At 71.6% G+C, this 111353-nt stretch carries 97 protein-coding genes, 1 tRNA gene, 3 pseudogenes and 1 riboswitch (1 of these 102 cut by a window edge); of the genes and pseudogenes, 61 read left to right on the top strand and 40 right to left on the bottom strand.

The genetic code is table 11. The features are described from left to right. From AC6H2I_RS03645 to AC6H2I_RS03610, 8 genes are all read left to right on the top strand, one after another. On the top strand, nt 1–312 hold the final stretch of the coding sequence (locus tag AC6H2I_RS03645) for a DUF2232 domain-containing protein (protein WP_497499210.1). It extends 660 nt beyond the left edge of the window; only the last 312 of its 972 coding nucleotides appear in the window; its start codon lies off the left edge, out of view; it ends in the stop codon at nt 310–312. Then, on the top strand, nt 312–887 hold the full coding sequence (gene rplI, locus AC6H2I_RS03640; protein ID WP_497499209.1) for a 50S ribosomal protein L9: 576 nt from the start codon (nt 312–314) through the stop codon (nt 885–887). The genes AC6H2I_RS03645 and rplI overlap by 1 nt, the downstream gene beginning before the upstream one ends. Before the next feature lie 167 nt (nt 888–1054). Then, a complete protein-coding gene (locus AC6H2I_RS03635) occupies nt 1055–2308 on the top strand; it encodes a cyclopropane fatty acid synthase (RefSeq protein ID WP_497499208.1) in 1254 nt (417 codons plus the stop codon). Between the two features lie 131 nt (nt 2309–2439). Continuing rightward, nucleotides 2440–3960 carry a replicative DNA helicase gene (locus AC6H2I_RS03630; RefSeq protein WP_497499207.1) on the top strand — a complete coding sequence of 507 codons (1521 nt, stop codon included), beginning with the start codon at nt 2440–2442 and terminating at the stop codon, nt 3958–3960. After that, nucleotides 3953–5080 carry an alanine racemase gene (alr, locus tag AC6H2I_RS03625; RefSeq protein WP_497499206.1) on the top strand — a complete coding sequence of 376 codons (1128 nt, stop codon included), beginning with the start codon at nt 3953–3955 and terminating at the stop codon, nt 5078–5080. Before AC6H2I_RS03630 ends, alr begins: the two co-directional genes overlap by 8 nt. Continuing rightward, entirely contained in the window at nt 5068–5844 is a 777-nt protein-coding gene (locus AC6H2I_RS03620) for an MlaE family ABC transporter permease (RefSeq protein ID WP_497499205.1), read from the top strand. The genes alr and AC6H2I_RS03620 overlap by 13 nt, the downstream gene beginning before the upstream one ends. Beyond that, nucleotides 5841–6617, top strand: coding sequence for an ABC transporter ATP-binding protein (locus tag AC6H2I_RS03615; protein ID WP_497499204.1), 777 nt, complete (start codon nt 5841–5843; stop codon nt 6615–6617). Before AC6H2I_RS03620 ends, AC6H2I_RS03615 begins: the two co-directional genes overlap by 4 nt. Nucleotides 6618–6630: 13 nt before the next feature. Beyond that, on the top strand, nt 6631–7056 hold the full coding sequence (locus AC6H2I_RS03610) for a VOC family protein (protein ID WP_497499203.1): 426 nt from the start codon (nt 6631–6633) through the stop codon (nt 7054–7056). Between the two features lie 64 nt (nt 7057–7120). Here AC6H2I_RS03610 and AC6H2I_RS03605 read toward each other — a convergent pair whose 3' ends face one another. The 3 genes from AC6H2I_RS03605 to map all read right to left on the bottom strand — a co-directional run bounded on the left by AC6H2I_RS03605 (nt 7121) and on the right by map (nt 9390). After that, on the bottom strand, nt 7121–7768 hold the full coding sequence (locus tag AC6H2I_RS03605) for an acyloxyacyl hydrolase (protein ID WP_497499202.1): 648 nt from the start codon (nt 7766–7768) through the stop codon (nt 7121–7123). A gap of 144 nt (nt 7769–7912) precedes the next feature. Next, on the bottom strand, nt 7913–8527 hold the full coding sequence (locus tag AC6H2I_RS03600) for an NUDIX hydrolase (RefSeq protein ID WP_497499201.1): 615 nt from the start codon (nt 8525–8527) through the stop codon (nt 7913–7915). Nucleotides 8528–8535: 8 nt separating this feature from the next. Next, complete coding sequence (gene map / locus AC6H2I_RS03595) at nt 8536–9390, bottom strand: type I methionyl aminopeptidase (protein WP_497499200.1); 855 nt, start codon at nt 9388–9390, stop codon at nt 8536–8538. A 155-nt stretch (nt 9391–9545) separates the two neighbouring features. Here map and radA point away from each other — a divergent pair, with 155 nt between their 5' ends. From radA to AC6H2I_RS03570, 5 genes are read left to right on the top strand one after another with little or no spacing between them, the layout of a single operon-like run. Beyond that, nucleotides 9546–10934 (top strand): DNA repair protein RadA, encoded by a 1389-nt coding sequence (gene radA, locus AC6H2I_RS03590; RefSeq protein WP_497499199.1) that lies wholly within the window; start codon nt 9546–9548, stop codon nt 10932–10934. Between the two features lie 25 nt (nt 10935–10959). Further along, on the top strand, nt 10960–11643 hold the full coding sequence (locus AC6H2I_RS03585; protein WP_497499198.1) for a CvpA family protein: 684 nt from the start codon (nt 10960–10962) through the stop codon (nt 11641–11643). Nucleotides 11644–11678: 35 nt separating this feature from the next. Continuing rightward, a complete protein-coding gene (purF, locus tag AC6H2I_RS03580; protein WP_497499197.1) occupies nt 11679–13142 on the top strand; it encodes an amidophosphoribosyltransferase in 1464 nt (487 codons plus the stop codon). Nucleotides 13143–13157: 15 nt separating this feature from the next. Then, nucleotides 13158–13754 carry a hypothetical protein gene (locus AC6H2I_RS03575; RefSeq protein ID WP_497499196.1) on the top strand — a complete coding sequence of 199 codons (597 nt, stop codon included), beginning with the start codon at nt 13158–13160 and terminating at the stop codon, nt 13752–13754. Nucleotides 13755–13791: 37 nt separating this feature from the next. Continuing rightward, a complete protein-coding gene (locus tag AC6H2I_RS03570) occupies nt 13792–14502 on the top strand; it encodes an SDR family NAD(P)-dependent oxidoreductase (RefSeq protein WP_497499195.1) in 711 nt (236 codons plus the stop codon). A 59-nt stretch (nt 14503–14561) separates the two neighbouring features. On the opposite strand, the gene der is transcribed toward AC6H2I_RS03570, so the two are convergent. The 5 genes from der to AC6H2I_RS03545 all read right to left on the bottom strand — a co-directional run bounded on the left by der (nt 14562) and on the right by AC6H2I_RS03545 (nt 19615). Next, the gene (gene der, locus AC6H2I_RS03565; protein WP_497499194.1) at nt 14562–16049 is read right to left on the bottom strand and encodes a ribosome biogenesis GTPase Der; all 1488 of its coding nucleotides are present in this window, start codon (nt 16047–16049) and stop codon (nt 14562–14564) included. Between the two features lie 103 nt (nt 16050–16152). Beyond that, the gene (locus AC6H2I_RS03560; RefSeq protein ID WP_497499193.1) at nt 16153–17496 is read right to left on the bottom strand and encodes an outer membrane protein assembly factor BamB family protein; all 1344 of its coding nucleotides are present in this window, start codon (nt 17494–17496) and stop codon (nt 16153–16155) included. Further along, a complete protein-coding gene (locus AC6H2I_RS03555; protein WP_497499192.1) occupies nt 17493–18140 on the bottom strand; it encodes a tetratricopeptide repeat protein in 648 nt (215 codons plus the stop codon). Before AC6H2I_RS03555 ends, AC6H2I_RS03560 begins: the two co-directional genes overlap by 4 nt. Before the next feature lie 152 nt (nt 18141–18292). Then, entirely contained in the window at nt 18293–18847 is a 555-nt protein-coding gene (locus AC6H2I_RS03550) for a thioredoxin family protein (RefSeq protein ID WP_497499191.1), read from the bottom strand. A 123-nt stretch (nt 18848–18970) separates the two neighbouring features. Then, a complete protein-coding gene (locus AC6H2I_RS03545; protein WP_497499190.1) occupies nt 18971–19615 on the bottom strand; it encodes a response regulator transcription factor in 645 nt (214 codons plus the stop codon). A gap of 750 nt (nt 19616–20365) precedes the next feature. Between AC6H2I_RS03545 and AC6H2I_RS03540 the strand changes: the two genes are divergently transcribed. Continuing rightward, nucleotides 20366–21022 (top strand): response regulator transcription factor, encoded by a 657-nt coding sequence (locus AC6H2I_RS03540; protein ID WP_497499189.1) that lies wholly within the window; start codon nt 20366–20368, stop codon nt 21020–21022. 229 nt (nt 21023–21251) lie between these two features. Here the strand turns inward: AC6H2I_RS03540 and AC6H2I_RS03535 are convergent, their stop codons facing one another. Next, on the bottom strand, nt 21252–21959 hold the full coding sequence (locus AC6H2I_RS03535) for a LuxR C-terminal-related transcriptional regulator (protein WP_497499188.1): 708 nt from the start codon (nt 21957–21959) through the stop codon (nt 21252–21254). A 470-nt stretch (nt 21960–22429) separates the two neighbouring features. On the opposite strand from AC6H2I_RS03535, the gene AC6H2I_RS03530 reads away from it, so the two are divergent. Then, entirely contained in the window at nt 22430–22606 is a 177-nt protein-coding gene (locus tag AC6H2I_RS03530) for a hypothetical protein (protein ID WP_497499187.1), read from the top strand. Nucleotides 22607–22665: 59 nt separating this feature from the next. On the opposite strand, the gene AC6H2I_RS03525 is transcribed toward AC6H2I_RS03530, so the two are convergent. Further along, entirely contained in the window at nt 22666–24180 is a 1515-nt protein-coding gene (locus tag AC6H2I_RS03525; protein ID WP_497499273.1) for an nSTAND1 domain-containing NTPase, read from the bottom strand. Nucleotides 24181–24845: 665 nt separating this feature from the next. Between AC6H2I_RS03525 and AC6H2I_RS03520 the strand changes: the two genes are divergently transcribed. Next, nucleotides 24846–26012: an alpha-D-ribose 1-methylphosphonate 5-triphosphate diphosphatase gene (locus AC6H2I_RS03520; protein WP_497499186.1), complete on the top strand. Its 1167-nt coding sequence runs from the start codon at nt 24846–24848 to the stop codon at nt 26010–26012. Nucleotides 26013–26077: 65 nt separating this feature from the next. Here AC6H2I_RS03520 and AC6H2I_RS03515 read toward each other — a convergent pair whose 3' ends face one another. The 3 genes from AC6H2I_RS03515 to AC6H2I_RS03505 all read right to left on the bottom strand — a co-directional run bounded on the left by AC6H2I_RS03515 (nt 26078) and on the right by AC6H2I_RS03505 (nt 28692). After that, complete coding sequence (locus AC6H2I_RS03515; protein WP_497499185.1) at nt 26078–26503, bottom strand: DUF6524 family protein; 426 nt, start codon at nt 26501–26503, stop codon at nt 26078–26080. 128 nt (nt 26504–26631) lie between these two features. Continuing rightward, complete coding sequence (locus AC6H2I_RS03510) at nt 26632–27123, bottom strand: MarR family winged helix-turn-helix transcriptional regulator (RefSeq protein ID WP_497499184.1); 492 nt, start codon at nt 27121–27123, stop codon at nt 26632–26634. 648 nt (nt 27124–27771) lie between these two features. Further along, nucleotides 27772–28692 carry a LysR family transcriptional regulator gene (locus tag AC6H2I_RS03505; protein ID WP_497499183.1) on the bottom strand — a complete coding sequence of 307 codons (921 nt, stop codon included), beginning with the start codon at nt 28690–28692 and terminating at the stop codon, nt 27772–27774. 129 nt (nt 28693–28821) lie between these two features. On the opposite strand from AC6H2I_RS03505, the gene AC6H2I_RS03500 reads away from it, so the two are divergent. The 4 genes and pseudogenes from AC6H2I_RS03500 (at nt 28822) to AC6H2I_RS03485 (ending at nt 31551) form a co-directional block, all read left to right on the top strand. Then, a complete protein-coding gene (locus AC6H2I_RS03500) occupies nt 28822–29793 on the top strand; it encodes a flavodoxin family protein (RefSeq protein ID WP_497499182.1) in 972 nt (323 codons plus the stop codon). A 163-nt stretch (nt 29794–29956) separates the two neighbouring features. Then, nucleotides 29957–30445 (top strand): annotated as a pseudogene (locus AC6H2I_RS03495) (transposase); the annotation flags it as partial. A gap of 342 nt (nt 30446–30787) precedes the next feature. Beyond that, nucleotides 30788–31087 carry a hypothetical protein gene (locus tag AC6H2I_RS03490; RefSeq protein ID WP_497499181.1) on the top strand — a complete coding sequence of 100 codons (300 nt, stop codon included), beginning with the start codon at nt 30788–30790 and terminating at the stop codon, nt 31085–31087. Then, the gene (locus AC6H2I_RS03485) at nt 31087–31551 is read left to right on the top strand and encodes a type II toxin-antitoxin system VapC family toxin (RefSeq protein ID WP_497499180.1); all 465 of its coding nucleotides are present in this window, start codon (nt 31087–31089) and stop codon (nt 31549–31551) included. The genes AC6H2I_RS03490 and AC6H2I_RS03485 overlap by 1 nt, the downstream gene beginning before the upstream one ends. A gap of 61 nt (nt 31552–31612) precedes the next feature. Here AC6H2I_RS03485 and AC6H2I_RS03480 read toward each other — a convergent pair. The 4 genes and pseudogenes from AC6H2I_RS03480 to AC6H2I_RS03465 form a co-directional block, all read right to left on the bottom strand. After that, a pseudogene (locus AC6H2I_RS03480) lies at nt 31613–32654 on the bottom strand (IS3 family transposase). Nucleotides 32655–32762: 108 nt separating this feature from the next. Continuing rightward, nucleotides 32763–34337: a glutamine-hydrolyzing GMP synthase gene (gene guaA / locus AC6H2I_RS03475; protein WP_497499179.1), complete on the bottom strand. Its 1575-nt coding sequence runs from the start codon at nt 34335–34337 to the stop codon at nt 32763–32765. 53 nt (nt 34338–34390) lie between these two features. After that, entirely contained in the window at nt 34391–34957 is a 567-nt protein-coding gene (locus AC6H2I_RS03470) for a GNAT family N-acetyltransferase (RefSeq protein WP_497499178.1), read from the bottom strand. A gap of 66 nt (nt 34958–35023) precedes the next feature. After that, nucleotides 35024–36418, bottom strand: a complete 1395-nt coding sequence (locus tag AC6H2I_RS03465) for an RsmB/NOP family class I SAM-dependent RNA methyltransferase (protein ID WP_497499177.1) — start codon at nt 36416–36418, stop codon at nt 35024–35026. A gap of 390 nt (nt 36419–36808) precedes the next feature. On the opposite strand from AC6H2I_RS03465, the gene mltA reads away from it, so the two are divergent. Together mltA and AC6H2I_RS03455 are read left to right on the top strand one after the other, a co-directional pair. Further along, nucleotides 36809–37945: a murein transglycosylase A gene (gene mltA, locus AC6H2I_RS03460; RefSeq protein ID WP_497499176.1), complete on the top strand. Its 1137-nt coding sequence runs from the start codon at nt 36809–36811 to the stop codon at nt 37943–37945. Between the two features lie 4 nt (nt 37946–37949). Continuing rightward, entirely contained in the window at nt 37950–38495 is a 546-nt protein-coding gene (locus tag AC6H2I_RS03455) for a GNAT family N-acetyltransferase (protein ID WP_497499175.1), read from the top strand. 16 nt (nt 38496–38511) lie between these two features. On the opposite strand, the gene AC6H2I_RS03450 is transcribed toward AC6H2I_RS03455, so the two are convergent. From AC6H2I_RS03450 to AC6H2I_RS03430, 5 genes are read right to left on the bottom strand one after another with little or no spacing between them, the layout of a single operon-like run. Next, nucleotides 38512–39975, bottom strand: a complete 1464-nt coding sequence (locus AC6H2I_RS03450; protein WP_497499174.1) for a cobyric acid synthase — start codon at nt 39973–39975, stop codon at nt 38512–38514. Beyond that, nucleotides 39975–40592: a cob(I)yrinic acid a,c-diamide adenosyltransferase gene (gene cobO, locus AC6H2I_RS03445; RefSeq protein WP_497499173.1), complete on the bottom strand. Its 618-nt coding sequence runs from the start codon at nt 40590–40592 to the stop codon at nt 39975–39977. The genes AC6H2I_RS03450 and cobO overlap by 1 nt, the downstream gene beginning before the upstream one ends. Further along, nucleotides 40589–41128, bottom strand: coding sequence for a bifunctional adenosylcobinamide kinase/adenosylcobinamide-phosphate guanylyltransferase (gene cobU, locus AC6H2I_RS03440; protein WP_497499172.1), 540 nt, complete (start codon nt 41126–41128; stop codon nt 40589–40591). The genes cobO and cobU overlap by 4 nt, the downstream gene beginning before the upstream one ends. Beyond that, nucleotides 41125–41913, bottom strand: a complete 789-nt coding sequence (locus tag AC6H2I_RS03435; protein WP_497499171.1) for an ABC transporter ATP-binding protein — start codon at nt 41911–41913, stop codon at nt 41125–41127. Before AC6H2I_RS03435 ends, cobU begins: the two co-directional genes overlap by 4 nt. A 20-nt stretch (nt 41914–41933) precedes the next feature. Continuing rightward, complete coding sequence (locus AC6H2I_RS03430) at nt 41934–43820, bottom strand: TonB-dependent receptor plug domain-containing protein (RefSeq protein ID WP_497499170.1); 1887 nt, start codon at nt 43818–43820, stop codon at nt 41934–41936. A gap of 132 nt (nt 43821–43952) precedes the next feature. Beyond that, a riboswitch (cobalamin riboswitch) is annotated at nt 43953–44148 on the bottom strand. A 234-nt stretch (nt 44149–44382) separates the two neighbouring features. On the opposite strand from AC6H2I_RS03430, the gene AC6H2I_RS03425 reads away from it, so the two are divergent. After that, a complete protein-coding gene (locus AC6H2I_RS03425; protein WP_497499169.1) occupies nt 44383–46068 on the top strand; it encodes a Na/Pi cotransporter family protein in 1686 nt (561 codons plus the stop codon). Here the strand turns inward: AC6H2I_RS03425 and AC6H2I_RS03420 are convergent. Further along, on the bottom strand, nt 46040–48412 hold the full coding sequence (locus tag AC6H2I_RS03420) for a sensor histidine kinase (protein WP_497499168.1): 2373 nt from the start codon (nt 48410–48412) through the stop codon (nt 46040–46042). The genes AC6H2I_RS03425 and AC6H2I_RS03420 overlap by 29 nt on opposite strands. 304 nt (nt 48413–48716) lie before the next feature. Between AC6H2I_RS03420 and AC6H2I_RS03415 the strand changes: the two genes are divergently transcribed. Beyond that, entirely contained in the window at nt 48717–49706 is a 990-nt protein-coding gene (locus tag AC6H2I_RS03415) for a UDP-glucuronic acid decarboxylase family protein (protein WP_497499167.1), read from the top strand. A 10-nt stretch (nt 49707–49716) separates the two neighbouring features. On the opposite strand, the gene AC6H2I_RS03410 is transcribed toward AC6H2I_RS03415, so the two are convergent. Beyond that, nucleotides 49717–50202, bottom strand: a complete 486-nt coding sequence (locus tag AC6H2I_RS03410) for a cupin domain-containing protein (protein WP_497499166.1) — start codon at nt 50200–50202, stop codon at nt 49717–49719. A 130-nt stretch (nt 50203–50332) separates the two neighbouring features. Here AC6H2I_RS03410 and AC6H2I_RS03405 point away from each other — a divergent pair, with 130 nt between their 5' ends. Further along, complete coding sequence (locus tag AC6H2I_RS03405; protein ID WP_497499165.1) at nt 50333–50998, top strand: dienelactone hydrolase family protein; 666 nt, start codon at nt 50333–50335, stop codon at nt 50996–50998. A 70-nt stretch (nt 50999–51068) separates the two neighbouring features. After that, nucleotides 51069–51926, top strand: a complete 858-nt coding sequence (locus AC6H2I_RS03400) for an alpha/beta hydrolase (RefSeq protein WP_497499164.1) — start codon at nt 51069–51071, stop codon at nt 51924–51926. On the opposite strand, the gene AC6H2I_RS03395 is transcribed toward AC6H2I_RS03400, so the two are convergent. Further along, entirely contained in the window at nt 51884–52588 is a 705-nt protein-coding gene (locus tag AC6H2I_RS03395) for an RlmE family RNA methyltransferase (protein ID WP_497499163.1), read from the bottom strand. The genes AC6H2I_RS03400 and AC6H2I_RS03395 overlap by 43 nt on opposite strands. Nucleotides 52589–52690: 102 nt before the next feature. Beyond that, the gene (locus tag AC6H2I_RS03390; protein ID WP_497499162.1) at nt 52691–53695 is read right to left on the bottom strand and encodes a Ppx/GppA phosphatase family protein; all 1005 of its coding nucleotides are present in this window, start codon (nt 53693–53695) and stop codon (nt 52691–52693) included. Nucleotides 53696–54004: 309 nt separating this feature from the next. Between AC6H2I_RS03390 and AC6H2I_RS03385 the strand changes: the two genes are divergently transcribed. Further along, a tRNA-Gln gene (locus tag AC6H2I_RS03385) sits at nt 54005–54078 on the top strand. 126 nt (nt 54079–54204) lie between these two features. Here the strand turns inward: AC6H2I_RS03385 and AC6H2I_RS03380 are convergent. Next, nucleotides 54205–54475: pseudogene (locus AC6H2I_RS03380) on the bottom strand (transposase); the annotation flags it as partial. A 408-nt stretch (nt 54476–54883) separates the two neighbouring features. Between AC6H2I_RS03380 and AC6H2I_RS03375 the strand changes: the two are divergent. Genes AC6H2I_RS03375 through AC6H2I_RS03355 form a run of 5 tightly spaced genes read left to right on the top strand, consistent with a single transcriptional unit; the run spans nt 54884 to nt 66464 of the window. Next, on the top strand, nt 54884–58399 hold the full coding sequence (locus AC6H2I_RS03375) for a protein NO VEIN domain-containing protein (protein ID WP_497499161.1): 3516 nt from the start codon (nt 54884–54886) through the stop codon (nt 58397–58399). A gap of 8 nt (nt 58400–58407) precedes the next feature. Then, the gene (locus tag AC6H2I_RS03370) at nt 58408–58899 is read left to right on the top strand and encodes a hypothetical protein (RefSeq protein ID WP_497499160.1); all 492 of its coding nucleotides are present in this window, start codon (nt 58408–58410) and stop codon (nt 58897–58899) included. Then, nucleotides 58896–60239, top strand: a complete 1344-nt coding sequence (locus AC6H2I_RS03365; protein ID WP_497499159.1) for a hypothetical protein — start codon at nt 58896–58898, stop codon at nt 60237–60239. Before AC6H2I_RS03370 ends, AC6H2I_RS03365 begins: the two co-directional genes overlap by 4 nt. Beyond that, nucleotides 60236–63112: a DUF1156 domain-containing protein gene (locus AC6H2I_RS03360; RefSeq protein WP_497499158.1), complete on the top strand. Its 2877-nt coding sequence runs from the start codon at nt 60236–60238 to the stop codon at nt 63110–63112. Before AC6H2I_RS03365 ends, AC6H2I_RS03360 begins: the two co-directional genes overlap by 4 nt. A gap of 22 nt (nt 63113–63134) precedes the next feature. Continuing rightward, on the top strand, nt 63135–66464 hold the full coding sequence (locus tag AC6H2I_RS03355) for a DUF499 family protein (RefSeq protein WP_497499157.1): 3330 nt from the start codon (nt 63135–63137) through the stop codon (nt 66462–66464). A 351-nt stretch (nt 66465–66815) separates the two neighbouring features. Here AC6H2I_RS03355 and AC6H2I_RS03350 read toward each other — a convergent pair whose 3' ends face one another. After that, nucleotides 66816–67958: a hypothetical protein gene (locus AC6H2I_RS03350; protein ID WP_497499156.1), complete on the bottom strand. Its 1143-nt coding sequence runs from the start codon at nt 67956–67958 to the stop codon at nt 66816–66818. Between the two features lie 327 nt (nt 67959–68285). Here AC6H2I_RS03350 and AC6H2I_RS03345 point away from each other — a divergent pair, with 327 nt between their 5' ends. Genes AC6H2I_RS03345 through arsB form a run of 4 tightly spaced genes read left to right on the top strand, consistent with a single transcriptional unit; the run spans nt 68286 to nt 72150 of the window. Then, on the top strand, nt 68286–68663 hold the full coding sequence (locus AC6H2I_RS03345; RefSeq protein WP_497499155.1) for an ArsR/SmtB family transcription factor: 378 nt from the start codon (nt 68286–68288) through the stop codon (nt 68661–68663). A 31-nt stretch (nt 68664–68694) separates the two neighbouring features. Then, the gene (locus tag AC6H2I_RS03340; RefSeq protein ID WP_497499154.1) at nt 68695–69711 is read left to right on the top strand and encodes an ArsJ-associated glyceraldehyde-3-phosphate dehydrogenase; all 1017 of its coding nucleotides are present in this window, start codon (nt 68695–68697) and stop codon (nt 69709–69711) included. 4 nt (nt 69712–69715) lie between these two features. Further along, nucleotides 69716–70972 (top strand): organoarsenical effux MFS transporter ArsJ, encoded by a 1257-nt coding sequence (gene arsJ, locus AC6H2I_RS03335; RefSeq protein WP_497499153.1) that lies wholly within the window; start codon nt 69716–69718, stop codon nt 70970–70972. Between the two features lie 23 nt (nt 70973–70995). Then, nucleotides 70996–72150: an ACR3 family arsenite efflux transporter gene (arsB, locus tag AC6H2I_RS03330; RefSeq protein ID WP_497499152.1), complete on the top strand. Its 1155-nt coding sequence runs from the start codon at nt 70996–70998 to the stop codon at nt 72148–72150. On the opposite strand, the gene AC6H2I_RS03325 is transcribed toward arsB, so the two are convergent. Beyond that, complete coding sequence (locus tag AC6H2I_RS03325; RefSeq protein ID WP_497499151.1) at nt 72084–73073, bottom strand: permease; 990 nt, start codon at nt 73071–73073, stop codon at nt 72084–72086. The genes arsB and AC6H2I_RS03325 overlap by 67 nt on opposite strands. 115 nt (nt 73074–73188) lie before the next feature. On the opposite strand from AC6H2I_RS03325, the gene AC6H2I_RS03320 reads away from it, so the two are divergent. The 3 genes from AC6H2I_RS03320 to AC6H2I_RS03310 all read left to right on the top strand — a co-directional run bounded on the left by AC6H2I_RS03320 (nt 73189) and on the right by AC6H2I_RS03310 (nt 75294). Beyond that, nucleotides 73189–74064: a LysR family transcriptional regulator gene (locus AC6H2I_RS03320; RefSeq protein ID WP_497499150.1), complete on the top strand. Its 876-nt coding sequence runs from the start codon at nt 73189–73191 to the stop codon at nt 74062–74064. A 104-nt stretch (nt 74065–74168) separates the two neighbouring features. After that, on the top strand, nt 74169–74807 hold the full coding sequence (locus AC6H2I_RS03315; protein WP_497499149.1) for a class I SAM-dependent methyltransferase: 639 nt from the start codon (nt 74169–74171) through the stop codon (nt 74805–74807). A gap of 40 nt (nt 74808–74847) precedes the next feature. Then, the gene (locus tag AC6H2I_RS03310) at nt 74848–75294 is read left to right on the top strand and encodes a hypothetical protein (protein WP_497499148.1); all 447 of its coding nucleotides are present in this window, start codon (nt 74848–74850) and stop codon (nt 75292–75294) included. 53 nt (nt 75295–75347) lie between these two features. Here AC6H2I_RS03310 and AC6H2I_RS03305 read toward each other — a convergent pair whose 3' ends face one another. Next, a complete protein-coding gene (locus AC6H2I_RS03305) occupies nt 75348–76703 on the bottom strand; it encodes an FAD-dependent oxidoreductase (RefSeq protein WP_497499147.1) in 1356 nt (451 codons plus the stop codon). A 75-nt stretch (nt 76704–76778) separates the two neighbouring features. Then, on the bottom strand, nt 76779–77204 hold the full coding sequence (locus tag AC6H2I_RS03300; RefSeq protein WP_497499146.1) for a PadR family transcriptional regulator: 426 nt from the start codon (nt 77202–77204) through the stop codon (nt 76779–76781). 245 nt (nt 77205–77449) lie between these two features. On the opposite strand from AC6H2I_RS03300, the gene AC6H2I_RS03295 reads away from it, so the two are divergent. Further along, nucleotides 77450–79486, top strand: coding sequence for a methyl-accepting chemotaxis protein (locus AC6H2I_RS03295; RefSeq protein ID WP_497499145.1), 2037 nt, complete (start codon nt 77450–77452; stop codon nt 79484–79486). Between the two features lie 199 nt (nt 79487–79685). Here AC6H2I_RS03295 and AC6H2I_RS03290 read toward each other — a convergent pair whose 3' ends face one another. Then, nucleotides 79686–80162 carry an RES family NAD+ phosphorylase gene (locus AC6H2I_RS03290; RefSeq protein ID WP_497499144.1) on the bottom strand — a complete coding sequence of 159 codons (477 nt, stop codon included), beginning with the start codon at nt 80160–80162 and terminating at the stop codon, nt 79686–79688. Between the two features lie 26 nt (nt 80163–80188). Continuing rightward, nucleotides 80189–80668: an Xre family toxin-antitoxin system antitoxin gene (locus AC6H2I_RS03285; protein WP_497499143.1), complete on the bottom strand. Its 480-nt coding sequence runs from the start codon at nt 80666–80668 to the stop codon at nt 80189–80191. A 171-nt stretch (nt 80669–80839) separates the two neighbouring features. Between AC6H2I_RS03285 and AC6H2I_RS03280 the strand changes: the two genes are divergently transcribed. The 9 genes from AC6H2I_RS03280 (at nt 80840) to AC6H2I_RS03240 (ending at nt 90030) form a co-directional block, all read left to right on the top strand. Then, nucleotides 80840–81190: an ArsR/SmtB family transcription factor gene (locus tag AC6H2I_RS03280; protein ID WP_497499142.1), complete on the top strand. Its 351-nt coding sequence runs from the start codon at nt 80840–80842 to the stop codon at nt 81188–81190. Between the two features lie 54 nt (nt 81191–81244). Next, nucleotides 81245–82210 carry a permease gene (locus AC6H2I_RS03275; protein WP_497499141.1) on the top strand — a complete coding sequence of 322 codons (966 nt, stop codon included), beginning with the start codon at nt 81245–81247 and terminating at the stop codon, nt 82208–82210. Between the two features lie 29 nt (nt 82211–82239). Next, nucleotides 82240–82503: a thioredoxin family protein gene (locus AC6H2I_RS03270; RefSeq protein WP_497499140.1), complete on the top strand. Its 264-nt coding sequence runs from the start codon at nt 82240–82242 to the stop codon at nt 82501–82503. Between the two features lie 51 nt (nt 82504–82554). Then, a complete protein-coding gene (locus AC6H2I_RS03265; protein ID WP_497499139.1) occupies nt 82555–83076 on the top strand; it encodes an arsenate reductase ArsC in 522 nt (173 codons plus the stop codon). A gap of 107 nt (nt 83077–83183) precedes the next feature. Then, nucleotides 83184–84074 carry a substrate-binding domain-containing protein gene (locus tag AC6H2I_RS03260; protein WP_497499138.1) on the top strand — a complete coding sequence of 297 codons (891 nt, stop codon included), beginning with the start codon at nt 83184–83186 and terminating at the stop codon, nt 84072–84074. Further along, nucleotides 84071–85537, top strand: coding sequence for a sensor histidine kinase (locus AC6H2I_RS03255; RefSeq protein WP_497499137.1), 1467 nt, complete (start codon nt 84071–84073; stop codon nt 85535–85537). Before AC6H2I_RS03260 ends, AC6H2I_RS03255 begins: the two co-directional genes overlap by 4 nt. Continuing rightward, nucleotides 85524–86867, top strand: a complete 1344-nt coding sequence (locus AC6H2I_RS03250) for a sigma-54-dependent transcriptional regulator (protein WP_497499136.1) — start codon at nt 85524–85526, stop codon at nt 86865–86867. The genes AC6H2I_RS03255 and AC6H2I_RS03250 overlap by 14 nt, the downstream gene beginning before the upstream one ends. Before the next feature lie 150 nt (nt 86868–87017). Next, entirely contained in the window at nt 87018–87545 is a 528-nt protein-coding gene (locus AC6H2I_RS03245) for an arsenate reductase (azurin) small subunit (protein ID WP_497499135.1), read from the top strand. Nucleotides 87546–87561: 16 nt separating this feature from the next. Beyond that, nucleotides 87562–90030 (top strand): arsenate reductase (azurin) large subunit, encoded by a 2469-nt coding sequence (locus AC6H2I_RS03240; RefSeq protein WP_497499134.1) that lies wholly within the window; start codon nt 87562–87564, stop codon nt 90028–90030. A gap of 105 nt (nt 90031–90135) precedes the next feature. Here the strand turns inward: AC6H2I_RS03240 and AC6H2I_RS03235 are convergent, their stop codons facing one another. Further along, nucleotides 90136–90843 carry a ferritin-like domain-containing protein gene (locus AC6H2I_RS03235; RefSeq protein ID WP_497499133.1) on the bottom strand — a complete coding sequence of 236 codons (708 nt, stop codon included), beginning with the start codon at nt 90841–90843 and terminating at the stop codon, nt 90136–90138. A gap of 139 nt (nt 90844–90982) precedes the next feature. Between AC6H2I_RS03235 and AC6H2I_RS03230 the strand changes: the two genes are divergently transcribed. The 12 genes from AC6H2I_RS03230 (at nt 90983) to AC6H2I_RS03175 (ending at nt 104294) form a co-directional block, all read left to right on the top strand. Continuing rightward, the gene (locus tag AC6H2I_RS03230) at nt 90983–93238 is read left to right on the top strand and encodes a 4Fe-4S binding protein (protein WP_497499132.1); all 2256 of its coding nucleotides are present in this window, start codon (nt 90983–90985) and stop codon (nt 93236–93238) included. A 41-nt stretch (nt 93239–93279) separates the two neighbouring features. Continuing rightward, nucleotides 93280–95223 (top strand): TAT-dependent nitrous-oxide reductase, encoded by a 1944-nt coding sequence (gene nosZ, locus AC6H2I_RS03225; RefSeq protein WP_497499131.1) that lies wholly within the window; start codon nt 93280–93282, stop codon nt 95221–95223. A gap of 67 nt (nt 95224–95290) precedes the next feature. Continuing rightward, nucleotides 95291–96643 carry a nitrous oxide reductase family maturation protein NosD gene (locus tag AC6H2I_RS03220; protein ID WP_497499130.1) on the top strand — a complete coding sequence of 451 codons (1353 nt, stop codon included), beginning with the start codon at nt 95291–95293 and terminating at the stop codon, nt 96641–96643. Further along, a complete protein-coding gene (locus tag AC6H2I_RS03215; RefSeq protein ID WP_497499129.1) occupies nt 96640–97557 on the top strand; it encodes an ABC transporter ATP-binding protein in 918 nt (305 codons plus the stop codon). Before AC6H2I_RS03220 ends, AC6H2I_RS03215 begins: the two co-directional genes overlap by 4 nt. After that, nucleotides 97554–98384, top strand: a complete 831-nt coding sequence (locus tag AC6H2I_RS03210; RefSeq protein ID WP_497499128.1) for an ABC transporter permease subunit — start codon at nt 97554–97556, stop codon at nt 98382–98384. Before AC6H2I_RS03215 ends, AC6H2I_RS03210 begins: the two co-directional genes overlap by 4 nt. Then, nucleotides 98384–98929 carry a nitrous oxide reductase accessory protein NosL gene (locus AC6H2I_RS03205; protein WP_497499127.1) on the top strand — a complete coding sequence of 182 codons (546 nt, stop codon included), beginning with the start codon at nt 98384–98386 and terminating at the stop codon, nt 98927–98929. Before AC6H2I_RS03210 ends, AC6H2I_RS03205 begins: the two co-directional genes overlap by 1 nt. Then, the gene (locus AC6H2I_RS03200) at nt 98926–99885 is read left to right on the top strand and encodes an FAD:protein FMN transferase (RefSeq protein ID WP_497499126.1); all 960 of its coding nucleotides are present in this window, start codon (nt 98926–98928) and stop codon (nt 99883–99885) included. The genes AC6H2I_RS03205 and AC6H2I_RS03200 overlap by 4 nt, the downstream gene beginning before the upstream one ends. A 180-nt stretch (nt 99886–100065) precedes the next feature. Next, a complete protein-coding gene (locus AC6H2I_RS03195) occupies nt 100066–100503 on the top strand; it encodes a DsrE family protein (protein WP_497499125.1) in 438 nt (145 codons plus the stop codon). A 16-nt stretch (nt 100504–100519) separates the two neighbouring features. Continuing rightward, a complete protein-coding gene (locus AC6H2I_RS03190) occupies nt 100520–101116 on the top strand; it encodes a rhodanese-like domain-containing protein (RefSeq protein ID WP_497499124.1) in 597 nt (198 codons plus the stop codon). A 131-nt stretch (nt 101117–101247) separates the two neighbouring features. Continuing rightward, nucleotides 101248–101967, top strand: coding sequence for a siderophore-iron reductase FhuF (gene fhuF / locus AC6H2I_RS03185; RefSeq protein WP_497499123.1), 720 nt, complete (start codon nt 101248–101250; stop codon nt 101965–101967). A 90-nt stretch (nt 101968–102057) separates the two neighbouring features. Continuing rightward, a complete protein-coding gene (locus AC6H2I_RS03180) occupies nt 102058–103890 on the top strand; it encodes a sensor histidine kinase (protein ID WP_497499122.1) in 1833 nt (610 codons plus the stop codon). After that, on the top strand, nt 103887–104294 hold the full coding sequence (locus tag AC6H2I_RS03175) for a DUF2155 domain-containing protein (protein WP_497499121.1): 408 nt from the start codon (nt 103887–103889) through the stop codon (nt 104292–104294). The genes AC6H2I_RS03180 and AC6H2I_RS03175 overlap by 4 nt, the downstream gene beginning before the upstream one ends. On the opposite strand, the gene aat is transcribed toward AC6H2I_RS03175, so the two are convergent. From aat to AC6H2I_RS03145, 6 genes are all read right to left on the bottom strand, one after another. Next, the gene (aat, locus tag AC6H2I_RS03170; protein ID WP_497499120.1) at nt 104246–104938 is read right to left on the bottom strand and encodes a leucyl/phenylalanyl-tRNA--protein transferase; all 693 of its coding nucleotides are present in this window, start codon (nt 104936–104938) and stop codon (nt 104246–104248) included. The two genes, AC6H2I_RS03175 and aat, sit on opposite strands and share 49 nt — an antisense overlap. A gap of 139 nt (nt 104939–105077) precedes the next feature. Next, entirely contained in the window at nt 105078–106781 is a 1704-nt protein-coding gene (locus AC6H2I_RS03165; RefSeq protein WP_497499119.1) for a methyl-accepting chemotaxis protein, read from the bottom strand. A gap of 160 nt (nt 106782–106941) precedes the next feature. After that, entirely contained in the window at nt 106942–108285 is a 1344-nt protein-coding gene (gene accC / locus AC6H2I_RS03160; protein WP_497499272.1) for an acetyl-CoA carboxylase biotin carboxylase subunit, read from the bottom strand. A gap of 19 nt (nt 108286–108304) precedes the next feature. After that, entirely contained in the window at nt 108305–108748 is a 444-nt protein-coding gene (gene accB, locus AC6H2I_RS03155) for an acetyl-CoA carboxylase biotin carboxyl carrier protein (protein WP_497499118.1), read from the bottom strand. Between the two features lie 23 nt (nt 108749–108771). After that, nucleotides 108772–109239: a type II 3-dehydroquinate dehydratase gene (aroQ, locus tag AC6H2I_RS03150; protein WP_497499117.1), complete on the bottom strand. Its 468-nt coding sequence runs from the start codon at nt 109237–109239 to the stop codon at nt 108772–108774. Between the two features lie 152 nt (nt 109240–109391). Continuing rightward, complete coding sequence (locus AC6H2I_RS03145; protein ID WP_497499116.1) at nt 109392–111299, bottom strand: hypothetical protein; 1908 nt, start codon at nt 111297–111299, stop codon at nt 109392–109394. Between the last annotated feature and the right edge of the window lie 54 nt (nt 111300–111353).

Genomic DNA, 111353 nt, shown 5'->3' with positions numbered 1-111353 from the left:
CTGCCGTCCTGGGCGCCGCCCCTGTTCGCGGCGGTGATCCTCGGGGCGATGGTGCTGCCGGGCGTGGCCGGGTTCGTGGCGCTCAACGTGGCGCTGGTGCTGGCCCTGCCCTTCGCCTTCGCCGGGCTGTCGGTGGTGCATGTCTTCGCGACCCGGGTGCGGTCGCGGACGGCGTTCATGGTCGGGTTCTATCTGTTTCTGTTTCTCTTCGGGTGGCCGATGATCGTGATGGTCGGCCTGGGCGTGATCGAGCAGTGGATGGGGCTTCGCCGCCGGATCAGGGCGGCGGGCTCCGATCAGGAGGACGAGTGATGGAAGTCATTCTTTTGGAGCGGGTCGAGAAGCTCGGCCAAATGGGTCAGGTTGTGAAGGTTCGTGCGGGCTTTGCCCGCAACTTCCTCCTGCCCCAGAAGAAGGCGCTGCGCGCCACCAAGTCAAATCTGGAGTTCTTCCAGAAGCAGCGGGCCAACCTTGAGGCCGTCAACCTCGAGCGGCGCAAGGACGCGGAGTTCGTCTCGACGAAGATGAACGGCGTCGCCGTCGTCATCACCCGTCAGGCGGGCGAGACCGGCGTGCTCTACGGCTCGGTGTCGAGCCGCGACATCGCCGACGCCCTGGACGGGGCCGGCTACAAGGTCGAAAAGCGGCAGGTCTCCATCGACCAGCCGATCAAGACGCTCGGCCTGTTCCAGGTGCGGATCGTCCTGCACCCCGAGGTCAGCGTCAACGTGACGGTGAACGTCGCCCGCTCGCTGGAGGAAGCCGAGCTTCAGGCCCAGCGCGGCGGCATGGTCACCGCCGCCGACCTGATGGAGGAGGAGGAGGAGCAGGAGGCCGCCGCCGCCGCGGCCGCCGCCGCCACCGACGAGGAGGCTGCGGAGGACTGATCCTCCCCGGCCCCACCGTCACCCGCTCGTCCGGAAACCGCCCATGCCCTGCGCGCATGGGCGGCTTTCCGTTTTGTGCGTGACCTCTGCCCCTGTGCATCCCGGCTTTCGCCCCCCACGTCATAACAAGGGGTGGACGAACGATTGATGGGACCAGAGGGGGAAGAATGCTGCTCGCACGTCTCCTGGAACAAGCCATCACGGCCGACGCGCTCGGTCTTGTCGATGCCCACGGGGTACGCCACGCCTTCGGACGGGCCACCCCCGACGTCACCATCCGGTTGCACGACAAGGCGCTGCACCGCGACCTGATCCTCACGCCGCGCCTGAGCTTCGGCGAAGCCTACATGGACGGCCGCCTGACCATCGAGGGCGGCACGATCTACGACGCGCTGGCGATCCTCAGCCGCGGCACCGAGGTCCACGGCGTCGTCGGGCGGGTTCACGAATGGCTGGTGCCGACCATCCGCTTCTTCGAACAGAACAACCACCTGGGCCGGTCGCGCCGCAACGTCGCCCACCATTACGACCTGTCGCGCCGGCTCTACGAGCTGTTCCTCGACGCCGACATGCAGTACTCCTGCGCCTATTTCGCCCGGCCCGGCATGAGCCTGGACGAGGCGCAGGAGGCGAAGAAGCGGCACATCGCCGCCAAGCTCCTGCTCAAGCCCGGCCATCGCGTGCTCGACATCGGGTGCGGGTGGGGGGGCATGGCGCTCTACCTGGCGAGCCGCACCGGCGCCCACGTCACCGGCATCACCCTGTCCAGGGAACAGCTCGCCGTGTCCCGCGAGCGGGCGGCGGCGGCCGGCCTCGGCGACCGCGTCCGGTTCGAGCTGCGCGACTACCGCGAGGTGGAGGGGACGTTCGACCGGGTCGTCTCGGTCGGCATGTTCGAGCACGTCGGCGTCCCCCACTACGGAGCGTTCTTCGCCAGGGTCCGCGACCTGCTGCGGGACGACGGCGTGGCGCTGGTCCACTCGATCGGCCGCAGCGACGGCCCGGGCAGCACCAACAGCTGGTTCCGCAAGTACATCTTCCCCGGCGGCTACTCCCCCGCCCTGTCGGAGGTTCTGCCCACCGTGGAGACGGCGGGGCTGTGGGCCACCGACATGGAGGTGCTGCGCCTCCACTACGCCGAGACGGTGCGCCATTGGCGCGAACGCTTCCAGGCGCAGCGGGCGGCGGCGGCCCGGCTGTACGACGAACGGTTCTGCCGGATGTGGGAGTTCTATCTCGCCGGCTCGGAGATCGCCTTCCGGTACCAGGGGCACATGGTGTTCCAGGTCCAGCTGGCCCGGTCGATGGGCGCCGTTCCCCTGACTCGCGACTACATGGTGGACACCGAGCGCGTCCTGGCCGACGCCGATGCGGCCGCCGCCGGCTCCGGCACCCCGTCGGCGGAGACCGCGGCAGCGTAGGGCGGCCGCCACGGCGGAGATTTCATCCCCGTGATTGTCCACATGGGGATGAAACTTTTGCACAGGTTTTCGGGGGTGGCATGTGCGCTTGGCGCAGCCGCCCCCGCCGGCCCTTTGCTATGGTGCCGGCCATGGACGACACCCTTGCCCGCACTTCGGCCGCCGCCTACGGCGCCGGCCCGTCCCAGCCGTCCGGCGCTCCGGACTACCGCTCCCCCCCGCACAACGAGGAGGCGGAACAGGCCCTGCTGGGGGCCATCCTGGTCAACAACAAGGCGTACGAGAGGGTCGGCGACTTCCTCAAGGCGCCGCATTTCTACGACCCGGTGCACCAACGCATCTTCGAGGCCGTCGTCAAGCTGATCGACCGGGGGCAGATCGCCAACCCGGTGACCCTGAAGGCCTATTTCGAGAACGACCCGGCGCTGGCCGGCGAAGGCGGGGCGAGCTACCTGGCCGAGTTGGCGGCCAACGTGGTCACGGTGGTCAACGCGGCCGACTACGGCCGGACCATCCACGACCATTTCCTGCGCCGCCAGCTCATCGAGGTCGGCACCGACATGGTCAACGAGGCGTTCCGCCACGACCTCGACAGCAACGCCATGGACCAGATCTCGGACGCGGAGAAGCAGCTTTTCGAGCTCGCCTCGACCGGCGAGATCCAGGGCGGATTCGTGTCCTTCTCGGAGTCCGTGAAGGTCGCCATCGAGATGGCCGAATCGGCCTTCCGCCGCTCCAGCCATGTCACCGGCGTGACCACCGGGCTGGTCGACATCGACCGCAAGATGGGCGGCCTGCACCCCTCCGACCTGGTCATCCTGGCCGGACGGCCATCGATGGGCAAGACCGCGCTGGCCACCAACATCGCCTTCAACGCCGCCAAGGCGTTCATGCGTTCGGGCGGGCAGGAGGGCGCCGGGGTCGGGTTCTTCTCCCTCGAAATGTCGTCCGAACAGCTCGCCACCCGCATTCTCGCCGACGAGACCCAGGTGCCCGGCGACAAGATCCGCCGCGGCGAGATCCGTGACACCGATTTTCCCAAATTCGTCCACGCCAGCCAGGAACTGGCCCGGGTGCCCTTCTACGTCGACGACACCCCGGCGCTGTCGGTGGCCGCCGTGCGCACCCGCTGCCGCCGCCTCAAGCGCACCCAGGGCCTGGGCCTCGTGGTGGTCGACTATCTCCAGCTCCTGCGCGGCTCGTCCAGCCGGGGGGCGGAGAACCGGGTGCAGGAGATCTCCGAGATCACCCGCGGCCTCAAGGCGATCGCCAAGGAGCTGGACCTGCCGGTGCTGGCGCTGTCCCAGCTCAGCCGTGCGGTGGAACTGCGCGAGGACAAGCGCCCGCAGCTGGCCGATCTGCGCGAGTCCGGCTCCATCGAGCAGGACGCCGACGTCGTCATGTTCGTGTTTCGCGAGCAGTACTACCTGGAGCGGGCGGAGCCGAGCCGGCGCCAGGACGAGAGCGACGACAAGTTCAACGACCGCTACCAGCGCTGGCAGCAACGCCTGGGCGAAGTCCACAACACCGCCGAGGTCATCCTGGCCAAGCAGCGTCACGGCCCGATCGGCACGGTGCGGCTGTTCTTCGACGGGCAGTTCACCAAGTTCGGCGACCTCGACCAGCGCCACGACGATTTCGCCAATGAATGACCCGCTGCGACGCGCCGGCGCGGTGCTGACCGTCGACCTCGGCGCGGTCGTCGCCAACTGGCGCCGGCTGCGCGACCGCGTGGCCCCGGCGGACTGCGCCGCCGTGGTCAAGGCGGACGCCTACGGCCTCGGCGCGGCCCGGGTCGCCCCCGCCCTGCGGGCCGCCGGCTGCGCCACCTTCTTCGTCGCCCTGCTCGACGAGGCGCTGGCCCTGCGGCCGCTGCTTCCCGGGGCGGAGATCCTGTGCCTGGGCGGCCTGCCGGCCGGCACCGAGGCGGAGGTGGCGGAGGCCGGCATCGTGCCGGTGCTCAACCACCCCGGCGAGATCGCGTCGTGGGCGGCGTTCGCCCGCGCCCGTGGCACCGTGCTGCCGGCGGCCGTGCACATCGACACCGGGATGAACCGGCTGGGCCTGGCTCCGGCCGACCTCGACGCGCTCGCCGCGGCACCGGAACGGCTGGCCGGCCTCTCCGTCCGGCTGTGGATGAGCCACCTCGCCTGCGCCGAAACCGACACCGCGATGAACGGCGAACAGAGGGCCCGATTCGCCGCCGCGCTGCGCCGCCTGCCCCCGGCCCCGGCCAGCCTCGCCAACTCCTCGGGCATCTTCCGCGGTTCCGCCTTCCACTACGCCCTCGCCCGGCCGGGCTGCGCCCTTTATGGCGTCAACCCGACGCCGGATTCGCACAACCCGATGGCCGGAGTCGTCCGACTCGACGCGCGCGTGCTCCAGGTGCGGGACGTTGACAGCCCTATGACCGTTGGCTACGGTGCCACACACCGCGTCGCCAGGAGTGGCAGGATTGCAACAATCGCAGTGGGTTACGCCGACGGATACCTGCGCTCGCTCAGCGGGCGCGGCCACGTGTACGTGGACGGGGCGGCGGCGCCGGTGGTCGGGCGGGTCTCGATGGACCTGGTGACCGTCGACGTGTCCTCCCTGCCCGACGGCGCCGTGGCGCCCGGGACCATGGTGGAGGTCATCGGTCCGCACCGCCCGGTGGACACCGTGGCGGACGACGCCGGGACCATCGGGTACGAGGTGCTGACGGCGCTCGGCCCGCGCCACCATCGGGTCTACGCCGCGCCACCCTCGGGAGGGTCGGCATGGCGTTCCTAGCCGCCATCGGACGGGCCTTCCTGGTGTTCCTCTCGGCGACCGGCAACGTCGCCATGTTCACCGGGACCGCCATCTCCCACTGCGTGCGGCCGCCGATCTATGCCCGGCAGATGCTGCGGCAGATGATCGACATCGGCTATTATTCCTTGCCGGTGGTGGGCCTGACCGCCCTCTTCACAGGCATGGTCCTGGCGCTGCAAAGCTATTCCGGCTTCGCCCGGTTCCAGGCGGAGGGGGCGATCGCCACGGTCGTCGTGCTGTCGGTGACCCGCGAACTGGGGCCGGTGCTGGCCGGGCTGATGGTGGCCGGGCGGATCGGCGCGGCGATGGCGGCGGAGATCGGCACCATGCGGGTGACCGAACAGATCGACGCGCTCTCGACGCTCTCGACCAACCCCTTCAAGTACCTGGTGGTGCCGCGCCTGATCGCCGGCCTGACCATGCTGCCGCTGCTGGTCCTGGTGGCCGACATCATCGGCGTGTTCGGCGGTTTCCTGGTGAGCGTCTACCGCCTGGGCTTCAACCCGGCCTCCTACATCTCCCGCACCTGGGAGTTTCTGGAGCCGGTGGACGTCATCTCCGGGCTGGTCAAGGCCTCGGTGTTCGGCTTCATGATCGCCCTGATGGGCTGCTACTTCGGCTACCGCTCCAGGGGCGGCGCCCAGGGTGTCGGGCAGGCGACGACCAACGCCGTGGTCGCCGCGTCGATCCTCATCCTGGTGTCCAACTATCTCATCACCGGCATCTTCTTTTCGGACAAATGACCGAACCTCCCAAGATAGCGCTGGCCGGCGTGCACAAGAGCTTCGGGCCGAAGACCGTGCTGAACGGCATCGACCTGGAGGTGGTGCGCGGCGAGTCGCTGGTCATCATCGGCGGGTCGGGAACCGGCAAGTCGGTGATGCTCAAGTGCATCCTCGGCCTGCTGCACGCCGATTCCGGATCGATCCGCGTCGACGGGCAGGAAACGACCCGCCTGCGCACCCGCGACCGCGAGAGGCTGCTGCACAAGTTCGGCATGCTGTTTCAGGGCGCGGCGCTGTTCGACAGCCTCCCGGTGTGGGAGAACGTCGCCTTCGGGCTGATTCAGGGCGAGAACATGGCGCGCGCCAAGGCCCGCGACATCGCCGTGGCCAAGCTGGGCGCCGTCGGGCTCGCGCCCGAGGTGGCCGACCTGTCGCCGGCCGAGCTGTCGGGCGGCATGCAGAAGCGCGTCGGTCTGGCCCGCGCCATCGCCGACGAGCCGGAGATCATCTTCTTCGACGAGCCCACCACCGGGCTCGACCCGATCATGGCCGACGTCATCAACGGGCTGATCGTGCAGTGCGTGAAGGATCTCGGCGCCACCGCCGTGACCATCACCCACGACATGGCCTCGGCCCGCAAGATCGCCGACCGCATCGCCATGATCCACCAGGGCCGCATCATCTGGACCGGCGCCGCCCGCGACATCGACTCCTCGGGCAACGCCTACGTCGACCAGTTCGTCCACGGCAAGGCCGAGGGACCGATCCAGATGCAGGTCCGCGCCCTCTGACGGAGCCGCCGGTATGGACCCTCGCCTCAGCCTCGTGACCCTCGGCGTGTCGGATCTGGAGCGGTCCCGCGGGTTCTACCGATCGCTGGGATGGGTCGAATCCTCGGCCGGCAACGAGGATGTGGCCTTCTTCCAGGCCGGCGGCGTGGTGCTGGGTCTGTTCGGCCGCGCCTCCCTGGCCGCCGACGCCGGCGTGGCCGAGGCGGGCGAGGGATTCCGTGCCGTGACCCTGGCCCACAACGTGCGCAGCCGCGACGCGGTCGCCACCGTGCTCGACGAGGCGGTCGCCGCCGGAGCCCGCCTGGTGAAGCCGGCCCAAGACGTCTTCTGGGGTGGGCACGCCGGCTATTTCGCCGATCCCGACGGCCATCTCTGGGAGGTCGCCTGGAACCCCTTCTTCCCGCTCGACGCCAGCGGCGCCGTCACCCTGCCGGCGTGATCGGGCCGACCGGGGGCGGCGGCCGCACCATGCGGTCCGGCACGCCCCCGTCGCGCTCACGCCGTCAGTTGCCGAAGAGGTAGCCGACGCGGGCGCCCACGAAGCTCATCCCGCCATTGCCCTCGTTGCCGATGTTGGCGTTGGACATGTGCTGGATGTAGGCGCCGACGGTGATCTGGTTCGCGAAGACGTAGCCGATCTCCAGGGATTCGTGGAACAGCCAGCGGGTCCCCATCGCCTCCTCGTCGAGGTTCGTGTAGAACTCGCCGACCGGGTCGCGGCTGTTGCATCCCGAGGCCAACTCGGCGGCCGTGCAGGCCCGCCGCGTGCGGTCCAGATTGCCGTCGTGCACCGCGATTCCCAGAGCCGGCGCGATGTAGAATCCGCTCTCGAACGGGTAGGTCCAGGTGAAACCGGCGTAGGCGCGGTTCGTGCCCCCGTCGGTGTTGACGGAGCCGCCGAGCATCGCCCGCGGGCTGGCGAGCACCTGAAGCAGCTTGCTGTCGAAATCGGCGAGGACGATCGGTGCGGACAGCAGCTCGACCGAGATGTCGAGGGTGTTGCTGTCCTTGTAGTCGTGATCGAAATCCTGGGCGTGGCCACCGATCTTGATTTCGTACCCCGGGAAGCCCCCGACTGTTGCCTCCGCCGCCTGCGCCCCGCCAGCGCCCAAAGCCGTGGCCAACGCCACCACGAACACGATGCGATTCATCAAGCCTCCCGCCGGACTAAAAGTCCGAATGTCACTGCAAGCAGCAATGTGTGGCGCAGAGGCTACCACGGATGGGGAGTGCCGTCGCGCGCGCGGCAAGGCGCCCGGCGCGCGGTGTGGCAAGGTTGCGGTAAGGTGTGGCCTTCAGGTCGCGTCCGGGGACGGCGGCGCGCCGATCCCGCGCCGCGTCGCGCCCATGGCCAGCGCCGCCGACAACTCTGGATTGAGCGCGGCACCAAGCGCGGCCACCTGGGACGTGATGGCGAAGTCGCCGCGCGCGACGCATGCCAGAAGGTCGGCGCGACTCATCACTTCGACGCGCATCTCCTCGAGGTCGCCGGAGTCCGGCTCGGCGACCGCCCGGCAGCCGTCGGCGAGGAACAGATGGCCATGCGGCCCCCTCTGGTTGCCCAGCGCGACGTGGCCGCCAAGGTCGGTCCAGCGCGCGGCCGTGCAGCCGGTTTCCTCCATCAGCTCGCGCCGCGCACAGTCCAGGGGGGGCTCGTCGCCCTCCACCGTTCCCGCCGGGAATCCCAGGTTGACCCGGCGCGGGCCGTGCTTGTACTGGCGCAGCAGCACGAATCGTCCGTCGTCGAGCCGCGGCACGATGATGACGAAGGCCCGCATGTCGACCTGGTGGAAGGCGACCCGGCGGCCGTCGGGCAGCGCCAGCTCCTCCTCGCGAATCCGCAGCCAGGGCTCGTGGGCGTAGACCTCGCGGGACGACAGGATCGTCCAGGGCCGGAGCGCGTCCGCCACGCCGCCCGTCACCCGTAGGGCGGCCGGGTGTGCCCGGCCGGCGACAGGGTGAAGATCTCGCACCCGTCCTCGGTGATGCCGACCTGGTGCTCGAACTGGGCCGACAGGGAGCGGTCGCGGGTCACCGTGGTCCACCCGTCGGACAGCACCTTCACGTCGCGCCGGCCGGCGTTCAGCATCGGTTCGATGGTGAAGACCATCCCCGGCACCAACGGCATGCCCTTCCCCGCCGCGCCGAAGTGGTCGACATGGGGGGCGTCGTGGAAGACGCGGCCGATGCCGTGCCCGCCGAATTCCCGGACCACCGACAGCCGGTTGGCCTCGGCCAGCGTCTGGATGGCGTGGCCGACGTCGCCCAGCGTGTTGCCCGGCCGCGCCTGGGCGATGCCGATCATCATCGCCTCGTAGGTCGTCTCCACCAGGCGCCGCGCCTTCACGCCGACCCCGTCGCCCACGTAGAACATGCGGCTGGTGTCGCCGAACCAGCCGTCGAGGATCACCGTCACGTCGATGTTGACGATGTCGCCCTTGGCCAGGCGTTTGTCGTCGCTGGGAATGCCGTGATTGACCACATGGTTGGGCGAGATGCAGCTCGCCGCCGGGTAGCCCTTGTAGCCGAGGGTCGCCGGGATCGCGCCGTGGTCGCGCATGAAGGCCTCGATGGTCCGGTCGAGCTGGCCCGTCGTCACCCCCGGCACCACCAGCGGCGCCACATGGTCGAGGGTCTCCGCCGCCAGCCGCCCGGCGCGGCGCAGGCAGGCGAAATCCTCGGCGGTGTACAGGGGCACCGGACGGCCTTCGTGGTCCTTCACCGTGGCGCGGCCGGCGTCTCTGGCCGGCGTCTGTTCTGTCGCGTGCTTCATCGTCTCGAGCTCTTGTCCGGCCGCCACCTTGGGCGATCGGGCGCATGGCGGCAAGTCGGTTTCGCCCGTAGTGGTCACAGGCGGCCGTGCTATATAAGGCCGTCCGCGTCCGAGCGTTCCCGACTCCCCATCCGAAACAGCAGACCAGCAGGGCCTTGGCTAAACCCACCTCGCGCTACGCCTGCCAGTCGTGCGGCGCCACCTTCCCGAAATGGGCGGGACGGTGCGACGCGTGCGGCGAATGGAACTCCTTGATGGAGGAGGCCGCGCCCGACGCCGCGCCCAAGGGGCTGGGTCCCGCCCGTGGCCGGCGCATCGATTTCGTGGGCCTGGCCGGCGCCGCGCAGCCGGCGCCGCGGCGCACCACCGGCATCGCCGAGCTGGACCGGGTGTGCGGCGGCGGCCTGGTCCCGGGCTCGGCCATCCTGATCGGGGGCGACCCGGGAATCGGCAAGTCGACCCTGCTGCTGCAGGCCGTGGCCCAGCTGGCCCGGGAGCACCGGTGCGCCTACGTCTCGGGGGAGGAGGCGGTGGATCAGGTGCGCCTGCGCGCCCGGCGCCTGGGCGTCGCCGACCGCCCGGTCGACCTCGCCTCGGCCACCAGCGTGCGGGACATCGCCGCCAGCCTCGACGTCACCGACGGTCCCGACGTGGTGGTGATCGATTCCGTGCAGACCATGTATGTCGACACCCTCGACAGCGCCCCCGGCACTGTGGCGCAGGTCCGCGCCTCCGCCCAGGAGCTGATCCGCGTCGCCAAGCGGCGCGGCGTCGTTCTCCTGCTGGTCGGTCACGTCACCAAGGAGGGCACCATCGCCGGCCCCCGGGTGCTCGAGCACATGGTCGACACCGTGCTCTATTTCGAAGGCGAGCGGGGCCACCAGTTCCGCATCCTGCGCGCGGTGAAGAACCGCTTCGGGCCGACCGACGAGATCGGCGTCTTCGAGATGACCGACCGCGGCCTGTCGGAGGTCGCCAACCCGTCCGCCCTGTTCCTGGCGGAGCGGCGCGGCGACGTCTCCGGTGCCGCGGTGTTCGCCGGCATGGAAGGCACCCGGCCGGTGCTGGTCGAGGTTCAGGCGCTCGTCGCCCCCTCCCCCCTCGGCACCCCGCGGCGCGCCGTGGTCGGCTGGGATTCGGCGCGGCTCGCCATGGTGCTGGCGGTGCTGGAGGCGCGGTGCGGCGTTCAGATCGGCGCCAACGACGTCTACCTCAACGTCGCCGGCGGGCTGCGGATCACCGAACCGGCGGCCGACCTCGCGGTGGCGGCGGCCCTGGTCTCGTCGCTGACCGGTGAGCCGGTGCCGGCCGACACCGTGGTGTTCGGGGAGATCGGGCTGTCGGGCGAGGTGCGGGCGGTCAGCCAGGCCGACACCCGGCTCAAGGAGGCGGCGAAGCTCGGGTTCTCGTCCGCGCTGGTTCCGGCCAGGCGGAGCGGCGGCCGGGGCGACGGCACGCTGCGCACCGTGGACCTGCATCACCTGGGCGAACTGATGCCCCTGTTCGAGGGTGGCGGAGCCGGCGGCCCCGCGCCGTCGCGCTGACGAGGAGGAATCGAGGATAGGGCCGATGGAGAACTTTCCGATCAACCCGGTGGACCTCGCCGTGTTCGCCGTGCTCCTGCTCTCGGCGATGCTGGCCTTCACCCGCGGCATGGTGGCCGAGGTGCTGTCGGTCGCGTCCTGGGTCGGTGCCGCGTTCGCGACGCTGTACGCGCTGCCCCACGTCCTGCCGTACGCACGGGAGTACATCCCGTTCGAGATGCTGGCCTATGCGGCGTCCGCCGCCGGCGTCTTCATCCTGTCGCTGGCCGTGCTGACGATCGGGTCCGGGCGCGTTTCGCATCGCGTGCAGAACTCGCAGCTGTCGGCTCTGGACCGGTCCCTGGGATTCGTTTTCGGGCTGATGAAGGGTGCCATTCTGGTGTCGGTCGCCTATCTCTTCTTCGTCTGGCTGGTGCCACCCGCCGAACACCCGGCGTGGCTTCAGCAGGCGAAGACCCGGCCGCTGCTGGCGACCGGGGCCGGTGCGATCTACGAGTTCGTGCCGGAGCATCTGCGCGCCGAAGGGTTGAGCCGGGCCGACCTGGCGCGCGAACGGGCCCGCCAGGCCATCGAGGCGAAGGAGGCGCTGGACCGCCTCTCCACCCCGGTGCCGGCCGGGACGAATCCGACGGATGCGCCGCCCTCGGATACCGGCTATAAGGAGCGAGATCGCGGCGATCTCGAGCGTTTGATCCAGAACACCCGCTGAGGACGCGCCCCGTGTCAGACGAGGACCATTCCCCGATGCCGACCACGAACCCGTTCGATGACGACAAGCTGCACGAAGAGTGCGGCGTGTTCGGCATTCATCGCCATGCGCAGGCCGCCGCCATCACGGCGCTGGGGTTGCACGCGTTGCAGCACCGCGGCCAGGAGGCGGCCGGCATCGTCAGCAGCAACGGCACGGAGTACCACGTCGAGCACACCCTGGGGCTGGTCGGCGACCATTTCTCCAGCGAGGCGGTGATCGGCAAGCTGACCGGGGCCTCGGCCATCGGCCACGTGCGCTACGCCACCACCGGCGGCACCATGCTGCGCAACGTTCAGCCCCTCTACGCCGATTTCGAGTTCGGCGGCTTCGCGCTGGCCCACAACGGCAACCTCACCAACGCCCAGGCCCTCAAGCGCCAGCTCGTGCGGCGCGGCTGCCTGTTCCAGTCGACCACCGACACCGAGGTCATCGTCCACCTCATGGCGCTGGCCCGTGGCGGCTCGGCCGTCGACCGCATGATCGAGGCGGTGCGCCAGATCGAGGGCGCCTTCTCGCTGGTCGCCATCGCCGAGAACACGGTGATCGGCCTGCGCGACCCCCTCGGGGTGCGGCCGCTGGTCCTCGGCCGCCTCGGCGACGCCCATCTCCTGGCCAGCGAGACCTGCGCGCTGGACATCGTCGGCGCCGATTTCGTGCGCGACGTCGAACCCGGCGAGATGATCGTCCTCGACGATTCCGGGGTGCACAGCGTCCGCCCCTTCCAGCCCAGCGGCCGCCGCTTCTGCATCTTCGAGTACATCTATTTCGCGCGCCCCGACAGCGTGATGGAGGGCAACTCGGTCTACGAGGCGCGCCAGAACATCGGCCGCGAACTGGCCCGCGAGGCCGGCATCGACGCCGATCTCGTGGTGCCGGTGCCCGACAGCGGCGTCCCCGCGGCGTTGGGCTACGCGTCGCAGAGCAACATCCCCTTCGGGCTGGGAATCATCCGCAACCACTACGTCGGGCGCACCTTCATCGAGCCGACGGACCAGATCCGTCACCTCGGCGTCAAGCTCAAGCACAACGCCAACCGGGCGATGATCGAGGGCAAGCGCGTCATCCTGGTCGACGATTCGATCGTCCGCGGCACGACCTCGAAGAAGATCGTGGAGATGATGCGCCTGGCCGGCGCCCGCGAGGTGCACATGCGAATCTCCAGCCCGCCGACCTCGCACCCCTGCTTCTATGGCATCGACACCCCAGAACAGGGTAAGCTGCTGGCGCACCGCATGTCGGTGGAGGGAATGCGCGAGTTCATCGGTGCCGACAGCCTCGCCTTCATCTCGCTCGACGGCCTCTACCGGGCCATGGGCGAGGCGAAGCGCGACCAGGGGAAGATGCGTTACTGCGACGCCTGCTTCACCGGCGACTACCCGATCGCCCTGTCGGACCGCGACTCGCAGGAAGCCAACACCACGCCCGTTTTGCCGCGCCGCGCCGTGGCGCGGGCCTGACGGGGGGGACGGGGCATGGGGCGCAACACCGGGGCGGCGGCGGTGGCCGCCGGGCTGGCCATCGGGCTCGCCGTCGGGCTGGCGACGTCGCCGGCGGCGGCGGCCGGCGAGGCCGCCAGGCCCTGGCTGGTGGAGGTTCCCCACCCCTCCGACGGCATGGTGACCGACCACATCCTCGCCGTGCCGGCGGCGCGCACGGTGGTGGACCTCACCGACCCCGCGTCCCTCCTCGCCCTCGCCGTGCCGGTCTCCGCAGCCCCGCTCGATGCCGGGCCGGTCGGTGCCGAGCCGGCCTACGCCGACCAGGCCGCCGGCTGGTGCGCCCGGGGCGCCATCTTCAGCACCGTGTTCGCGGTGGGATTCGCCGTCCCGGCCATCGCCAGCGGCGCCGCGGCGCCGCTGGGCGCCGCCGAGCTGGTCGCAACGGCCGGCAGCGGTTGCGGCTTTTCGATGCTGTGGGGGGCCGCCATCTCCGGCGCCGTCTGGGCGGCGCAGACCTACCTCGTCGAACCCTCGCTGGCGGTGCCCACGCCGTCGGCACCGACCCTGGAGGCCGCCGCCGACGGCGACGCGCTCCGCGTCGCCTTCCTGGACCGGCTGACCGGCCGCTGAGGCCGCCGCCGTCGCCCCTTTCCGAGAGATCCACGTCATGTCCCGTCTCGCCGGGCGCATCGCCCTCATCACCGGCGCCTCCCGCGGCATCGGTGCCGCCGTCGCCAAGCGTCTGGCCGCCGAAGGCGCCCACGTCATCCTCACCGCCCGCACCAGCGGCGGGCTGGAGGAGACCGACGACGCGATCCGCACCGCGACCGGCCAGAACGCGACGCTGGTGCCCCTGGACCTGCGGAAGTTCGACCAGATCGACCAGCTCGGCCAGGCCGTCTACGACCGATTCCAGCGTCTGGACATCCTGGTCGGCAACGCCGGCCTTCTGGAATCGCTCGGGCCGGTGGCGCACACCGATCCGAAGACCTGGCAGCGGGTCTTCGACACCAACGTCACCGCCAATTTCCGGCTGATCCGCAGCGTCGACCGGCTGTTGCGCGCCTCGGACGCCGGGCGGGCGATCTTCGTCACATCGGGTGCGGCGTCCGCCCCCTATCCCTATTGGGGTGTGTACGCCGCCAGCAAGGCGGCGTTGGAGATGATGGTGCGGACCTACGCCATGGAGATCGCCAAGTCGCCGCTGCGGGTCAACCTCGTCGATCCCGGCGTGGTCGGCACCCGGCTGCGCGCCCAGGGCTTCCCGGGCGAGGACTCGGGCAGCCTGACCCAGCCCGACGCGGTGACCGACGCCTTCGTCGACCTTGCCGATCCCGCCTGCACCCGCCAGGGCGAGATCATCCACGCCCAGGGCTGAGCCGTCCCGGCACGTGTGGCGCGGCGGCGGTGTCGGGCGGCCATCAGCCGCCCGCGGCGTCAGTCGTCGGCGTAGGGGTTCTTGCGCTTGCGCAGGACGATGCGGATGGGAACGCCCGGCAGGTCGAACGTCTGCCGCAGCCCCGCCGCGAGATACCGCTGGTAGCTCTCCGGCAGGTCGAGCGGCTTGTTCACGAACAGCGCGAAGGTCGGCGGCCGGGCCTTGATCTGGGTCATGTAGCGGATCTTGACCCGGCGCCCGTCGACGAGGGGCGGCGGGTGGTGCTCGACCACCCCCTCCAGCCAGCGGTTCAGCCGGGCGGTGGAGATGCGGCGGTTCCACACCGTGTAGGTCGCCAGCAGCGCATCCAGGAGAACGTCGAGCTTCTGCCCCTTCAGCGCCGAGATGGTGACGGTGCGGATGCCCCGGGCCTGGGCCAGCGACGCCTCGAGCTTGTCCTCGAGCTGCTTGAGCGCCATGGCCCGGTTGTCCACCGCATCCCACTTGTTCAAGGCGATGACCAGGGCGCGGCCTTCCTCGATCACCATGCGGGCGATGGTGAGATCCTGCTTGTCGAAGATCTGCGTGGGGTCGAGGACGAGCACCACCATCTGGGCCATGCGGACGACCCGCAGCGCATCGGCGACCGCAAGCTTCTCCACCTTGCCCTCGACCCGGGCGCGGCGGCGCATCCCGGCGGTGTCGACCAGGCGGAAGGGCCGGCCACGCCACGTCCAGTCCACCGCGATCGCGTCGCGGGTCATGCCGGCCTCCGGGCCGGTCAGCACCCGCTCCTCGCCGATCAGGCTGTTGAGCAGGGTCGACTTGCCGACGTTGGGCCGGCCGACGATCGCGATCTGGATCGGCTTGGACAGGTCCTCGTCGTCCTGGTCCCGCTCGTCGTCCTCGCCGTCGGGTGCACCGGTGGCGGCGCCCTCGCCGTCCTCGTGGTCCTCGTCGCCGCCCGGCCCGGCCGCTGCGCCCGGCAGTCCCCCGTCCGCCAGCCCCCCGTCCGCCAGCCCCCCCTCGTCCGGTCGCGGCGCGGCCTCCTCGTCGCGCGCATACGGGAGCAGGGCCTCCACCAGGTCGGCCATGCCCTCACCATGCTCGGCCGAGAGCGGCACGGGGTCGCCGAGGCCCAGCTCGTAAGCCTCCATCATGCCCGCCTCGCCGACCCGGCCTTCGGCCTTGTTGGCGACCAGGACCACCGGGATCCTGCCTTTGCGCAGCCACGCCGCGAAATGGCGGTCGAGCGGCGTGATCCCGGCGCGGGCGTCGATCAGGAACAGCGCCACGTCGGCGCGGCCGAGCGCCACCTCGGTCTGGCGACGCATGCGCGCCTCCAGGCTGTCGTCGAACACCTCCTCGAGGCCCGCGGTGTCGATCACGGTGAAGGACACGCCGCCGACATGGCCGTCGGCCGCGCGCCAGTCGCGGGTCACGCCGGGCGCGTCGTCGACGAGCGCCAGCTTCTTCCCGGCCAGCCGGTTGAACAGCGTCGACTTGCCCACATTGGGCCGGCCGACGATCGCCACGGTAAAGGTCATGCGACCGGAAACCCCGTCCTGGAATACGAACACACCTGATATAGCAAGCCGGCCCGGCGCGCCCATAGGGGCGCGCCGGGCCGGCGGCGGCGACGGCGTCCTGTTACCGGAAAGCGACGAGCGTGCCGCTGTCGGTCAGGACGTAGAGGGTGCTGCCCGCCACCACGGGCGCCAGATAGGCGGCATCGGGCAGCCGGTGCCGCGTCACCACGGCGCCGTTCTCCGGGGACAGCGCCAGCAGCTCCGCGTTCGATCCGGCGATCCACAGGCGGCCGCCGGCGAGCACCGGACCGGCCCAGGAGATGCGCCCTTCGCGGTCCTCCGGGTCCTCGTAGCGGTCGAGCGGGACCACCCATTTCGCCCGGCCGGAGCGGCGGGCGATGGCCATCACCTCGCTGTCGTTGGTCACGACGTAGATGAACTCCCCGGCCACCCACGGCGTCTCGACGCCGCCGACGTCCTGCTCCCACAGGCGGGCGCCGATGCGCTCGTCGACCGCCACCATGCGCCCGGAATGGCTGATGGCGAACACCACGCCGCCGTCGATCACCGGCAGGCCGCGGATGTCGGCCAAGCCGCTGAGGGCGCCGCCGCGGCGGATCGCCGCCAGGTTCTCCTGCCAGGCGACGCGGCCGTTCTCCGGGCGCAGGCCGAACATCTCGCCCGACGAGAACGGCACCACCACCAGGTTCGACGACGCCGCCGGGCTGGCCGAGCCGAGCAGCCCCGCCGCCTCCAGCAGCCCCGCGTGGCTCCACAGCAGCTCGCCGGTCTCCGCCGAGACGGCGACAAGCTGGTTGTCGAGGGTGACGGCGTAGACCCGGCCGCCCGCCACGGTGGGCGCCCCGCGGACCGGCCCGGACACCCGGCGCCGCCACTGCACGTCCCCGCTGGCCGGATCGAGGGCCAGCAGCTCGCCATACCCGGTGGCGGCGAACAGGCGCCCGTCGGCGTAGGCGACGCCGCCGCCCGTGGCGTCGCCGCGCTCCTTCTCCGGCCGGGTGTCGACCCGCCACAGCCGCGCCCCGGTCCGGGCGTCGACCGCGCCGACGTGGGACTCCCCGTCCATCGCATAGACCCGGCCAGCGGCCACGACCGGCTGGGTCAGGAGGACCAGGTCGCCGCCGGCTCCGGTGCCGACGTCGCTGCGCCAGACCTCCGCCGGGGACGCGGCCAGCGCGGCGTGGCCAAGATCGTGCTCGGCGTTGCCGCCGACCTGTGGCCAGGCATCGTTGCTCACCGCCGGCGGCAGGGTGACCGGGGTGCCCGCGAGCTCGGGGTCCGCGGTGACCTTGGATTCGCGCACCAGAACGGCGACCCGGTCACCCGGCAGGGGCGGCGGCTCCGATTTGCCGAACCAGCCGTCGGTGGTGTCGCAGCCGGCCAGGGCCAGGCCGAGGAGGGGGGCCGACAGCAGCGCGGCGCGGGCGGTACGCTTCCAGGTCATCGGGTCTTGCCGTATAGGGCGGCAAGATCGCCGGCCCGCGAGCGCACGCCCGCGGGAGCCGACGCATCGTCCGCCAGTTGCTGGAACAGGGCGTGGGCGCGGTCTTGGTCGCCGGCGCGGGCGGCGAGGGTCGCCTCCATCTCCCGGGCGGAAAAGCGCCACGGGCTGGAGTCGGCGGTGAGCGGCTGGAGGCGGGCCACCAGGGCCGCCCGGTCGCCACCGTCGAGCTGGTGCATCACCGCCAGCAGCGTGGCGAGGTCGCGGTACACGGCGGTCGCGCCGGTGTCGGCGGCGATCGCCTCGTAGACCGCCACGGCGGCCGCGGTGTCGCCCTTGCGGACCAGCAGGGTCGCCTCGTTGAGGCGGGCCACCGCGGCGAGGTCGCCGTCGGCGTCGGCGAGCACCGGGGCCAGCGCGTCGAGGCCCTGCTGCGGCCCCGCGGCGGCGGCATCCACCGCGGCGACCAGCGCCGCGGTGTCGGCGGTCTGTTCGGAGCGTTGCCACGCCGTCCAGCCATTGTAGGCGGCGACACCACCGACAACCACCACCACCGCCGCGATGGCCAAGCCGCCATAGCGCTTGAACAACCGCTCCATGCGGTCGCGACGCAGATCCTCATCGACTTCGCGGAAAATATCGCTCATGGCCCTACAAGCGGCGTGCGGGACTGCGGGGAACGGTTGCGCCCCGGGGGTCGGATTCTCGAACCGGCCGGATAGCAGACCCCCCGCCCCCGGTCAAGGCCGCGCCGCCGTCGGAGCGCACGATGGCGATCGCCCCGGGGCGTCGGACGCCGTCACCCGGCGTCCCGCCATTTGATCGAACAGCCCATGCTGGCGATCTGATCGGCCGGCCCCTGGCCGGTGTCGGCGATGCGGCACATGGCGTGGAAAAGCTCGCGCGGTGCGTCGGGGACGGACTCGCGGCGCGACGCGTCGAGGCGGCCCCGGTACTGCAACTCGAGGTCGGCGTTGAAGCCGAAGAAATCGGGCGTGCACACCGCGCCATAGGCGCGGGCCACCGCCTGGCTCTCGTCCAGCAGATAGGGGAAGGAGAAGCGATGGCGCTCGGCGAACCGCTTCATCGGCTCCATGCCGTCCTCGGGATACTGCGCCGTGTCGTTGGACATGATCGCCGCGGCGCCGATGCCGTGCTGGCGCAGGTCGGCGACGTCACGCACCAGGCGATCGATGACCGCCTGCACATAGGGGCAATGGTTGCAGATGAACATGACCAGGGTGCCGCGCGGCCCCCGCACGTCCGCCAGGCTCCAGGACCGCCCGTCCACCCCCGGCAAGTTGAATTCGGCCGCCGTCCAACCGAAGTCGCAGATCGGCGTTTCCGCTGCCATGGTCGCCTCCTTTGCCTGTCGGCACACAGGGTACGCCGGGAAAACGCCAGCGCAATACGCCAAAGGATCGACCCTGCTCCCCATGCCGTGCCCCCGCCTCCGCCCGGCGGGGGCGACGACGCATCATCCGGCCATCTGCGACGCGGCGATGACCGCCTGGGTGCGGTTCTTCACGCCCAGCGACTTGAAGATGGCGGTGACGTGGATCTTCACCGTCCCTTCGGACAGGCCCAGTTCATAGGCGATCTGCTTGTTCGACTTGCCGGCGCGCAGACAGTCCAGCACCTCGCGCTGGCGCTGCGTCAGGCCGTAGCTGCCCGACCGCTCCCCCGCCGGTTCCGGCGTCCGGCGGCGGCTGCCGTGGTCGGCGCCGAAGTTGATGGCGCCCGGCGGAACGTAGATGCCGCCGGAGAACACCAGGTTCAGGGCCCCCATCATGACCTTCACGCTGGACGATTTGGGGATGTAGCCCGTGGCCCCGGCGTCGAGCGCACCGCGGATGTCGTTCAGCGATTCCGACGCGGACACGACCACGATCGGCGTTCCCGGCTGAAGTCCGGAGACCTCCCGGATGCCGTCGAACCCGGGCCACCCCGGCATGTGCAGATCCATGAGGAGGACATCGAAACGCTCGTCGTTCTGGCAGTGCTCGGTCACCTCGCCGAAGGTCCCCGCTTCGACGAACGCCGCATCGGAATGCAGTTGCTCCAGCAACCGGCGCAAACCCTCGCGGAACAGCAGATGGTCGTCCCCGATCAAAATACGCATGGCTTCGGTCCACTTCTTGTGGCCGCCCCCCGAAGGACTGGCCGTTCCAGAATAGCGACGCTTAGGGATACAGCTACCACAATCGGTAGTGTGTCTGTATACGGACAAGCGCCATACGCCATTTGAAGCCGTCGGGTTGCAGCGGGCGCCCCTCCTTTTCACCCGAGGCCATGCCACCCTGGCGAAGGGTATAGGCCCTGGACCAAAGCCAAGGCGTTCCGCCGGGTTCGCGGATCGGCCGAACGGGCCGCCCCGGCCCCGGAGGTCGGGCCGATGGAGCGCGGCGCCACGGCGTGGGCGCACTTTCGGGTAGAAACACCCAACCCGGACGCGCCGGACGCCACGAAATCATGGTGATCGCCCCCACCATCTGGGACACGGCCCGGCCCCTCCATGATCGGCGAAAACGGCTTAAGTGTTATCACACGGTCACATCCCGCTATCCAATCAGCGTGAATTGGCGATGTTGAATTATAATCCAACGTTTGATTTACAGTGCGGCACTCGAATTTATAAGATCAGCATTACACTGTCAAGTTTTCTTGCAGTTATTGCCACAGAGGGTAGTAGTTCAAATGAACATTTGCGCGAAATCGTTAGCCCGATGCGACGGGGACCCAAGGATCGCCGCTGCCCGCCCCGGGTCAGCCGTGGAGAGCCAAGGAAAGTCAGAGCCAGCCCATGCACCTGCATCGTGAAAACACGCCGGATCCTGCGTTTCACCTGCCCAGCAACCCAGCGGTGACTGCCATGCACGTTTGCCTGATCCTGGACGACGACGCCCTGACGGACACCGTGGTGGGGGCGCTGGAAAGCGCCGGCCGTCATCGCCTCACCGTCTTCCATGACATCGGCGAACTCACCCAGAGCGCGATGACGCCGGACGCCGTGCTCATCGGGCTCCAGCAGTTCACGGCGCTGCGCGAGAACGAGCCGATGGTGTATCTGCGGCTGTCGCGCCGCTCGCGCATCGTCGTGGTCCTGTCCTCGCGCGAGCTGCTCGACGCAGCCCACGTGCTGGCCTTCGCCGACGCCTGGGTGTTCAAGGACATCAACGTCGACCGCATCAACGAGCTGCTCGACCTCGGGCTCGAGGGGCACTGCCTGATGCCCAAGCAGTTCTTGTCACGCCTCGGGGTCGACGAGATCCGGCTGTCGCTGCTGCCCCGCCTGTCGGAGTCGGAGTTCGAGACCCTGCGGCTGCTTGGCGAGGGCCTGAACAACCGCACCATCGCCGGCCACCTCGAGTTGTCCGAGGCGGTCATCAAGTCGATGGTGCGCAGCGTGCTGTCGAAGCTTCATTTCCGGAACCGCACCGAGGCGGGGGTGTTCGCGGCGCGCCAGCACGGCGCGTTGCTGCCGGCCCGCCACGCCGACGCCATCCCCCTGGACCGCACCGGGACGTGACCGCCACCGCGCGTCCCCAGCGCGCTCGCGACGGGGCGGGGCACGGACACGCGAACACCGGCGCAAGGCGCCGGTGTCATCGTATGAAGCACCGGCGCAAGGCGCCGGTGTCATCGTATGAAGCACCGGCGCAGGGCGCCGGTGGTCGCAGGATCAGCCGGCGGGCGGGGGCCGGCCCCGTGCTCCGGCGGCTGCTCCGCCGGCCCGCCCGGCCAGGCGGGCCGGCGCGTCAGTGCGCCGCCGCCACCGCCCCGGGCGCGCCGCCGGGTGCCGCCGTGCCGCCGGCGAGGTCACCACCGATCCCGTTGTTGAGGGCCCAGATCGCCGCCTGGGTGCGGTTGGAGGCGTTGATCTTGCGCAGCAGGCTCTTCAGATGGACCTTGACGGTCGCCTCGGTGATGTTGAGGTGGTTGGCGATCATTTTGTTGGAATCGCCGTTCAGGAGACAGCGCAGGATTTGCACCTCCCGTTGCGACAACCCCTTCCGCGACACCGGCATCTCCGTCCCGTTGCCGTTCACCCGGCCGCTGATGAGGAGCGCGGCGAGATGGGTCGGGAACACCTTCTCCCCCATCATCACCAGCTTCAGCGACTGCGCCAGGGCGTCGGAGGACAGGTCCTTCATGAGGTAGCCGTCGGCCCCCGCCTCCAGTGCGTTCGCCAGGCGGCGGGTGCACAGTTCGCTGGTCAGGATGACCAGGCGGGCGTCCGGCAGGTGCATGCGGAGGTTGCGCATTCCTTCCGCCTCCTCATCACCGCCGCTGGCGAGATCGAGCAGGACCAGCTCGAGCACCAGACCGCCCTCGACGATGGACAGGGCTTCCCGCAGGTTGCCGGCTTCCGAGGCGATCTGGAACGGCGAATCGTCCAGCAGGCGCTTCAAACCTTCTCGAAAGAGCTTGTTTGAGTCGACGAGAAACGCGCGCACTGAGTCCATTGTCTTCTCCCGGGGTGCGTGACAAATGTGTGGTGTTCGTCGGAGGATGACCCGTCCGAATGTCGATTCGTCCGAAATCGTCCAAGATCGTCCAGGGTTAGGCAGATGTTACGCCCGCGCCTCTCGGCCGGTCCGGCCGTTATTTAGTGGGAGAATATCTCTTCAACGCATCTCTCGATACCTCTCTGTGGTATTAACCTGACGCGCTTTGGACATATGAAAATGGCGTTCTGTCCCACAAAAGACCAAACATGCATTTGTTGTTATCAGAGACATCGAGTTCGAAAGGATTATTTTCGGAATTTCTACCACCAAATCGCGGTGGCGGCGGGGCGGACGCGCGGGGGGGCGTGTCCGCGGCCGTTCCCGCTCCGGCTCCCCGGCGGCGCACCGCAACGCTCGGCCGAACGGGCTGACCCGCGGCCCGGCGCCATGCTATAGCGGCGCCCGCGGCCACGGATCCGACGGCGATGACTCTCTGGCAATTTCTCGGCCTGCTGTGCGGCACCTATCTGGCCCTGCTCGCCCGCAGCGCCTGGAAGCAGGGCGAGCTCCGCCAGTTCCTGTGGAGCTTCCTGGTGGTGCTGCTGCTTGGCGCGGCGGTGGCCGGCTCGGTGGCGCTGGCAGCCTGGATGGGGCGCCGCTGAGCCGGATGCCGGCCGCACGCACACGCCGCCCCCCGATCCCTCGTGCGGACCGGACCGGCTTAGATCTGCCCCCGCTCCACGGCGAGGCGCATCAGCACGTATTGGCGGCACATCTGGTTGCGGAAGCGGTAGCGCGTGCGCCCCGGCTCCGGAACCGCGACCAGCAGCGCACCGTGGTCGTCGCGGGTCAGCCGCTCCAGCCGCTCGTCGAAGTCGGCGCAGGGCGGCGAACCGTCGGTGCCGGCGATGTCGGCGGGATCAAACACCCCATACTCGTCGGCGGGACACAGGGCCGCGGCGTTCAGCGTGTCCTCCAGTGCCTCCCGCCGCGCCCCGGCCAGGCACCGGTTGTAGGCGTCGACGATGCCCCGTTCCGCCTCCTGAAGGCACCGGTTCACGGCGTAGGCGAGGTCGCGGGTGTCGACCTCGCGTTCGCCGCGGCTGAAGGCGCTGCGGGCTGCGTGCAGGCCGAGAAGCTGGGCGTAGTACGGCAGGCCGCGGGCGAAGTCGGCCACCCGCCGGGCGGTGTCGGCCTGGAACACCAGGCCGGCGTTGTCGGCACCGGCCTGGATCAGCCGTTCGACCTCGCTGTCGCTCATCAACGGCAGATGGACCGGCACCAGCGAGCGCTGGATCGACGGATGCTTGCCCAGGAGCTGGTCCAGGTTCTCGGCCACGCCCACCACCATGAGCGTCATCGGGATCGCGCTGTCGGTGAGGTTCTTGAAGAGCTCGGCCAGCTTGTTGCGGAAATCCTCGTCGGTGACGCGGTCGTACTCGTCGAGGATCAGCAGCACGTGGGTGTTCTGGATGTTCTCCAGCACCTCGTTCAGCTGGGTGACGCTGAACGGTCCCTCCGGCAGCAGCTCGGCGAAGCTGCTGAAGGTGCGGCGCGAGGCGAACGGACTGTCGGATCCCGAGCGGTAGTAGGCCGCGGGGATGCGCTTCAAGGCGTGCCGGAAGATGTCCTCGAAGCACAGCTCGCCGCTGCAGGTGATCTTGATGGCAAGGTAGCCCGCCTGGGCGGCGATGTGCTCGACGGCGTTGGACAGCGAGGTCTTGCCGCGCCCGCGGTCGCCGAACAGGATGACGTGGGCCCGCTCCTCCTCGACCGCCGAGATGATCCGCTTCAACGTCGCGTTGCGGCCGACGAACAGCGCGTTGAGCTGCTTCTTCGGCCGGGTCGGCGTGAAGGCCTCGCGCAGGACGCCGTTGACTTCGGGAGTGAGCCCGGTCAGCAGCGCGGCCTCTCCGCCGCCGCCCCGCTGCGGCTTCAGTTTGCTGGCCGCGGGGAAGGCGAAGCGCGGAAACTCCGCGGACGTGTCGCCGTCCGGGGCCGGGTCGGCTCCGCCGGCGGCCGGCCGCTCGGGCTGCACGGTGCCCCCCGGGAGACGGCCGTCCTGGGTGCGCGGCTCCCGCGCCGGATCGCTCCGCACCGGGCGCAGCCGTGGTGCGACCGGTGGCCCGGCCAGCCGGGCCGCGGCAATGGCCGCCGCGGCCGTGCCGCGCGCCGCCGCCCTGTCGGCCGCTGTGCCGGTCGCCGAGCCGGCCGCCGCCATGTCGGTCACCGCCATGTCGGTCACGGCCCCGTCGCCCTGCCCCTGTCCCGCGTCACCACGGCGCTTCCGAAAGAAATTCCGCATTGCTTCCGCCTTCGGGCCGTCAAAAACGTGTTCGGCGCGCCCGGAACGGCAGACGGAGGCCTCGGCCCCGCCGCCGTCCCGGACGTCGCGCAGACATCGCATTTGGGCCGGGCCCCGCCCAACCGGCAGTGGACAATCGGGTAGTATACCGACGCGGCCCGCCACCCTGGCGGCGCGGTCCGGGAGGGGGTGCGCGGGCGATCGACGGTACCCCGTTCGCCCGCGCTGACGTGGCGCCAGCCGCCCCCAACATTCCGGCACGGCGGCGCCCACCGCCGCCCACCACACCTGGAAGGCGCGGCCCGCATCGGCCAGGGCCGACGGTCGGCCGCTACAGACCGACGGCGTGGCCGAGCAGCGTCCAGGCGTAGAGGGTTACCATCAACGCGACCAGCGTGGCCGCCTCGCTGAGGAACTTCAGGACCGACATGGCGAACTCCCTTTTCTCGCGTGCTGTTCCATCGGATGCCGTATCGCGCGGCTCTGAAAGGAACAGTAGCGGAACAACAAGGGAACGGCAAGAGGCAAGTTCGCCCTTCGTTCCCTATCGGCCCCGGCTCCAAGCGCGGCCGCCGTCCCCCGGGCTGCCCCCGGCGATGCCGGACGCCCGCCCCCGTGCCGCGGTGCCGGAGGTGGTCTTCACCAACGCCCGCATCGTCGTCGTCGACGGCGTGGTCGAGGGGTCCCTGGTGGTCCGGGGCGGCCGGATCGCCGCCATCGACGACGGTCGCTCGCACCTCGCCGCGGCGATCGACCTGGAGGGCGACCACCTGCTGCCGGGGCTGGTGGAACTGCACACCGACAACCTGGAGCGCCTGCTGATCCCGCGCCCGGGGGTGGTGTGGCCGTCGCCGCTGGCCGCGCTGCTGGCCCACGACGCCCAGCTCATGGCCGCCGGGATCACCACCGTGCTCGACGCCGTGTGTGTCGGTGAACAGCGCGATGGCGGCCGCCGGCGCGACATCCTCCACGCCTCCGTGGCCGCGGTGCGCGCGGGGCGGAGCGAAGGGGTGCTGCGCGCCGACCACCACCTCCACATGCGGTGCGAAGTGGCCGACCCGGACGTGGTGGCGCTGTTCGAGCCGCTCGCGGCCGACCCGCTGGTCCGTCTGGTGTCCCTGATGGACCACACCCCGGGTCAGGGCCAATGGGCCGACGTCGCGGCCTACCGCCGCCTGCTGGTGGCCGAGGGGTGGGCGGAGGAGTCCGTCGACGGCGTGGTGGCCGGGCGCCGTGCGGCCCAGGCGTGCCACGCCGACGGTCACCGCCGGGCGGTGGCGGCGCTGTGCCGGGCCCGCGGCCTTCCCATGGCGAGCCATGACGACGAGACCGCCGACCACGTCGCCCGGGCGGTCGCCGACGGCGTCACGGTGGCCGAGTTCCCCACCACGCGGGCGGCGGCGGAGGCGGCCCATGGCGCCGGCCTGCGGGTGGTCATGGGCGCGCCGAACGTGGTGCGCGGACGCTCCCACTCGGGGAACGTGTCGGCCCGCGACCTGGCGACCCGCGGGGTGCTCGACGCCCTGTCCTCCGACTATGTGCCGGGGAGCCTTCTCGAGGCCGTCTTCCGCCTTCACGCGGAGTTGGGTCGGCCGCTGCACCAGGCGGTGGCGATGGCCTCGTCGGTCCCCGCCGCGGTGCTGGGCCTGGTCGACCGCGGCGCGCTGGCGGCGGGCCTGCGCGCCGACCTGAGCCGGGTCCGCACGGTGCAGGGCCAGCCCGTCGTGCGCGCCGTCTGGTCCGCCGGGCTGCGGCGTCTGTAGGCGTCCGGGCCGGGCACGGCCGCACCGCACGGCCGCACCGCACCGCACGGCCGCACCGCACGGCCTCAGTGCGCGACCTCGTCGGTGGCGGTGACGTGGCCGGAGACCTGCTGGCGCACCAGCACCAGCGACAGGCCGGCGGCGAGGGTGGCGGCGACGAACGCCTCGATCAGCAGCATCAGGCCGAGCCTGGTGCGCGGCAGCAGGTCCTGGCTCTCCAGCGCCCAGGTGAGGGTCGCGAAGAACAACACGGCCAGAAACACGCCGCCGCTCTTCATCGCCCGCCCGACCATCCCGAAAATGAATCCGTAAAGGATGAGCAGCGAAATTCCCAGGAAGATCTTGACGGCAAGATAGGTGGTGTCGGCGGACAGCAACCAGTCGACGTAGCAATAGCCGGTCGGGTTGTAGGTGGCGGTGATCAGGGCGTAGAGGAAGAGCCACCGGATGATGAAATCGGACAGTTTGAAACGCTGGGCCGCACCCGCCATGCACGCCCTCCCCCGCTGGCATCCGTCGACGATGCCTCCGGGTGTAGCCCAGGGGGCGGGCGACGCGCCAGCGTCATTTGCCGGACATCCCCCGCGGGGGAGTGTGGTGGGCGCCGTGACGCCCGCGGTCAGCTCAAGCGTTCGAGGAGATCGAGAAAACGCTCGCGGTCGGCCGGTGACAGGGGCTCCAGCACGCGGGCGTGCGTTTGCGCCACCTTCGGCACCAGGGTGGCGACCAAGGCCTCTCCGGCGCCGGTGAGCCACACGCTCTTGCGGCGACGGTCGCGCGGGTCGGTGCGCCGTTCCAGCAGTCCCCGCTCGATCAGGCGCATCACCACGCCCTGGGTGGTCGCCGGGTCGACGAAGGTCACCCGGCCCAGGCGCACCTGGGACAACGGCCCCTCCTGGTAGAGCGCCATCAGCACCGACCATTGGGTCGGCGTCAGTTGGTTGTCGCCCAGCGTCTCCGAGAACAGCGCACCGGCGCGCTGCAGCACCCGGCGCAGGCGGTGGGTGATCCGCTCCGCCTGCAGGAAGTCAGGCGCCATCGACACCACCCCGTGGCGGCGGCCTCCCTCGCTCTCCGCGCAGGACTCCGGCAATCCGTCCCCGGGGGTCATGGTACGCCCTCCGGCCGGCCGCGCCGCAGCACCGGCCCGCCCACGGCAGCGCCCTGACCGTACGAAACCGAAAGCCGGTTCAGCGCGCGGACCGCGGCAGAACACCGAAAATATCCCAACCAGAGCATGTCCGATCGCCAATCATTCTAATTCTGATTGCTCAGCACACCACACGGCACCAAGCCGGTCAAGTTTAAACAGAAGTATCCGCCCGTGCACAAGCGGATCACCCGTCAGTCTACAAAAATTCCCGCCCGGTGGACTGCGGCGAAACGCCCGCTTCCCACCATCGCGCGTTCCGATTCCGCTGTCGCAACATTTTAACTCTCCGACAACAATATACTTCGCAGTGTACTGAATTATATGTCTTAAGCGGTATCATGGCGGGCGCGCGACGCGAAATAAAATTGTCTGTGTGGTGAAAGATTCATTCCATCGTATGATCACATAGCGATCGCCGATGGGGGGCCCATCCGGTCCGCAGCCACCGACGGTTCGGGCACCGTCCGCCCTCTTCGACCGCCGGTGCGGACGCGCAACACAACATCCCCGGATCGGGGATCTTCCGGATCCGGCGCTGCACACCGGCGTCGCCGACGCAAGGCGGTGGCTTACGCCCGATGCGCCCAGCTTCCCGATCGAGGGGCCCTAGTCGAGATAGGGAGCCAGCACCTCGTCGATCCATGTCATGAAGACGCGGACGCGGCGCGACAGGTTCCGTCGATGGGCGACGACAAGGGACACGTCGAGTGGCGCGGGGCGGACATCCGGCAGAATCTCCACCAGCGCCCCGCTCTCCAGGTGTCGGCCTATTCCCGTGAGCGCCGCCTGGATCAGGCCGATGCCGGCCAGGCCGGCGGCCTCGTAGGTCTGCACGCTGTTGACGTGCAGGACGCCGGGCAGCGGCAGCGTGGCGTAGCCGTCGTCGTCGGGGTATTCCCAGCCATAGGGCTTTGCGCCGAGGGTCCGACTGTAATGGATCGTGCGGTGGCCTTGCCGCCGCAGCTCCTCCAGCGACCGGGGCGTGCCGTGACGCGCGAGATACGCCGGGCTGGCGGCATTCACCATGCGCAGCCGCCCCAGCGGGCGGGCGATCAGCGTTTCATCTCCAATCGGCCCGAGCCGCAACACGCAATCGAACCCCTCCTCGACCAGATCAACCTGCCGGTCCGTGCTCGACACCTCCAGTTCCACCTCGGGATGGGCGGCCAGGAAGTCCGGCAAAGCCGGCACGATCGTCGTGCGCGCCAGTTCGGTCGGCAGATCGACCCGAAGACGCCCCCGCAGCGCGACGCCGTCCTCGGCAAACATCGACTGCAGGTCGTCGACATCGGCCAGCAGCTCCCGCGCGCGCTCCTGAAATCTCCGCCCGTCCTCGGTCAATCGCACGCTGCGCGTCGTCCGATGCAGAAGCCGGACGCCCAGCTCGTCCTCCAGCTGCCGCACGACGGTCGAGGCGCGCCCCTTCTGGATGCCCATGCTTTCGGCGGCGCGGCTGAAGCTGTGCATCTCGGCGACCCGGATGAAGATGAGGAGATGTTCGAGATTGTGCATGCGCATGCCCTGCATCTGTTCTCATCCAGGAGAACACTGCGTTCTGTTTATCATAGTTTATCGTATCAATAGGGCACGATAGACGGGACGGGAGCGACACGTCACACGGGGACGATCATGTCGGAGAGAGCGAAGCCAGGCCGCATGGTCTGGATCGGACGTTCAGCACGTGCCGTGTTCGTCGCAGCCCTGCTCATGGACGCTTCGGTACAGGTCTTCGTCCCGGACCTGGCCGCGGGCATGCTGCGGGATGCGGGGTTCGCACCGGCCATCGCCCCGGTTCTGGGCACGATCATCGTCGGCTGCGCAATCCTCCCTGCCATCCCGGCCACCGCTTTCCCGGCCACCGCGTTCATCGGCGCGGATCCTCGCTACGGGATTTCTGGGAGGGGCGATCTGCGCGCATGTCCGGCTCGGCGAGCTGGGATCTCCGCCGCAGCTCACATCACTGCTGCCGGGCCTGGTGGCCTGGGGCGGTCTTTATCTGCGCGACCTGCAACCTCACCGCAACCGAACCTCAAACCTCAGGACAGCGATATGACCCAGGAAACCATCACCACCGCCGTGGTCTACCACTCGGGCTACGGCCACACCCATCGCGTCGCCGAGGCGGTCGCCGAAGGGGCGGCAGGAACACTCATCGCGATCGACCCCGAGGGCAACATTCCGGAAAGCGCGTGGGAGACGCTCCTCGCCGCGGATGCCATCGTCTTCGGTTCGCCGACCTACATGGGCGGCCCGAGCTGGCAGTTCAAAAAGTTCGCCGACGACAGCTCGAAGCCCTGGTTCGCCGAGACGTGGAAGGACAAGATCTTCGGCGGCTTCACCAACAGCGCCACCCTCAACGGCGACAAGCTGAACACGCTGCAGTACTTCGTCCTGCTGGCCGGGCAGCATGGCGGCATCTGGGTGAGCCTCGCGATCAAGCCGTCGAACGTGAAGGCCTCGACGCGCGACGACCCGAACCGGATCGGCTCCTATATCGGCCCGATGGCGCAGTCGGATGCGGACGCCGCGCCCGAAGAGATGTCGGAAGGCGACCTCGAAACCGCGCGGCGCTACGGCGTTCGCGTCGCGGCCGTCGCAGGCCGTTTCGCGGCGACGCGCTCTGCCTGAAGGTCACGTCCCTGAACGTGGTGTAGGAGCTGTGGGGAACCGGCCCGCCGAAGCGCGCCCCAGAGCTGGCGTCGGCGGGCCGGTTGTCCACAGCGGGGCGGTCATCGTGGTTCTCCGGTAGAGTCTGGTCACCACACCTCAACCCGACCGAAGGGTGACCACGATGACCGACGAGATGATGGCGCTTCGCGCGCTGCTGGAGAAGAGCGCTGATGCCGACGTGCTGCGCGAGATGATCGGCTTCGCGGCCGAGCGGCTGATGGAATTGGAGGTCCAGGGCCTGACCGGCGCCGCCCACGGCGAGCGCTCTGCGGAGCGGCTGGTTCAGCGCAACGGCTACCACGAGCGCGATTGGGAGACCCGCGCCGGCACCGTCGATCTGCGCATCCCCAAGCTGCGCAAGGGCAGCTACTTCCCCGGCGTCCTGGAGCCGCGCCGGATGGCCGAGAAGGCGCTCACGGCGGTGATCCAGGAAGCCTACGTCCACGGCATCTCGACGCGTTCGGTGGATGACCTGGTCAAGGCGCTCGGCATGAGCGGCATCTCCAAGAGCCAAGTCAGCCGGCTGTGCGAGGAAATCGACGAGCGGGTGAAGACCTTCCTGGAGCGCCCCATCGAGGGCGATTGGCCGTACCTGTGGATCGACGCCACCCGCCTCATCGGCGCCATCCTGCTCGAACAGAACGATGAATGGGCGGTCCAGCGGGCCCGCCACATGACCCTGGAAACCATCGCCCCCTTGCGCGATGATCTCGCCCTCACGTTGCCCGCTGCGGCCGCGTGACCGTCCCGGCCAGACCTGCCGGAGACCAAATGAGCGCCTCGGCTCTTACACCACGCCTCGGGACACGACCGTCAAAAAGTACCGTCCCTTGATCCATATCACTCATCGCGGGCGGTGCCACCCAGCCGCTGCGGGCCGCGCGCAGCCTAACCGAACCTTGCTAAAACGCTATCGTCTGGATATATTACTGGAAATACCTCAGAGGTTACCATGGGCAGCTCGCAAAAACGCGCCATCCAAAACTATCGATCTCGCCTTAGCGAGCGCGGTCTGGCGCGCTTTGAGGTGCTTGGTCGCGATGCCGACCGCGACCTCATTCGATCATTGGCGCGCCGCCTCGCCGAAGACGGCCCGGATGCCTCTCGCCTCCGTGCGGCTATCAGCCAGACCATCGCCGGTGAGCCGCCGAAAAAAGGCGGCATCCTTGCCGCACTGCGCCGATCCCCGCTCGTCGGAGCCGATCTCGACCTTAGTCGTCCTCGCGAAGAAGGACGCAAGGTGGAGATCTGATGCGATATCTGCTCGATACCAACATCATCAGTAACATCACGAAACCGACCCCGTCGGAGTCCCTGCTCGTGTGGATGGCCGACCAAAACGACGATGACCTTTTCATCGCCTCGCTCACTGTCGCTGAAATTCGCCGTGGCGTGCTTGAGAAGCCATCAGGCAAGCGACGTGACGAACTCGAAACCTGGTTCACGGGGCCGGACGGTCCGCAGATACTTTTTGCAGGCCGGGTTCTGTCGTTCGACGAGAAAGCTGGCCTCATATGGGCGCGGCTCATGGCCGACGGCAAAGCCAACGGACGCCCTCGGAGCGCCCTCGACACGATCATCGCCGCCGTTGCCGAAGCCAACGACTGCATCGTCGTGACCGACAACGAAAAAGACTTCTTCGATATCGAGATCGTCAACCCGATCAGGGACGGCGACAGGGGGCGGAAAGGACAGGACCAGCCGCAGCGCCGTTAGTGAGGTGGTCCCCGTTCCCCGGACAGTTTTGCGGCTGGGATAAGCTTGGCTCAGGTCCGTGTCATGCCGCCACTCTGATCCCGACCGGGGCACCCTGGTGGACCTTGGCCGGAGTTCCGCCGCCGAGCGCGGAATGCGGGCGGTCAGCGTTGTAGTAATCGATCCAGCGGCCGATCCCGGCCCTGGCCTCGCTGCCCAACTCGACGGCATGGAGGTAGACACACTCGTCCTTCAGGGATCGCCAGAGCCGTTCGATGAACACGTTGTCCATCCAGCGTCCGCGCCCGTCCATCGACACCCGAATGCCGGCCGCCGTCAAGAGGCCGGTGAAGCGCGGGCTGGTGAACTGGCTGCCCTGATCGGTGTTGAAGATCTCCGGCCGCCCGTGCCGCGCCAGCGCCTCTTCCACCGCCTCCAGGCAGAACTCGACGTCCATGGTGTTCGACAGTCGCCAAGCCAGCACCCGGCGCGACGCCCAGTCCATCGCCGCCACCAAATACAGGAAGCCGCGGCGCATGGGACTGTACGTGATGTCGGCGCACCACACCTTATTGGGGCGGTCGATAGACATGTCCCGCAGCAGATACGGCCAGATCTTGTGCTCGGGGTGAGGCACCGTTGTCTTCGGGCGCTGATAGACCGCATGCCCGTGTCGGCGGAGATGCCAGGTCATCTGCCGGCTGCCGTACCACGGCGTTTCCAGGAACTGCACGTCGATCCGCCGCATCAGCTCCAGGTTCTCGGCACACTCGCCCTTGCCCGGCTCGTAGTAGCTGGAGCGGCGGAGCGACACCAATGCGCACTGCTGGGTGATCGACAAGCGCGGATGCTCCGGCTCGATCGGTTCCCGCCTCCGGCCGCGCTCATCGACCGGAGGCCTTGCGCAAAAAATCGCGTTCCACGACCAGTTGCCCGATCATGGCGTGCAGCTTCTCCACGTCGCCCTGATGGCTGGCCCCGGCCGCCTCCGCCTTGCCGGAGAACACCCCGGCCATCCCCTCCATGGCCTGCTTCTTCCAGGCGTTGATCAGCGTCTGGTGCACCCCGTGTTTGGCAACAAACTGTGACACCGTCAACTCACCCAGGATCGCCTCCAGCGCCACCTTCGCCTAAAACTCCGCCGAATACCGCTTCCGTTTCCCCGTCATCGGGTCCGTCCTTCCTGATGGGCGAACCAAGCTTATCCAACTGCCCGGGGAACGGGGAACACCTCATTCCCACTCGATGGTGCCCGGCGGCTTCGACGTCACGTCGTAGACCACGCGGTTCACGCCGCGCACCTCGTTGACGATGCGGCTCGACACGCGGGAGAGGAACTCGTGGGGGAACGGGTACCAATCCGCCGTCATGCCGTCGGTGGAGGTCACCGCGCGCAGCGCCAGCACGTGATCGTAGGTCCGGTAATCGCCCATCACCCCCACCGATCGCACCGGCAGGAGCACGGCGAAGGCCTGCCAGATCGCGTCGTAGAGCCCGGCGTTCCGGATCTCCTCCAGATAGATCGCGTCGGCCTTGCGCAGGATCGCCAGCTTCTCCGGGGTGATGTCGCCAGGCACGCGGATGGCGAGGCCGGGACCCGGGAACGGATGGCGCTTCACGAACGCCTCGGGCAGGCCCAGCTCGCGGCCCAACGCCCGCACCTCGTCCTTGAACAGTTCGCGCAGCGGCTCCACCAGCTTCAGCTTCATGCGCTCGGGCAGGCCGCCGACGTTGTGGTGGGACTTGATGGTGACGCTGGGGCCGCCGGTGAAGGACACGCTCTCGATGACGTCGGGATAGAGGGTGCCCTGGGCCAGGAACTCGGCGCCGCCGATCCGGTGGGCCTCGGCGTCGAAGACCTCGATGAAGGTGGCGCCGATGATCTTGCGCTTCTGCTCGGGGTCGCTCACCCCCGCCAACTTGCCAAGGAAGAGGTCGGCGGCGTCCACGTGCACCAGCGGGATGTTGTAGTGGTCGCGGAACAGGGTGACCACCTCGTCGGCCTCGCCCGCCCGCATCAGCCCGGTGTCGACGAAGATGCAGGTCAGCTGCTCGCCGATCGCCTCGTGGATCAACACCGCCGCCACCGATGAATCGACGCCACCCGACAGGCCGCAGATCACCCGGCCGGCGCCGACCTGGGTGCGGATCGCGTCGGTCGCCTGGCGGCGGAAGGCGGCCATCGTCCAGTCGCCGCTGCAGCCCGCCACGCGGTGCACGAAGTTGGCGAGAAGCTGCCGGCCGTGCGGCGTGTGCACCACCTCGGGGTGGAACTGCACCCCGTAGAACTGGCGGGCGTCGTCGGCGATGGCGGCGAAGGGCGCCCCGTCGCTGACGGCGACCACCCGGAAGCCGTCGGGCAGCGCCGTCACCCGGTCGCCATGGCTCATCCACACCTGCTCGCGCGCGCCCTTCGACCACAGCCCGTCGAACAGCGCGCAGGTCTCCGTGACGTCGACGAAGGCGCGGCCGAACTCCCGGTGGTCGGACCCCTGCACCGTGCCGCCGAGCTGGTGGCACATGGTCTGCTGGCCGTAGCAGATGGCGAGGACCGGCACCCCCATGGTGAACACGGCCTCGGGCACCCGCGGGGCGTTCTCCTCCAGCGCCGAGGCCGGGCCCCCGGACAGGATGATCCCTTTCGGCGCGTAGGCGCGGATGCGCCCCTCGTCCATGCTGAACGGGTGGATTTCGCAGTAGACCCCGGACTCGCGCACACGCCGCGCGATCAGCTGCGTGAACTGGCTGCCGAAATCGAGGATGAGGACGCGTTCCACGGACGTCGTGGTGGACTGGGCGGTGGTCATGGCGGGCTCGTCGGGCTGCAAAGAGTGCTACATGCCTCTCCGCCCGCCGCCGGTCAAGGCTCTTGGCCGCCCCAGCCGGGCTCCGAACCCGCCGCCTGCCGGGCCAGCGGCTCCAGATCGCGCCAGCCATAGGCCAGCTCGACGGTGTCGGCACCGGCGAAGCGCATCCCCCGCTCGGCGAGCCGCGCCCCGCCCAGCCGCTCGTAGAACCAGCGCGCGGGGTTGTCGCGCAGGCACCACACCACCGCCGAGGCCAGGCCGGCCACGGCCATGCGCTCCGCCGCCGCGGCCATCAACCGCCGCCCCAACCCCAGGCCATGCGCCTCGTCGTGCAGGTAAAGGGCATAGAATTCGCCGGCGAACCCCTCGATGGCCGTGCGCTGGCGGCCATAGCTGACGAAGCCCGCCACGTCGCCCGCGGCGTCGGCCGCGACCAGCGTCCCATGGCCATCGCGCTGGGCCCGGACGGCGACGCGCCAGCGCGCCCGCACCGTCGCCTCCGACATGCTCACCAGAAAGGACGCGGGCAGCACGCCGGCATAGGTCGACCGCCAACTCGCCACATGCACCCGACCGATCCCGTCGGCGTCCTGCGGCGCCGCATCCCGAATGACGATCACGCCACCCCTCCCCTCGCCTGGTCTCCGGCTAAGGAACATGGGGTGCGCGGCGCCGCTGTCCAGCGCTCAGGCCGACGCCGTCTCCTCGGCGCCGCCCGGCGGGTCGGCGTCCCCGCCGTCCGGCGGGTCGGCGTCCCCGCCGTCCGCAGCGGCCGCCTCCTCGCGGCGCACCATCACCGCCGCGAAGAAGCCGTCGGTGTCATGGCGGGCGGGGGTCAGGCGCAGGAACGGCCCGTCGCCGGGCGGCGACCCGGCGCCCTCCTCCTCCCACACGGTGGCGACGGGCAGCACGACGAACTCGGGATGCCCGTCGAGGAAGGCGGCGATCTGCGCCTCGTTCTCCTCCGCCAGCAGCGAGCACGTGGCGTAGACCAGGCGGCCGCCCGGCTTCACCAGCCGCGCCGCGCTGTCGAGGATGCTGGCCTGGAGGGGCACGAGCTGCTCCAGACCGGGGCCGAGCGGCCGCCACCGGCTGTCCGGGTTGCGCCGCCAGGTGCCGGTGCCCGAGCACGGCGCGTCCACCAGCACCCGGTCGAACTTGCGCTTGTGGCGCTTCACCCAGGGGTCGCGCTCGCTCTTCAGGGGGTGCGGTTCGATGTTGTGCAGCCCGGCGCGGCGGAAGCGCTCGGCCGCCCGTTTCAGGCGGCCTTCCAGCACGTCGCAGGCGACCACCCGCCCCTTGTTCTTCATCGCCGCCGCCAGCGCCAGCGTCTTGCCGCCCGCCCCGGCGCAGAAATCGACCACCTGCATGCCCGGCTTGGGCGCCACCGCCAGGGCGACGAGCTGCGACCCTTCGTCCTGGATCTCGATCATCCCCTCCTTGAAGGCGTCAACCGTGGCCAGCGGCGGCCGGCCGCGCACCCGCAGCGACAACGGCGACCACTGCGTGGGCTTGGCCTCGATCCCCGCCTTTTCCAGGGCGGCGCGGGCGGTGGCCCGGTCGGCGCGCACCGGATTGACCCGCAGATCCAGGGGGGCCGGCTCCAGCAACGCCCGCATCTCCACGGCGAAGCGGTCGCCCAGCGCCGCCCGCAACGGCCCCTCCGCCCAGGGCGGGCACTCGACCTGGACCGTGTCGGGCATCGCCGGGTGGTCCAGGGTGTGGCCCTCGAGCGCAGCCGCCAGCCGTGACTCGGCCGCGGCGAAGGCCTCCGGCGCGAACTTGCCGCCGCTGAACAGGGTCGCCATGGTCTCCGCCGCCTTGCCATCGCCCAGGATGGCGTTGGCGATGACCCGGGCGCGCGGCGAGGCGGCGTGCCCCTCGCGCTCCAGCCACCAGGCCAGGCGGGCGTGACGGCGCAGCACCGCGTACACGGTCTCGGCCACGGCGCTGCGGTCCTTGGAACCGATGTAGCGCCGGTTGCGGAAGAAGGCGCTGATCACCGCGTCGGCGGGGCGTGGCGTGGCGTCGATCTCGGTCAGCAGGTCGATCACCGCCTGAAGGCGGGCTGCGGGGGTCATCTCGGCTCCTCTGGGCACTGGGGACCGCGTCCCCGGCGGCGGAGATAGCGCGCTTTCGACCGCCTTGTCATCCCCCACGCCGACTCGGCGCATCTTCAGCCTTGCGCACCGATACCCCAAACGATATGGTAACTCAGCGCGTTGCACCACCTTGCTCAGATTCCACTGCAATGCATGCACGGCATGCGCGCGTGGGGGTACGGGTGCCGGCCGGGTCAGGCGGCGGCCGCGCGGCGCGGACAGGGGATCCAACACAGGACACCGGTCACCGGGCGCCTCGCGCCGGTCCGGCGCGGGGGAACGATGGCGAACGCGGTCGGAGACGGCGGGATGCGCGCACGATCGCGCGCGGCCGGCGGGAAACGCGCCCCGGCGCGCGCGGGTGGCGGAATGAGCGCCCTGGCGCGGGGGGTGTGTGCGGTGGCCATGGCGGCGCTGGCGGGATGCGCCGGGGCGCCGCCCCCGGGGGGCGACGCCCCGGCGTCGGCGCACCGCGGCCGCAACGTCCCTCTGGAGCGGATCGCCGCGGATTTCCGTCCGCTTCCCGGCTGGGGGACCGACGACCACGCCCACGCCCTGGACGCCTTCCGCCAGACCTGCGCGTGGGCCGACCGCCAGGCGGCGGACAAGGCCATGGGCAGCGATCCCCGCGCCGGTCGGGTGGCCGACTGGCGCCCGGCGTGCCACGCCGCCCGTGCCCTGCCGCCCGGCGACCATGAAACGGCGCGGCTCTTCTTCGAGGCGCATTTCACGCCCGTCCCGGTGATCGCCTCCGGCGACGACGGGCTGTTCACCGGCTACTACGAGGTCGAGCTCCAGGGAAGCTGGACGCCCAGCGAGCGCTTCTCCGTGCCGCTCTACCGGCCGCCGCCGCGGGCCCGCAAGGGGCTGCCCAGCCGCGCCCGCATCGCCGAGGGGGCGCTCGCCGGCCGGGGACTTGAGGTCCTGTGGGTCGACGACCCCATCGGCGCCTTCTTCCTCGAGATCCAGGGCTCCGGCCGGGTGCGGATGCCCGACGGCAGCGTGGTCGGCCTGAGCTACGCCGGCCAGAACGGCCACCGCTACTACCCGATCGGCCGCCACCTGCTCGATCTCGGTGTCGCCACGCCCGAGGAGATGTCGCTCCAGTACATCCGCCGCTGGCTGGAGGCCAACCCGGAGCAGGCGCAATCCCTGATGAACCTCAATCCGTCCTATGTCTTCTTCAAGCTGCGTCCCGGCGGGGGCGCCCGCGGCGCCCGCGACATGGAGCTGACGCCCGGCCGCAGCCTCGCGGTGGACCCCTCCCACGTGCCGCTCGGCATCCCGCTCTGGATGGAGCTGCGCGAGGCGCCGGTGCCCGGCGGCGAGCTGCGCCGCCTGGTGGTCGCCCAGGACACCGGCGGCGCCATCAAGGGGGCGGTGCGCGGTGACCTGTTCTGGGGCGCCGGGCACGACGCCGAGCTGGGGGCCGGCACCATGCGGGCGCGCGGGCGCTACACCCTCCTGGTGCCGCGCCAGACCGTGCAGACCGCGCAACGCCCGTAACCCGGTGCGGCTGGTCCGGCTGGGCGACCTGCCCGACCGCGGCGCCGCCGTCGCGGCGGTGACGGATATCTTCTTCCGGTCGAGCCTGCGGCACGGCTTCGACACGCCCCAGGACCGCGCCGCCTTCCTGGCGGCCTGGACCGGCTGGTACCTGGCGGACGCCCCGGGCGACGTCCGCATGGCGCTGGCCGACGACGGCGGCGTGGCGGGATACCTCACCGGCTGCCGCGACAGCGCCGCCGCCACGGCGCTGTTCGCCACCATCCCCGGCTACGCCGTGTTCGCCGATCACTTCGCCGCGTTCCCGGCGCACCTCCACGTCAACGTCCACCCCGATCACCGCGACCGCGGGGTCGGCGCCGCCCTGGTCGCGGCCTTCGTGGCGGACTGCGCGGCCGCCGGGCTGGCCGGCGTGCACGTCGTCACCGGCGTCGCCGCGCGCAACGCCGCCTTCTACCGCCGCAACGGCTTCACGGTGGCGGACGCGCGCGGGCCGCGCCTCTTCCTGGGACGGCCGCTCGCGCCGGGAGCCGGGGCCGGGCCCGGGTGACGGTCCCGCCGGCCGCCTATCCGGCGGCCGCCAGCAGCCCCGCCACGTCGGCGTGCTCCTCCAGGCGCCGGGCCAGCCCGTCCAGCGCGCCGTCGACGGTGGCGTCGTAGGCCAGCCCGGACGGGCCCTCGCCGCCGAGGCGTTCGAGGAAGGCCGCGCGAAAGCCGTCGGCCGCGAACAGGCCGTGAAGGTAGCAGCCGGCGACGCGCCCGTCGGGCGACACCGCACCGTCGGCGCGGCCGCCGTCCAGGCGCAGCACCGGCCGCACGCAGTCCGCCCCCGCCGTGCGCCCCATGTGCATCTCGTAGCCGGCGACGGCGGCTCCCGTCGCCGCGTCGGACCCGGCGGCTTCGGTCAGCACCTTGGGCCCGCTCAGAACCGTCTCGACGTCGAGGAGGCCGAGGCCATCGGCGGCGCCGGGCGGCCCCTCGATGCCCGCGGGGTCGGCGATGCGGCGGCCCAGCATCTGGTAGCCGCCGCAGATCCCGAGAACGCGGCCGCCGCGCCGGCGGTGCGCCACCAGGTCGGTGTCCCAGCCCTGGGCCCGCAGGAAGGCGAGGTCGGCGATGGTCGCCTTGGTGCCGGGCAGGATCACCAGGTCGGCGTCGCCGGGCAGCGGCCGGCCCGGCGGCACCATGGTGAGCGACACCGCCGGCTCCAGCGCCAACGGATCGAAATCGTCGAAATTGGCGATGCGCGACAGCATCGGCACGGCGACCCGGATCGCGCCGCCCAGCCGCGCCCGCCAGGTGTCCAGGGCCACCGCGTCCTCGGCCGGAAGCACCGCGGCCTCGGCCAGCCAGGGCACGACCCCGAAGGAGCGCCAGCCGGTGCGCTGGGCGATGGTGGCGAGCCCGCCGTCGAACAGCCGGACATCGCCCCGGAACTTGTTGATGAGGAACCCGCGCACCATCGCCCGATCGTCGGCGTCGAGGAGCACGTGGGTGCCGACCAGGCTGGCGATGACGCCGCCGCGGTCGATGTCGCCGACCAGCACAACCGGCACCCCGGCGGCCCGGGCGAACCCCATGTTGGCGATGTCGCCGGCCCGCAGGTTGACCTCGGCCGGGCTGCCGGCCCCCTCCACCACCACCACGTCGGCCTCGGCGCGCAGGCGTCCGAAACTGTCGAGCACGGCGTCCAGCAGTTCACCTTTGCGCGCCTGGTAGTCGGCGGCGCGGGAGATGCCGGCCACGCGGCCCTGCACCACCACCTGGGCCCCGATGTCGGACTGCGGCTTGAGCAGCACCGGGTTCATGTGCACGCTGGGCGGCACGCCGCAGGCGCGGGCCTGCAGCGCCTGGGCCCGCCCGATCTCACCGCCGTCGGGGGTGACGGCGGCGTTGTTGGACATGTTCTGCGGCTTGAACGGCCGCACCGAGAGGCCGCGGCGCGCCAACGCCCGGCACAGCCCGGCGACCAGCAGGGACTTGCCTACGTCGGACCCGGTGCCTTGAAGCATCAGCGCGCGCGCGGCCATCAGAACTCGATCCCTTCCTGCGCCTTGACGCCGGCCTTGAAGGGGTGCTTCACCAAGGTCATCTCGGTGACCAGGTCGGCCGCCTCGATGAGCGCCGGCTTGGCGTTCCGCCCGGTGACCACCACGTGCAGCCCCGGCCGCCGGGCGGCCAGTGCCTCCAGCACCTCCTCCAGCGGCAGGTAGTCATAGCGCAGGACGATGTTGAGCTCGTCCAGCACGATCAGCCGGAACCGCTCGTCGGCCATCAGCTCCAGGGCCTTGTCCCAGGCGCGGCGTGCCGTGGCGACGTCGCGGGCGCGGTCCTGGGTGTCCCAGGTGAACCCTTCGCCCAGGGTGTGCATCTCGGCCAGGTCGCCGAAGCGCTGCAGCGCCAGCGCCTCGCCGGTTTCCCACGCCCCCTTGACGAACTGCACGATGCCGACGGGGAAGCCGCGCCCCAGCGCCCGCATGGCCAGCCCGAAGGCCGCGGTCGATTTGCCCTTGCCCGGCCCGGTGTGGACCATGAGAAGCCCCTTCTCGACGGTCTTCTCCGCCACCCTCTGGTCGTGCACCGCCTTGGCCTTCTTCATCTTTTCGGCGTGACGGCGGTTCGCCTCGTCGTCGGTCGTCGCGGTCATCGTCGTTCTCCCTCGGTTGTCGTGTCCTTGACGGTCATCGGCAGGCCGGCGACCAGAAACAGCACCCGCCCGGCGCGCGCCGCCACGCTCTGGTTGAGACGCCCGGCGGCGTCGCGGAACGCCCGGGCCAGGGCGTTGTCGGGAACGATGCCGAGCCCGACCTCGTTGGCGACGAACACCACCTCGCCGGCGACGCCGTCGAGCGTCGCCAGCAGGTCCGCCGTCGCCGCCCCGGGATCGCGCCCCGCCCCCAGCAGGTTGGCGACCCACAGGGTCAGGCAGTCGACCAGCACGCCCCGTCCCGGGCCGGCGTGGCGGGCGAGCGCACCGGCCAGATCCAGCGGCTCCTCCACCGTCGTCCAGCCGGGGACGCGCTGCTCCCGGTGCAGGCGGACCCGCGCCCGCATCTCGTCGTCCAGCGCCTCGGCCGTGGCGATGTAGATCCACGGCCCCGGGGCGGCGGTCACCAGCTCCTCGGCGTGGCGGCTCTTGCCGGACCGCGCCCCCCCGAGCACCAGGGTCACCGCGGCGCTCATGGCGCGATTCCCACGGTGCCGGCGTCGGTCCGGCTCCAGGGGATCGCCCAGTCGGGCCCGCGCAGCAGCCGCACGCCGAACACCCGCTCGGCGTCGCCGGTGTCGAGGACCGCGTGCGGCGGCCCGGCCGCGGCCACCGCACCCTCCTCCAGCAGGCACAGGCGGTCGCAGAAACGGATCGCCAGGGCGAGGTCGTGCAGCACCACCACCACCGCCATGCCGTCCCGGGCCAGGGCGCGCAGCAGCTCCATCACGTGCAGCATGTGGTAGGGGTCGAGGCCCGCCACCGGCTCGTCGGCCAGCAGCACCTCGGGCCGGCCGGCCAGCACGCGGGCCAGCATGACCCGCGCCCGCTCGCCGCCCGACAGGGCGGTGACCGGCCGCCCGGCGAAGGCGGCGGCGCCGCAGCGCCGCAGCGCCTGGTCCACCGCCTCCCGGTCCTCCGCCGTCTCCCCGCCCAGCCCGGCGCGGCGCGGCGCCCGCCCCAGCATCACCACCCGCTCCACCGCCAGCGGCCAATGGGTCATGGGGTTCTGCTCCAGATAGCCGATGCGGCGGCCGCGCTCCTCCGGCGCCAGGGCGGCGACCGACCGGCCGTCCAGGCGGACGGCGCCGGCCACGGTGTCGACCAGCCCGGCCAGCGCCCCCAGCAGGGTCGTCTTGCCGCTGCCGTTGGGGCCGATCAGGCCGACCACCTCGCCGGCCGCGGCGGCGACCGTCGCCCCGCGCAGCACCTCGCGGCCGCCCAGGACGACGCGCACGCCGTCGGCCTCGATGCGCGCCATGGGGGCCCTCCGCGTTGCCACTAGAACGTCGCCTTCACGCCGGCGTAGACGGCACGCCCCGGCGAGCTGTAGCGCGCCACCTCCTGATAGTCGGCATCGAACAGGTTGTCGACCCGGCCGAAGATCGTGACGGCCTCCGTCACGGCGTAGCGGGCCTGAAGGTCGACCACGGTGAAGGCGTCGTTGCGGATGTTGGTGTAGGTGCTGTCGAGCTGCTCGCCCACGAAGCGGAGCGTGGCCGACAGGCCGGCCGCGTCGGTCACCCGCCAGTCCGCGCCGAGGCTCGCCTGATGGCGCGGGCGGCGCGGCAGGTCGCGGTTGGTCGCCAGGTTCTCGGACCGCAGGAACGTGTAGCTGGCGTTGAGCCGCAGGGCGTCGGTCGCGGCCAGCGACGCCGCCGCCTCCACGCCCCAGGTGCGGGCGTCCTCGATGTTCTGGTAGGTGTCGTCGAAGCCGATGAGGTCGCTGAAGCGGTTCCAGAAGGCGGTCGCCGACACCGTGCCGCGCCCGCCGAGCACCGCCTGCTCGACCCCGGCGTCGGCGCCGACGCTGCTTTCCGGCGACAGCGACGCGTTGCCGTAGGTGGGCTCGAAGAGCTGGTAGAGGGTCGGCGCCTTGCCCGCGGTGCCGATGCTGGTGCGCAGCGTCGTTCCGGTGCCGGCAAGGGTGTAGGCGGCGGCCGTGCGCACGGTGGTCTTGGCGCCGAACTCCTCGTTGCGGTCGTGCCGCACCCCCACCGTCAGGGCCAGGGCGTCCCACAGCTCGAACAGGTACTGGCCGTAGACGGCGTCGGTGGCGATGGTGTCGTCGACGCCGACGATTCGCAGCCCGGCGCTTTCGCTGACGATGCGCGCACTCTCCTCCTCGTGGAGGGCGCCGACGGTCATCACGTCGCCGCCGTCGAAGCGGTAGTTGCCACGGTACTCCACGGTCCAGCGCCGGCCGCTGTAGTCGCTGTGGGGCGTGTAGCCGCTGGGCTCGTCGAAGGTGCGGTCGGTGGCGCTGCCCGACACGGTGACGACGTTCTCCAGCCGGCCGTCCAGCAGGAACACCGTGTTGTCGACCTTGCCGTAGCGCAGGGTCTTGTCCTTCACGTTGGGCCGGTCGGCGCTGACGTCGTCATAGTCGCCGCGCAGGTCGAACACGCCGGCAGCGGCCTCGACCGACCAGATGTCCGTGAGATCGGCCCGGAAGCGCCCGGTGACCGCCCGGTCGCGGGCGCCGTCCGCCTCGTCGCCGGCGGGGTAGCTGGAGAAGCCGTCGGTGCCCAGGGTGGTGGCGTTCACGGCGAAGCCGAACCGCTCACCGCCACCCTGCGCGCCGGCCGACAGGCGCCACGTGTTGTAGCTGCCCAGCTCGGCCAGCCCACTGACCGAAAGCGGCCCGCGGCCGTCGGTGGTGACGACGCTGATGACGCCGCCCATGGCGTCGTTGCCGTAGAGCGCGCTCTGCGGGCCGCGCAGCACCTCGACCCGCTCGATGCCGGTCACGGCGATGGCGTCGAAGTCGAACTCGCCGTTGGCGTTGGCCGGATCGTTCACCAGCACGCCGTCGATCAGCACCTGGGTCTGCGCCGATTCGGCGCCGCGCAGCCGCACGGTGGCGGTGCTGCCGATGCCGCCGTTGCGCGACAGGCTGACCCCCGGGACGCCCTGCAGGGCGTCGAACAGCTCCGGCTTGCCACCGGCGTCGAAGGCGCTGCCGGGAATGACGGTGACGGAACTGCCCACCTTGTCCGGATCGGTGGCCAGACGGGTGGCGCTGACCACCAGGGTGGGAACGACGACGGTGGCGGCGGACGGCGCCGCCTGCTGGGCGGCGGCCGGCGCCGTGGCGAGCAGCGCGAGGGCGCTCACCCCGGCGAAGCGGAGCGGCCGGCAGGCGGAGGAAGCGGCACGATGCGTCATGAAACAGGAATCCTGGCACGGTTTGGCAGGGCCGGGACAGGGCCGACGGCCACCCTCCCGGGTGGCGCCACCGCACAACGGTCCGCTCGGCGCGGAGATTCCCGTCCCATCGGAACCTCCCGTCCGACGGTCGCGTGACGCTCTTCGACGGCAGGTCTCCTGGCTTGCGCGTCGTCGCTCCCCGCCGCCTTCCCAGTTTCCCAGTGGCGTCGTGGCGGGGCGCTCTGCGCTTACAGTTGCGGGCACAGCCGCGGAGTCGCCCCGTCGAGGGGCTCACCGCGTTCCCTTTTCATCCGCTCTCGCGGAAACCGTCGGACCGAGCTTTAGCGCACGAAGGCCGGTCTTGCCAAGGGTGGTCCTGCCGCAGCACCGATGGAGGGCGGGGGCGGTCCGTGCTAAGCCGGTTTCACCGGATCGGGCCACGGGCCCGGCCCGGTGACACCTGCGGACTCCATGGTTTTGCAGGTTTGCCGAACCCGCCCCTGGGCGGGGCAAGTGCGGGCAACCTGTTTGGGGCTGCCCCTGCGGCAACCAGGATCGCGGCAACCGGGGAAGGCGAGCGATGGCGTACGACGTGTGGTCCGGGCTGCTGGGCGGCCTCGCCCTCTTCGTCCTCGGGTTGGACCTGATGACGCGGGCCCTCAAGACGGTCGCCGGCGACAGCCTGCGCGACCTGCTGGGGCGCCTGACGGCGAACCGCTTCGCCGCGCTGCTCACCGGCGCGGGGGTGACGGCGGTGCTCAACTCGTCCTCCGTCACCACAGTGCTGCTGGTGGGGTTCATCTCCGCCGGGTTCATGACGACGGCGCAGGCGGTCGGCGTCGTCCTCGGCGCCAACATCGGCTCGACCATGACGGCCCAGATCATCGCCTTCGACATCGGCGCGCTGTCCCTGCCGGTGGTTGCGGCCGGCGTTCTGGTGGCGCTGGCCGGGCGGCGGCGGCGCACCCGCGATCTCGGGTTGTGCGCCCTGGGCGTCGGGCTGGTGTTCTACGGCATGGCGGTGATGGGCGATGCCATGCGGCCGCTGCGCGGCGACCCGGCGTTCGTCGAGCTGCTCGGCACCCTGCGCTCGGTGCCGCTGGCCGTCCTCGCCGGGGCGCTGTTCACGGCCGTGGTCCAGTCGTCGGCGGCCGCCATCGCCATCGCCATGACCATGGCGGCCAACGGGCTGCTGGGGCTGGACGCCGCCATCGCCGTCTCGCTGGGTGCCAACATCGGCACCTGCGTCACAGCCGGCCTCGCCACCCTGGGCAAGCCGCCCGACGCGGTCCGCCTGTTCCTCGTCCACCTCGGCTTCAACGTCGCGGGGGCCCTGCTGTGGACCCCGTTCATCGCCGAACTGGCCGCCGCGGCCCGGGCCCTGACGGCCGCCCTGTCCGGACCGGCCGACGTGACGCGGCAGATCGCCAACGCGCACACCCTGTTCAACGTGCTGAACGCGCTGCTCTTCCTCGGCGTCACCCCGCAGATCGCACGGCTGCTGCGGTGGCTGGTGCCGGACCGCCCCCAGGCGCCCGCCCTGGCGCCGCGTCACCTGGACGCCGCCCTGATCGCCATGCCGGCGCTGGCGGTCGAGGCGGCGCGGCTCGAGGCCGCTCATCTCGGCCAGGAGATCGCCGCCCTGCTCGGCGGCGCGCTGGTGGACCTGGAGCACCGCCTGCGCGGCGCCGGCGACGACGAGGCGCCGATCCTCGCCGGCGCGCCGGTCGAGGCGGTGCACCGGCTGCGCAAGGCGATCCTGGCCTATCTTGCCCGGATCATGGCGACGGACCTGAGCGCCGCCGACGCCGCCCGGGCGACCGACCTGGTCCAGGCGGTGGAACTCCTCAACGCGATGCTCGAGGTGACGGCGACGCTCGGCCGGCCGTCGCTGACCGAGCCCGACGCCCGGCGGCGCGCCCTGAGCGCGTCCCAGGCGGCCGGGCTGGCGGCGCTGGGCGACGAGGTTCACCGGCACCTGCTGGCGGCGACGGACGCGCTGACCCGCCAGGACGCGGCGACCGCCCGCGCGGTGATCGGCGCCAAGCAGGCGCTGCACGCCACCGTGCGGCGGCTGACCGACGACCTGTTCCGCTCGCTCATCAATGACGATGCCGCGGCGCGCACCGGGTTCACCGGGGCGATGGCCGATCTGGAGCGGCTGTCACGGCTGCACCGGCTGGTGCGCAAGCTGGCGAAGCTGGTGGTGCGCCCCGCCGCGGCGGACCGCCCCGCGGTCACATCCGGCGCGGAAGCACCAGCGTGAAGGCCGTCCCCTCGCCTTCCGTGCTGTCCACGGCCAGCCGTCCGCGCAGGGTCTGCTGAACGATGTTGAAGACGATGTTCAGCCCCAGGCCGGTGCCGCCGCGCGCCCGGTTGGTGGTGAAGAAGGGATCGAAGATCTTCGGCAGGACGTCCGCGGGAATCCCGCGCCCGTCGTCGGCGAACACCATCTCGACGTCGTCCGCGCCAAGGGGCGTCACGGTGACCCGGATGCGGCCCGCCCGGCCGGGCTCGAAGGCGTGCACCAGGGCGTTGATCACCAGGTTGGTGAGCACCTGGGCCACCGGCCCGGGAAAGCCATCGATCTCGATCCCCTCCGGACACGCGACGGTGACCGTCGTCCCCGACGGCCTGAGGCGCGGGCCCAGGCTGACCAGCACCTCGTGGATGTAGAGGCCGAGATCGAAGGTGCGACGGTCGTCGTGGGTCTGGTCGACGGCCACCTGCTTGAAGCTGTGGATCAGGCCGGCGGCGCGGTCGGCGTTGGCCAGGATGCGCTCCGTCGCCTCGCCGGCGAGGTCGAGGTAGCGCTGGAACTCGGACCGGCGCACCGTCCCGGCGGCGAACTGGTCGGCCAGCACGCGGGTCTCGTCGGCCAGCAGGGACGCCGCGGTCACGGTGATCCCGACCGGCGTGTTGATCTCGTGGGCGACACCGGCCACCAGCCCGCCCAGGGAGGCGAGCTTCTCCGCCTGGATCAGGCTCTGCTGCGCCGCCCGCAGGTCGGCCAGCGCCGCCTCCGCCCGGTCCTTCGCGGCGCGCAGGTCGTCCGCGGCGCGGTGGCGGTCGGTGACGTCGTAGTGCCAGACGATCCAGGCCTGGCGACCGTCGTACTCCATGGGCCGAACGTCGAGCAGGCACCACCAGGCGGTGCCGTCCATGCGGCGGCGCTGCACCTCCAGGCCGCTGATCGAGCCGCGGGTGTCGACCTCGGCCATCATCCGGTGCATCTCCGCGGCGTCCGCGAAGGACTCGGCGACCGGCCGCCGCAGCGCGTCGGCATGCTCGCGGATCCCGAACAGCTCGTCGAACTTCGGGTTGCTGTAGAGGCGCTCGTGGGTGCGGACGCAGACGATCGAGATGCCGACCGGGCTGGTTTCCAGCATCAACCGCCAGCGCCGCTCCTGGGCGTCCCGCTCGGCCTCCACCCGCCGGCGGGCCGCGGCATTCTCCCGGAACACCGCCACCGCGCGGGCCATCGCCCCGATCTCGTCGCCGACCCCGGTGCCCTGGACCGGGTGATCGAAGTCGCCGCCGGCGATGGCGCTCATCGTGCTCATCAGGCTGCGCAAGGGGGTGCGGATGCTCTGGCCGATGGCCCAGGAGGCGGCGGCGCTGAGCGCCAGGAACACCACGCCCAGCAGGGCGACGCCCCAACCGACCCGGACCAGAGCCTCGTCGAAGCGGCGCTGCGCCTCGGCCTGGCGGTCACGGCCGTGGGCGACCATGCGGTCGATGACCTGCGCCATCGCGCGCTGGCCGCCGTCGATCTCGGCGCGGAGCAGGCGTGCCTGCTGCTCCAGGGTGAAGCGCAAGGTGGCCATGCCCTGGCGCAGCACCTCCGCCCGCTCCCGCAGGGCGTCGACGGCGTCGCGCTGGAAGCCGTCGGCGGCCAGCGCGCGAATCGCCTGCAGCGTCCGGTCCATCGTGGCCAGCGCCGTCTCCGCGCGGTGGTTCGCCTCGCGGTCGGCGCCGAGGTAGAAGGCGTTGGCCGCCAGCAGCGCGTTGGCGAACCCCTCGCGCGAGGACCCCAGCAATGGGAGCACCGCGGGGTTGCCGTCCCGCACCGCGGCGTCGAGCGCGGCGTAGAGGGCGGACACCTCGGCCCCGGTGCGCAGGATCGCCGTCTCGTAGTTCTGCCGCAGCCGCTCCATCAGCGTCCGCACGGCGTCGAAGCTGGCCAGGAAGCGCCGCGACGCCGCCGTCAGCCCGCCGAGGTCGCCGGCCATCTCCGCGTCGGGGACGGCGGTGCCCTCGAGCTTGTCCAGCAGGGCGCCGCGGCGGCGGTCGATCTCGCCGAGAAGCTCGGCCGTCGGGGTGTGGATGTAGCGGTGCACCAGGCTCTGCAGGCGGCTGACGTCGCTGTCGATGCCGACGAACAGGCGGTCGTAGGCCTGGACCCGGCGGACCGCCCGCCACTCCGACTCCATCACCGTGGCCCCGGCCCACACCAGCATGGCCAGCATCAGCATGGCCACGCCGTTCAAGGCGACGATCAGGAAGATCCGGAGGCTGACCGGAACGGCGCGCAGCGCTCCGCCCCAGCGCCCCGCCGCCGCGCCGCCGCCGCCGGGGCGCGGCGCGGAGTCGGCGACGCCCGCCGTCATCCGCCGACCGCCACGGCGCTGCGACGCCGGGTCGCGGCCCCCCCTCCAGCGCTGCCCGCGTCCCTGGCCACCGCCTCGCCCCCCTCGCCCTTCGCCCGACGGACCATTCGCGCGCCAACACTAGCCGACCCGCACCACCTTTGCACCCGTTCGGCGGAGCGGCAAAACCGCGTTAGGTCGAAGGTACATTGAACCTCCTGCACCTCCCGGGTGTTGCGGCTGGATACGGGAGCAATCCCGCGAAGTCCATGCCCGCGCGACCGCCCCGGGGCGGCGGTCATCCTCCAGACAAAGAGGCAGCGCCGTGAAAGATGCAGGGTCGAAGCGCGCATTGGTGACCGGAGGCGCCGGATTTCTCGGCTCGCACCTCTGCGAACGCCTTCTTGCCGAAGGCCATGACGTCCTGTGTGTCGACAACTACTTTACAGGCTCGCGGAGCAACATATCACACCTGATGGGTGACCCGCGCTTCGAACTGTTGCGCCACGACATCACGGTCCCCCTCGCCGTCGAGGTTGACGAGATCTACAACCTCGCCTGCCCGGCGTCGCCGGTCCACTATCAGCACGACCCGGTGCAGACGACCAAGACAGCGGTGCTCGGCGCCATCAACATGCTGGGACTTGCCAAGCGGCTGAAAGCGCCGATCCTCCAGGCCTCGACCAGCGAGGTCTACGGCGACCCCCTGGTCCACCCGCAGCCCGAGGGATACTGGGGGCACGTCAACCCGACGGGGCGGCGCGCCTGCTACGACGAAGGCAAGCGGTGCGCCGAGACGCTGTTCTTCGACTACCACCGCCAGCACGGGCTGGCGATCAAGGTGGCGCGCATCTTCAACACCTATGGGCCGCGGATGCATCCCGACGACGGCCGGGTGGTGTCCAACTTCATCGTCCAGGCCCTGCGCGGCGACCCCATCACCGTGTACGGCGACGGCACGCAGACGCGTTCGTTCTGCTACGTCGACGACCTGATCGACGGATTCCTGGCGCTGATGGCCTCCCCCGCCGCGGTGACGGGGCCGGTCAACCTCGGCAATCCCGGGGAGTTCACCATCCGGGCGCTGGCGGAGACGGTGATCGCCATGACCGGCTCCCGCTCGCCCATCGTCCACCGGCCCCTGCCGCACGATGACCCCCGGCAGCGCCGGCCCGACATCGCGCTGGCCCGCGACACCCTGGGCTGGGCACCGCGGGTGTCCCTGGAGGACGGGCTGGCCAGCACCATCGCCCATTTCACCGCCCTTTTCGACGCCCGGGCCGGCGCCCGGCCGTTGCGCGCCGCCGCCGAATAAGGCCGCCCGATCACCAGGGCGTGCCGTCGCGGCGGATGAAGCGGCCGCCCCGCAAGATCATGTCATCGTCGGGGTAGTGGGCCTCGTCGCCCGCCGTGCGGTCGCCCACCTCCAGGTAGACGGCGACGGCGTCGCTCCGGTTCACCAGATGGTGCCCGTCGGGCGACCCGGCGGGGAAGCCGGCGCACATGCCGGGGTGGAGCGTCTGCTCCCCGGCGTCGGTGACGAGCACCAGGTCGCCCTCGACAACGTAGATGAACTCGTCCTGGCGGGTGTGCCAGTGGCGCAGCGCCGACTCCGCGCCCGGCTCCAGCCGGGTCATGTTGACGCCGTAGGCGGTAAGGCCGAAGCGCTCGCCCAGCCTCACCCGCGCCCGGCCCGCCACCCGGTGGCGGAAGGGTGCGGGGTAGTCAGTGGCGCCCGGCGTCCCGCGCAGCGCCGCCGCGTCGAGGGCCGTGGCGCCGGCGGCCCGGCCGGCTGGATCGTCGGATGCCATCGCCTTCTCTCTTTCGAATCGCGCCGTCGAGGCGCAGCATGGACCGAGGATGCCGGCCGGCGCGGTTCCCGTCAAACGGGGACACCGACCGGCGGCAACCTGTTGATGGCGGCACAGGAAGGAGAACGCCATGGAACAGGAGGTCCGCATTCCCCCCCTCGACCTGGAGGGCGTGCTGGCGCTGCCGCCGGGCTTCGGCGGCGTCGTCATCGTCCTGAACGGCAGCGCCCGCCACGGCCCGCGCGACCGCCGACTGGCCATGGCGCTGGACGCCGCCGGCTTCGGCACCCTTGCGTTCGAGCCGCTGACCGCCGCGGAACGGGAGGACCCAACCAACGACCACGACGTCCACCGCCTGGCCGAGCGGCTCATCCAGGCGACGCGGTTCGTGCATCAGCACACCGGCCTGGCCGGGCTTCCCATCGGCTATCTCGGCACCTCCACGGGCGCCGCCGCGGCGCTGATCGCCGCCGCCCGCCTGGCCGAGCACGACCATCTCCGCGCCGTGGTGTGCTGCGGCGGGCGCCCCGACCTGGCCGAGGTGTGGCTGGACGGGGTCAGCGCCCCGACCCTGCTGCTGGTCGGCGCCGCCGATGGCCCGGTCGTCGAGCTCAACCGCCAGGCGCTCGACCGCCTGCACGGGCAGAAGGCGCTGGAGGTCATCCCCGGCGCCGGGCACCTGTTCGAGGAGCCCGGGACCATGGAGCTCGCCGCCGCCTCGGCCGCCGCCTGGTTCGCGACCCACGTCAACGGCGGCCAAGGCAGCGGCCAAGGCGGCGGCGGAAACGGCGCCTGAAACCGCGCCCGAGAGCGCGGCCGCCGGGCGCCGCTGGACACGCGCATGGCGACGGCCCATGTGGCTGAGGATGACCCTCGAACTCCTCTCGCGCCGGCCGGCGCCGCCGACCGACCGCTCCCTCCCGCCCCTTCTCTTCGTCCACGGCGCCTTTTGCGGCGCCTGGATCTGGGACGCCACGTTTCTCGGCTGGTTCGCCGCGCGGGGCTGGGAGGCCCACGCCCTCAGCCTGCGCGGCCACGGCGGCAGCGAGGGGCGGGAGGGGCTGCGCTGGCACGCGTTGGCCGACTACGTCGACGATGTCGTCGCCACCATCGACCGCTTCGCCACCCCGCCGGTGCTGGTCGGCCATTCCCTGGGCGGCCTGGTGGTGCAGCGGGCGCTTCTGCGCCGGCGCGCGCCGGCGGCGGTGCTTCTGGCGTCGACCCCGCCCCACGGCCTGTGGGAGGCGTCGCTGCGCTTTCTCTGGCGCGAGCCGTACGCCGCCCGGCAGATGGGCATCCTGTTGGCCCGCGGCGCCCGCCACGTCGACCCCGACGGCATCCGCCGCGCCATGTTCTCCGACCGGATGCCGCGGGCCGAGGCGGCGCGCTACGAGCCCCACCTCCAGGAGGAAAGCCACCGCGTGCTGTGGGAGACCATGGTGTGGACCCCCTACCCGACGACGCCGCATCCGTCGGTTCCGATCCTCGTGGCCGGCGCCGGGGCGGACGTGCTGATCCCGCCCGACCAGGTGCGCAGCACCGCCCGGCTCCTGCACACGCGGCCGGTGATGTTCCCCGGCCGCGGCCACGCCCTCATGCTGGAGCCGGGGTGGCAGGAGGTGGCCGGCGCGGTCGATGGGTGGCTGGCACGCACCCTCGCCGAGCCGGCGCCGCCGGCCGGCTACGCCCCGGCGGCGCCGCGGAATCCGGTGGCGACGATGTAGGTCTCGGAGGAATCGGCGCGGCTCGCCGGCGGCTTGGCGTGGCGCACGCTGGCGAAGTCACGCTTCAGCCGGTCCAGGAACGAGCGTTCGGCGCCGCCCTGGAACAGCTTGCAGACGAAGGCGCCGCCCGGCTCCAGAACCGCCTCGGCGAAATCGTAGGCGGCTTCGGCCAGGGCCATGATGCGCAGGTGGTCGGTCTGGTGGTGGCCGGTGGTGGGCGCGGCCATGTCGCTCAGCACCAGGTCGGCCGGGCCGCCCAGGGCGTCCTTCAGGCGGTCCGCCGCGCCCTCCTCCAGGAAGTCCGCCTGCAGGGTGGTGGCCTCGGGCAGCGGGTCCATGGGCAGGATGTCCAGCCCGACGACCCGGGCGCCGGTCTGGGCCGGCCGCACCTTCGCCACCGCCACCTGGGTCCATCCGCCCGGCGCGGCGCCGAGGTCGACGACCCGCTTGCCCGGGGCCAGGAGGCGGAACTTCTCGTCGAGCTGAAGCAGCTTGAAGGCGGCGCGGGAGCGGTAGCCGCGTTTGCGCGCCTCGGCCACGTAGGGATCGTTGAGCTGGCGTTCCAGCCACCGCGTCGACGACAGGGAGCGCTTGGCGGCGGTCTTCACGCGAACCGTGGCGCGGCGGCCGCCCGGCCGCGTGTCGTTGGGCTTGTGTGGCATCGTCCTTCGTTCCTTCACGGAGCGGCGCCCGGCCGGCTGCCCGCTCCAACTCCGACTCCAGGTCCCGCTCGACCATCGACCGGGCTCCCGCATGGGGACGGGTCACGCCCCGGACGCGCCGATCAGGTCGACGAGGATGCCCTCGCGCAGGCCGCGGTCGGCGATGCGCAGGCGCGGCACCGGGCAGCAGTCGCAGATCGCCTCGAGCACCGCGCAGCCGGCCACCACGAGGTCGGCGCGATCGGACCCGATGCAGGGATGCCCTGCCCGGCCGGCAAAGTCCAGCGTCAGCAGCTTGGCGATGATGGTGCGGGCGTGGTCGATGCGCAGGAAGCTGCCGTCGACGGCGCGCCGGTCGTAGCGCGGCAGGCCCAGGTGGAGGCCGGCCAGGGTGGTCACCGTGCCCGACGTGCCGAGCAGCTGCGCCTGCCCGGCGGCGTGGCGGGCGGCGACGCCGTTGCGGGCGATGAAGGGTTCGATCAGGCCGGCGACCTCGTCGACCATGGCGCGGTAGTGGGTCATCGGCACGCGGTCGCCGCCGTAGCGCTCGGCGAGGCCGATCACCCCGCGGCTGATGGAGATCTGGTCGAGCAGGCGCGCGGGGCGCCCCGGTTCGACCGCCAGCCACATGAGCTCGGTCGAGCCGCCGCCGATGTCGAAGACCAGCGCGAAGGGCACGGAGGGGTCGAGCAGGGAGGCACAGCCGGCGATCGCCAGGCGGCCCTCCTCCTGGCTGGAGATGATCTCGATGGCGATCCCGGTCTCGCGCTCGACGGCGTCGACGAACACGGCGCGGTTCTCCGCGCGGCGGCACGCCTCGGTGCCGACCGCCCGCGCCGCGGTGACGCCCCGGCGCTCGATCTTGGCGCCGCACACCCGCAGCGCGTCGAGGGTGCGTTCGATGGCCTGGTCCGACAGCCGCTCGCTGCGGCTCAGCCCCTCGCCCAGGCGGACGATGCGGGAGAAGGCGTCGATCACCCGGAAGCCGCCGGGCACGGCGCGGGCGATCAGCAGCCGGCAGTTGTTGGTGCCCAAGTCGAGCGCGGCGAACACCGGACGCGCCACCGCGGTGGGCCGCATCGCCAGTCCCGGCGCCGGCATGGCCATGCGGACGCGTCCAAGCTCCTTGGGTTCCTCTCCCTGCACGATCAACCCCACCACCCCGGCGGCCCCTGCCCGGCGGCCTTCCCGGCCGCGTTCGTTCGTTGCGGAACGATCGTCCGCACTGGAAACATCCCCAGTGTAGCGTCATATGGGGACGGCGCTGAAGTTCTGCATTCGAAAGAGGCGCCCCGCCCGGCCCGGCCGGGCTCGAAAAAAGGGCTTCACAAGCCCCGACCGCGGTGCTAAAAGCCCGCCCACCATCAGGACGCGGCCAATCGCCGCTGCCGACCTCCACCGGTCGGCGACCCGGATTGGGGGATCGTCTAGCGGTAGGACAGCGGACTCTGACTCCGCCAGCCTAGGTTCGAATCCTAGTCCCCCAACCAACTCTCCTGATCTTCCTCGACGATCTCCGCCCGGCCGGGAAGAGGTGGGCCAATGGTCCACAGTCCTGGTCCACATCCCTCTGGTCACGGGGCTGGGGCGTGACGGTGAATCTGAGGCTCAAGGGCCTCCTCGGCTTGGTCGAGCGGATCGGCGAGCTTTGGCGCCTTGGGGCGGACCTGGTCGGCGACCTGGCGCCCCTGGGCCTTGGCCGAGGCGGCGTCGTTGTGTGCGAAGGCGGTGGCAATGAAGGCGGCGACCACCCATCGGCCGCTCTTGCCGACGCGGGTCCGGGCGTTGCCCATGGAAATGGACGCGGCAGCGCTGCCAAGTTGCCTGGAACACCCCGGCGTCGGCCGCCTTGATGCCCTCGTGGGCGTCGGAGATCACCAGCTTGACGCGCCAGCCGGTCGGGCGAGCGCCCGCCGGGAGCTCCCAGGTCAACGCATGAACCTCGATCTCCATCAGCCGCTGGGCGGCGAAGCCAATCATCTCCCGCAGCACGTCGGCATCCGTGCCCTTTTCCAGCATTCCGCGCAGTGCCATCCTCTCGTCGGTCATCGTGGTCACCCTCGGTAAGGGTTTGAGTTGTGGTGACCAGACGTTACCGAAGAACCACGATGACCGACCGCCGGGGCAGGCCCTGCTACACCACTCCCAGGGACGTGACCCCGGAATCCCTTTTATGAGTTTATGACATAGGGAAATCCACAGGCCAGAATTGCGGCGGCGGTCAAAGCACTCTCACTGCTAAGGTTCGGGCCGGTGGCGTATCGTCTTGGTGTAGGATGGACGGCCGATCAACGAGTGGACGCACTGGCAGTGAACTTCGACGACATCAAGGTGGGTGCCCGCCTCAGGGGTCTGGACGCCGCCGGGCCGGCGGAGGTCGTCTCCGTCTCGCGCTTCGGGCCGGATGCCATGAACCTCGTGTTCCGCGTCGACGGACGTGTCGGCGAACGCCTGATCTACCGTGGCGAGGAGTCGGCGTTCGAGATCGTCGAAGGGGGGCGGGCCTACGCGTTCGATGCCGACGGGGGCCTGCTGCGCCTGGCGTCGGAGGCGTACCGGATCCGCCTCGCCCACCTGTTCGATCCCTACCTGGCGGTCAGCACCTCCCAGATCGAAGCCCTGCCCCACCAGATCACGGCGGTCTACGGCGAGATGCTGCCGCGCCAACCCCTGCGCTTCCTGCTGGCCGACGATCCCGGCGCCGGCAAGACGGTCATGGCCGGGCTTCTCATCAAGGAGCTGCTGATCCGCGGCGACCTGGAGCGTTGCCTGATCGTCGCTCCCGGCAGCCTCGTCGAGCAGTGGCAGGACGAGCTGGCGGAGAAGTTCGGCCTGGGGTTCGAGATCCTGACCCGCGACCAGATCGAGGCGTCGATCACCGGCAACCCGTTCATCGAGAAGAACCGCCTGATCCTGCGTCTCGACATGGCGGCCCGGTCGGACCCGCTGAAGGCCAAGCTGGAAGCGGCACCGGACTGGGACCTCGCCATCTGCGACGAAGCCCACCGCATGGCGGCGTCCTATTTCGGCGGCGAGGTCAAGGAGACGCAGCGCCACAAGCTCGGCCGGCTGATCGGCACCCGCGCCCGCAACTTCCTGCTGATGTCGGCGACGCCGCACAATGGCAAGGAGGCGGATTTCCAGCTCTTCATGGGCCTGCTCGATGCCGACCGATTCGAGGGGCGTTTCCGCGAGGGCGTTCACCGGGCCGACGTGTCGGACATGATGCGCCGTCTGACCAAGGAGGAGCTGTACCGGTTCGACGGCACGCCGCTGTTCCCGGAACGGCGCGCCTACACGGCGAGCTACGAGCTCTCGCCGGCGGAAGCCGACCTGTACCAGGCGGTCACGACCTACGTGCGCGAAGAGATGAACCGGGCCGATCGGGTCGGCGACGACAAGCGGCGCATGAACGTCGGGTTCGCGCTGCAGATCCTCCAGCGCCGCCTCGCATCCTCGCCGGCCGCCATTCACCGCTCCCTGGAGCGCCGCCGCAAACGCCTTGAGGAGCGGTTGCGGGAGGAACGGCTGGTCCGCGACGGGGCGGCCCGCCCCTTCGCGCGGGCGCTGCCCGCCCTGTCCTACGATCCCGACGACTTCGAGGAGGCTCCCGGCGAGGAGGCGGAAGCCGCGGAAGAGGCGATCGTCGATCTGGCGACGGCGGCACAGACCCTGGTCGAGCTGGAAGCGGAGATCCTCATCCTCAAGGACCTGGAGGAGCGTGCCCTGGCCCTCAAGCTGTCGGGCCGGGACACCAAGTGGCGCCAGCTCGAGTCCATCCTCGACGAACCGATCATGCTGGACGCGGCCACCGGCCTGCGCCGCAAGATCCTGATCTTCACCGAGCCCAAGGACACGCTGGAATACCTGCAACAGAAGATCGTGTCCCGCACCGGCGACCCCGCCGCCGTGGTCGTCATCCACGGCGGCATCGCCCGCGAGGCGCGCCGGGCCGCCATCGCCGCCTTCAACTCCGACCCGGTGGTGCGGGTGATGATCGCCAACGACGCCGCCGGCGAGGGGGTGAACCTCCAACGCGGCGCCCACCTGATGGTCAACTACGACCTGCCCTGGAATCCCAACCGGCTGGAGCAGCGCTTCGGCCGCATCCACCGCATCGGCCAGACCGAGGTCTGCCACCTCTGGAATCTCTGCGCCACCAACACCCGGGAAGGCGAGGTCTACCGCCGGCTTCTGGAAAAGCTCGAGGAGGCACGCGTCGCCCTGGGTGGCAAGGTCTACGACGTGCTGGGCCAGCTTTTCGAGGGGCAGGCCCTGCGCGACCTCCTGGTCGACGCCATCCGCTACGGCGACAGCCCCGGGACGAAAGCCGACCTGTTCCGCAAGGTCGACGGCGCGGTCGACGTCGCCGCCATCGAGGCGCTCGTCGCCGAGCGCAAGCTCACCTCCGAAGGCATGGACCCGAACGCCGTGGCGGCGATCCGCGAGCAGATGGAGCGCGCGCAGGCCCGCCGTCTGCAGCCGCATTTCATCGGCGCGTTCTTCCGCGAAGCCTTCACCCTGCTGGGCGGGCGCATGGCCGAGCGGGAGAACGGCCGCTTCGAGATCACCCGCGTGCCCTCCCTTCTCAAGGAGCGCGACCGCCTCATCGGCCGCGGCGATCCCGTGCTGGACCGCTACGCCCGCGTGACGTTCGAGAAGACCCTGGTGGCCGGCCAGCCCCAGGCGGAGCTGATGGCGCCCGGTCATCCCCTGCTCGACACTGTGGTGGACATCGTGCTGGAGCGCTTCCAGCCGCTGCTGAGCCAGGGCGGCGTGCTGGTCGACGACGCCGACGACTCCACCGCGCCGCGGCTGCTGGTCTATCTCGAGCACGCGGTCCGCGACGGCCGCACCGCGAAGTCCGGGGAGCCGCGGGTCGTCTCGCAGCGCCTTCAGTTCATCTGGCTGGCCGAGGACGGCGGCGCCGTCGACGGCGGTTCCGCCCCCTACCTCGATTGCCGGCCGGCCACCACCGAGGAAAAGGCGCTCGTCGCCGACGTGATGGCGGCGCCGTGGCTGTCCGGTGGGGTCGAGGACCGGGCCATCGGCTACGCCATCGAGACCCTGGTCCCCGCCCATTTGGCCGAGGTGAAGCGGCGCCGGCTGGCCGAGATCGACAAGGTCGAGCGCGAGGTGCGGCAGCGGCTGACCCGCGAGATCAACCACTGGGACGCCCGTGCCGCGCGCCTGCGCGAGGAGGAACGGGCCGGCAAGGAGCAGCGCATCAACGCCCAGAACGCCGAGGCCACGGCGTCCCGGCTCGTCGAGCGGCTGCACCGCCGGCAGGCGGAACTCGACCGCGAACGCCGGATCATCGCCCTGCCCCCGGTCCTGAAAGGTGCGGCGCTGGTGGTTCCCAGGGGCCTGCTGGCCACACGCGCCGCACCGGCGCACGCCCGACCGACCGGCTTCGCCGAGGACCCGGAGAGCCGCGCCGAGGTCGAACGGCTGGCGATGGACGCCGTGATGGCGGCCGAGCGCGCCCTCGGCCACGCCCCGCGCGACGTGTCGGCCGAGAAGCGGGGCTGGGATATCGAGAGCCGCGACCGGGCGACCGGCAGCCTGCGCTTCATCGAGGTCAAGGGACGCCGCGCCGACGCCCGCGACGTGATCATCACGAAGAACGAGATCCTGGCCTCGCTGAACGCGCCCGACGCCTTCATCCTGGCCCTGGTGCGGGTCGACCGGGGGTACGTCCAACAGCCCGTCTATGTCCGACGCTTCTTTACGCGTGACCTGGGATTCGCCGAGACCGCCGTCGTCTTCGACCTGACGGACCTGAGCCGCAGCGGGGCGCCGCCGGCATGAGACGGCCCGTGAAGCGGTCCGACATCCCGCCCCGGACGTCGGACAACGAGAAGCGGCGGCTTGCCGGCCCGGCGGACGCCGACGCTCAGGCCGAGGGACTCGCCGGCATGGGGTATGAGGGATCGCCCAAGCACAAGCGGCATCCCCATCTGTTCGGTCTGGAGCCATTCCGGGGAGAGCGCGGCGACCGCACCTTGTGCGACGAGCACGCCGGCTTCAGGCCCGCCGACTTAGCCCGCATTCCCATGTTGATCGAGCGGGCGCTGGCGGCGCGTCTGGTCGGAACCCGGGTCTGGACGGTGGACGACACCGGCTGGATCTACGAGCTTTCGGTGACCAACCGCGACACCGCTCTGTTTCACGGTTATCCGGTCCGACCCTCCGAGGCCATCGCCGCGCCCGTCTTGCGCCGTTTCGCCGAGTGGGCGGAGCGGCACGGCACGGCCCGCGACAAGAAGGCTGCGGCGGCCTGCGAAACCCGATATAGGATCGCGTCATGACAGCGCTTCGGATAGAGGTTCGCCGCGACCGGCCCGACGACCCCGACGCACCGCAGGGGATTGCGGTGCGCGCGGACCACGTCGTGCTGACCAGGCTCCGCCGCGGCGACCGCGAGGACGACTGCCTCCAGGCCCCGCCGGCCGCCCTGGCGTTCTGGCTGGTCGACCATTGGTGGCGGCTGCGCTGGGAGTGCATCCCCCCGAACGGCCGGACGCCGGAGTGGCGACTGGCCCATGAGTTGGCCTCCATCGGCGGAGGTTTCGCGTGGCCGCGACTCACGATCTGGGGCGAGGGGCACCGCGTCGGGCTGATCGGCAAGAGCGACAGTGAGGACGATCCGGGGCCGGTCCGCTATCTCACCGATGCCCTGATCTTCGTTCCCGGTACGGACTTCGAGGGCGCGGTCGATGCGTTCCTCGCCGAGGCGGCCGACGACGACGCGGGATACGGATCGGACCGCGCCACGCTGCGCCACGTGATCGAGACCCTGGCCGCCGAGCGCACGGACCCCGACGTCGCCCAATGGCGCCGCATCGAGGCGATGGCGGGTTTCGATGTCGACGATGCGCCGGAATCGCTGATGGAGCGCGCCGCCGGCCTGATCGATCGCTTTGGCGCCGAGGACGTCGAGGAGGCGGTGAGCGCGGCCCCCGGCGCCGACGCGGCGGCGACGTTGGACAGGGTGCTTCGCGAGGTGCGCCCCCAATCCTTCGCCGAGGTCGGCTTTGACGACGCAGTCCGCATCTGCCGCCGCGCCATGAACGACCGGTACAGCGAGCCGTGGCAGATGGCCGAGCGGGTGACGTCGACATTGCGCGACGAGGTCGGCGCGGGATGGCAACCGCTCCGCAATCGCGATCTGTCCGAACTCACGGGAGTGGCGCCAACGGTGCTCCAGCCGCGGTACGCCGACACCTATGTCCACGCGCCCTATGGGGTCCGGCTTCGCGACGACGGCGCCGGGATTCAGCGTGTCTTCCTGCGCAGCCGAAAAGGGCACGACCGGCGTTTCGAGCTGGCCCGCTGCCTCGGTGACGCGGTGTGGACGGACTCGTCCGCCCTCGGGCCCGTGTCGCGATCGGGGACCGAGCGTCAGAAGTTCCAGCGCGCCTTTGCCGCCAGCCTCCTGTGTCCCTACGACGCTTTGTTCGAGTTCCTGGGGACCGACGACCCGACCGACATCGCGCTGGCCCGGGCCGCGCGGCATTTTCACGTCAATGAGCGCATGGTCCGAACCGTTCTCGTGAACAAGAAGGCGATGGACCGCCAACGTCTTGGCCTGCCCTTTCCCGACCTGCGCGACAACAGCCCGATCGAAGACCTGGCGGAAGCCGTATGACCATCACGAAAGCTCGGAAGAAGCTGATCGAAGTCTCGATCCCGCTCGAGGCCATCAACGCGGCGTCGGCCCGCGAGAAGTCGATCCGCCACGGCCACCCCTCGACCCTGCACCTGTGGTGGGCGCGCCGGCCGCTGGCGGCGTGCCGTGCGGTGCTGTTCGCCCAGCTCGTCGACGACCCCTCCTCCTGGCCCGACCGCTTCCGCACCGAGGAGGAGCAGGACACCGAGCGGCGGCGCCTGCACAAGGTGATCGAGGACATGGTGCCGTGGGACGCGGCCAACGACGAGCGCGTCCTCGACGCCGCCCGCTGGGAGATCGCCCGCTCCGTCGCCTGGGGCCTGGGCGAGGAGCCGCCGTCGCGCGACGATCCCAAGGCGGTGCTCGCCTATCTCCAGACCAAGGCGCCGCCGGTCTATGACCCGTTCTCTGGCGGCGGCTCGATCCCGCTGGAGGCGCAGCGCCTGGGCCTGCGCGCCTACGGCTCCGACCTCAACCCGGTGGCCGTGCTGATCGGCAAGGCGCTGGTGGAGATCCCGCCCAAGTTCGCCGGCCGCCCGCCGGTCAACCCCGAGGCGCAGGCCGAACTGGCGCGCGGCGGCCATTGGAACGGCAAGGGCGCGCAGGGCCTCGCCGCCGATGTGCGATATTACGGCAAGTGGATGCGCAACGAGGCGGAGAAGCGCATTGGCCACCTCTACCCCAAGGCGACCCTGCCCGATGGCAGCGAGGCCACCGTCATCGCCTGGCTGTGGGCGCGGACCGTCCGCTCCCCGGATCCCGCCGCCAAGGGAGCCATGGTGCCCCTGGTGTCGTCCTTCATGCTGTCCACCAAAGAGGGGAAAAAGGCATGGGTGGAACCGGTGATCGATCCCTCCGCGCCGGACGGTTGGCGGTTCGAGGTGAAGACGGGCGTGTTGAGCAAGGAGGACGAGGAGCGGCTGAAAGGGGGAACTAAATCTTCGAGGGGAAATTTCACCTGCATCCTAACCGGCACTGCGATTTCCGAGACTTGGAATAGAGCTGAAGGAAAAGCCAAAAATCTTGGCACACGGCTGATGGCCATTGTTGCGGAAAGCAGCAAAGGAAGAATTTACGTTTCTCCCCAGCAAAATCACTCACTCATTGCGGTATCAGAACAGCCCCGCTGGGAGCCTGAAGGGGAGTTGTATGATAAAGCGCTTGGCTTTCGGGTGCCTGCTTACGGGTTGACTCGTTGGGCCGACCTATTCACACAGCGCCAACTCGTTGCACTAACCACATTTTCAGAGTTGGTTGCCGAGATCCATGAGAAGGTTCTCGCCGATGCCCGCGCAGCCGGTCTCGTTGATGATGGAATCGGACTAAATGCAGTTGGCCGAAGTGGAACAGCGTATGCTGACGCTGTTGCCACCTATTTGGCATTCTCTATCGACAAGGCCGCGGACCGCAACACGACGCTTTGCGTGTGGGAGTCAAAAATGGACCGGATGAAAAATACATTTGGTCGACAAGCATTGCCAATGGTATGGGACTACGCGGAAACTAATCCCTTTAGTGGAGCGGGAGGTGACATTGCGGGGACAGCATTTGCGATATACGAAGTTCTGAACAAGCTGGATCTCACCGGAGAAGGTCGCATCCATAACATAAATGCTCCGCAGAACTCGTTTCCTGTACGGCCTATCGTCATTTCCACAGATCCTCCGTACTACGACAACATCGGATATGCCGATCTCTCCGATTTTTTTTACGTTTGGCTGAGGCCTTCTCTCTCCGAAATTTGGCCGGACCTATTCCGGCGTCTGACTGCGCCCAAGAATGAGGAACTCGTCGCAACGCCCTACCGTCACGGCAGCAAGGACAAGGCCGAGGCATTCTTCATGCGTGGAATGGCCGACGCCCTCACGGCCATGCGTAAAGCGGCCACCGATGGTGAGCCCTTGACCATCTACTATGCCTTCAAGCAATCTGAGCTTGCCGAGGAAGGCATCACCTCAGCCGGCTGGGCGTCGTTCCTGCAGGCCGTCGTCGAGGCCGGGTTGGTCGTCGACGGGACTTGGCCGGTCCGCACGGAACTGGCGAACCGCATGCGTGGGCAGGCCTCGAACGCCCTCGCCTCGTCCATCGTCCTGGTTTGCCGCAAGCGGGCCGCAGATGCCAGCGTCACCACGCGCGCCGCCTTCGTCCGCGCTCTGAAGCGTGACCTGCCGGAGGCCATCGACAAGATCCGCAAGGCCGGCGTCGGGCCGGTGGACATGCAGCAGTCAGTCATCGGCCCCGGCATGGGCATCTTCTCCCGCTACGCCAAGGTGCTGGAGGACGACGACAGCGCCATGACCGTCCGCACGGCGCTGGCGCTGATCAACCGCGTCTGGGAGGAGATCGAGTACGAGCTCGACGCCAACTTCGACGCCGAGACGCAGGTGGCGCTGGCCTGGTTCGGCAGCTACGGCTTCGACCCGCGGCCGTCCGGGGAGATGATCGTCCTCGCCACCGCCAAGAACACCTCGGACCGGGCGCTCTTCGCGTCCGGCGTGTTCAAGGACCTCCGCGGCAAGGTGGCGCTCACGCCGCGCGACGACCTGAGGCCGGACTGGACGCCGCTGTCCGACCGCTCGCTGACCGTCTGGGAATGCGTGCAGCACACGGCGCGCGTGCTGCGCTCCGAGGACGGGGGCGGGGCGGCGGCGGCCCGGCTGGTCGCCCAGATGGGGCCGAAGGCGGCGGAAGCCCGGGCGCTGGCCTACCGGCTGTTCGAGATTGCCACGAAAAAGGGTTGGAACCAGGAAGCGCTCGTCTATAACGAGCTGGCGCAGGAATGGCCGCACCTGGAGGACCGGGCGGCGAACCAGCCGGCCGAAGCCGGGGCGGTGCAGGCCAGCCTGTTCTGAGGATTCGGGGAGAGGGATGCGCGTGACCGAGGACAAGGAGAACCTGCGCCGGGTCCAGGAAGGCCTCTACCATCTCCAGCGCGGCCTCACGCCCTTCGTCGATGCGCGGATGAAGGCGGTCCATGGCGCGAAATGGCTGCATTACGCCAGCCGCGCCGCCGGCGGCTCGCCCAACGCCCCGCTCGACGCCTACGGCCTGCTCAAGACCATGGTGGACGCCTGGCGCGAGGTCTTCGACGCGGCGTTTGCCCGCGGCGACAAGCACAAGGTCCGCAACTTCACCTCCATGGCGCTGGAGGCCCGCAACGCCATCTCCCACCTGGCGATCCCGCTCCAGGACGACGAGGCGCTGCGATTCCTCGACGCCATGCACCAACTCCTCCGGCTGGTGAAGGCGGACGAGGACGAGGTCGCCGTGCTCAAGCGGCTCTACACGGAGCAGCGCGCCTCCGGCGTGGTCCCCGCCCCGGCCGGTGTCGAGGCGACCGCGGCCACGGCGCCCCCGGAACCGGAGCCCGACTCCGGCGCCACGGCGGGCAAGGCGCTGCGGCCGTGGATCGAGGTGGCGCTGCCACACCCGGACGTGCTGGCCAACCGTTTCAAGGAGGCGGAGTTCGCCGCCGACCTCTTCGCCGTCGACGCCGGCCATGCCACCGAGGATTACGCGACCCCGGAGAACTTCTTCCGCATCACCTTCCTGACCGAGGGCCTGCGGCGCGTGCTGCTATCCGCCCTGCAGCGCCTCGGCGGCAGCGGCGGCGACCCCGTCATCGGGTTGCAGACCGGCTTCGGCGGCGGCAAGACGCACACCATGCTGGCCGTGCTCCATCTGGCCCGGGCGGGCGACCTGACGGTGCTGCAAGGGATCGGCCCGCTGGCCGAGGGCGCCGGCATCCGGGCCTGGACCCGGCCCAAGGTCGCCGTGTTCGTCGGCTCGTCGAAGGGCACCGACGTGCCGCTGATGCTGCGGGACGGGCCGCGGGTGCACACGCTGTGGGGCTACATCGCCTGGCGGCTGGCCGGCGAGGCGGGGCTGGAGATCGTCCGCGAGGCGGAAGCGGCGCGCACCAACCCCGGCTCCGAGCTGATGGTCGAGGTCTTCCAGCGGGCGGGCCCGAGCGTCATCCTGCTCGACGAGCTGGTCGCCTTCGCGCGCCAGCTCCCCGATGACCGGTTCGAGGCGTTCCTGTCCTTCATCCAGTCGCTCACCGAGGCGGCGAAGATGGTGCCCGGCATCCTGATCGTCGGCTCCCTGCCGGAGAGCGACCTGGAGGCCGGCGGGGACAAGGGCGTCCAGGCGCTGCGCCGCCTGCAGGCGGTGTTCGGCCGGGTGCACTCGACCTGGCTGCCGGCGTCGGGCGACGAGACCTACGAGATCATCCGGCGCCGCCTGTTCCAGCCCTTCGACAGCGACGGCGAGAAGGCGCGTGACGAGACGGTCAAGGCCTTCCACGACCTCTACCGCCGCAACCCCGCCGAGTTCCCGCCGGAGGCCAAGGAGGCGCGCTACCACGAGTTGCTGCGGCTCTCCTACCCGATCCATCCCGAGCTGTTCGACCGGCTCTCCAAGGACTGGGCCAGCCTGGAGAAGTTCCAGCGCACGCGCGGCGTGCTGCGCTTCATGGCGAATGTGGTGGGCGTGCTCTGGCACGCCCAGGTGCGCGATCCGCTGATCATGCCGGCGCGCGTGCCCATCGCGCACGAGCGCATCCGCGCCAGCGTGCTCTACCCGCTCGACCCCGGCTTCGGCGCGGTGGTCGACCGCGAGGTCGACGGCGACAGCGCGCTGCCGACGCGGATGGAGGCGAACCCCAGCCGCCGCATCTCCCAGGCGCGCGCCGCGACGCGCGCCGCCCGCGCCGTCTTCCTGTGCTCGGCACCGACCGTTGGCCAGCCCAACGCCGGTCTCACCGGACCGGGGCTGCGGCTGGCCTGCGCCGAGCCGGGCGACCAGTTGGCGATCTTCGGCGAGGCGCTGCGCGAACTGTCGGAACGCGCGACCTACCTCTATGAGGAGACCGGACGCTACTGGTTCTCGACCCAGCCGACGCTCAACCGGCTGGCCGACGAGCGCGCCCGTGGGGTCCCCGAGCACGAGGTGGACGACGCCATCGCCCAGGTGCTGCGCGACGACGGGACGACCAAGGGTGGTTTCCACCGCGTCTTCGCCGTGCCCGACGATCCCATCGCGGTCGATGAGTGTGCCGCCCTGTCCCTCGTCATCCTCGGCCCGTCGGCGCCCCACGCCGGGCGGGCCGCCGCCCCGTCGGCCGCGACCGAGGCCGTGACCGAGGCGCTGACGCGCTGCCGCGCGTCGCAGCGCCGGCTGCGCAACACCCTGCTCTTCGCGGCGCCGGACGCGGGGCTTCTGGGGACGGCCCGCGATGCCATGCGCAAGGCGCTGGCCTGGACGTCGATCGTCGGGGACGCGCGCCTGCGCCAGCAACTGACCCAGGCCCAGGTCGCCGACGCCCAGGACAAGCAGAAGACCGCCCGCGACGGTGCAGAGAAGGCCGCCCGCCTCGCCTGGAGCCACGTGCTCTACCCGGCCAAGGACCCGAGCACCGCGCCGGGCGCCGCCTTCCACCTGGAGCACCTGTCGGTCACGGCCAAGGACCGCGTCGCCCTGCCGGCGGTCGTCTACGACAAGGCGAAAGGCGACGGCCTCATCAAGGACCGCTACGGCCCGGAGACCCTGTCGCACCACCTGAACCCGCTGTGGCCGGAGGACCGGCCCCATCTCCCGATCGCCGAGATCGCGGAGTGGTTCGCGTCCTACGTCTACCTGCCGAAGCTGCGGGACCGCGTGGTCCTCGAGACGGCCATCCGCGAGGCCGTCGGCCGGCTCGATCCCCTGTTCGGCTACGCCGACGGCGTCGATGAGGCGTCCGGACACTACCGCGGGCTCCGTCTTGGTGCGCCGCCTCCCGAGTTGCTGCCGGACACGGCCCTGCTGGTCCGGACGAGCGCCGCCGCCGCCGCGCTGCGGGCCGCCGCGGACGAGGCCGGCCGAGGGCCGGCCGGCGGGCCGTCGCCGCCGCCACCGGAAGACGGTGTGAAACCGGGCGAGGATGCCGGCGGCGGGAGCGGCGGCGGCGGCGACAGCGGGCCGCGCATGCCGACCCGCTTCTACGGCACCGTCGACCTCGACATGGTGCGGCCGGTCAAGGCGTTCGAGGCCATTCTCAACGCCGTCGTGATGGAGCTCCAGCGCACACCGGGCGCCAAGGTGACGGTGACGCTGGAGATCGAGGCCGAGGCGGCGTCCGGCTTCGACGAGGGGGACGTGGGCGTGGTCCGGGACAACGCCCGCCAGCTCAAGTTCAAGCCGGAGTCGACGGGCTTCGAGTGACCCGGTTGGTCGATGGCGTAGGGCGGGTAACTGCCGGAGCGTCATGGCAACCGGCCGTCGATCCCCGTCCTCATGACGGCGGGACCCATTGCCAGGTAGCCCGATTCCGGAGCCGGTTTTTGCAGACTCGGCTCGCTGTTCAGTCCCTCCGGCTTGGCCATGGCCCGAGCGGGCGCGGCGCTTCCGGTCGGCGCTTGGGATGCCGCGGGCGACCATGGGTTCGGTCGGGTGGCCGGTGATCGCCATGGGGATCGAGCGCGTCCGTGCCCGCCATGGTGGCGGAGACCGGGCGTCCCCCGCGGGCGGCTCGCTCCCGTCCCTTGCGACGCCGGGAGGCACGCCGACGCTCGCCTACCGGCACAGGGCTGCGCGGTCGAGCCGCTCGATGAAGGATCGCTTGCGGGAATGCCGGTCCCGCAGCTCCGCGATGCGGCGACCGAACTCCTCCCGCCGACCATCGCGCTGGGCGACCGCCTCGAGGTCGAGCAGAAGAGCAACGACCTGGTCGTAGTCGGCGGCGCGCTTGGCGTCGATCAGGGTCTCCACCGTCAGCCACGCCCGATCGGTCCGGGTCGCCAAGGCGTCGAGGCGCCGCCGCCGGGCGTCCGCCTCGGCGCGCGTCTGGCGCTCCCGCGCGGCGGCGGCACGGTCCGCCTCGCGCTTCCGCCGCGCCTCGGCGGATGCCGCCGCCGCGCCGAGCAGATCACCGACGCGGCGTGCCGGGAGCGCCGCGCCGGACAGGCCCCCCAGGGACTCCCGGCAGCGCCGGCGCAGCTCGCTGGGCAGCGTCGCGCCGTCGCCGCGGACCAGCCGCGCCAGGATCTCATCCTTCTCGGCGACGGGGAGCGCACCGATGAACGCCGCCAGGGTGTCGTCGGTGAGCGGATCGACGGCCGGCTCGGCACCCTCCGCCGCGGCGGCGAGCAGATCCGGATCCAGCTGGACATAGTCGACGAAGGCGTCCAAGGCCCCGTCGAGCCGCGACAGACCGGGCGGCCGCGGCGCTTCGTCCTCCTCCGCCGCCACCGCACCGCGCTGCACGGCCAGCAGCCACCAGAGATAGAGGCAGCGCAGGTCACCCTCCAGCAGCTGGGCGCGCACCGGGGCGAGAGCCGCCATCCATCCCGAACCGTCGTCGGTGCCGTCGATCGTCAGGTCGTCCGCGTGAAACGCCTGCACGACGCCGTTGCCCGCGCCCTCCACCTCGAGCGTCCCGCCGCGGGCGTAGGGGCGAACCACCTCCGGATCGAACAGGCGCCGCGGCAGCCGCACCATGAAGGACCGGGTGGACCAATGGGCCATGTGGACATGCAGGTCGAACCAGCGCCCCATCATCACGGCCGGATTCGCCTTCAGATCGCCCCATTCGTAGTGGTTGGCGAAGGTGGCGGCGGTGATCCGCGCCCGCGTCGAGATGGCGCGCAACGCCTCCTGGTCCTCGGCGCTCAGCAGCCGATCCACCGCCTGGAATTCGTAGTATCGATACTCGCTCATGCCCGCGCCCGTTGCCGATGGGAGCATCCCGCAGGGGGCCGGCGTGGCACGAGGCTCACCGGGTCCCGAGCCGGTTGCACGGAAAATCATTCTGCGAAAGGAGCCCCATGTCCATCCCAATCACCCGGCGCGAGCCCGCCCGTCGCCGGCGGCGGCGCGATGAGGCGTGTCGACCGGGTCCGCCGCGGCGCCGGAACGGCACGGCACGGCAAGCCGCCGCCTCGCACGCGACCCCGGGGCAGCGACACTGGGGCAGCGACACTGGGGCAGCGACACTGGGGCAGCGCCGCGTTGACTTGGCCCAAACATTTTGATAATGGTCAAATCATGGAACAGAAACAGGCCATAGCCGCGCTCGGCGCGCTCGCGCAGGAATCCCGCCTCACCGTCTTCCGTCTCCTGGTGCGGTCCGGGCCGGACGGGCGCGCCGCCGGGGAGATCGCCGAGCGGCTGGGGGTGCAGCCGGCGACGCTGTCGTTCCACCTGTCGCAGCTCAGCCACGCCGGGCTGGTGACGTCGCGGCGGGAGGGACGCTCGATCATCTACAGCGCCGACCTGTCGGCGATGAAGGAGCTGATGGGGTTCCTCCTGCACGATTGCTGCGACGGCCATCCGGAGCTGTGCGGCATCCTCGGCGAGACCGCGCCGTCTGCGGACGATGTGTGCTGCCCGCCGGGCGGCCGGCGACCGCAGGCCGCGAACTGACCTCCCTGTCGCGGGCAATAGGACAACGGGCATGACGGTGCGCGTCGGCATCAACGGGTTCGGCCGCATGGGACGCCTGGCGTTGCGTGCCGCGCAGGGCCGGACGGACGTCGAGATCGTCCACATCAACGAGGCGACGGGCGGCGCCGCGGTGGCGGCCCACCTGCTGGAATTCGACAGCGTCCACGGCCGCTGGCCGGTGCCGGTCGCCGCCGGGGACGACCACATCGTCGTCGACGGCCGGCGCGTCGGCGTCTCGGCGCACGCCCGCCCCGCCGCCATCCCCTGGCGCGACCTCGGCGTCGCGGTGGTGATCGAAAGCTCCGGCAAATTCGTCACCACCGACGCCAACCGGCCGCACTTCGAGAACGGCGCCCGCAAGGTCGTGGTGGCGGCCCCGGTCAAGACGCCGGGCGCCCTCAACGTCGTCATCGGCATCAACGACCACCTCTACGACCCGGCGCGGCACGATCTGGTCACCGCCGCGTCCTGCACCACCAACTGCCTGGCCCCGGTGGTCCGGGTGGTGCACGAGGCGCTGGGCATCCGCCACGGCGTCGTCACCACCATCCACGACGTCACCAACACCCAGGTGATCGTCGACGCCCCGCACAAGGACCTGCGGCGCGCCCGCTCCGCCCTCGCCTCCCTGATTCCCACCTCGACCGGATCGGCCACCGCCATCGCGCTGATCTACCCCGAGCTGACGGGCAAGCTCAACGGCATGGCGGTGCGTGTGCCGCTGCTCAACGCCTCGATCACCGACGCGGTGTTCGAGGTGGCCCGGCCGACCAGCGCCGAGGAGGTCAACGCCCTGTTCCAGGCGGCCGCCGCCGGCCCGCTCGCCGGCATCCTCGGCTACGAGGAGCGGCCGCTGGTCTCCGTCGACTACCGCTCCGACCCGCGCTCGGCCATCGTCGACGCCCTCTCCACCCTGGTGGTGGACGGCACGCAGGTGAAGGTCATCGCCTGGTACGACAACGAGATGGGCTACGCCCACCGCCTCGCCGAGCTGACCGCCAAGGTCGCCCGGTCGCTGGAGGGTTGAGGCGATGACGCCGATGCGCGACTACGCCATCGTCACCGCCGCCTACTGGGGGTTCACCCTCACCGACGGCGCGCTGCGCATGCTCGTGCTGCTGCACTTCAACACGCTGGGCTACACGCCCTTCCAGCTCGCCTTCCTGTTCGTCCTCTACGAGGCGTTCGGCGTCGTCACCAACCTGGTGGGGGGCTGGATCGGCGCCCGCTTCGGGCTGCGCCCCACCCTGTTCGCCGGGCTCGCCCTGCAGGTGGTGGCGCTGGCCATGCTGTCGGCGGTGGACCCGGCGTGGACCCTGGCGCTCTCCGTCGCCTATGTGGTGGCGGCGCAAGGGCTGGCCGGGATCGCCAAGGACCTCACCAAGATGTCGTCCAAGAGCGCCATCAAGGTGGTGCTGCCCGAGGGCCGGTCGGGCGCGCTGTTCCGCTGGGTGGCGGTGCTCACGGGGTCGAAGAACGCGCTGAAGGGCGTCGGCTTCTTCCTCGGCGGGCTGCTGCTGTCGACCCTGGGCTTCCGGCACGGGCTGTGGGTCATGGCCGGCGGGCTCGTCCTGGTCCTGGTGGCGGCGGCGCTGCTGCTGCGCGGCGACCTCGGCCGGTCGAAGACGACGGTCAGGTTCACCCGGATCCTGTCCAAGACCCGCGCGGTGAACGTGCTGTCGGCGGCGCGCTTCTTCCTGTTCGGCGCGCGCGACGTGTGGTTCGTGGTCGGCGTGCCGATCTTCCTCTACGACCGGCTCGGCTGGAGCTTCGCCGAGGTCGGCGGCTTCCTGGCGGCCTGGGTGATCGGTTACGGTGTCGTCCAGGCGGCGGCGCCCGGCCTGGTGACCCGCTCCCCCGACGGGGTGTCGAGCGAGGTGCGGGCGGCCCGCCTGTGGGCGCTGGCGCTGGCCGTGCTGCCGGCCCTCCTCGCCGCGGCGCTGGCCGCCGGCGCCGACCCGGGCCTGAGCGTCATGGTGGGGCTCGGCCTGTTCGGCGTCGTCTTCGCCGTCAACTCCGCGGTGCACTCCTACCTGATCCTGGCCTACACCGACGCCGACACGGTGGCGCTGAACGTCGGCTTCTACTACATGGCCAACGCCGGCGGCCGGCTGGCCGGCTCGCTGCTGTCCGGCCTGTCCTACCAGGCGGGCGGCATCGTCGGCTGCCTGCTGGTCGCGTCCGCCCTGGTGGCCGCATCCTTCCTGCTGTCGCTCCTCCTGCCCACGGCGCGCGACGGCAGCGCACCCTCCGCGGCGGCCCCGTCCGCCCTGCCCGACGCCCCGTGACGTCCCGAACGGAGTCCCCGCCCATGTCCGAGCACCGCGACACCACCGCCCGCCGGGCGGCCGGTTCCCCGATGGGCGTGTTCGAGCGCTTCCTCAGCCTGTGGGTGGCGCTGGCCATCGCCGGCGGCATCCTGCTGGGGCTGGCGCTGCCCGGCCTGTTCGAGGGGCTGGCCGCGCTGGAGGTCGCCAACGTCAACATGGTCGTCGCCGTGCTGATCTGGGTGATGATCTACCCGATGATGGTCACCGTCGACTTCGCGTCCCTGACCCATGTCGGGGACCGGCCCAAGGGGCTGGTCATCACCCTGGTGGTGAACTGGCTGGTCAAGCCCTTCACCATGGCGGCGCTGGGCCTGCTGTTCTTCGAGGGGCTGTTCCGCGGCCTCGTCGATCCGGCCGACGCCAAGGAGTACATCGCCGGGATGATCCTGCTGGGTGCGGCCCCCTGCACCGCCATGGTCTTCGTGTGGAGCCAGCTGACCCGCGGCGACGCCACCTACACCCTGGTCCAGGTGTCGGTGAACGACCTGATCATGGTGGTCGCCTTCGCCCCCCTCGTCGCCCTGCTGCTGGGCGTCACCGACGTGATCGTGCCATGGGCGACGCTGCTGTGGTCGGTGGTGCTCTACATCGTCATCCCGCTGGCCGCCGGATACCTGACGCGCCGCTCGCTGGTCGCCGCGGGCGGTGCCGCCGCGGTGGAACGCTTCACCGGCCGGCTCAAGCCCTGGACCGTCGTCGGTTTGCTGGCGACCATCGTCCTGCTGTTCGGCTTCCAGGGCGAGACCATCATCGCCCAGCCGCTCCTCATCCTGCTGATCGCCGTGCCCCTGGTGATCCAGAGCTACGGCATCTTCGCCATCGCCTACGCCTGGGCGTGGGCCTGGCGGGTGCCCTTCGCGATCGCCGCCCCGTCGGCGCTGATCGGCACCTCCAACTTCTTCGAGCTGGCGGTGGCGGTCGCCATCAGCCTGTTCGGCCTGCAATCGGGTGCCGCCCTGGCGACCGTGGTCGGCGTGCTGGTGGAGGTGCCGGTCATGCTGTCGCTGGTCGCCCTGTGCAACCGCAGCCGCGACCACTTTCCCGCCGGCGCCGGCGAAACGACCGACCGTCACGCCAGGACCGGCGCCGCCACCCACCCCACGAGCATCGACCCGCCCACTGCCAGCACGAGGTAGAGGAGGAACACCGGCAGGCGGACCAGGGCGAACACGGGAACGGCCGCCCAGGTGCTGACGATGCCGCCGGCGACCAGGAAGGCCAGGGCCGCGCCGGGTGCCATGCCGGCGTCCATCAGGCCGCGGACCAGGGGAAGGGCCGCGTAGCCGTCGAGATAGACCGGCGCGCCGACGACGGCGGCCAGCGGCACCGCCCAGGCGGTGTCGCGCCCGACGAGCGGCGCGATCGCATCGCCGGGCAACAGCCCCCGCAGCGCGAACTCGGCCAGGAGGGCCAGGGCCAGCCACGGCACCAGCGGCCGCGCGGTGGCAAGGAACGTCGCGGCGAAGACGGCGCGCCGTGCCGGCTGCGCCCAGACGCGCCATGCGAAGGTCCGCGGTGCCGCCGGGCCGCACGCGTCGGTGCCGCCGATACCGGCCCACCGGCCACCGCGCAGAGGGGCGCGCAGCGCGCCGCTGCGGGCGAGAAGCCGGGTCACCCCCCCGCCGAGAACGCCGATGCCCACCGCCGCGACCGCCTTCGCCAGGGCGAAAGGGGTCCCGAGGGTCGCCGCCGTGACCACCAGCATGCCGGGATCGGTGACCGGCGAGGACAGCCAGAACGCCATCACCGGCGCCAGAGGCACGCCGCCGGCGAGCAGGCCGGCGACCACCGGCAGGACCGTGAGGCCGCAGACCGGCGTCACCGCACCGGCCGCCGAGGCGGCGACGATCATGCGCCAGGGGCGCCCGCGGAACGCCGCGGCCAGCGCCGGCATCGCTCCCATGGCGGTGACCGCTGCGGTCAGCCCGATGCCGATCAGGACCGCCGGTGCGACCAGGACCAGGTTCCATGCAACGAACCCGGCCGCCTCCCCGGCAGCGCCCGGCGCCGCCACCACCACCAGGCCGACAACCGCCAGCGCCGCCGTCCAGGCCGCCATCCGCCGTCCGCCGGGGCCGCCGTTCCACACCATCGCCCACCCCCGGCCGATTCCGCTTCCCCGACGATAGGCGGGCGAGTGGCATTGCCACAAACGAACAGTTATGATGATTGGCATGAAGAAAAACGAACGCTTGCCCATCGACAGCGACCTCCTGCGGACCTTCCTGGCGGTCGCCGACGCGGGGAACGTGACGCACGCCGCCGCCGCCCTGGGCCGCACCCAGTCGGCCATCAGCGTGCAGGTGCGCAAGCTGGAGACGACGCTGGGGGCGGCCCTGTTCCGGCGCCAGGCCCGCGGCATGGCGCTCACCCCGGGTGGCGAGGCGCTGATCGGGGCGGCCCGTCGCGCGCTCGGCGAGATCGACCGCATCGCGGGCCTCTTCGCCGCGCCGCTTGCCGGTCCCGTCGCCGTCGGCATTCCCGACGACCACGGACCCGGCGTCCTGGCCTCGGTGCTCGCCAGCTTCGCCGCCCGCCATCCCGAGGTGGAGGTGTCGGTGCGCTGCGCGGTCAGCACCGACTTCCCGGGGGCGGTCCGCCGCGGCGAGCTCGACCTCGCCGTCCACGCCGCCCCACCGGAAGCGGCCGGCACCGCCCCGCTGCTGACCGAGGACACGGTGTGGGCCGCCCATCCCCGGCTGCCGCTCGCGCCCGGGCGGCCGGTGCCGCTGGCGCTGTTCGACCGGGCGTGCTGGTGGCGCGACGCCGCGCTCGGGGCCCTGGCCGCGGCAGGGCGGCCCTGTCGCGTCGCCTACAGCAGCGAGAGCGCCGGCGGCGTGACGGCGGCGGTGGCCGCGTGCCTGGCGGTCGGTGTCTTCGCCCGCAGCACCGTCCCGCCCGGCCTGCGGGTGCTGGACGCGCGCGACGGCTTTCCGCCCCTGCCCTCCTCGTCCCTGGTCCTGCTGCGGCGGAGCGGCGGCCCGACGCCGGCCGTCGCCGCGATGGAGGAGGCGATCCGGACGGCCCTGGCGGGCCCGGGGCGGCGATGACGCGGCGCCCGACACGGCGGTGCCGGATGACGGCGCGGCGGTCGTGGCGTGGTCATGCGGATGTTGCTAATGTGCGAGGCGCAGCGCCACGAGAGGCCGGACCCATGACCCGACGGCAGCGCCAGGACCACTGGCAGGGCGTCTACACCCGCACCGCCAGCGACGCGGTGAGCTGGCACCAGGACCATCCCGCCGCCTCCCTGGCGCTCATCCGGGCGTCCGGCGTCGCGCCCGACGCCCGGCTGGTCGACGTCGGCGGCGGGGCGTCGACGCTGGTCGACCATCTCCTCGATCGCGGCCACCGCGCCGTGACGGTGCTCGACATCGCCGGCGCGGCGCTCGCCGCCGCGCGCACCCGCCTCGGGGCGCGCGCCGACGCGGTGAGCTGGGTCGAGGCGGACGTCACCGCGTGGCGGCCGCCGGCCCGCTACGGCCTGTGGCACGACCGCGCCGTGTTCCATTTCCTCACCGAGGCCGCCGACCGCGACGCCTACCGCACCGTGCTGGACGCCGCCCTCGAGCCCGGCGGCACGCTCGTCATCGCGTCCTTCGGTCCCGATGGCCCGGACCGGTGCAGCGGCCTGCCCGTGGTCCGTTACGACCCCGAGGCCCTGGCGGCCGAGCTTGGGGCCGCCTACCGGCTGGAGGAGGTGGCCTACGACGACCACCGCACTCCGGCGGGACGCCGGCAAGCCTTCGTCTGTTGCCGCTTCCGCCGCAGCCCCGCGGACGGTGGGCGCTGACGGCGCGCCGCGGCGTCACCACCAGCACGGGAGAACGCCCATGGTGCAATCGACCCTCGTCCGGCTCGCCGTGGCGGCTCTGCTCGTCGCCGCCGGCCGGCCGGCGGTGGCAGAGGAGCGCCAATTCGTCGAGCTGCCGCCGCCCATGCAGCGGCACATGATGGCCACCATGCGCGACCACCTGCGGGCGCTGCAGGACATCCTGGCCGCGCTGGCCGCGGGCGAGGCCGACGCCGCGGCCCGCATCGCCGAGCAGCGCATCGGCATGACGTCGCTGGTCCTCCATGACGCCGCCCACCTCGGCCGCTTCATGCCGGAGCCGATGCAGCGGATGGGCACGGAGCTGCACCGCGCCGCCAGCCGCTTCGCCGTGGCCGTCCAGGACGCCGACCTCGACCCCGTCGACGGCCCGAAGGCGGTCTTCCGGGCGCTGGCCGACGTCACCGCCACCTGCACCGCCTGCCACGCCGCCTACCGCATCCGCTGAGCGGCGGGAGCGGCCCCGTCCACCGCCCGGCCCCGCTCACCGCCCGGCTCCGTTCACCGACCGGCGGCGCAGCAGCCGGCCGCCGGTGCCGCGGCCGCCACCGCGGCCGGCGCCGGTCCACCGCAGCAGCCGCCCGCAACCTCGTCCTCACCGGTCAGCGCCGCGGTGCTGCACACGCCGGTCTCGGGCAGCACGAGGTGGACGTCGCGGGCGGCGGCGTGGTCGCCGGCCAGCTCGGCGGCGATGGAGCGCACCTGCTCGTAGCCCGTCGCCATCAGGAAGGTGGGGGCACGGCCGTAGCTCTTCATGCCGGCGATGTAGAAGCCGGGCTCGGGGTGGGCCAGCTCGGCGGCGCCGTGGGGCGGCACGGTGCCGCAGGAATGCAGCTCGGGGTCGATCAGCGGCGCCAGCGCCGGCGGCGCCTCCACCGCGGGATCGAGGGCGACCCGCAGCTCCCGCAGCATGGCGAGGTCGGGGCGGAAGCCGGTGGCGACGACGGCACGGTCGACCGCCAGCTCCACCTCCTGTCCGGCCACCGTCGCCACCACCGCGAGGCCGCCTCCGCGGCACGCCACGCGGCTGGCCGCGAAGCCGGTCAGCAGCTCCAGCCGCCCCGCCTCGATCGCCCGCTTGGCGGCGAGGCCGAGGGCGCCGCGCGCCGGCAACTGGTCGTTGGGCCCACCGCCCAGCAGCCGCGCCACGCCGTCGCGGCGCAGCGCCCACAGCACCCGCGTCTCCGGCGCGTCCTCCTGGAGCGCCAGCAGGTCGAGCACGGCGTTGATCGCCGAATGGCCGGAACCGACCACCAGCACCCGCGCCCCGGCATAGGTGTGGCGCGCCGCCCCCAGAACGTCGGGGATGCCGTAGGCGATGCGGTCGCCGGCCGCGCCCTCGCCGGGGACCGGCAGCCCGTCCACGCCCATGGGGTTGGGCGCGAACCAGGTGCCCGAGGCGTCGATGACGGCGCCGGCGGTGGCCGCGTGGTCCGCCCCGTCGGCGTCCTGCCAGCGCACCACGAAGGGGGCGTCGGCGCGGCCGGCGGAGGCCAGCTTGTCCCGCCCGGCGCGGCCGATGGCGGTGACCGTCGCACCGGTGCGGATGCGCGGCGCCAGCGCCGGAAGGGCGGCCAGCGGCTCCAGATAGGCGCGCACGATCTCGGCGCCGGTGGGGATCGCCTCGGGCTCGGGCGCCGTCCAGCCGGCGGCCTCGAGCAGGCGGCCGGCGGCCGCGTCGACGACGTAGCGCCAGGGGGTGAACACCCGCACATGGCCCCAGGCCCGCACCGCGTGCCCGGCCGCCGGGCCGCGCTCCAGCACCAGTGGCGTCAGGCCGCGTTCCAGCAGATGGGCCGCCGCCGCCAGCCCCACCGGGCCGGCGCCCACCACCACGATCGGACGCTCCGTGCTCATCCGTGCTCCCTCCCCGTTGTCGACCGTCGATGCACCAATCGTCGATGCATGCGGCCATGAAAATCGGCCGCCCGATCAGCCGCAGCAGCCCCCGCCGTCCTGCGCCACCCGTTCGCTGTCGATCAGCGCCCGGGTGACCTCCATCCACGCCTCCACGGCGACCCGGAAGGCGTCGCGGCCGCGCGCGGTGAGGGTGTAGACCTTGCGCTCCCGGCCCGAGACCACCTCGGCGTGGGAGGTGACGTAACCGCCCTCCTCGAACTCCCGCAGCACGGGGTAGATCGTCCCTTCGGCGGGCGAGCAGCAGCCGCTGGTCGTCCGCTCCACGGCGCGGGCGATGTCGTAGCCGTGCATCGGCGCGTCGTGGAGGACGCGCAGGATGAAGAACTTGGACAGGCTCATCTTGATGGTGCCGTTCCAGTAGGAGCGGCTGGTGAGGTCGGGCGCCGGCCGGGTCACCGGGCGGATGCGTGCGGTCGGGCGTGCGGTCGGGTGTGCCATGCCCTCATCGTCATCCATCGATGGTCGATGCGTCAAGGGCCGATGCGTCAAGGGCCGACGCGTCAAGGGTCGATGGGTGAAGAGCGGGGGCACGCGATCGTCAGAAAAGCTTCACGAAACGGACAGCGCCCTGGAACCGGATGCCATTATTTTGACATTTGGACAACCATTGAACCAGAATGCGGAACGCCGGAGGATCGGCGGCGACGCCTGGAACGCCGGGATGACGGACGGGAGCGGTTGACATGACCTTGACCATCGCGCGGCGCATCCAGTCCGGGTTCGGCGTCCTGCTCCTTCTGCTGGTGGTGGTGGGCGCCTTCGCCGTGGTGCGCTTCCACGGTGCGCAGGATTCCGGGCGGGCGGTCCGCGCCCAGGCCGCGGTGGCCGCCGCAGCCGACGGCTACGCCCTGTCGCTGGCCGAGCTGTCGCGCGCCGTGGCGACCTACGAGGCCAGCGAGGATCAGCCCGACCTGGCCGCGGCCAAAGCCGCCCGGTCGCGGGCGCAGAGCGCGCTGGAGGCGCTGGCCGCCCTCCTCCCCGCTGCGACCGTGGAGGCGGTGCGGACCGCCGCCGCGGCCTACGAGACCGCCCTGGAGGGCGCGCTCATCCGCGTCGTCTCGCGCCAGGACGGGCGCGCCGTGACCCTGCTGGCGGCGGCCAACCTGCGCGCCAGCCTCGCCGCCCTCGACCGGGCGCTGGCGGAGGACGGCGCCGCGTCCCCGCCGGAGCCCGCGGCGCCGGACCCCGCGGCGCCCGACCCCGCGGCGGCAGCACGGGCGGCGCTGGTGTCCGGCCTCGCCTACGCCCACCGTCTCGACCCCGAGGGGTTCGAGGCGGCGCGGGCCGACGTGCAGGCGTTCCGCGCCGCCCTCGACGCGCTGGACCCGCGGTTCGCCAGCCGGCCGCGCGACGCCCGGGCGCCGCTGCGCTATGCCAAGCGCGACGCCGGCGTCCTCTACGAGGGGCTGGTCCAGTTGAACGGCGCGGCCAGCGCCTACCGGCAGGACATCGCCGCCTACCGCGCCGCGGTGGCGGCGGCGGCGGAACGGGCGGTGGCGCTGCGCGCGGCGATGCGGGAGCGCCAGGACGCGGCGGTCGACGCGATGGACCGCACCACCACGGCGGCGACGCTGCTGACCGGCGCCCTGGCGCTGGGCGGGGTGCTGCTCGGGGTGGGGCTGGCGCTGGTGATCGCCCGCGGCATCGTGCGTCCGCTCGCCCGCATCCAGGACGGCATGGAGGCGCTGGCCGGCGGCGACACCACCCGCCCGGTGGCCGACACCGGGCGCCGCGACGAGATCGGCCGCATGGCCCGCAGCCTGGCCCGCTTCCGCGAGAACGCCCTGGAGGTCGAGCGCCTGACCCGCGAGCGCGAGGCCGGCCGCGCCGAGGCGGAGACCGGCCGCCGCCAGGCGCTGGCCGCCATGGCGGCGACCGTGGAGGCGGAGACCGGCAGCGCGGTCGACGAGGTGGCCGGGCGGACGCGGGAGATGGCCGGCAGCGCCGAGGCGGTGGCGCGCTCGGCCGACCGGGTGGCGACCTACGCCCAGAGCGTGACCGCGGCGGCGGCGCAGACCCTGGCCAACGTCGAGACCGTGTCGGCGGCGACGGAGGAGCTGACCCGCTCCATCGCCGCCATCGGCGCCCGCATCGCCGGTGCCGCCGAGACCAGCGCCGCCACGGTGGAGCACGGCCAGCGGGCCACCGGGACCATCCGCTCGCTGGCGGTGACGGTGGCGCAGATCGGCGACGTCGCCGACCTCATCCGCAGCATCGCCGAGCAGACCAACCTGCTGGCGCTCAACGCCACCATCGAGGCGGCCCGCGCCGGCGAGGCGGGGCGCGGCTTCTCGGTGGTGGCCGCCGAGGTGAAGGGACTGGCCGGCCAGAGCGCCCGGGCCACCGAGGACATCAGCCGCAAGCTCGCCGACATCCGCGCCGCCACCGACTCCTGCGTGGCGGTCATGGAGGAGATCGCCGCCGCGGTCGGCGCCATGGACCGCGTGCACGGCGACATCGCCGGCGCCATGGACCGCCAGTCCGCCGCCACCCGCAGCATCGCCGCGGTGGTGCTGGACACCGCCGGCGCCGCCCGCGAGGTGTCGGACTGCATCGCCCGCGTCTCCGAGGAGGCCGCGGCGACCGGCGACCACGCCGGCCTGGTCCGCACCACGGTGGAGCACCTGGCGACCGGCGTGGCCGAGCTGCGGCACACCCTGGTGCGGGTGGTGCAGGCGAGCACGGCGGAGGAGGTGGGGGTGGGGGTGGGGGTGGGGTGAAAGGGTGGCAGTGCGCGTGTCCGTGCAACGAAGCGCACGATACATGTATTAATTTAATGAAGGTTTGGATACAACAACTCTATCGATAATGCTGGATCGGCCAGTCAAAACTCAAAGCGCGCATTTTGTTGTTTTTTCTATTGATATATCCCAAGGCCAATTGCAACGGGCTCCGATCAACGTCCGGTTCACTGGGCGGCTATGAAGACGCCGGGTGCAATCGTGTGTCCAGCGCGAACCGTTCCTGCATCCGGACACGGTAGGTGCCCGTGGCAACCGTGGCAAGGAACAGCAGATTCCAACTGTGCGACGACACGGCGCTTGGCATGAGGACGAACCGATGCGCATGCACCAGCGCATCTCCGAACTGTTGCTGTCCGGCGCTCGGCGCCCCTGGCCGGAGCCAGTTCGGATTGGGTACGGAGTCGACGTCGACCACGTGAACGTCGGCGGGATCGCTGATGGTCAGCGCCGTCAGCACATGCGGCACGATGTCCAACGCCTTGAAACCCTTGTGGACTGCGACTTCGAGAATGGCTGTCGATGGGTCGATCGAACAATAGACGGCCCGAATGCCTTTGCTGTTCCAACGGCCGCCGAAGCGGTACGCCCCCTCCCCGCTGTCCCACGTCGCGTGGAACGACTCCGGATCGAGACGCCACGCCACGAGGTCCATTCCACCGAGAGCCGCGGGGAGCGGCGTCACGTGTAGACCCCGTAGGCCATCCGCCCGAGGTGTTCTTCGACCATCTCGACGCCGGCGGACGTGTCCAGAAGGTCCAGGGGGCGGTTGTAGTCCAGCCCCATGGCCGGGCACTCAAGCCACTGCTCCGCCGCTTCCTGCGATCCGAAAACCTCGGTCGCTTGGGCGAGGATCTCGGCGAGCTTCCAGGTCCGGCTGCCCTGTTCGGAGCTGAGGGGCTTGTCTGGCGCACCCTTCCGGCGCTGGAAGGTGCGCACGCTCATGCCCACCGCCCGCTCGATGTTCCCCGGCTTCAAAACGCGGAGATTGGTGACAAGGTGGTGAAGAGCCCCGCCCGGCAGCCCGCTCTTTATGGCGTTGTGGGCCTCAAGCGGTGTCGTGACTCGGCGCTTGAACACACGCTCGCCTCCGAGCAGATCCGTGATCCGCTGATAAGCACCCGCGTCGTCTTGGCTCAATTGGCGCCCGGTCGCAGGCATAGCCCATCCCCGTCATGTGTCGCAAAAAATATGACATCGGACGCAGCGGAGTTCAAACACCTTCAGGCGCCTGCGAAAGCCATCAGAGGAATTGCCCCCGCGACGCTCCGTCACATGCGCCCGTCCGCATATCCCATTTCACTCATATGCGGCGCGGCGCATACTCGCCCCATGGACCACGTCAGCGCCGTCTTCGCCGCCCTGTCCGACCCGCTCCGCCTGCGCGCCCTGGCGCTGCTGGTGCGCCAGGGGGAGTTGTGCGTGTGCGAGGTCACCCACGCGCTGGCGATCGCCCAGCCCAAGGCGTCGAAGCATCTGGCGACCCTGCGGGACGCCGGGCTGCTGCGGCTGCGGCGCGACGCCCGGTGGGTGCTCTACGCCGTGGCCGACGACCTCGCGCCGTGGGCGCGCCGCGCCGTCGCGGCGGCGGCCGACGGGCTGGAGGGGGACGCCGCGCACCGCGGCGACCTGGAGCGGCTGGCCGCCATGCCGGGGCGGCCGTCCCGCACCCGCGCGGCGTGACCGGCGCGGCCGGGGCCCGGCACCCGGTCCCGGGCGCAAGGGGGAGGCAAGGCGATGTTCGCGATCTTCACCCGGCTGGCGGACTGGACGGCCTACGGCATGCTCGGCCTCGATCGCGGCGGCAGGCTCGGCGACGCCGTCCATTTCTTCGTCGAGGACACCACCAAGATCGTCGCGCTGCTGGTCGCCATCGTCTTCGTCATGGGGCTGTTCCGCTCCCTGCTGGCGCCGGAGCGGGTGCGGGAGTACCTGGAGGGCCGCTCGCGCGGCCTCGGCTACCTGCTGGCGGTGACCTTGGGGGCGGTGACGCCGTTCTGCTCCTGCTCCTCGGTGCCGCTGTTCATCGGCTTCCTCGAAGGCGGCATCCCCGTCGGCGTCACCATGGCGTTCCTCATCACCTCGCCCATGGTCAACGAGGTCGCGGTGGTCATCCTCGCCTCCATCCTGGGCTGGAAGCTGGCGGCGATCTACGTCGCCGTCGGCATGGGGGTCGGCGCGCTGGGCGGCGTGCTGATCGACCGGCTGGGCCTGGAACGCTACGTCGAGCCCTATGTCTGGACCATCCGCATGGGCCGGGCGGCGCGCATCGCCGCCGACACCTCGCTGCGCGGCCGGGTGCGCGGCGCCTGGGGCGAGGTCCGCGACATCGTCGGGCGCATCTGGCCCTACGTGCTGGGCGGCATCGCCGTCGGCGCGGCCCTGCACGGCTACGTGCCCGAGGCGCTGTTCGCCCGCACCGCCGCCGCCGACAACCCGTTCGCCGTGCCGGCCGCGGTGCTGATGGGGCTGCCCCTCTACGCCAACGCCACCGGCGTCATCCCCATCGCCGAGGCGCTGCTCGCCAAGTCCGTGCCGGTCGGCACGGTGATCGCCTTCATGATGAGCGTGGTCGCCATCTCGCCGCCCGAGTTCATCATCCTGCGCAAGGTGCTGCGGGTGCCCATGCTGGCCTTCTTCGGCGGCTTCCTCGCCGTCGCCTTCACCGCGGTCGGCCTGCTGCTCAACGCCCTCTTCGCCTGATCCCACCATCCCACGCACGGGAGGACACCATGACGTCCGTCACGATTCTCGGGTCCGGCTGCCGCACCTGCCTCGCCACCGCCCGCCTGATCGAGGAGCGCGCCGCCGCGCTCGGCGTGTCCGTCACGGTCGAGAAGGTCACCGACCCCGCCGTCATCCTCGGCCACGGGGTCATCCGCACCCCCGGGGTGGTGGTCGACGGCACCGTCGTCCACGCCGGCGGCGTCCCGGCCGCCGCCGCGGTGGACGGCTGGCTGCGGGCGCAGGGGGCGCCGCTTGACCGGGGCGAATGATTTTGATATTTGGAAAATCATCGAACCATTGACCGCCCCGACGGAGGCACCATGGCGCCCGCGAAGGTCTACAACGTGCTGTTCCTGTGCACCGGCAACTCGGCGCGCAGCATCATGGCGGAGTGCATCCTGCGCCGCTGGTCCAACGGGCGCTTCGCCGCCTTCAGCGCCGGCAGCCGCCCGCGCGGGCTGGTCGATCCCACGGCGCTCGACCTGTTGCAGCGCTTCAACCATTCCGTCGAGGGGCTGCACAGCAAGGACTGGGACGCGTTCGCCCGCCCCGACAGTCCCCAGCTCGACTTCGTCTTCACCGTCTGCGACCAGGCGGCGGGGGAGCCCTGCCCGGTGTGGCCGGGCCAGCCGATGACGGCCCACTGGGGCGTCGAGGACCCGGTCGCCGTCCAGGGGCCGGAGGAGACCCGCGCCAAGGCGTTCCGCCGCGCCTATTTCGAGCTCGACAGCCGCATCAAGATCTTCGCCAGCCTGCGGCTGGAGGGGCTGGACCGCCTGTCGCTCAAGCGCCGCCTCGACGAGATCGGCCGCATCCACCACGCCGACAGCGACGTCGCCTGACCCGCGCCTAGACCATTCGTCCGCCCAACGGACGAGTTCTTGCCTCGCCCCGCCGCGCTCGCTTAGACTGTTGCAAAACAGTGAAAGCCTCCGACGGGGAGGAGCGCATGCCGGACACCGCCGGGCGACCCGCGTGCCGCCGCCGCACCCTGCTTGGCGGTCTCGCCGGCCTGGCCGCCGGCACGGGTGCCATCCTGGCGGCGTCCTCCGCCCGCGGCGGCGACGCCCTGCGCTTCGGCCTGACGCCGGTGTTCCTCGATTCCGACACGGCCCTGCTGGCGGCGCTGGAGCGTTACCTCGGCGCCGCCACGGGGCGGCCGGTGGCGCTGGTGCAGCGCCGCACCTACCAGGAGATCACCACCCTCCTGCTGACCGGCAACCTCGACGCCGCCTGGATCTGCGGCTTCCCCTTCGTGCAGTACCGGCCGCGGCTGGCGCTGGTGGCGGTGCCGCTCTACCGCGGCCGGCCGCTCTACCAGTCCTACCTCATCGTCGGCGCCGGCGGCCCGGTCGCCGCCGTCGACGACCTGCGCGGCACGGTGCACGCCTTTTCCGACCCCGACAGCAACTCCGGCTTCCTGGTCACCCAGCACCTGCTGGCGACCCGCGGCGAGACGCCGGCCAGCGTCTTCCGCCGCAGCTTCTTCACCTACGGGCACCGCAACGTGGTGCGCGCCGTCTCCAGCGGGCTGGCCGAGGGCGGCAGCGTCGACGGCTATGTCTGGGACGTCATGGCCGAGGTGGAGCCGGCGCTGGTCGCCGGCACCCGGGTGCTGCGGCGCTCGCCCTGGCTGGGCTTCCCGCCGGTCGCCTGCCCGGCGGCGCGGCGCGACGGCGCCGACATCGCCGCCCTGCGCCGCGCCCTGGTGTCCATGGCCGACCACCCCGCCGGGCGCGACGTGCTGGCGCTGCTGCGCCTCGACGGCTTCACGGTGGCCGACCCGTCGCTGTTCGACCCGATCGCCGCGATGTACGACGTCGTGCGGGCCCACCCATGACCCGCCTCCCCGCCCCGGCCGCCTGGCCGCTCACCGTCAAGGTGCCGCTGCTGGTGGCGCTGCTGATGGCGGCGGTGGGCAGCGTCCTGTCCTGGTCGGTGCTCACCCGGCTGGCGGCGGACCAGGAGGCGCACCTGCGCGCCCTCGCCTCGGCCCAGCTCGACAGCCTCGCCGTCGCCCTGCAGCCCCACGTCGCCCGCCAGGACGTGTGGGAGACCTTCGACATCCTCGACCGGCTGCGCCGGCGCGATACGGGGGTGGCGACGCGCGTCTTCGTCGTCACCCTGCCCGACGCCACCGTGCTCGCCGCCAGCGACCCGCCGCGCCATCCCGTGGGCACGGCGCTGCCGGCGCCGCTGCGCGGGCACCTCGCCGGTGCCGCGGGTCTCGTCCTCGATCCCGGCCGGCGGACCGCCTGGGCGCACCGCCGCCTCGGCACGGCGGCGGCGCCGTCGGGCCACGTGCTGGCGGAGATGGACATCGCCCCGCTGATGGCGGCACGGCGCGAGGTGCTGACCACGCTCGTCCTGTTCAACGCCCTGCTCACCCTGTCCTTCGCGGCGGTGGGCTACGCCCTGGTGGCGCGGCTGATGCGGCCGCTGGCGATCCTGGAGGAGCACGTCGAGCGCGTCCGCACCGGCACGCCCGCCCCCATCCCGGAGCGCTTCATCGCCCGCCAGGAGACCGGATTCGGCCGCCTGTTCCGCCGCTTCAACGCCATGGCCGAGGCGCTGGCTGAGCGCGAGGCGCTGGCCGGCCGGCTGGCCGACGAGGAAAAGCTGGCGCTGCTCGGCCGGCTCGCCTCGGGCATGGCGCACGAGGTCAACAACCCCCTGGGCGGCATGCTCACCGCGGTCGACACCCTGAAGCGCCATGGCGCCGACGACGCCGTGCGCCAGCGCTCTGCCGCGCTGATCGAGCGGGGCCTGCACGGCATCGCCAGCGTCGTCCGCGCCGCCCTGGTCGTCTACAAGGAGCCGCCCGGCGGGGCGGCGCTGGCGCCCGAGGACCTCGACGACCTGCGCTTCCTGGTCGCCCACGAGGCGCAGCGGCGGCGCCTGGAGCTGGTGTGGCGCAACGGCCTGGCGGGACCGGCCCCGGTCGACGGGGCGGCGGTGCGCCAGATGGCCCTGAACCTGCTGCTCAACGCCTGCCACGCCTCGCCGAACGGCGCCCGGGTCGTGCTGGAGGCGGAGCGCGGCGCGGGCGCGCTGCGGCTGGCGGTGAGCGACCAGGGCCCCGGCCTGCCGCCGGCCATGGGGGCCCTGCTGGCCAGCCGCGGCGCCGCCCCGCTGCCGCGCGGCGGCCGCGGCCTCGGCCTGTGGACGGTGGCACGCCTGCTCGAACGCACGGGGGGCGGTGTCACCGTCGCCGCCGCGCCGGGCGGCACCACGGTGACCCTGACCCTGCCCTGCCCCGCCCTTCGCCACGACGACGGGAGACTGAGCCATGCCGCGGAGTGAGGCCGACGCACCCCCGACCATCGCCGTCATCGAGGACGACGCCATCATGGGCGAATCCCTGGTCGAGCGGCTGCGCCTGGAAGGCTACCGGCCGCTGTGGTGGAGCACCGCCGGCGAGGCGCTGGCCGCCCTCGACCGCGAGCACCCCGACCTGGTGGTCTGCGACATCCGCCTGCCCGACCTCGACGGCGAGGCGCTGTTCCCCGCGCTGGCGCCGCGGCTGGGCGGCACGCCGGTGGTGTTCATGACCGGCTTTGGCGACATCGGCCAGGCGGTGCGCCTGGTCCGCGCCGGCGCCGACGACTACCTGACCAAGCCGTTCGCCGTCGACGACTTCCTGGCGCGGATCGCCGACCTGCTGCGGCGCAGCGGCGCCGGCCGCCCGTCCGGGGCGCTCGGCCGTTCGGCCGCGATGGGCGCGGTCGAGCGCCTGCTGCGCCGCATCGCCGACGTCGACAGCACCGTCCTGATCACCGGCGAGAGCGGGGCCGGCAAGGAGGTGGCGGCGCATTTCCTGCACCAGGGCTCGTCGCGCGCCGCCGCTCCGTTCATGGCGGTCAACTGCGCGGCGATCCCGCCCGAGCTGATCGACAGCGAGCTGTTCGGGCACGAGCGCGGCGCCTTCACCGGGGCGCGGGCGCTGCACCGCGGCCACGCCGAGCGGGCGGCCGGCGGCACCCTGTTCCTGGACGAGATCGGCGACCTGCCGCTCGCCGTCCAGGCCAAGCTGCTGCGCCTGGTGCAGGAGCGGGTGTTCTTCCGGGTCGGCGGCGAGGCGCCGCTGCCCTTCGCCGCCCGGCTGGTCTGCGCCACCAACCGGGATCTGGAGCGGGCGGTGCGCGACGGCGCCTTCCGCCACGACCTCTACTACCGCATCAACGTCATTCCCGTGACCGTGCCGCCACTGCGCGCCCGGCGCGACGACGTGCCCGACCTGCTGCACGCCTATCTGCGGCACTTCGCCGGCCGCTTCGACCGGCCGGCGCACCACCTGACCCCGGCGGCCGAGGCGGCGGCGCTGGCCCACGACTGGCCCGGCAACGTGCGCGAGCTGCGCAACCGCGTGGAGCGGGCGGTGGCCCTGGCCGCCGGCCCGGCGATCGCGGCGCACGCCCTGTTCCCCGAACGGGCGCCCCCCGACCGGGGCGGCGACGGGCCGTGGCCGCCGCTGGCCGCCGTGCGCGACCACGCCGAACGCGGCCACATCCAGGCCACCCTCGACCACGCCGGGGGCCAGCTCGCCCGCGCCGCCGACCTGCTCGGGGTGGGCCGCACCACCTTGTGGGAGAAGATGCGCCGGCTCGGCATCGCCGGCGGACACGGCGCCTGACGGCGTCCGGAAATCCGGACGCGGCGCCGCCTCCCATCCGGATTTCCGAACGGAACCGGCGCCGGCATCCGCGGATCCCGCCGCCCGCCCGCTGGCATGCCGATTGCTCAATTTGGCCTACCAACAATCGGTCCAAGGGAGGAACCGTTCATGCCGGAGTGTCCGAAGCTCGCAGCGCTGGGCCGCCGCCAGTTCCTGCGCAGCGGTGCCGCCGTCACCGCCGGGGCCGCCGCCGCCGCGGTCGCCCCGCCCCCCGCCCGGGCGGCCCTGCCGGCGGCCCGCGTCGACTACCCGCCGGGCCGCCTCGCCAACCTCGAGGAGCTGACGGTCGACCAGCCGCTGCCCATCGCCTGGCCCGACGCCGACTCCCCCGGCGTCCTGGTGAAGCTGGGAACACGGGTGCCGGGCGGCGCCGGGCCCGACGGCGACGTCGTCGCCTACTCCACGCTGTGCCCGCACAAGGGATACCCGCTGGCCTTCGACGCCGCCGACCGGACCTTGAACTGCCCCGGCCATTTCTCGCGCTTCGACTGCGAGGCCGCGGGCCAGCAGGTGTGGGGGCACGCCACCCAGAACCTGCCGATGTTCCGCCTCGCCGTCGACGCCAACGGCGACATCACCGCGCTCGGCGTCGACGAGCTGATCTACGGCCGCACCCGCAACGTGCTGCAAGGCTGACAGGGGGAATGGACCCATGACCTACAAGCGTGGCATCGACCAGCTTCCCATCCCGCCCCGCACCGCCGTGGTGCACAACGTCACCTGCGACTTCTGCATCGTCGGCTGCGGCTACAAGGCCTATTCCTGGCCGATCGACCAGCAGGGCGGCGTCCGGCCGGAGCAGAACGCCTTCAGCGAGGACCTGTCGCGCCAGCAGGGTGCCGAGAGTGCCGCCTGGTACGCGCCCTCCATGTACAACGTGGTGGAGCAGAACGGAAAGCTGGTCCACCTCGTGATCAAGCCGGACAAGGAGTGCGAGGTGAACGCCGGCCTCACCTCGGTGCGCGGCGGCCGCATGGCCGAGACGCGGGTGTCGGAGCAGACCGGGACCATGACGGCGCGCCTGTCCAGCCCGATGGTCTGGCGCTATTCGCAGATGATGCCGACCTCCTGGGAGGACTCCCTGGCGCTGGTCGCCGACGTCACCCGCCGCGTCATCGAGGAGATGGGCGAGGACGGGGTGATCGTCTCGGCCTTCGATCACGGCGGGGCGGCCGGCGGCTACGAGAACACCTGGGGCACCGGCAAGCTCTACTTCGACGCGCTCAAGATCAAGAACATCCGCATCCACAACCGCCCCGCCTACAACAGCGAGGTGCACGCCAGCCGCGACATGGGGGTGGGCGAGCTCAACAACTGTTACGAGGACGCCGAGCTGGCCGACACCATCTTCGTGGTCGGCGCCAACCCGCTGGAAAACCAGACCAACTATTTCCTCGCCCACTGGGTGCCCAATTTGCGCGGGGAGTCCCTGGGAAAGAAGCGGTCGCTGCTGCCAGGCGAGCCGCACGCCGCCGCCCGCATCGTCGTCGTCGACCCGCGCCGCACCGTCACGGTCAACGCCTGCGAGGCGGTCGCCGGGGCGGAGAACGTCCTTCACCTCGCCATCAACCCCGGCACCGACCTGGTGCTGCTGAACGCGCTGCTGACCGAGATCGTCGCCCGGGGCTGGCAGGCCGGGGACTTCATCGCCGCCCACACCAGCGGCTTCGCGGCGGCGGTGGCGGCCAACCGCACCGCGCTGGACGAGGCCGCCACCGCCACCGGGTTGCCGTCCGAGGCCATCGCCAGGGCGGCGCGCTGGATCGCCGAGCCCAAGGAGGGCGGCACGCCACGGCGCACCATGATGGCCTACGAGAAAGGGCTGATCTGGGGCAACGACAACTACCGCACCAACGCGGCCCTGGTGAACCTGGCGCTGGCCACGCACAACGTCGGCCGCGAGGGCACGGGGTGCGTGCGCCTGGGCGGTCACCAGGAGGGCTACGTCCGCCCCTCCGACGCCCATGTCGGGCGGCCCGCGGCCTACGTCGACCAGATGCTGATCGCCGGCCAGGGTGGCGTCCATCACGTGTGGGCGGTCGACCACTTCAAGTCGACCCTCAACGCCGAGGAGTTCCGCCGCGCCTACCGCCGCCGCACCAACCTGGTGAAGGAGGCGATGGACAGCGTGCCCTACGGCGACCGCGCCGCCCAGCTCGACCAGATCGTCGCGGCGATCAAGCGGGGCGGCCTGTTCAGCGTGGTCGTCGACATCCTGCCCACGCAGATCGGCGAGGCCGCCCATGTCTGGCTGCCGGCGGCGACGGCGGGCGAGATGAACCTCACCTCGATGAACGGCGAGCGCCGCCTGCGCCTGAGCGAGCGCTACATGGACCCGCCGGGCACGGCGCTGCCCGACTGCCTGATCGCCGCACGCCTCGGCACCGCGCTGGAGGAGTCGTTCCGGGACGCGGGCGACGACGTCCACGCCGCGCGCTTCAAGGGCAAGTTCGACTGGACAACCGAGGAGGACGCCTTCATGGACGGCTACCACGCCAACGCCGAGGGCGGGGAGCACGTCACCTACGAGCGCCTGCGCGCCATGGGCACCAACGGCGTGCAGGAGCCGGTGACGGCCTTCGAGGGGGCCAGGCTCGTCGGCACCAAGCGCCTCTACACCGACGGCCGGTTCAAGACCGACGACGGCCGCGCCCGCTTCCTGGAGACCGCCTGGCGCGGCCTGCAGGTGGCCGGCCGGCAGGCGCAGAAGGACCGCCATCGCTTCCTCATCAACAACGGCCGCAACAACCTGGTCTGGCAGAACGCATTCTACGACGTGCACACCCCCTTCGTGCGCGAGCGCATGCCGGTGGCCCCCATCGAGATGAACCCGGACGACATGGCGGGGCTGGGGCTGGCCGCCGGCGACCTCGTGGAGGTCTACAACGACGTCGGCTCGACCCAGGCGATGGTCTACCCGACGCCGACCGCCAAACCGGGACAGGCGTTCATGCTGTTCATCGCACCGACCGGACAGGTCGGCAACGTCATCAGCAAGGGCACCAACGAGCTGATGATCCCCAACTACAAGAACGTGTGGGCCGACATCCGCCGCATCGGCCGGGCACCCGGCGCCGACGCCATGAGCTTCAAGAGCATCGCGTATCCCCACGGGCTCTAGCGCGGCACCATCCGCGGTTCGTTGCAGGGGCGCTGCGGCGCCCCTGCAACGCCGCCGCCGGGACCGTGGCCCCGATCGTCACCCCCCCCCGCCTCGGCAGCGCCGTCAGCCCCGCGCCGCCAGCCGCTCCACCACCCGCGCCAGCGCCTCCTGGGCCGTCAGCAACACCGCCTCGTCGTCGGCGGTCTCGGCCACCGCGCTCAGCCAGTCGGCCAGGGCGCCGTCGTCGGTGAACCGCGCCATGCGCTCCGCCAGCGCCGCCGGCGTCAGGCCACGCCCCACCGGCGGGGCCGGGGTCCGGCCCTCGCGGTGATAGGCGATCCGGCGCTCGCGGCGCAGCAGGGCGGCATGGCCCAACTCCTCCGATGCCAGACGCTCGGCCATCGCCCGCAGCTCCGGGGCGGCGGCGTGGGCCGCGACGTAGGCGAAGAAGGCGAAGGCCTGGTCCTCGTTGCGCACCGCGACGGCCAGCGCCTCGTACGGGGTGATCCGCGGCCGCGCCAGCAGGGCCTCCCAGGCCGCGGCGATCTCGGGCGGAATCCGGCCGGCGGCGGCTTCGGCCGCGGGAGCCGGGCGGCCGAGGCGCTGGGCCCACTGCCGGATGCCGCCGGCGTGGTCGCGCTCCTCCTCCACCAGCGCGCGGAAGGTCGCCGCGGTGTCGGCCGCCCCCAGCCGCTCCATCGCCCCGGCAAGCTGGGTGTAGCGGCGCACCGCCTCCAGCTCCAGCGCGAGCGCGGTCCCCAGGAGCGCGTCCGCGGACGGAACGGCACCGTCGGGGGCGCGGCGGCGGAAGGCGCGGGAAAGGCGGGACATGGCGCATCGCTCCTGTCGTCTGGCCTGCCGAAGCTAGCCCGGGAAAGTTCCGGGGCGGCTTGACCGTCATCAAGTCCCCGCCATCGGGAGTGCGGCTTGATGCGTCGGCAACCCGCTCAACGGAACCCGGACAAGGGGAATGACGGCTCTCTGGACGCGCTGCGCCGCCTGTGCCCTCGGGCTGGCGCTGACCCTTCTCGCCGCGGCGACGCCCGCCGCGGCGGCCGACCCGCTGCTTCCCCGCTTCCTGCCGCAGGTGGCGGCCGGCGCGCTGTTTCCCGGCGCCGACCGCATCGGTCCCGTCGGGGCGGCGGTGCCGGTGGCGCCGGTCTACAAGGGCGACACTCTCCTCGGCCACGCCTACCTGACGTCCGACTTCGTCAACACCACCGGCTACTCGGGACGCCCCATCCACGTCGCGGTGGGGCTGACCCCGGACGGCGTGGTCGCCGGGGCGGCGCTGCTCGACCACCACGAACCGATCGTGCTGGTCGGCATTCCGCTGGAGCGGATCACCGCCTTCATCAACGGCTATGTCGGCCGCAACGTCCTGGAACTGGCCTCGCAGAGCGCCGCCGCCCCGCCGGTGGACATCGTCTCCGGCGCCACCGTCACCGTCATGGTGATCGGCGACTCCATCGTGCGCTCCGGCAGGAAGGTCATGCAGGCGCTGGGCGGGACCGCCGCCGACGCCGCGCCCGCGGTGCGCCGCAGCCTGGCGGAGAGGGTGGGCGAGCACCCCGGCGCGGTCGAGGACTGGGCGACCCTGGTGGGGGACGGTTCGGTGCGCCGCCTGGCGCTCAGCGTCGGCGAGGTCAACGCCGCGTTCGAGCGCACCGGCAGGGCGGAGGCGATCGCCCGACCCGAGCCGGGCGCGCCGGAGGAGACCTTCATCGACCTCTACGCCGGCCTCGCCACCGTGCCGACGATCGGTCGCAGCCTGCTCGGCGACGCCGAATACGCGACCTTGCTGCGCCGCCTCAAGCCCGGCCAGCACGCCCTCGTCGTGGCCGGGGATGGCCGCTACTCGTTCAAGGGCTCGGGCTATGTGCGCGGCGGCATCTTCGACCGCATCGAGCTGATCCAGGAGGAGGCGGGCACCCGCTTCCGCGACCGCGGCCACAAGCGCCTCGGCGCCATCGCCGCCGCCGGCGCCCCCGGGCTGTCCGAGGTCGGCCTCTTCCTCCTGCCCGAAACCGCCGATTTCGACCCCGCCGCGCCATGGCGCCTCCAGCTCCTGGTGCAGCGCGCCACCGGCCCGATGGACAAGGCGTTCGTCACCTTCGACCTGGGCTACCAGCTGCCGGAGCGCTTCGTCACGACGGAGCCGGCGGCGGCGGCGGCGACGGTCTCGAGCGCCACGGCGCCGGCCGCCGAAACGCAGCCCGCCGCGGCCGCCGAGGAGCCCGCCGAGACCCCGCTGTGGCAACGGATCTGGCAGAGCCGCCTGGTGGACGTGGCGATCCTTGGCACCGCCATCGCCCTGCTGACCGCGATCTTCTTCTTCCAGAACCTGCTGGTGACGCGGCCCGCCCTCTACAGCCGGGTGAGGCTGGGCTTCCTGGTCTTCACCCTGCTGTGGATCGGCTGGTACACGACGGCCCAGCTCTCGGTCGTGAACGTCTTCACCTTCGCCGGGGCGCTGCGCACGGGGTTCTCCTGGGACTACTTCCTGATGGACCCCCTGGTGTTCATCCTGTGGTCCGCGGTGGCGGCCTCCCTGCTGTTCTGGGGCCGCGGCGCCTTCTGCGGCTGGCTGTGCCCGTTCGGCGCGCTGCAGGAGCTGGCGGCAAAGGCGGCCCGGGCCCTGAAGGTCCCGCAGCTGTCCGTGCCCTTCGCCGTGCACGAGCGGTTGTGGCCGATCAAGTACATGATCTTCCTCGTGCTGTTCGGCCTCTCGCTGTACTCCCTGGCGGCCGCCGAGCAGGCGGCGGAGGTCGAGCCCTTCAAGACGGCGATCATCCTCCACTTCGTGCGGGACTGGTGGTTCGTCGCCTTCGCCGTCGCCCTGATCGCCGCCGGCCTGGTCATCGAGCGGTTCTTCTGCCGCTACCTGTGCCCGCTCGGCGCGGCCCTGGCGATCCCCGGCCGCCTGCGCATGTTCGACTGGCTGAACCGCTACCGCGAGTGCGGCAACCCGTGCCGGCGCTGCGCCAACGAATGCCCGGTCCAGGCCATCCATCCGGACGGCCGGATCAACCCCAACGAGTGCATCCAGTGCCTGCACTGCCAGGTGCTCTATCACCACGACCACAAGTGCCCGGTGGTGATCCAGAAGCGCCTGAAGCGCGAGCGCTCCGGCACCGCCGCGCCGGCGACCCCGGCGCCACGGGCGCCCGTGCTCACCACCGACCCGACCTGCGGGACCGTCACCGCGCGCCCCGCCGGACGATGACCCCGGCATCCCTTTTCGACACCCAAGAGAGGACAACACCGATGTCGAACGAGACTGACAAGACCGCCTCCCTCAACCGCCGCGACCTGCTGGGGGGCACCGCCAAGGCGGCGGCGCTGGCCGGCCTGACCGGCGCGGTGGGCGGCGGGGCCGCCGTGTCGCTCGGCGGCGGTTCGCTGCTGGGCGCGCGCGCGGCCCAGGCGGCGACCGCGGCGGGCGGCCGCTACGAGGTGAAGCCCGGCGACCTCGACGAATACTACGCCTTCCACTCCGGCGGCCATTCCGGCGAGGTGCGCATCCTCGGCATCCCGTCGATGCGCGAGCTGATGCGCATCCCCGTGTTCAACCGCTGCTCCGCCACCGGCTGGGGCCAGACCAACGAGAGCCGAAAGATCCTCACCGAGGGGATGACCGAGGAGACCAAGGCCTTCCTCGCCAGCCGCGGCGGCATCTACCTCAACGGCGACGCCCACCACCCGCACATGTCGTTCACCGACGGCACCTACGACGGCCGCTTCATCTTCATCAACGACAAGGCCAACACCCGCGTCGCCCGCATCCGCTGCGACGTCATGCGCACCGACAAGATCATCGAGATCCCCAACGCCGCGGCGATCCACGGCCTGCGCCCGCAGAAGTTCCCGCGCACCGGCTACGTCTTCGCGAACGGCGAGCAGCGCGTGCCCACTCCCAACGACGGCCGCGACCTCAACGCGCCGAAGAAGTACAAGTCGCACTTCACCGCCGTGGACGGCGACACCATGACCATCGCCTGGCAGGTGTGGGTCGACGGCAACCTCGACAACACCGACTGCGACTACCAGGGCAAATACGCCTTCTCGACCTGCTACGATTCCGAAGAGGGCGTGACCGCGGCGGAGATGACCTCGGGCGAGCAGGACTGGGTCGTCGTCTTCAACATCAAGCGGATCGAAGAGGCGGTGAAGGCCGGCACTGTGGAGGTGGTCAATGGCGTTCCCGTCGTCGACGGCCGCCATGGAACCCCCTACACCCGCTACATCCCGGTGCCGGCCAACCCGCACGGAATCAACACCGCGCCCGACGGCATCCACGTCACCGTCAACGGCAAGCTGTCGCCCACCGTCACCGTGTTCGACGTGCGCCTGCTGGACGACCTGTTCGACGACAAGATCGAACCCCGCGGGGTCGTCGTCGCCGAGCCGAACGTCGGGCTGGGCCCGCTGCACACCGCCTATGACGGGCGCGGCAACGCCTACACCACCCTGTTCCTCGACAGCCAGCTCGCGAAATGGAACATCGACCTGGCCCGGCGCGCCTACGCCGGCGAAGCGGTCGAGCCGGTGCTCCAGAAGCTCGACGTCCACTACCAGCCCGGCCACAACCACACCTCCATGGGCGAGACCCGGGAGGCGGACGGCCAATGGCTGATCTCGCTCAACAAGTTCTCCAAGGACCGCTTCCTCAACGTCGGGCCGCTGAAGCCGGAGAACGACCAGCTCATCGACATCTCCGGCGACGAGATGAAGCTGGTGCACGACGGCCCGACCTTCGCCGAGCCCCACGACACGCTCATCGTCCACCGCTCCAAGGTCAACCCGACGAACGTGTTCGACCGCGCCGACCCGTTGTGGGAGGACGCCCGCCAGCAGGCGGCGACGGACGGCGTGGTGCTGGAGGACGACGCCAAGGTGGTGCGGGACGGCAACAAGGTCCGCGTCTACATGTGGCAGCGCGCCCCGGCCTTCGGCCTCGACGACTTCACGGTCAAGCAGGGCGACGAGGTCACCGTGTACCTGACGAACATGGACGACATCGACGACCTGACCCATGGCTTCGCCCTGACCAACCATGGCGTGAACATGCAGGTCGGGCCCCAGGAGACCGCGTCGGTCACCTTCAGCGCCGACCGGCCCGGCGTGCACTGGTACTACTGCAGCTGGTTCTGCCACGCCCTGCACATGGAGATGGCCGGGCGGATGATCGTCGAACCGCGCGCGGCGTAGCCGGCTCCGCAGCCCTCCCCCGCCCCCCCGGCGGGGGAGTCCCCCCTCACGCAAACCCGGCCCCGACATGAACGGACCCGCCCTCTCCCTCACCGTCCTGCTCGCCGTCCTTCCCGCCGTCCTGACCGCCATCCTTCCGGCCGCCGCGCCCGCCGCCGCGGCCACCCTCACGGCGGCGCCGGGCGACCTGGCGGCGGTCCTGCGCGCGGCCGAACCGGGCGACACGGTGGTGCTGGCGCCCGGCGTCCACCGCGGCCCGGTCGTCGTCGACACGCCGCTGACCCTGACGGCCGAGACCGGCGCCGTCATCGACGGCGCCGGCGTCGCCAGCAGCGTGCGCGTGACGGCCCCCGGCGTCACCCTGCGCGGGCTGGAAATCCGCCACTCCGGAACCAGCCTGATCGACCAGCACGCCGGCATCTTCCTGGACAAGACCGCGCGCGGCGCGGTGGTCGAGGGAAACCGCCTGGTGGACAACCTGATCGGCATCTACGTCTGGGGCGCGGCGGACTCCGTGGTGCGCGGCAACACGGTCGAGGGGCTGACCACCCTGCGGCCCAGCCAGCGCGGCAACGGCATCCAGGTGTGGAACGCCCCGGGTGCGGCGGTGATCGGCAACACCGTCCGCCACGGCCGCGACGGCATCTTCGTCACCACCTCCAAGCGCAACGTCTTCCGTGGCAACCGGCTGGAGACCGTGCGCATCGCCGTGCACTACATGTACACCAACGACAGCGAGCTGTCTGAGAACGTCTCCGTCGGCAACGACGTCGGCTTCGCCGTCATGTTCTCCAACAACCTCACGGTGCGGGACAACCTGTCGCGCGGCGACCGCGATCACGGATTGCTGCTGAACTACGCCAACGGCAGCACCATCACCGGGAACACCGTCCTGGGCCGCTTCGACCCGGGTGCGCATACCGGCCCCGGCCCGCGCTTCGGCACCGGCAAGTGCGTCTTCATCTACAACGCCAACAAGAACCGGCTCAGCGGCAACCGCTTCGAAGGCTGCGAGATCGGCGTCCACTTCACCGCCGGGTCCGAGCGCAACGCCATGACCGGCAACGCCTTCATCGCCAACCGCACCCAGGTGAAGTACGTCGGCACCCGCCACCTCGACTGGTCGGCGCAGGGGCGCGGCAACTACTGGTCCGACAACGCCGCCTTCGACCTGGACGGCGACGGCGTCGCCGACGAGGTCTACCGGCCCAACGACGTGGTCGACCGGGTGCTGTGGACCCACCCCGTCGCCAAGCTGCTGATGAACAGCCCCGGCGTCCAGGTGATCCGCTGGGCCCAGAAGCGGTTCCCGGCGCTGCATCCCGGGGGCGTCATCGACTCCCGCCCGCTGATGGCGCCGCCGCCCCCCACCCCGCCGGCCCGCGGGGCCGACGGCATCGCCCGGAGTGACCAGCCATGACCGAGCCCACCATCCTCGCCGCCGGGGTCACCAAGCGTTACGGCACCCGCGCGGCGGTGCGCGGGGTCGACCTCGCCCTCCACCCCGCCGAATGCGTCGCCCTGGTCGGCCACAACGGCGCCGGCAAGAGCTCCCTGATCAAGCTGATGCTGGGCCTGACGACGCCGAGCGAGGGCCATGTCCGGGTTCTGGGGGAGGACCCCGCCGGCGCCGGCGCCGCCCGCATCCGCCGCCGTGTCGGCTTCCTGCCCGAGAACGTGGCGTTCCAGCCCGCCATGACCGGCCGGGAGTGCCTCGATTTTTACGCCCGCCTCAAGGGCGTGGCGGTTTCCGGCAACGGCCCGCTGCTGGAGCGGGTGGGCCTGGACCCGGAGGCGGCCCGGCGTCGGGTCGCCACCTATTCCAAGGGCATGCGCCAGCGTCTCGGGCTCGCCCAGGCGCTGCTGGGCGGCCCGGCGGTGCTGTTTCTCGACGAACCGACCACCGGCCTCGATCCGGCCTTGCGGCAAAGCTTCTACGAGATCGTGCGCGAGCTCCGCGACGCCGGCACGACGGTCCTGCTGTGCAGCCACGCGCTGACCGAGCTGGAGGGGCAGGCCGACCGGGTCGTCGTGTTGAACCGCGGCCGCAAGGTGGCGGAGGGCTCGCTCGCCACCCTGCGCGCGCTGGCCCAGCTGCCGGTCCGCGTCCGGCTGACCCTGGCGCACGGGACGGCCGACGCGTTCGCCGGCGTCGCCGGGACACCGGTCCGGCTGGCCGGCGGGGTGGTGGAGCTGACCTGCGCCAACGACGACAAGGTGGCCGTGGTCCGCCAGCTCGCCTGCCGTGATCTCGACCTTGCCGACATCGACATCGTCCAGCCCAGTCTGGACGAGATGTACGCCCACTTCTTGCGCCGGGAGGCGGCCGAATGAACGCCCTTGTCCTGATCGCCGCCAAGGAGGTGCGCGACGGCCTGCGAAACCGCTGGGTGGTCGCGACCACGCTGCTGATGGCCGCTCTGGCGCTCACGCTGGCGTTTCTCGGCAGCGCCCCGACCGGCACCGTGTCCGTCGGCCCGCTGGAGGTGACCATCGTCAGCCTGTCCAGCCTGACCATCTTCCTGCTGCCGCTGATCGCGCTCCTGCTGTCCTACGACGCCGTGGTCGGCGAGATCGACCGCGGCACCATGACCCTGCTGCTGTCCTACCCCGTCGCCCGCTGGCAGGTGCTGCTGGGCAAGTTCCTCGGCCACGCCGCCATCGTCGCCGTCGCCACCGCGCTCGGCTACGGGGCGGCCGGGTTGGCGCTGGCGGCCACCGGGCCGGCCATCGCCGCCGAAAGCTGGTGGGCGTTCGCCGCCATGATCGGGTCCAGCGTCCTGCTCGGCGCGGCGTTCACGGCGCTCGGCTATCTCGCCAGCACCGTGGTGCACGACCGCGGCACCGCCGCCGGGGTCGCCGTCGCCCTCTGGCTGGTGTTCGTGTTGCTCTACGACATGGGGCTGCTGGGGCTGGTGGTCGCCGACCAGGGGCGCACCGTGGACTCGACCGTCCTCACCTGGTTGCTGCTGGCCAACCCGGCCGACGCCTACCGCCTGTTCAACCTCGTCGGGTTCCAGTCGGTCAGCCAGTTCGCCGGCACCGCCGGGCTGGCGGACCAGGTGCAGGTGGCCCCCGCCGCCCTTCTCGCCGTGCTCGCCGCCTGGGTCGTCGCCCCGTTGGGCGTGGCCGCCCTCGTCTTCTCACGGAGGCAGATCTGATGCGCAGGATGCTCACCGCCACCCTCCTCGCCGCCACCCTTCTGGGACCGCTCGCGGCCTGCCGGGAGGACCGCGCCGCCGCCGCCCCGCCGCCGCCCCAGGCGATCACCGCCGACGCCGTCGGCCACTACTGCGGCATGGCGCTGTCGGAGCATCCCGGCCCCAAGGGGCAGGTGCTGGTCGCCGGCCGGGAGCAGGCGCTCTGGATGAGCTCGGTGCGCGACCTCTTCGCCTTCACCATGCTGCCGGAGGAGCGCAAGGACGTGGTCGCCCTCTACGTCACCGACGTCGGCCGGGCCGCCGATCCGGCGCACCCCGACCTCGCCGCCTGGGTCGAGGCCCGGCAGGCCTGGTACGTGCTGGGAAGCCGTCTCGCCGGCGGCATGGGGCAGGCCGAACCCTACTCCTTCGCCACCGAGGACGCCGCCCGCGCCTTCGCCGCCGCCCAGGGGGGAACGATCAAACGCTTCACCGACGTGACCGCGGAGGAGATTCTTCAGCCGCCCGAAGACGCCGCCGCCGTCACCCCGGGGCACCGTCTGTGAGCGCCCCCCTCACCCGCCGGCGGGTCATCAGCATCGCCGCCGCCGCCGCCGGCCTCGCCGCCCTGCCCGGCCCGGGCCGGGCCGGGCCGGCCATCCGCCACACCTGGTCCGGCAGCGCCCTGGGCGCCGCCGCCAGCCTCACCCTCTACCACCCGGACCGTGGCACGGCGGATCGGATGATCCGCCGGTGCCTGGCCGAGGTCGCCCGGCTGGAGCGGGCGTTCAGCCTCTACCGCGGCGATTCCGAACTGGTGCGGCTCAACCGGGACGGCGCGCTGGACGCCCCGTCGACCGACTTCGTCCGCCTGATGGGCGACGCCGTCGCCGTCGCCGAAGCCACCGGCGGCGCCTTCGACCCCACGGTGCAGCCGCTGTGGCAGCTCCACGCCGCCGCCGTGCCGCGTGCACCCCAGGCGCTGGCCGCGGCACGCCGGCTGGTCGACCACCGCAGCCTGCGGGTGGAACCGGGGCGCGTCGCCTTCCTCCGGCGGGGCATGGCGGCGACCCTCAACGGGATCGCCCAGGGCTACATCACCGACCGCGTCGCCGACCGGTTGCGGGCGGAGGGGATGGACCACGTCCTGGTCGACATGGGCGAGATCCGGGCGCTCGGCCACCGGCCCGACGGCCGGCCCTGGGTGGTGGGGCTGAAGGACCCAGCGGCGCCACGGCGCCTCGCCGCGACGCTGGAGGTGGCGGACCGGGCCGTCGCGACCTCCGGCGGCTACGGGCTGACGGTCGGCCATCTCTACGATCCGGCGACCGGCGAGGTGGCGCGGCGGTGGCGCGCGGTGACGGTGCTGGCCGGTGACGCGACCACGGCCGACGCCCTGTCGACCGCCCTGTCGGTGGTGTCCGCCGAGCGTGCCGCCGCCATCATCCGCCGCTTCTCCGGCGCGCAGGCACGCCTGACCGCGCCGGATGGACGCGTTCTGGAGGTGTCGGCGGAGGCCTGAGCCCCGGTCCCCGCGCGGCGACCGACCGCCGGTCGATTGACGGTCGATTGACGGTCGTCAATGCGCCGCGCCGCCGTTTTTATTAGCTATTGCTAATTGAAAGACGGCCGCCACCGCGGTGCCGCCAGTGCCGGCCCGGCCGGCGACCGTCGTCGCTCCAGCCATCCAGGAGACCGCGACATGAAGGGACCGCTTCTCGCCCTCACCGTGCTGTGCGCCACCGCGGCCACGGCGCTCGCTCCGGCGCACGCCGCGGACCGGGAGGAGCTGTTCGTGGTGGTCACCAGCGGCGACCCGCAGACCCAGGCGATGGCGATGATCCTGGCGGGCGAGGCGGCCACGTCGGCGGTTCCGGTCAGGGTGCTGCTGTGCGGTCCCGGCGGCGATCTCGCGCTGAAGGGCGCCGCCGCGCCGGCCATCGCCCCGGCGGGGAAGACACCGCAGCAGATGCTGCAGGGGCTCCTGCGGGCGGGTGCGACCGTGGAGGTGTGCGGCATCTACCTCCCCAACAGCCCCGGCACGACGCCGGCCGACCTGATCGACGGCGTCACCCCGGTGCGCCCCCCGACGATCGCCGCCCACATGCGCAAGCCTGGCGTGCGCTACTTCACGTTCTGAACGGAGGACATGCCCCATGCTGCCCCAGATCCGCCGCCTTGCCCTGGCGGGCCTCCTCGCCCTCGCCCCGATCGCCGCCGGGCACGCCGCCGACCCGCCGGCCACCGCCTCGGCGCAGGTGAAGTCCGGCCTCTACGTGACCGCCAAGGAGGCCCGGGCGCTCCTCCAGGACGGGACCCCGGCGGTTCTGGTCGACGTTCGCGACCCGGTCGAGGCGATGTTCACCGGGTTCGCCGAGGGCACCGGCGTCCACGTGCCGTACATGATGGCCGACCGCACCACCCTGAACGCCGAGAAGGGCGTCTACGCCATGGCGGTCAACCCCGCCTTCGCCGACGAGGTGGAGGCCAGGCTGGCCGCCCTCGGCGCCGACCGCGCCACCACGGCGGTGATCGTCATGTGCCGGTCGGGCAGCACGCGCAGCGCCCCCGCGGCCGACCTCCTGCACGATCGGGGCTGGCTGCGCACCTACACGGTGGTCGACGGGTTCGAGGGGAGGACCCGCAAGGACGGGCCGAGCAAAGGCGTCCGCGATGTCGACGGATGGCGCAATTCCGGCCTGCCCTGGTCCTACCGGCTGCCGGCGCCGGTGGCCTACGTCGCGCATCCCTGACGGCGTCGCCGGGCCCGTGCGCGTTGCCAATGCGAATGGATTGCATTATCAGTGGTCCGGACTCCCGGACCCGGGCCGCCACCCCGGCGGGAGCGACGCCATGATCCGTCACAACCCCAGGGGCCGCGGCCATGTTCGACGCTGTCGCCGCCGTGCTGCAGGGTCCTTATGCGCATCTGCGCGGCTTGGTGCTGCCCCTCGACGGGGACGCGGACGGGGCCCTGCCGGTCGCCACGGTGGTGGCGCCGGGCAGCCTCGACGCGGCGCTGGCCCGCTTCTCCCGCCACTGCGGGGACGCCGACCGGCGGGCGGTCCGCTCCTTGTGGTCGCAATGGTATTTCGGACTGGTGATCCCGTCGGTCGCCGCCACGGCGCTGCGGCATGGCGCCCGTCGACCGATGGGCCTGGACGATCTCCGGCTGCGCCTCGCCGATAGCGGTGCTCCGGGCACCCTTCATCTGCCGCCCGCTGAGACCGGCGCCCTGCCGGACGACCCGGTGGCGCGGCTGGAGCCGCTGGTGCGCGAGCACCTCCAACCCTTCATCGCCGCCTTCTCTGCCGGCGCCGGCGTGACGCCGCGCCTGTTGTGGAGCAACGCGGCCATCCGGCTCGCCGGGGCCGTGACGGTGGCATGCCGGGACGCGGCGGAGTCGGACCGGGGGACGGGCCTGCTCGGCCGCCTGTTCGAGGCGCGGGCCTGGCCCGACGGGGCGCGCAACCCTCTCCACGGTTGCGTCCGGCGGGTGGGCGACGGCGCCACCCTTGTGCCCCGGGTGTGCTGCCTCGCCCAGCGCCTGCCGGGGCACGCGTGCTGCTCCGGGTGCCCGACGCCCCGCCCCGTTCCGCGGTGACGCCGCACGCCCCCTGGTCGACATTTGAGTCAAACGTGGTATGAGCGTCCTTAAGAGCGCACCGGACGGCGGCTTGTGCTAGAAGGGGGTATGCCGTTCGAGAATCAGACGGTCCGACGCCTCACGGGGAGCATCCCAGCGCTGGCCGTGGCGGTGGTGGGCGTGGTCCTGTCGCTGCTGGCCCACCACACCGTCGCCCACTTCGAGGAGCGGGAGCACAGCAGCCGTCTCGCCCGAACGGCCGACCTCTACGCCGGCCTGCTGCGCGACCAGTTCGCCCGGCGCGAGGCGGTGACCGGCGCGGTCGCCGGCATGTACAGCGCCAGCACCGTCATCAACCGCGGCAGCCTGCGCAACTACGCCGACCTCATCGCCTCGGACCAGGCGGGGATGGAGGCGCTGGCCTGGCTGCCCCGCACGACCCCGCCCCAGGCCGGGCGGGTGGCCGAGGCGCTGCACGCCTTCGACCCCGCCGTGGCCGGCATCCTGGCGCCGGGCGGCGGCCGCATCGACACCATGGAATTCGACCACGACCTCTACCCCATGGTCGCGGTCGAGCCGGCCACCGCCGCCGCCACGCTGATGGGGCTGGACGCCGCCTCGGTCTACGGGCTGCGGCCGGTGCTGGAGCGCTCCGGCGAGGACGACCACGTGGCGGCCAGCGGCCCGCTGCCCCTGGTCGACGGCAACGGCACGGCCGAGGTGGTCCTGGTGGCCCCCGTGCGCAGCGACCGCGCCGCGCTCCGCGGCTTCATCGCCACCGTCTTCCGCCTCGACGCCGTCGCCGCCGCGGCCTTCGCCCCCTACCCCACGCCCCTGTTCCACATCCGGCTGGCCGATCCGGCAGCCGGGGACGCGCCGGTGCTGTCGGTCGCCGCGGCCGTGCCGATGACCGGTGCTCCGATGACCGGTGCTCCGATGACCGGGGCGCCCGTCACCGCCCCGGCCGGGACACCCGAGGCGGACGCCGCCCCCGTCGCCCCGGCGGTGCGGCGGACCGTGGCGTGGGGCGGCCGTCCGTGGGAGCTGACCTTCGAGCCGACGGCCGCCGCCGTTCCCGACCCGGCCCGCGGCCAGGCCCTGTGGGCGCTGCTGTTCGGTCTGGCCGTGACCGCGTCAGCGGCCGGCTACCTGGTGCTGGTGGCGCGGGCCACCGGCCGGCTCCGGCGTGAGGTGGCGGCGCGGCGGGCGGCCGAGGCCCGGCTGCGCACCGCCAACGAACGCAAGGATCTCCTGCTCAAGGAGATCAACCATCGGGTCAAGAATTCGCTCCAGCTCGTCGCCAGCCTGTTCACCCTGCAGGGCCGCCGCATCGCCGACGCCGAGGCCAAGGAGGCCTTCGCCGAGGCGGTCGGCCGCATCCAGGCCGTGTCCCAGGTCCACGAGCGCCTGTACAAGACCGACGACGTCACCGCGATCGACGCCGCGTCCTACCTGCGCACCCTCTGCGCCGACCTCACGGCCACCAACCCCGACCATTCCTGCCACATCGACGCCCCGGCCCTGCGCCTGCCGACCGACGCCGCGGTATCGCTCGGCCTCATCGCCACCGAACTGGTCACCAACGCGGTGAAGCACGCCCGCGCCGACGCCGCGGCGCAGACCATCGACGTCGCCCTGCGGGCGGTGGCGCCCGGACTGCTGGAGCTCAGCGTGCGCGACTATGGGCAGGGCGTTCCCGACGGCTTCGACCCCCACCGTGCCGGGCGCAGCCTGGGCATGCGGGTGGTGGTGTCGCTGGCCCGCCAGCTGGGCGGCGACGTGGCGGTGGCGAACGTCGGTCCGGGGGCGCGCTGGACCGTGCGATTCCCCGACCCCGACCCGGTGCCCCACCCGCCGGGCACCCTACTGGACGCGGCCCGGGGTTCCGATGTAAGGGAAGGCACGGCCATGGCGACCGGCATGGACAAGGGAGCGACATGAGGATCCACAGCGTTTTCGGTGCGGCGGTGCTGGCGACCCTGGCCGTCGCGCCGGCGGCGGCGGCGGCCGCCCCGGCCACCGAACAGATGATCGAGCGGCCGGTGGCGCGCCTCCAGGGGCTCGACAAGATCACCGCGCGGACCACGACCTTCGACATCGCCGTCGGCGAGACGAAGCAGTTCGGTGGGCTGCGCGTCACCTTGCGCGCCTGCAAGGAGAACGCCCCCATCGACCCGCCGGAAGCGGCGGCCTTCCTGGAGGTCCAGGAAGCCCGTCCGGGCGAGGCGGCGGAAACCGTCTTCAGCGGCTGGATGTTCGCGTCCAGCCCGGCGCTGTCGGCGATGGAGAGCCCGGTCTACGACGTCTGGGTGCTGGCCTGCGGAGGGGCCGAGGACCCGGCCTGACCGTCGTCGCCGCCGCCCAGCAGCGCGGCGATGGCGGCGGCCTGGTCGACGGCGCCGAAGGCGGCCGGCCGGGCCAGCGCAGCGCGCAGGCGCCGCCGGTAGTCCGCGCGCGGGATCTCGATGGCGCCGAACTGGCCGAGGTGGCCGGTGACGAACTGGGTGTCGAGCAGGACGTAGCCGGCGGCGCGCAGGCGGGCCACCAGGTGGACGAGCGCCACCTTGCTGGCATCGGTGGCGCGGGAGAACATGCTCTCGCCGAAGAACGCGCCGCCCAGCGACACCCCGTAGAGGCCGCCGGCCAGCCGGCCGTCCTGCCAGGCCTCGACGCTGTGGGCGAAGCCCGCGGCGTGCAGATCCGCGTAGAGCCGGACGATGTCGGCGTTGATCCAGGTCTTCGGCCGCTCCGCCGTGGCCTCGGCGCAGGCGCGGATCACCGCCACGAAGGCGCTGTCGACGCGCATCTCGAAGACGCCGCGGCGCAGCGTGCGGCGCAGCCGACGCGGCACATGGAACCCGTCCAGCGGAAGGACGCCGCGCAGCTCCGGGTCGAACCAGTGCAGTTCGCTCGACTCCGCGCTCTCCGCCATGGGGAAGATGCCGGCGGCGTAGGCCCGCAGCAGGAGCTCTGCGTTCAGTTCGATCATGGGACGGCCACGGCGGTTGCGGACGCCGGCTCCGCACGGGCCTCCCGTGGAGCCGGTCCCGGGAGCATGGCGCGACAGGGGGCGCTGCCGCAAGCCACGGTTGCCCGGCGGCCGGCCCGGCGCCCCGGCCGGCCGCCGCTCAGGCCGCCCGCACCGTGCCGACGAAGCCCCGCATCTGCTCGCTGAGCTCGGCCGCCGTGCCCGACAGGGCACGCGCGCTCGACAGCACCCGGTCGGCCGCCGTTCCGCCGTCGGCGGCCGCCCGCGACACCTGGAGGATCGCCCCCGACACCTCCGAGGTGCCGGCCGACGCCTGCTGGACGTTGCGCGCGATGGCCTGGGTCGCACCGTTCTGCTCGTCCACCGCCGTGGCGATGGAGCCGGCGATGGTGCTGCTCTCGGCGATCACCCCCGTGATCTCCTTGATGGCCGCCACGGTGCGCCGGATCACCGCCTGGATCTCGTCGATCTGCACGGTGATGTCCTCGGTCGCCTTGGCGGTCTGGTTCGCCAGGTTCTTCACCTCCGACGCGACGACGGCGAAGCCCTTGCCGGCCTCGCCGGCGCGCGCCGCCTCGATCGTCGCGTTCAGCGCCAGAAGGTTGGTCTGCTGGGCGATGTCGTTGATCAGGTTGACCACCTCGCCGATCTTCTGCGCCGAGGTCACCAGACCCTCGGCGGTGCCCTGGGTGTCCTCGGCGCGGGCCACCGCGCGGCCGGAAATCTCGAGCGACTCCCGGACCCTGTCACCGATCTCACGGATCGACCCGGCCAGCGCGTCGCAGGCCCGCGCCACCGTCTCCACGTTGGCGGTGGCCTGGCTGGCCGAGGTGGCCACCGCACTGGCCTGGCCCCGGGTCTCGCCCATGCTGGCGCTGAGCGCCTGGGCCGTCTCCTCCAGCGCCCCCGCCGCCGCCGACACCTGACCGACGATGGCGCCGACGCTGCGCTCGAAGCCGTCGGCCAGCGCGTTCATGACACGCCGCTTCTCCGCCTCGGCGCGGTGCGCCGCGTCGGCCGCGTCGGCCTCCAACTGCCGGGAGCGGACCATGTTGTCCTTGAACACCCGCACCGCCCCGACGATCTCCCCGACCTCGTCGCGCCCCCTCACCGCCGGCAGCTCCGCGTCCAGGTTGCCCTGGGCCAGCGACAGCACCGCCGCGGTGAGCCGGCGCAGCGGCCGCACCGACGACAGCGACCACCATGCCAGCACCCCACCGACCGCCAGAGCCGCGGCGCACACCACGACCATCAGCCATTCGAAGCGCTCTGCCACCGCCCGGGTGTCACCGGCGATGGCTGTGTTCGCGGCCTCCTGGAAATCGATGAACGCGTTGATCCGCTTCAGCCATTCGACGAAGCCCGGGCGTGCCTCGTCGACCAGGAGCGCCTGCGCGGCGGCGGTGTCGCCGGCGCGGCGCAATTCGATCACCCGCGCGACACGGGGCTGGGTGAGCGCCTCGATCTCCTTGATCGCGGCGAGGATGCGGCGCTCCTCCGGCGCGATGTCGGTGCGCGCGGCGAACATGGCGTCCAGCGCCGCCCCGGCCTTGCGGTAGTTGGCCGCCAGCGCCTCGATCAGCGCCAGCTCCGCGGCCAGCGCGTCCGCATCCGACAGCAGGACCACGTCGCGCAGCGCGATCGCCCGGTCGTGAACGCTGCCCCGGAAATCGATGGCGTGGCGTTGCTTGACGGCGTTGACGTCGTTGATGGTGGTCAGGCTGGCGTTGATGCCCGCGACCTGGTTGGTCGCGACCGCCGTCATGGCGACCATCAGTGCCAGTGCTACCGCGAATCCGACCACCAGACGGGTGGCGATCGTCACGCTGCGCAACCGCTCCATTGCCCGCTCTCCTCGCATGGGATCACCCTGATGAACCGGACTGTAGTACGCAATTCAAGCGGCGCAAGGAACAAATTGCTGCCGGAGAAGCAATTCGCCCGGTCCGATAGTGGACCGGGCGAAGATGGCGGCATGCGGTTGGCGGCAGTGAACGAACAATCTATTTGCGCATACCCATAAGATGTTCCAGCCAATGGATGTCGTAGGCGCCGTCGATGAATTCCGGCTCGGCGATGATCCGCTGGTGCAGCGGCAAGGAGGTGTCGATTCCGCCGATCACATACTCGTCGAGGGCACGGCGCAACCGCATCATGCACTCGTTGCGCGACGCGCCGTGGGCCACCAGCTTGGCGATCAGGCTGTCGTAGTGGGACGGCACCCGGTAACCGTCGTACAGTGCCGAGTCCACCCGTATGCCGAGCCCGCCCGGCGCATGGTAGCCGTCGATCCGGCCGGGCGACGGCATGAAGGTCTCGGGGTTCTCCGCGTTCACCCGGCACTCGATCGCGTGCCCCTGAAAGCGGATGTCGGCCTGGGTGTAGCCCAGCGGCGCGCCCGTGGAGACGCGGATCTGCTCGCGCACCAGGTCGATGCCGGTGATCATCTCGCTGATCGTGTGCTCGACCTGCAGGCGGGTGTTCATCTCGATGAAGTAGAACTGCCCGTCCTCGAACAGGAACTCCATCGTGCCGACGCCGCGGTAGCCGATTCCGCGGGTGGTGCGGGCGGCGAGCTCGCCGATGAAATCGCGCTGGGCCGCGTTGAGCGCCGGCGACGGCGCCTCCTCGATGACCTTCTGGTGGCGGCGCTGGACCGAACAGTCACGCTCACCGAAATGGACGGCGTTGCCATGGAGGTCGGCGAGAAGCTGGATCTCGATGTGGCGCGGCCGGCCGAGATACTTCTCGAGGTAGACCTCGTCGTTGCCGAAGGCCGCCCGCGCCTCGCCACGCGCCAGCTGGTAGGCCTCTTGGAGCTGCTCGGGGTTGCGCGCGACCTTCATGCCCTTGCCGCCGCCGCCGGCCGCCGCCTTGATGAGCACGGGGTAGCCGACATCGCGGGCGATCGCCTGCGCGTCCTCCAGCGACACCACCGGCCCGTCGGACCCGGGGACCACCGGCAGGCCGAGGTCGCTCACCGTCCGCTTGGCCGTGACCTTGTCGCCCATGATGCGGATGTGCTCGGGCGTCGGGCCGATGAAGCAGAAACCGTGCTCCTCCACCATCTCGGCAAACTGGGCGTTCTCGGACAGGAAGCCGATCCCGGGATGGATGGCGTCCGCCCCCGTGATGGTCGCCGCCGACAGGATGGCGGGGATGTTGAGATAGCTGTCGCGGGCCGACGGGGGGCCGATGCACACGCTCTCGTCGGCGAGGCGCACGTGCATGGCGTCGGCGTCGGCGGTGGAATGCACCGCCACGGTCTGGATGCCCATCTCGCGGCAGGCGCGGTGGATGCGCAGCGCGATCTCACCACGGTTCGCGATCAGGACCTTTTCGAACATCGCCAACGGGCTGCCCCTCTCACTCGACGATCATCAGGACTTCGCCGAACTCGACCGGCTGCGCATCGGCGACGTGGATCTCCGTCACCGTACCGGCGCGCGGCGCCTTGATCGGGTTCATCACCTTCATCGCCTCGATGATCAGAAGGGTCTGGCCCGCCTTGACGGTGTCGCCGACCCGCACGAACGGCGGGGTTCCCGGCTCGGCCGCCACATAGGCGGTGCCGACCATCGGCGAGGTCACGGCACCGGGGTTGGGAGCCGCCGCCGCCTTGGGTGCCGCCGCGACCGCGGGCGGCGCAGGGAGCGGAGCCGCGGGGGCCGCCATCGCGGTCACCGCACCGGCGCGGGTGACGCGGATGCGCTTTTCGCCCTCGGCGAACTCGATCTCGCTGAGGCCCGTCTCGCGCAACAGGTCCGCGAGTTTGCGAATCAGGTCGCCGTCGATGTCGAAGCTCGCCATGTGTCCTGGAATCCTGTCGTTTCTCAGTTGCGGTCGAGGATCTGCGCCATGGCGTCGAGCGCCATGCGGTATCCGTGCGGACCGAACCCACAGAGCACACCGACCGCCACCCCCGAAATGTAGGAATGATGGCGGAAGGCTTCCCGCTTGAAGATGTTCGAGAGATGCACCTCGATCACCGGCCGCTCCGCCGCGGTCAGCGCGTCGAGGATGGCGACGGAGGTGTGGGTGTACGCCCCGGCGTTCAGGATGATGCCGTCATGATCGGTGCGCGCCGCCTGGATCCAGGAGACGAGCTCGCCCTCGTGATTCGACTGCCGGAAATCCACCGAAAGGCCCAGCGTCTCGGCGTGTTCCTGGCACAGCGCCTCCAGGTCGTCCAGCGTCGTCGCGCCGTAGATGTGCGGTTCACGCACGCCCAGCATGTTGAGATTCGGTCCGTTGAGGACCAGGATCGACGCATCGGTCGCCACGGGCCGGCACCCTCGCATTTCCGGGATCAAGTCGCGCGTTTATAGCACGCTGCGGTGGGAGGGCAAGGCCGCGGGCGGGCGCTTTCCACTTTCATTCGCACCACCGCGGCGCCTCCCGGCCGGGGCGGGGCGTACGCCCCGCCGGCCGGGAAACACCGCCGCTCCGGTGGTCACGGCTCGGCCTTCGCCAGGCGCTCCAGCGCCGCGTCGCTGAGCGCCCGCAGGGCGCGCTCGGCGTCGACCCGCACCTGGGCCAGCCGAATCCAGGGCTCGGCCGCCTCGGCACCGGGGCCGGCAATGGTCTTCAGGGTCCGCACCGCGTCGTCGATCCGGCCGAGGGTGAAGCTCTTCGCCGCCTCGGTGACGACGGCGCGCGCCTCCTCGCCGGGGGCGGGCATCGACGGCTGGACCCAGCCGAACCAGGAGGTGACCTGCGAGCTCATGGAGGACACGGTCCGCATGTACCAGGCCGGCCCCGATGCTTCCTCCGCGTCGATGATCTTCTGGGCCGCCAGGTTGAACTCGCGCCGCAGCAGGGTGAGGGTGGGGCCGCCGCGCGACGCCAGCTGCTGCAGCGTGTCGATCGCCCCGGTGAGCTCCGTGTTGTTGCCGGCCAGGGCCCGGACCGCCGCGACCTCGCCGGTGAAGCTCTCGCCGTCCTCCAGGGCCTGGCGGATGCGGCTCGACAGGGCCAGCAGCGCCGATGCCGTGCCGCCGTTGACGCGGGCGAGGTGGTCCTCGATGGCGCCGGTGCGAGTCGCCAGGGCGACCAGGTCCCCGGCCGTGGTCCGCACCGCACCGCCGGTCGTCTCCAGCTCGCCGCGCGCGGCCACGAGGTCCTTTTCGGCCGCCTCCAGCCGGCCGGCGAGGTCGCCGGCCCCCGTCTCGAGCGCGGCGAGTCGAACGGCCAGCGCCTCGTCGGCCGCCCGCCCCTCCTCGGCCGCGGCCTGGATCGCCGCACCGTTGGCGTCCGCCGCCGCGACGGTGCCCTGCAGCGCCGCGGCCATGTCGGTGAGCTGGCTTTCCACCGCGGCGATGCGGCTGCCGATGTCGCCGGCGGTGGCGCTCAGCATCTCCACCACCCCGGACAGGCTCACCGCCTGTGTGGCGGCCTCGTCGGCCTTGGCGGCGGCGGCGGCGGCAAGCCCGGCCGCGGCATCGGACGACGCCGACGACGCGCCCGCCGTCGTCGTCGCCGCGGCGGCGGCGACGACCGCCGCATCCGCCTTCGCGGCGGCGGCGTCCGCGCGCCCCCCGGCGTCGGACGCGGTGGCCGCCGCGGCGATGGCGGCGTCCTGCGCCGCGGTGACCCGCGGCGTCAAATCGCCCACCGCCCCCTCCGTGGCGGTCAACCGCTCGCCGATCGCGCCGTCGGCAGCCTCCAGGCGCTCCGAGCGCCCGTCGACCTGGGCCAGCCGGGATTCGAGCGCCCCCAGCGCCTGGGACAGCGTGGCCACCTGGCCCTCGGCCTCCCGCAGGGCCGCCTCCAGGGTGCCGAAGCGCTCGTTGTCGCCGGCCGCCGTGACGAATCGCTCCAGCGTCTCGGGCGGCACGGGCTGCCCTCCCGGGGCGGCCTCCAGCACCTGGGCAAGCGCACCCAGGCGCTGGTCGAAGGTGTCGAGATCCAGTTGCACCTGGCCCGGCGGCCGGGTGTCGGCGGTGCCGGTGATCACGGCGATGAACGCATGGTCGCCGAACTGCTGGCGGAGCGTCTCGGCCAGCAGCGGGCGCAGGCTCGGCGCGGCGATGGAGGCCCCCGCCGCCAGCATGGCCACCAGCGCCGCCAGCAGCGCCAGACCGCCGCCCCGCGCCTTCGGCGGCGGCGCGGCCGGTGGCGCCGGCCGGGCGATCGCGGGCGGGTCGGCGGCCACCCCGTGGGGGGGCCGCGGGGCGCCCATGCCGCCCGGCGCGTCCGACGCGAAGGGCGATGGCACCGGACCGCCCGGCCCGGTGCCGCCCGGCCCGGTGCCGCCCGGACCGCCGGGAGGGGCGATGATGAAGTCCGGGAACCCCTTGGCGGGTTCCTCGGGCCGGCCCACGGATCCGCCCTCGCTGTCTTTCCGGTTCGGATCAGTCATCGTTCCTGCCTCCTCGCGCGTCGCCGGCGTACCGCCCACCATCGTTCACTTTGT

Source organism: Azospirillum sp. NS33, from assembly GCF_059703765.1.
The sequence above is the reverse complement of the archived record's forward strand: the minus strand, read 5'-3'. Positions and strand labels throughout refer to the sequence as shown.

What these genes read in the sequence shown, in the direction of transcription:
- AC6H2I_RS03430 (WP_497499170.1), bottom strand. Translation starts at nt 43,820, where the DNA reads ATGACGCATCGTGCCGCTTCCTCCGCCTGCCGGCCGCTCCGCTTCGCC.
- AC6H2I_RS03555 (WP_497499192.1), bottom strand. Translation starts at nt 18,140, where the DNA reads ATGAGCGATATTTTCCGCGAAGTCGATGAGGATCTGCGTCGCGACCGC.
- AC6H2I_RS03405 (WP_497499165.1), top strand. Translation starts at nt 50,333, where the DNA reads ATGGAACAGGAGGTCCGCATTCCCCCCCTCGACCTGGAGGGCGTGCTG.
- AC6H2I_RS03275 (WP_497499141.1), top strand. Translation starts at nt 81,245, where the DNA reads ATGTTCGCGATCTTCACCCGGCTGGCGGACTGGACGGCCTACGGCATG.
- AC6H2I_RS03280 (WP_497499142.1), top strand. Translation starts at nt 80,840, where the DNA reads ATGGACCACGTCAGCGCCGTCTTCGCCGCCCTGTCCGACCCGCTCCGC.
- AC6H2I_RS03365 (WP_497499159.1), top strand. Translation starts at nt 58,896, where the DNA reads ATGACAGCGCTTCGGATAGAGGTTCGCCGCGACCGGCCCGACGACCCC.
- AC6H2I_RS03345 (WP_497499155.1), top strand. Translation starts at nt 68,286, where the DNA reads ATGGAACAGAAACAGGCCATAGCCGCGCTCGGCGCGCTCGCGCAGGAA.
- AC6H2I_RS03190 (WP_497499124.1), top strand. Translation starts at nt 100,520, where the DNA reads ATGCTGCCCCAGATCCGCCGCCTTGCCCTGGCGGGCCTCCTCGCCCTC.
- AC6H2I_RS03240 (WP_497499134.1), top strand. Translation starts at nt 87,562, where the DNA reads ATGACCTACAAGCGTGGCATCGACCAGCTTCCCATCCCGCCCCGCACC.
- AC6H2I_RS03520 (WP_497499186.1), top strand. Translation starts at nt 24,846, where the DNA reads ATGCCGGACGCCCGCCCCCGTGCCGCGGTGCCGGAGGTGGTCTTCACC.
- der (WP_497499194.1), bottom strand. Translation starts at nt 16,049, where the DNA reads ATGACCTTTACCGTGGCGATCGTCGGCCGGCCCAATGTGGGCAAGTCG.
- AC6H2I_RS03360 (WP_497499158.1), top strand. Translation starts at nt 60,236, where the DNA reads ATGACCATCACGAAAGCTCGGAAGAAGCTGATCGAAGTCTCGATCCCG.
- accC (WP_497499272.1), bottom strand. Translation starts at nt 108,285, where the DNA reads ATGTTCGAAAAGGTCCTGATCGCGAACCGTGGTGAGATCGCGCTGCGC.
- AC6H2I_RS03245 (WP_497499135.1), top strand. Translation starts at nt 87,018, where the DNA reads ATGCCGGAGTGTCCGAAGCTCGCAGCGCTGGGCCGCCGCCAGTTCCTG.
- AC6H2I_RS03270 (WP_497499140.1), top strand. Translation starts at nt 82,240, where the DNA reads ATGACGTCCGTCACGATTCTCGGGTCCGGCTGCCGCACCTGCCTCGCC.
- map (WP_497499200.1), bottom strand. Translation starts at nt 9,390, where the DNA reads ATGAAGCACGCGACAGAACAGACGCCGGCCAGAGACGCCGGCCGCGCC.
- AC6H2I_RS03425 (WP_497499169.1), top strand. Translation starts at nt 44,383, where the DNA reads ATGGCGTACGACGTGTGGTCCGGGCTGCTGGGCGGCCTCGCCCTCTTC.
- AC6H2I_RS03230 (WP_497499132.1), top strand. Translation starts at nt 90,983, where the DNA reads ATGACGGCTCTCTGGACGCGCTGCGCCGCCTGTGCCCTCGGGCTGGCG.
- AC6H2I_RS03410 (WP_497499166.1), bottom strand. Translation starts at nt 50,202, where the DNA reads ATGGCATCCGACGATCCAGCCGGCCGGGCCGCCGGCGCCACGGCCCTC.
- AC6H2I_RS03315 (WP_497499149.1), top strand. Translation starts at nt 74,169, where the DNA reads ATGACCCGACGGCAGCGCCAGGACCACTGGCAGGGCGTCTACACCCGC.
- AC6H2I_RS03395 (WP_497499163.1), bottom strand. Translation starts at nt 52,588, where the DNA reads ATGCCACACAAGCCCAACGACACGCGGCCGGGCGGCCGCCGCGCCACG.
- accB (WP_497499118.1), bottom strand. Translation starts at nt 108,748, where the DNA reads ATGGCGAGCTTCGACATCGACGGCGACCTGATTCGCAAACTCGCGGAC.
- AC6H2I_RS03575 (WP_497499196.1), top strand. Translation starts at nt 13,158, where the DNA reads ATGGGGCGCAACACCGGGGCGGCGGCGGTGGCCGCCGGGCTGGCCATC.
- AC6H2I_RS03540 (WP_497499189.1), top strand. Translation starts at nt 20,366, where the DNA reads ATGCACGTTTGCCTGATCCTGGACGACGACGCCCTGACGGACACCGTG.
- AC6H2I_RS03490 (WP_497499181.1), top strand. Translation starts at nt 30,788, where the DNA reads ATGGGCAGCTCGCAAAAACGCGCCATCCAAAACTATCGATCTCGCCTT.
- AC6H2I_RS03570 (WP_497499195.1), top strand. Translation starts at nt 13,792, where the DNA reads ATGTCCCGTCTCGCCGGGCGCATCGCCCTCATCACCGGCGCCTCCCGC.
- AC6H2I_RS03545 (WP_497499190.1), bottom strand. Translation starts at nt 19,615, where the DNA reads ATGCGTATTTTGATCGGGGACGACCATCTGCTGTTCCGCGAGGGTTTG.
- arsB (WP_497499152.1), top strand. Translation starts at nt 70,996, where the DNA reads ATGTCCGAGCACCGCGACACCACCGCCCGCCGGGCGGCCGGTTCCCCG.
- AC6H2I_RS03175 (WP_497499121.1), top strand. Translation starts at nt 103,887, where the DNA reads ATGAGGATCCACAGCGTTTTCGGTGCGGCGGTGCTGGCGACCCTGGCC.
- AC6H2I_RS03265 (WP_497499139.1), top strand. Translation starts at nt 82,555, where the DNA reads ATGGCGCCCGCGAAGGTCTACAACGTGCTGTTCCTGTGCACCGGCAAC.
- guaA (WP_497499179.1), bottom strand. Translation starts at nt 34,337, where the DNA reads ATGACCACCGCCCAGTCCACCACGACGTCCGTGGAACGCGTCCTCATC.
- AC6H2I_RS03615 (WP_497499204.1), top strand. Translation starts at nt 5,841, where the DNA reads ATGACCGAACCTCCCAAGATAGCGCTGGCCGGCGTGCACAAGAGCTTC.
- AC6H2I_RS03295 (WP_497499145.1), top strand. Translation starts at nt 77,450, where the DNA reads ATGACCTTGACCATCGCGCGGCGCATCCAGTCCGGGTTCGGCGTCCTG.
- aat (WP_497499120.1), bottom strand. Translation starts at nt 104,938, where the DNA reads ATGATCGAACTGAACGCAGAGCTCCTGCTGCGGGCCTACGCCGCCGGC.
- AC6H2I_RS03515 (WP_497499185.1), bottom strand. Translation starts at nt 26,503, where the DNA reads ATGGCGGGTGCGGCCCAGCGTTTCAAACTGTCCGATTTCATCATCCGG.
- AC6H2I_RS03620 (WP_497499205.1), top strand. Translation starts at nt 5,068, where the DNA reads ATGGCGTTCCTAGCCGCCATCGGACGGGCCTTCCTGGTGTTCCTCTCG.
- AC6H2I_RS03300 (WP_497499146.1), bottom strand. Translation starts at nt 77,204, where the DNA reads ATGGCACACCCGACCGCACGCCCGACCGCACGCATCCGCCCGGTGACC.
- AC6H2I_RS03450 (WP_497499174.1), bottom strand. Translation starts at nt 39,975, where the DNA reads ATGGCCGCGCGCGCGCTGATGCTTCAAGGCACCGGGTCCGACGTAGGC.
- AC6H2I_RS03285 (WP_497499143.1), bottom strand. Translation starts at nt 80,668, where the DNA reads ATGCCTGCGACCGGGCGCCAATTGAGCCAAGACGACGCGGGTGCTTAT.
- purF (WP_497499197.1), top strand. Translation starts at nt 11,679, where the DNA reads ATGCCGACCACGAACCCGTTCGATGACGACAAGCTGCACGAAGAGTGC.
- AC6H2I_RS03465 (WP_497499177.1), bottom strand. Translation starts at nt 36,418, where the DNA reads ATGACCCCCGCAGCCCGCCTTCAGGCGGTGATCGACCTGCTGACCGAG.
- AC6H2I_RS03165 (WP_497499119.1), bottom strand. Translation starts at nt 106,781, where the DNA reads ATGGAGCGGTTGCGCAGCGTGACGATCGCCACCCGTCTGGTGGTCGGA.
- AC6H2I_RS03400 (WP_497499164.1), top strand. Translation starts at nt 51,069, where the DNA reads ATGACCCTCGAACTCCTCTCGCGCCGGCCGGCGCCGCCGACCGACCGC.
- AC6H2I_RS03195 (WP_497499125.1), top strand. Translation starts at nt 100,066, where the DNA reads ATGAAGGGACCGCTTCTCGCCCTCACCGTGCTGTGCGCCACCGCGGCC.
- nosZ (WP_497499131.1), top strand. Translation starts at nt 93,280, where the DNA reads ATGTCGAACGAGACTGACAAGACCGCCTCCCTCAACCGCCGCGACCTG.
- AC6H2I_RS03560 (WP_497499193.1), bottom strand. Translation starts at nt 17,496, where the DNA reads ATGACCTGGAAGCGTACCGCCCGCGCCGCGCTGCTGTCGGCCCCCCTC.
- AC6H2I_RS03145 (WP_497499116.1), bottom strand. Translation starts at nt 111,299, where the DNA reads ATGACTGATCCGAACCGGAAAGACAGCGAGGGCGGATCCGTGGGCCGG.
- AC6H2I_RS03530 (WP_497499187.1), top strand. Translation starts at nt 22,430, where the DNA reads ATGACTCTCTGGCAATTTCTCGGCCTGCTGTGCGGCACCTATCTGGCC.
- cobO (WP_497499173.1), bottom strand. Translation starts at nt 40,592, where the DNA reads ATGACCGCGACGACCGACGACGAGGCGAACCGCCGTCACGCCGAAAAG.
- AC6H2I_RS03220 (WP_497499130.1), top strand. Translation starts at nt 95,291, where the DNA reads ATGAACGGACCCGCCCTCTCCCTCACCGTCCTGCTCGCCGTCCTTCCC.
- AC6H2I_RS03290 (WP_497499144.1), bottom strand. Translation starts at nt 80,162, where the DNA reads ATGGACCTCGTGGCGTGGCGTCTCGATCCGGAGTCGTTCCACGCGACG.
- AC6H2I_RS03510 (WP_497499184.1), bottom strand. Translation starts at nt 27,123, where the DNA reads ATGACCCCCGGGGACGGATTGCCGGAGTCCTGCGCGGAGAGCGAGGGA.
- AC6H2I_RS03305 (WP_497499147.1), bottom strand. Translation starts at nt 76,703, where the DNA reads ATGAGCACGGAGCGTCCGATCGTGGTGGTGGGCGCCGGCCCGGTGGGG.
- rplI (WP_497499209.1), top strand. Translation starts at nt 312, where the DNA reads ATGGAAGTCATTCTTTTGGAGCGGGTCGAGAAGCTCGGCCAAATGGGT.
- aroQ (WP_497499117.1), bottom strand. Translation starts at nt 109,239, where the DNA reads ATGCGAGGGTGCCGGCCCGTGGCGACCGATGCGTCGATCCTGGTCCTC.
- AC6H2I_RS03635 (WP_497499208.1), top strand. Translation starts at nt 1,055, where the DNA reads ATGCTGCTCGCACGTCTCCTGGAACAAGCCATCACGGCCGACGCGCTC.
- AC6H2I_RS03255 (WP_497499137.1), top strand. Translation starts at nt 84,071, where the DNA reads ATGACCCGCCTCCCCGCCCCGGCCGCCTGGCCGCTCACCGTCAAGGTG.
- AC6H2I_RS03215 (WP_497499129.1), top strand. Translation starts at nt 96,640, where the DNA reads ATGACCGAGCCCACCATCCTCGCCGCCGGGGTCACCAAGCGTTACGGC.
- AC6H2I_RS03500 (WP_497499182.1), top strand. Translation starts at nt 28,822, where the DNA reads ATGGTCTGGATCGGACGTTCAGCACGTGCCGTGTTCGTCGCAGCCCTG.
- AC6H2I_RS03235 (WP_497499133.1), bottom strand. Translation starts at nt 90,843, where the DNA reads ATGTCCCGCCTTTCCCGCGCCTTCCGCCGCCGCGCCCCCGACGGTGCC.
- AC6H2I_RS03535 (WP_497499188.1), bottom strand. Translation starts at nt 21,959, where the DNA reads ATGGACTCAGTGCGCGCGTTTCTCGTCGACTCAAACAAGCTCTTTCGA.
- AC6H2I_RS03250 (WP_497499136.1), top strand. Translation starts at nt 85,524, where the DNA reads ATGCCGCGGAGTGAGGCCGACGCACCCCCGACCATCGCCGTCATCGAG.
- alr (WP_497499206.1), top strand. Translation starts at nt 3,953, where the DNA reads ATGAATGACCCGCTGCGACGCGCCGGCGCGGTGCTGACCGTCGACCTC.
- AC6H2I_RS03310 (WP_497499148.1), top strand. Translation starts at nt 74,848, where the DNA reads ATGGTGCAATCGACCCTCGTCCGGCTCGCCGTGGCGGCTCTGCTCGTC.
- AC6H2I_RS03585 (WP_497499198.1), top strand. Translation starts at nt 10,960, where the DNA reads ATGGAGAACTTTCCGATCAACCCGGTGGACCTCGCCGTGTTCGCCGTG.
- AC6H2I_RS03435 (WP_497499171.1), bottom strand. Translation starts at nt 41,913, where the DNA reads ATGGCGCGCATCGAGGCCGACGGCGTGCGCGTCGTCCTGGGCGGCCGC.
- AC6H2I_RS03340 (WP_497499154.1), top strand. Translation starts at nt 68,695, where the DNA reads ATGACGGTGCGCGTCGGCATCAACGGGTTCGGCCGCATGGGACGCCTG.
- AC6H2I_RS03210 (WP_497499128.1), top strand. Translation starts at nt 97,554, where the DNA reads ATGAACGCCCTTGTCCTGATCGCCGCCAAGGAGGTGCGCGACGGCCTG.
- mltA (WP_497499176.1), top strand. Translation starts at nt 36,809, where the DNA reads ATGAGCGCCCTGGCGCGGGGGGTGTGTGCGGTGGCCATGGCGGCGCTG.
- AC6H2I_RS03205 (WP_497499127.1), top strand. Translation starts at nt 98,384, where the DNA reads ATGCGCAGGATGCTCACCGCCACCCTCCTCGCCGCCACCCTTCTGGGA.
- AC6H2I_RS03420 (WP_497499168.1), bottom strand. Translation starts at nt 48,412, where the DNA reads ATGACGGCGGGCGTCGCCGACTCCGCGCCGCGCCCCGGCGGCGGCGGC.
- AC6H2I_RS03260 (WP_497499138.1), top strand. Translation starts at nt 83,184, where the DNA reads ATGCCGGACACCGCCGGGCGACCCGCGTGCCGCCGCCGCACCCTGCTT.
- cobU (WP_497499172.1), bottom strand. Translation starts at nt 41,128, where the DNA reads ATGAGCGCCGCGGTGACCCTGGTGCTCGGGGGGGCGCGGTCCGGCAAG.
- AC6H2I_RS03505 (WP_497499183.1), bottom strand. Translation starts at nt 28,692, where the DNA reads ATGCAGGGCATGCGCATGCACAATCTCGAACATCTCCTCATCTTCATC.
- fhuF (WP_497499123.1), top strand. Translation starts at nt 101,248, where the DNA reads ATGTTCGACGCTGTCGCCGCCGTGCTGCAGGGTCCTTATGCGCATCTG.
- AC6H2I_RS03390 (WP_497499162.1), bottom strand. Translation starts at nt 53,695, where the DNA reads ATGGCCATGCCGGCGCCGGGACTGGCGATGCGGCCCACCGCGGTGGCG.
- AC6H2I_RS03550 (WP_497499191.1), bottom strand. Translation starts at nt 18,847, where the DNA reads ATGGCAGCGGAAACGCCGATCTGCGACTTCGGTTGGACGGCGGCCGAA.
- AC6H2I_RS03610 (WP_497499203.1), top strand. Translation starts at nt 6,631, where the DNA reads ATGGACCCTCGCCTCAGCCTCGTGACCCTCGGCGTGTCGGATCTGGAG.
- AC6H2I_RS03525 (WP_497499273.1), bottom strand. Translation starts at nt 24,180, where the DNA reads ATGGCGGTGACCGACATGGCGGCGGCCGGCTCGGCGACCGGCACAGCG.
- AC6H2I_RS03485 (WP_497499180.1), top strand. Translation starts at nt 31,087, where the DNA reads ATGCGATATCTGCTCGATACCAACATCATCAGTAACATCACGAAACCG.
- AC6H2I_RS03325 (WP_497499151.1), bottom strand. Translation starts at nt 73,073, where the DNA reads ATGGCGGCCTGGACGGCGGCGCTGGCGGTTGTCGGCCTGGTGGTGGTG.
- AC6H2I_RS03320 (WP_497499150.1), top strand. Translation starts at nt 73,189, where the DNA reads ATGAAGAAAAACGAACGCTTGCCCATCGACAGCGACCTCCTGCGGACC.
- AC6H2I_RS03630 (WP_497499207.1), top strand. Translation starts at nt 2,440, where the DNA reads ATGGACGACACCCTTGCCCGCACTTCGGCCGCCGCCTACGGCGCCGGC.
- arsJ (WP_497499153.1), top strand. Translation starts at nt 69,716, where the DNA reads ATGACGCCGATGCGCGACTACGCCATCGTCACCGCCGCCTACTGGGGG.
- AC6H2I_RS03605 (WP_497499202.1), bottom strand. Translation starts at nt 7,768, where the DNA reads ATGAATCGCATCGTGTTCGTGGTGGCGTTGGCCACGGCTTTGGGCGCT.
- AC6H2I_RS03350 (WP_497499156.1), bottom strand. Translation starts at nt 67,958, where the DNA reads ATGAGCGAGTATCGATACTACGAATTCCAGGCGGTGGATCGGCTGCTG.
- AC6H2I_RS03180 (WP_497499122.1), top strand. Translation starts at nt 102,058, where the DNA reads ATGCCGTTCGAGAATCAGACGGTCCGACGCCTCACGGGGAGCATCCCA.